The 115,343-nt window shown below is 39.0% G+C and carries 115 protein-coding genes (2 of these 115 cut by a window edge); 61 read left to right on the forward strand and 54 right to left on the reverse strand.

What is annotated here, in order from left to right:
* Positions 1-20 carry the beginning of a diphthine synthase gene (dph5, locus tag BK009_RS05375; RefSeq protein ID WP_100905950.1) on the reverse strand. 769 nt of this gene lie to the left of the window's left edge, so 20 of the gene's 789 nt are visible here — the first part of the coding sequence; it begins with the start codon at positions 18-20; the stop codon falls past the left edge of the window.
* A gap of 231 nt (positions 21-251) precedes the next feature.
* Here dph5 and BK009_RS05380 point away from each other — a divergent pair, with 231 nt between their 5' ends.
* Together BK009_RS05380 and BK009_RS05385 are read left to right on the forward strand one after the other, a co-directional pair.
* Complete coding sequence (locus BK009_RS05380; RefSeq protein WP_100909202.1) at positions 252-1,283, forward strand: class I SAM-dependent methyltransferase; 1,032 nt, start codon at positions 252-254, stop codon at positions 1,281-1,283.
* A 118-nt stretch (positions 1,284-1,401) separates the two neighbouring features.
* The gene (locus tag BK009_RS05385; protein WP_100909203.1) at positions 1,402-1,971 is read left to right on the forward strand and encodes a hypothetical protein; all 570 of its coding nucleotides are present in this window, start codon (positions 1,402-1,404) and stop codon (positions 1,969-1,971) included.
* 197 nt (positions 1,972-2,168) lie between these two features.
* On the opposite strand, the gene mtnA is transcribed toward BK009_RS05385, so the two are convergent.
* From mtnA to BK009_RS05440, 11 genes are all read right to left on the reverse strand, one after another.
* The gene (mtnA, locus tag BK009_RS05390; RefSeq protein WP_100909204.1) at positions 2,169-3,098 is read right to left on the reverse strand and encodes an S-methyl-5-thioribose-1-phosphate isomerase; all 930 of its coding nucleotides are present in this window, start codon (positions 3,096-3,098) and stop codon (positions 2,169-2,171) included.
* 167 nt (positions 3,099-3,265) lie between these two features.
* Positions 3,266-4,117 (reverse strand): radical SAM protein, encoded by an 852-nt coding sequence (locus BK009_RS05395; RefSeq protein ID WP_100905946.1) that lies wholly within the window; start codon positions 4,115-4,117, stop codon positions 3,266-3,268.
* Positions 4,118-4,244: 127 nt separating this feature from the next.
* The gene (locus BK009_RS05400) at positions 4,245-4,814 is read right to left on the reverse strand and encodes a methanogenesis marker 17 protein (RefSeq protein ID WP_100905945.1); all 570 of its coding nucleotides are present in this window, start codon (positions 4,812-4,814) and stop codon (positions 4,245-4,247) included.
* A gap of 15 nt (positions 4,815-4,829) precedes the next feature.
* The gene (locus tag BK009_RS05405) at positions 4,830-6,080 is read right to left on the reverse strand and encodes a methanogenesis marker 15 protein (protein WP_100905944.1); all 1,251 of its coding nucleotides are present in this window, start codon (positions 6,078-6,080) and stop codon (positions 4,830-4,832) included.
* A gap of 1 nt (position 6,081) precedes the next feature.
* A complete protein-coding gene (locus BK009_RS05410) occupies positions 6,082-6,591 on the reverse strand; it encodes a methanogenesis marker 5 protein (RefSeq protein ID WP_100905943.1) in 510 nt (169 codons plus the stop codon).
* Complete coding sequence (locus BK009_RS05415; protein ID WP_100905942.1) at positions 6,588-6,965, reverse strand: DUF2111 domain-containing protein; 378 nt, start codon at positions 6,963-6,965, stop codon at positions 6,588-6,590. Before BK009_RS05415 ends, BK009_RS05410 begins: the two co-directional genes overlap by 4 nt.
* Positions 6,962-7,384 carry a methanogenesis marker 6 protein gene (locus BK009_RS05420; protein WP_100905941.1) on the reverse strand — a complete coding sequence of 141 codons (423 nt, stop codon included), beginning with the start codon at positions 7,382-7,384 and terminating at the stop codon, positions 6,962-6,964. Before BK009_RS05420 ends, BK009_RS05415 begins: the two co-directional genes overlap by 4 nt.
* On the reverse strand, positions 7,368-8,900 hold the full coding sequence (gene mmp3, locus BK009_RS05425; protein ID WP_100909205.1) for a methyl-coenzyme M reductase-associated protein Mmp3: 1,533 nt from the start codon (positions 8,898-8,900) through the stop codon (positions 7,368-7,370). Before mmp3 ends, BK009_RS05420 begins: the two co-directional genes overlap by 17 nt.
* 11 nt (positions 8,901-8,911) lie before the next feature.
* Complete coding sequence (locus BK009_RS05430; protein ID WP_100909206.1) at positions 8,912-9,898, reverse strand: methanogenesis marker 2 protein; 987 nt, start codon at positions 9,896-9,898, stop codon at positions 8,912-8,914.
* A 194-nt stretch (positions 9,899-10,092) separates the two neighbouring features.
* Complete coding sequence (locus BK009_RS05435) at positions 10,093-11,205, reverse strand: DUF2117 domain-containing protein (RefSeq protein WP_100907920.1); 1,113 nt, start codon at positions 11,203-11,205, stop codon at positions 10,093-10,095.
* 184 nt (positions 11,206-11,389) lie between these two features.
* Entirely contained in the window at positions 11,390-11,890 is a 501-nt protein-coding gene (locus tag BK009_RS05440) for a PIN domain-containing protein (RefSeq protein ID WP_100906741.1), read from the reverse strand.
* Positions 11,891-12,193: 303 nt separating this feature from the next.
* Here BK009_RS05440 and BK009_RS05445 point away from each other — a divergent pair, with 303 nt between their 5' ends.
* Together BK009_RS05445 and BK009_RS05450 are read left to right on the forward strand one after the other, a co-directional pair.
* Entirely contained in the window at positions 12,194-13,396 is a 1,203-nt protein-coding gene (locus BK009_RS05445; protein ID WP_100909065.1) for a hypothetical protein, read from the forward strand.
* A gap of 516 nt (positions 13,397-13,912) precedes the next feature.
* Positions 13,913-14,452 (forward strand): MogA/MoaB family molybdenum cofactor biosynthesis protein, encoded by a 540-nt coding sequence (locus BK009_RS05450; protein WP_100909207.1) that lies wholly within the window; start codon positions 13,913-13,915, stop codon positions 14,450-14,452.
* Positions 14,453-14,596: 144 nt separating this feature from the next.
* Here BK009_RS05450 and pyrE read toward each other — a convergent pair whose 3' ends face one another.
* The 5 genes from pyrE to BK009_RS05475 all read right to left on the reverse strand — a co-directional run bounded on the left by pyrE (position 14,597) and on the right by BK009_RS05475 (position 18,142).
* Positions 14,597-15,130, reverse strand: a complete 534-nt coding sequence (pyrE, locus tag BK009_RS05455) for an orotate phosphoribosyltransferase (RefSeq protein WP_100905937.1) — start codon at positions 15,128-15,130, stop codon at positions 14,597-14,599.
* 160 nt (positions 15,131-15,290) lie between these two features.
* The gene (locus tag BK009_RS05460; RefSeq protein WP_100905936.1) at positions 15,291-15,464 is read right to left on the reverse strand and encodes an orotate phosphoribosyltransferase; all 174 of its coding nucleotides are present in this window, start codon (positions 15,462-15,464) and stop codon (positions 15,291-15,293) included.
* Between the two features lie 230 nt (positions 15,465-15,694).
* Complete coding sequence (locus BK009_RS05465; RefSeq protein ID WP_100905935.1) at positions 15,695-15,946, reverse strand: PRC-barrel domain-containing protein; 252 nt, start codon at positions 15,944-15,946, stop codon at positions 15,695-15,697.
* A 348-nt stretch (positions 15,947-16,294) separates the two neighbouring features.
* Positions 16,295-17,893 carry a sodium:solute symporter family protein gene (locus BK009_RS05470; protein ID WP_100909208.1) on the reverse strand — a complete coding sequence of 533 codons (1,599 nt, stop codon included), beginning with the start codon at positions 17,891-17,893 and terminating at the stop codon, positions 16,295-16,297.
* 39 nt (positions 17,894-17,932) lie between these two features.
* The gene (locus BK009_RS05475; RefSeq protein ID WP_100905933.1) at positions 17,933-18,142 is read right to left on the reverse strand and encodes a symporter small accessory protein; all 210 of its coding nucleotides are present in this window, start codon (positions 18,140-18,142) and stop codon (positions 17,933-17,935) included.
* Between the two features lie 228 nt (positions 18,143-18,370).
* Here BK009_RS05475 and BK009_RS05480 point away from each other — a divergent pair, with 228 nt between their 5' ends.
* A complete protein-coding gene (locus tag BK009_RS05480) occupies positions 18,371-18,730 on the forward strand; it encodes a hypothetical protein (RefSeq protein ID WP_100905932.1) in 360 nt (119 codons plus the stop codon).
* Between the two features lie 163 nt (positions 18,731-18,893).
* On the opposite strand, the gene BK009_RS12490 is transcribed toward BK009_RS05480, so the two are convergent.
* Together BK009_RS12490 and BK009_RS05490 are read right to left on the reverse strand one after the other, a co-directional pair.
* Positions 18,894-19,079 carry a hypothetical protein gene (locus tag BK009_RS12490; protein ID WP_169923156.1) on the reverse strand — a complete coding sequence of 62 codons (186 nt, stop codon included), beginning with the start codon at positions 19,077-19,079 and terminating at the stop codon, positions 18,894-18,896.
* Positions 19,080-19,457: 378 nt separating this feature from the next.
* On the reverse strand, positions 19,458-19,685 hold the full coding sequence (locus BK009_RS05490) for a hypothetical protein (RefSeq protein WP_157809709.1): 228 nt from the start codon (positions 19,683-19,685) through the stop codon (positions 19,458-19,460).
* A gap of 168 nt (positions 19,686-19,853) precedes the next feature.
* Between BK009_RS05490 and BK009_RS05495 the strand changes: the two genes are divergently transcribed.
* Positions 19,854-21,533, forward strand: coding sequence for a SulP family inorganic anion transporter (locus BK009_RS05495; protein WP_100909210.1), 1,680 nt, complete (start codon positions 19,854-19,856; stop codon positions 21,531-21,533).
* Positions 21,534-21,948: 415 nt separating this feature from the next.
* Entirely contained in the window at positions 21,949-23,298 is a 1,350-nt protein-coding gene (locus BK009_RS05500) for a sensor histidine kinase (protein ID WP_257790627.1), read from the forward strand.
* An 85-nt stretch (positions 23,299-23,383) separates the two neighbouring features.
* Here BK009_RS05500 and BK009_RS05505 read toward each other — a convergent pair whose 3' ends face one another.
* Positions 23,384-24,118, reverse strand: coding sequence for a winged helix-turn-helix domain-containing protein (locus BK009_RS05505; protein ID WP_100906880.1), 735 nt, complete (start codon positions 24,116-24,118; stop codon positions 23,384-23,386).
* 194 nt (positions 24,119-24,312) lie between these two features.
* Between BK009_RS05505 and BK009_RS05510 the strand changes: the two genes are divergently transcribed.
* Positions 24,313-24,552, forward strand: a complete 240-nt coding sequence (locus BK009_RS05510) for an MTH865 family protein (protein ID WP_100906881.1) — start codon at positions 24,313-24,315, stop codon at positions 24,550-24,552.
* A gap of 218 nt (positions 24,553-24,770) precedes the next feature.
* On the opposite strand, the gene BK009_RS05515 is transcribed toward BK009_RS05510, so the two are convergent.
* The gene (locus BK009_RS05515) at positions 24,771-26,126 is read right to left on the reverse strand and encodes an ABC transporter permease (protein WP_157809710.1); all 1,356 of its coding nucleotides are present in this window, start codon (positions 26,124-26,126) and stop codon (positions 24,771-24,773) included.
* On the opposite strand from BK009_RS05515, the gene BK009_RS12390 reads away from it, so the two are divergent.
* Positions 26,095-26,421: a hypothetical protein gene (locus BK009_RS12390; RefSeq protein ID WP_157809711.1), complete on the forward strand. Its 327-nt coding sequence runs from the start codon at positions 26,095-26,097 to the stop codon at positions 26,419-26,421. The genes BK009_RS05515 and BK009_RS12390 overlap by 32 nt on opposite strands.
* Here BK009_RS12390 and BK009_RS05520 read toward each other — a convergent pair.
* Positions 26,379-27,287 (reverse strand): ABC transporter ATP-binding protein, encoded by a 909-nt coding sequence (locus BK009_RS05520; protein ID WP_100906883.1) that lies wholly within the window; start codon positions 27,285-27,287, stop codon positions 26,379-26,381. The two genes, BK009_RS12390 and BK009_RS05520, sit on opposite strands and share 43 nt — an antisense overlap.
* Before the next feature lie 148 nt (positions 27,288-27,435).
* On the opposite strand from BK009_RS05520, the gene BK009_RS05525 reads away from it, so the two are divergent.
* Together BK009_RS05525 and BK009_RS05530 are read left to right on the forward strand one after the other, a co-directional pair.
* On the forward strand, positions 27,436-28,092 hold the full coding sequence (locus BK009_RS05525) for a helix-turn-helix domain-containing protein (protein WP_100906884.1): 657 nt from the start codon (positions 27,436-27,438) through the stop codon (positions 28,090-28,092).
* Positions 28,093-28,233: 141 nt separating this feature from the next.
* The gene (locus BK009_RS05530; RefSeq protein ID WP_100906885.1) at positions 28,234-28,542 is read left to right on the forward strand and encodes an alpha/beta fold hydrolase; all 309 of its coding nucleotides are present in this window, start codon (positions 28,234-28,236) and stop codon (positions 28,540-28,542) included.
* Between the two features lie 33 nt (positions 28,543-28,575).
* On the opposite strand, the gene BK009_RS05535 is transcribed toward BK009_RS05530, so the two are convergent.
* The 7 genes from BK009_RS05535 to BK009_RS05570 form a co-directional block, all read right to left on the reverse strand.
* Positions 28,576-28,974, reverse strand: a complete 399-nt coding sequence (locus BK009_RS05535; protein WP_100906886.1) for a hypothetical protein — start codon at positions 28,972-28,974, stop codon at positions 28,576-28,578.
* Positions 28,975-28,987: 13 nt separating this feature from the next.
* Positions 28,988-29,602, reverse strand: coding sequence for a hypothetical protein (locus BK009_RS05540; protein WP_232728042.1), 615 nt, complete (start codon positions 29,600-29,602; stop codon positions 28,988-28,990).
* Positions 29,603-29,743: 141 nt separating this feature from the next.
* Entirely contained in the window at positions 29,744-30,178 is a 435-nt protein-coding gene (locus BK009_RS05545; protein ID WP_100905926.1) for a hypothetical protein, read from the reverse strand.
* Between the two features lie 449 nt (positions 30,179-30,627).
* Entirely contained in the window at positions 30,628-31,908 is a 1,281-nt protein-coding gene (locus BK009_RS05555; protein WP_236951042.1) for a sensor histidine kinase, read from the reverse strand.
* A 260-nt stretch (positions 31,909-32,168) separates the two neighbouring features.
* The gene (locus tag BK009_RS05560; RefSeq protein WP_287681379.1) at positions 32,169-32,579 is read right to left on the reverse strand and encodes a DUF7000 family protein; all 411 of its coding nucleotides are present in this window, start codon (positions 32,577-32,579) and stop codon (positions 32,169-32,171) included.
* Between the two features lie 261 nt (positions 32,580-32,840).
* The gene (locus BK009_RS05565; protein ID WP_100905922.1) at positions 32,841-33,512 is read right to left on the reverse strand and encodes a nitrite/sulfite reductase domain-containing protein; all 672 of its coding nucleotides are present in this window, start codon (positions 33,510-33,512) and stop codon (positions 32,841-32,843) included.
* A gap of 136 nt (positions 33,513-33,648) precedes the next feature.
* Complete coding sequence (locus BK009_RS05570) at positions 33,649-35,442, reverse strand: histidine kinase dimerization/phosphoacceptor domain -containing protein (protein ID WP_157809712.1); 1,794 nt, start codon at positions 35,440-35,442, stop codon at positions 33,649-33,651.
* A 404-nt stretch (positions 35,443-35,846) separates the two neighbouring features.
* Here BK009_RS05570 and BK009_RS05575 point away from each other — a divergent pair, with 404 nt between their 5' ends.
* A complete protein-coding gene (locus BK009_RS05575) occupies positions 35,847-36,878 on the forward strand; it encodes a CPBP family intramembrane glutamic endopeptidase (RefSeq protein ID WP_100909215.1) in 1,032 nt (343 codons plus the stop codon).
* 125 nt (positions 36,879-37,003) lie between these two features.
* Here BK009_RS05575 and BK009_RS05580 read toward each other — a convergent pair whose 3' ends face one another.
* The 3 genes from BK009_RS05580 to BK009_RS05590 all read right to left on the reverse strand — a co-directional run bounded on the left by BK009_RS05580 (position 37,004) and on the right by BK009_RS05590 (position 41,425).
* Positions 37,004-38,680, reverse strand: coding sequence for a serine hydrolase (locus BK009_RS05580; RefSeq protein WP_100909216.1), 1,677 nt, complete (start codon positions 38,678-38,680; stop codon positions 37,004-37,006).
* A 149-nt stretch (positions 38,681-38,829) separates the two neighbouring features.
* Complete coding sequence (locus tag BK009_RS05585; protein WP_100909217.1) at positions 38,830-39,663, reverse strand: MBL fold metallo-hydrolase; 834 nt, start codon at positions 39,661-39,663, stop codon at positions 38,830-38,832.
* A 148-nt stretch (positions 39,664-39,811) separates the two neighbouring features.
* Entirely contained in the window at positions 39,812-41,425 is a 1,614-nt protein-coding gene (locus BK009_RS05590) for a sodium:solute symporter family protein (RefSeq protein ID WP_198517191.1), read from the reverse strand.
* 285 nt (positions 41,426-41,710) lie between these two features.
* Between BK009_RS05590 and BK009_RS05595 the strand changes: the two genes are divergently transcribed.
* The 3 genes from BK009_RS05595 (at position 41,711) to BK009_RS05605 (ending at position 44,553) form a co-directional block, all read left to right on the forward strand.
* The gene (locus BK009_RS05595; RefSeq protein WP_100909218.1) at positions 41,711-42,544 is read left to right on the forward strand and encodes a PsbP-related protein; all 834 of its coding nucleotides are present in this window, start codon (positions 41,711-41,713) and stop codon (positions 42,542-42,544) included.
* Between the two features lie 163 nt (positions 42,545-42,707).
* A complete protein-coding gene (locus tag BK009_RS05600; RefSeq protein ID WP_100905913.1) occupies positions 42,708-44,012 on the forward strand; it encodes a phenylacetate--CoA ligase family protein in 1,305 nt (434 codons plus the stop codon).
* A gap of 109 nt (positions 44,013-44,121) precedes the next feature.
* Positions 44,122-44,553, forward strand: coding sequence for an ACT domain-containing protein (locus BK009_RS05605; protein WP_100909219.1), 432 nt, complete (start codon positions 44,122-44,124; stop codon positions 44,551-44,553).
* 180 nt (positions 44,554-44,733) lie between these two features.
* Here BK009_RS05605 and BK009_RS05610 read toward each other — a convergent pair whose 3' ends face one another.
* The 3 genes from BK009_RS05610 to BK009_RS05620 all read right to left on the reverse strand — a co-directional run bounded on the left by BK009_RS05610 (position 44,734) and on the right by BK009_RS05620 (position 49,753).
* Positions 44,734-45,330: an indolepyruvate oxidoreductase subunit beta gene (locus tag BK009_RS05610; RefSeq protein ID WP_100906891.1), complete on the reverse strand. Its 597-nt coding sequence runs from the start codon at positions 45,328-45,330 to the stop codon at positions 44,734-44,736.
* Between the two features lie 2 nt (positions 45,331-45,332).
* Positions 45,333-47,213, reverse strand: a complete 1,881-nt coding sequence (gene iorA, locus BK009_RS05615; RefSeq protein WP_100909220.1) for an indolepyruvate ferredoxin oxidoreductase subunit alpha — start codon at positions 47,211-47,213, stop codon at positions 45,333-45,335.
* A 350-nt stretch (positions 47,214-47,563) separates the two neighbouring features.
* Complete coding sequence (locus BK009_RS05620; protein ID WP_100909221.1) at positions 47,564-49,753, reverse strand: CocE/NonD family hydrolase; 2,190 nt, start codon at positions 49,751-49,753, stop codon at positions 47,564-47,566.
* Between the two features lie 88 nt (positions 49,754-49,841).
* Between BK009_RS05620 and BK009_RS05625 the strand changes: the two genes are divergently transcribed.
* From BK009_RS05625 to glyS, 5 genes are all read left to right on the forward strand, one after another.
* Positions 49,842-50,396, forward strand: a complete 555-nt coding sequence (locus BK009_RS05625) for a M48 metallopeptidase family protein (protein ID WP_100909222.1) — start codon at positions 49,842-49,844, stop codon at positions 50,394-50,396.
* 329 nt (positions 50,397-50,725) lie between these two features.
* Entirely contained in the window at positions 50,726-52,255 is a 1,530-nt protein-coding gene (gene tfrB / locus BK009_RS05630; protein WP_100905907.1) for a fumarate reductase (CoM/CoB) subunit TfrB, read from the forward strand.
* 79 nt (positions 52,256-52,334) lie between these two features.
* Positions 52,335-53,030 carry an RNA methyltransferase gene (locus tag BK009_RS05635; RefSeq protein WP_100905906.1) on the forward strand — a complete coding sequence of 232 codons (696 nt, stop codon included), beginning with the start codon at positions 52,335-52,337 and terminating at the stop codon, positions 53,028-53,030.
* A 93-nt stretch (positions 53,031-53,123) separates the two neighbouring features.
* On the forward strand, positions 53,124-53,732 hold the full coding sequence (dcd, locus tag BK009_RS05640) for a dCTP deaminase (RefSeq protein ID WP_100905905.1): 609 nt from the start codon (positions 53,124-53,126) through the stop codon (positions 53,730-53,732).
* 67 nt (positions 53,733-53,799) lie between these two features.
* A complete protein-coding gene (gene glyS, locus BK009_RS05645; RefSeq protein ID WP_100909223.1) occupies positions 53,800-55,521 on the forward strand; it encodes a glycine--tRNA ligase in 1,722 nt (573 codons plus the stop codon).
* A 117-nt stretch (positions 55,522-55,638) separates the two neighbouring features.
* Here the strand turns inward: glyS and BK009_RS12395 are convergent, their stop codons facing one another.
* On the reverse strand, positions 55,639-55,794 hold the full coding sequence (locus tag BK009_RS12395; protein ID WP_157809430.1) for a hypothetical protein: 156 nt from the start codon (positions 55,792-55,794) through the stop codon (positions 55,639-55,641).
* Between the two features lie 168 nt (positions 55,795-55,962).
* Between BK009_RS12395 and BK009_RS05650 the strand changes: the two genes are divergently transcribed.
* Positions 55,963-56,730 (forward strand): TatD family hydrolase, encoded by a 768-nt coding sequence (locus BK009_RS05650; RefSeq protein ID WP_100909224.1) that lies wholly within the window; start codon positions 55,963-55,965, stop codon positions 56,728-56,730.
* Between the two features lie 110 nt (positions 56,731-56,840).
* On the opposite strand, the gene minD (BK009_RS05655) is transcribed toward BK009_RS05650, so the two are convergent.
* The 5 genes from minD (BK009_RS05655) to BK009_RS05675 all read right to left on the reverse strand — a co-directional run bounded on the left by minD (BK009_RS05655) (position 56,841) and on the right by BK009_RS05675 (position 61,359).
* A complete protein-coding gene (minD, locus tag BK009_RS05655; RefSeq protein ID WP_100905902.1) occupies positions 56,841-57,635 on the reverse strand; it encodes a cell division ATPase MinD in 795 nt (264 codons plus the stop codon).
* A 31-nt stretch (positions 57,636-57,666) separates the two neighbouring features.
* Positions 57,667-58,446, reverse strand: a complete 780-nt coding sequence (gene minD, locus BK009_RS05660) for a cell division ATPase MinD (protein WP_100905901.1) — start codon at positions 58,444-58,446, stop codon at positions 57,667-57,669.
* Positions 58,447-58,542: 96 nt separating this feature from the next.
* On the reverse strand, positions 58,543-59,814 hold the full coding sequence (locus tag BK009_RS05665; RefSeq protein WP_100909225.1) for a DUF2226 domain-containing protein: 1,272 nt from the start codon (positions 59,812-59,814) through the stop codon (positions 58,543-58,545).
* Between the two features lie 118 nt (positions 59,815-59,932).
* On the reverse strand, positions 59,933-60,286 hold the full coding sequence (sepF, locus tag BK009_RS05670) for a cell division protein SepF (RefSeq protein ID WP_100905899.1): 354 nt from the start codon (positions 60,284-60,286) through the stop codon (positions 59,933-59,935).
* Entirely contained in the window at positions 60,283-61,359 is a 1,077-nt protein-coding gene (locus BK009_RS05675; protein ID WP_100909226.1) for a DUF1611 domain-containing protein, read from the reverse strand. The genes sepF and BK009_RS05675 overlap by 4 nt, the downstream gene beginning before the upstream one ends.
* Positions 61,360-61,480: 121 nt before the next feature.
* On the opposite strand from BK009_RS05675, the gene BK009_RS05680 reads away from it, so the two are divergent.
* The 3 genes from BK009_RS05680 (at position 61,481) to BK009_RS05690 (ending at position 63,812) form a co-directional block, all read left to right on the forward strand.
* Positions 61,481-61,828 (forward strand): roadblock/LC7 domain-containing protein, encoded by a 348-nt coding sequence (locus BK009_RS05680; RefSeq protein WP_100905897.1) that lies wholly within the window; start codon positions 61,481-61,483, stop codon positions 61,826-61,828.
* A 148-nt stretch (positions 61,829-61,976) separates the two neighbouring features.
* Positions 61,977-62,939, forward strand: coding sequence for a 3H domain-containing protein (locus BK009_RS05685; protein WP_100905896.1), 963 nt, complete (start codon positions 61,977-61,979; stop codon positions 62,937-62,939).
* 282 nt (positions 62,940-63,221) lie between these two features.
* On the forward strand, positions 63,222-63,812 hold the full coding sequence (locus BK009_RS05690) for a ZPR1 zinc finger domain-containing protein (protein WP_100905895.1): 591 nt from the start codon (positions 63,222-63,224) through the stop codon (positions 63,810-63,812).
* A 136-nt stretch (positions 63,813-63,948) separates the two neighbouring features.
* On the opposite strand, the gene BK009_RS05695 is transcribed toward BK009_RS05690, so the two are convergent.
* Complete coding sequence (locus tag BK009_RS05695) at positions 63,949-64,443, reverse strand: hypothetical protein (RefSeq protein WP_236951044.1); 495 nt, start codon at positions 64,441-64,443, stop codon at positions 63,949-63,951.
* A 210-nt stretch (positions 64,444-64,653) separates the two neighbouring features.
* A complete protein-coding gene (gene nadC, locus BK009_RS05700) occupies positions 64,654-65,496 on the reverse strand; it encodes a carboxylating nicotinate-nucleotide diphosphorylase (protein WP_100909227.1) in 843 nt (280 codons plus the stop codon).
* A gap of 556 nt (positions 65,497-66,052) precedes the next feature.
* Between nadC and rnz the strand changes: the two genes are divergently transcribed.
* From rnz to BK009_RS05750, 10 genes are all read left to right on the forward strand, one after another.
* Positions 66,053-66,961, forward strand: coding sequence for a ribonuclease Z (rnz, locus tag BK009_RS05705; protein WP_100909730.1), 909 nt, complete (start codon positions 66,053-66,055; stop codon positions 66,959-66,961).
* Between the two features lie 52 nt (positions 66,962-67,013).
* Entirely contained in the window at positions 67,014-67,760 is a 747-nt protein-coding gene (locus BK009_RS05710) for a mechanosensitive ion channel family protein (protein WP_100905893.1), read from the forward strand.
* A gap of 2 nt (positions 67,761-67,762) precedes the next feature.
* Entirely contained in the window at positions 67,763-68,359 is a 597-nt protein-coding gene (locus BK009_RS05715) for a class E sortase (RefSeq protein ID WP_100905892.1), read from the forward strand.
* Positions 68,360-68,735: 376 nt separating this feature from the next.
* Entirely contained in the window at positions 68,736-68,987 is a 252-nt protein-coding gene (locus tag BK009_RS05720; protein ID WP_100905891.1) for a 4Fe-4S dicluster domain-containing protein, read from the forward strand.
* Positions 68,988-68,996: 9 nt separating this feature from the next.
* A complete protein-coding gene (locus BK009_RS05725; RefSeq protein ID WP_100905890.1) occupies positions 68,997-69,545 on the forward strand; it encodes a hydrocarbon binding protein (contains V4R domain) in 549 nt (182 codons plus the stop codon).
* On the forward strand, positions 69,545-70,456 hold the full coding sequence (locus tag BK009_RS05730) for an NADH-quinone oxidoreductase subunit B family protein (RefSeq protein ID WP_100909228.1): 912 nt from the start codon (positions 69,545-69,547) through the stop codon (positions 70,454-70,456). Before BK009_RS05725 ends, BK009_RS05730 begins: the two co-directional genes overlap by 1 nt.
* A gap of 23 nt (positions 70,457-70,479) precedes the next feature.
* Complete coding sequence (locus BK009_RS05735) at positions 70,480-71,928, forward strand: Ni/Fe hydrogenase subunit alpha (RefSeq protein WP_100905888.1); 1,449 nt, start codon at positions 70,480-70,482, stop codon at positions 71,926-71,928.
* 274 nt (positions 71,929-72,202) lie between these two features.
* The gene (locus tag BK009_RS05740) at positions 72,203-73,597 is read left to right on the forward strand and encodes a roadblock/LC7 domain-containing protein (RefSeq protein WP_100905887.1); all 1,395 of its coding nucleotides are present in this window, start codon (positions 72,203-72,205) and stop codon (positions 73,595-73,597) included.
* Positions 73,598-73,893: 296 nt separating this feature from the next.
* Positions 73,894-74,859, forward strand: coding sequence for a replication factor C small subunit (locus tag BK009_RS05745; RefSeq protein WP_100905886.1), 966 nt, complete (start codon positions 73,894-73,896; stop codon positions 74,857-74,859).
* Positions 74,860-76,422 (forward strand): replication factor C large subunit, encoded by a 1,563-nt coding sequence (locus BK009_RS05750; protein WP_100906895.1) that lies wholly within the window; start codon positions 74,860-74,862, stop codon positions 76,420-76,422.
* 49 nt (positions 76,423-76,471) lie between these two features.
* On the opposite strand, the gene BK009_RS05755 is transcribed toward BK009_RS05750, so the two are convergent.
* The 5 genes from BK009_RS05755 to BK009_RS05775 form a co-directional block, all read right to left on the reverse strand.
* On the reverse strand, positions 76,472-77,101 hold the full coding sequence (locus BK009_RS05755; protein ID WP_100905884.1) for a hypothetical protein: 630 nt from the start codon (positions 77,099-77,101) through the stop codon (positions 76,472-76,474).
* A gap of 91 nt (positions 77,102-77,192) precedes the next feature.
* The gene (locus BK009_RS05760) at positions 77,193-78,542 is read right to left on the reverse strand and encodes a magnesium transporter (RefSeq protein ID WP_100905883.1); all 1,350 of its coding nucleotides are present in this window, start codon (positions 78,540-78,542) and stop codon (positions 77,193-77,195) included.
* 121 nt (positions 78,543-78,663) lie between these two features.
* Complete coding sequence (locus BK009_RS05765; protein ID WP_100905882.1) at positions 78,664-79,101, reverse strand: Lrp/AsnC family transcriptional regulator; 438 nt, start codon at positions 79,099-79,101, stop codon at positions 78,664-78,666.
* A 219-nt stretch (positions 79,102-79,320) separates the two neighbouring features.
* Positions 79,321-79,893, reverse strand: a complete 573-nt coding sequence (locus BK009_RS05770) for a potassium channel family protein (protein WP_198517215.1) — start codon at positions 79,891-79,893, stop codon at positions 79,321-79,323.
* A 253-nt stretch (positions 79,894-80,146) separates the two neighbouring features.
* The gene (locus BK009_RS05775) at positions 80,147-80,851 is read right to left on the reverse strand and encodes an ATPase (RefSeq protein WP_100905880.1); all 705 of its coding nucleotides are present in this window, start codon (positions 80,849-80,851) and stop codon (positions 80,147-80,149) included.
* A gap of 527 nt (positions 80,852-81,378) precedes the next feature.
* Between BK009_RS05775 and BK009_RS05780 the strand changes: the two genes are divergently transcribed.
* Positions 81,379-82,311: a hypothetical protein gene (locus BK009_RS05780; RefSeq protein WP_100905879.1), complete on the forward strand. Its 933-nt coding sequence runs from the start codon at positions 81,379-81,381 to the stop codon at positions 82,309-82,311.
* A gap of 153 nt (positions 82,312-82,464) precedes the next feature.
* On the opposite strand, the gene BK009_RS05785 is transcribed toward BK009_RS05780, so the two are convergent.
* Positions 82,465-83,340 carry a DUF368 domain-containing protein gene (locus BK009_RS05785; RefSeq protein WP_100905878.1) on the reverse strand — a complete coding sequence of 292 codons (876 nt, stop codon included), beginning with the start codon at positions 83,338-83,340 and terminating at the stop codon, positions 82,465-82,467.
* 687 nt (positions 83,341-84,027) lie between these two features.
* Here BK009_RS05785 and BK009_RS05790 point away from each other — a divergent pair.
* Positions 84,028-84,999, forward strand: coding sequence for a zinc metalloprotease HtpX (locus tag BK009_RS05790; protein ID WP_394340073.1), 972 nt, complete (start codon positions 84,028-84,030; stop codon positions 84,997-84,999).
* Positions 85,000-85,193: 194 nt separating this feature from the next.
* Here the strand turns inward: BK009_RS05790 and BK009_RS05795 are convergent, their stop codons facing one another.
* Together BK009_RS05795 and aroD are read right to left on the reverse strand one after the other, a co-directional pair.
* On the reverse strand, positions 85,194-85,838 hold the full coding sequence (locus BK009_RS05795) for a S24/S26 family peptidase (protein ID WP_100906896.1): 645 nt from the start codon (positions 85,836-85,838) through the stop codon (positions 85,194-85,196).
* On the reverse strand, positions 85,838-86,512 hold the full coding sequence (aroD, locus tag BK009_RS05800) for a type I 3-dehydroquinate dehydratase (RefSeq protein ID WP_100905875.1): 675 nt from the start codon (positions 86,510-86,512) through the stop codon (positions 85,838-85,840). Before aroD ends, BK009_RS05795 begins: the two co-directional genes overlap by 1 nt.
* A gap of 403 nt (positions 86,513-86,915) precedes the next feature.
* Here aroD and BK009_RS05805 point away from each other — a divergent pair, with 403 nt between their 5' ends.
* The 6 genes from BK009_RS05805 (at position 86,916) to BK009_RS05830 (ending at position 94,597) form a co-directional block, all read left to right on the forward strand.
* A complete protein-coding gene (locus tag BK009_RS05805) occupies positions 86,916-87,644 on the forward strand; it encodes a hypothetical protein (RefSeq protein WP_100905874.1) in 729 nt (242 codons plus the stop codon).
* A gap of 76 nt (positions 87,645-87,720) precedes the next feature.
* The gene (gene sucD / locus BK009_RS05810) at positions 87,721-88,581 is read left to right on the forward strand and encodes a succinate--CoA ligase subunit alpha (protein WP_100906897.1); all 861 of its coding nucleotides are present in this window, start codon (positions 87,721-87,723) and stop codon (positions 88,579-88,581) included.
* A 63-nt stretch (positions 88,582-88,644) separates the two neighbouring features.
* Positions 88,645-89,853 carry a hydroxymethylglutaryl-CoA reductase (NADPH) gene (hmgA, locus tag BK009_RS05815; RefSeq protein ID WP_100906898.1) on the forward strand — a complete coding sequence of 403 codons (1,209 nt, stop codon included), beginning with the start codon at positions 88,645-88,647 and terminating at the stop codon, positions 89,851-89,853.
* Between the two features lie 93 nt (positions 89,854-89,946).
* Positions 89,947-90,528, forward strand: a complete 582-nt coding sequence (locus BK009_RS05820) for a TIGR00267 family protein (protein WP_100906899.1) — start codon at positions 89,947-89,949, stop codon at positions 90,526-90,528.
* A 265-nt stretch (positions 90,529-90,793) separates the two neighbouring features.
* Entirely contained in the window at positions 90,794-93,589 is a 2,796-nt protein-coding gene (locus BK009_RS05825; protein WP_232728046.1) for a PEP/pyruvate-binding domain-containing protein, read from the forward strand.
* Between the two features lie 123 nt (positions 93,590-93,712).
* Positions 93,713-94,597, forward strand: coding sequence for a DUF7065 domain-containing protein (locus tag BK009_RS05830; protein ID WP_100906901.1), 885 nt, complete (start codon positions 93,713-93,715; stop codon positions 94,595-94,597).
* A gap of 142 nt (positions 94,598-94,739) precedes the next feature.
* Here the strand turns inward: BK009_RS05830 and BK009_RS05835 are convergent, their stop codons facing one another.
* Both BK009_RS05835 and BK009_RS05840 read right to left on the reverse strand, forming a co-directional pair.
* On the reverse strand, positions 94,740-95,588 hold the full coding sequence (locus tag BK009_RS05835) for a TatD family hydrolase (RefSeq protein WP_100906902.1): 849 nt from the start codon (positions 95,586-95,588) through the stop codon (positions 94,740-94,742).
* A 125-nt stretch (positions 95,589-95,713) separates the two neighbouring features.
* Positions 95,714-96,565: a shikimate dehydrogenase gene (locus BK009_RS05840; RefSeq protein ID WP_100905868.1), complete on the reverse strand. Its 852-nt coding sequence runs from the start codon at positions 96,563-96,565 to the stop codon at positions 95,714-95,716.
* A 303-nt stretch (positions 96,566-96,868) separates the two neighbouring features.
* Here BK009_RS05840 and BK009_RS05845 point away from each other — a divergent pair, with 303 nt between their 5' ends.
* The 7 genes from BK009_RS05845 to BK009_RS05880 all read left to right on the forward strand — a co-directional run bounded on the left by BK009_RS05845 (position 96,869) and on the right by BK009_RS05880 (position 105,355).
* Positions 96,869-98,230: a response regulator gene (locus tag BK009_RS05845; protein ID WP_100906903.1), complete on the forward strand. Its 1,362-nt coding sequence runs from the start codon at positions 96,869-96,871 to the stop codon at positions 98,228-98,230.
* 125 nt (positions 98,231-98,355) lie between these two features.
* Positions 98,356-99,765: a sodium/glutamate symporter gene (locus BK009_RS05850; protein ID WP_100906904.1), complete on the forward strand. Its 1,410-nt coding sequence runs from the start codon at positions 98,356-98,358 to the stop codon at positions 99,763-99,765.
* A gap of 243 nt (positions 99,766-100,008) precedes the next feature.
* On the forward strand, positions 100,009-100,671 hold the full coding sequence (locus BK009_RS05855; RefSeq protein ID WP_100906905.1) for an RNA ligase partner protein: 663 nt from the start codon (positions 100,009-100,011) through the stop codon (positions 100,669-100,671).
* A gap of 271 nt (positions 100,672-100,942) precedes the next feature.
* Positions 100,943-102,241, forward strand: coding sequence for a histidine--tRNA ligase (gene hisS, locus BK009_RS05865; protein WP_100906907.1), 1,299 nt, complete (start codon positions 100,943-100,945; stop codon positions 102,239-102,241).
* A gap of 5 nt (positions 102,242-102,246) precedes the next feature.
* Positions 102,247-102,642 (forward strand): phosphoribosyl-AMP cyclohydrolase, encoded by a 396-nt coding sequence (hisI, locus tag BK009_RS05870; RefSeq protein WP_100907923.1) that lies wholly within the window; start codon positions 102,247-102,249, stop codon positions 102,640-102,642.
* A gap of 5 nt (positions 102,643-102,647) precedes the next feature.
* The gene (locus BK009_RS05875; RefSeq protein ID WP_100906908.1) at positions 102,648-104,516 is read left to right on the forward strand and encodes a PINc/VapC family ATPase; all 1,869 of its coding nucleotides are present in this window, start codon (positions 102,648-102,650) and stop codon (positions 104,514-104,516) included.
* 83 nt (positions 104,517-104,599) lie between these two features.
* Positions 104,600-105,355, forward strand: a complete 756-nt coding sequence (locus tag BK009_RS05880) for a sugar phosphate isomerase/epimerase family protein (protein WP_100906909.1) — start codon at positions 104,600-104,602, stop codon at positions 105,353-105,355.
* A gap of 129 nt (positions 105,356-105,484) precedes the next feature.
* Here BK009_RS05880 and BK009_RS05885 read toward each other — a convergent pair whose 3' ends face one another.
* Complete coding sequence (locus BK009_RS05885; protein WP_100906910.1) at positions 105,485-106,087, reverse strand: hypothetical protein; 603 nt, start codon at positions 106,085-106,087, stop codon at positions 105,485-105,487.
* 655 nt (positions 106,088-106,742) lie between these two features.
* On the opposite strand from BK009_RS05885, the gene npdG reads away from it, so the two are divergent.
* From npdG to infB, 12 genes are all read left to right on the forward strand, one after another.
* Positions 106,743-107,414: an NADPH-dependent F420 reductase gene (gene npdG / locus BK009_RS05890; protein WP_100905861.1), complete on the forward strand. Its 672-nt coding sequence runs from the start codon at positions 106,743-106,745 to the stop codon at positions 107,412-107,414.
* Between the two features lie 93 nt (positions 107,415-107,507).
* Positions 107,508-108,089 carry a 6-phospho-3-hexuloisomerase gene (gene hxlB, locus BK009_RS05895; protein ID WP_100905860.1) on the forward strand — a complete coding sequence of 194 codons (582 nt, stop codon included), beginning with the start codon at positions 107,508-107,510 and terminating at the stop codon, positions 108,087-108,089.
* Between the two features lie 120 nt (positions 108,090-108,209).
* Entirely contained in the window at positions 108,210-108,713 is a 504-nt protein-coding gene (gene endA, locus BK009_RS05900) for a tRNA-intron lyase (RefSeq protein WP_100905859.1), read from the forward strand.
* Between the two features lie 68 nt (positions 108,714-108,781).
* A complete protein-coding gene (locus BK009_RS05905) occupies positions 108,782-109,876 on the forward strand; it encodes a tryptophan--tRNA ligase (RefSeq protein WP_100905858.1) in 1,095 nt (364 codons plus the stop codon).
* A gap of 113 nt (positions 109,877-109,989) precedes the next feature.
* A complete protein-coding gene (locus BK009_RS05910) occupies positions 109,990-110,622 on the forward strand; it encodes a stage II sporulation protein M (protein ID WP_100905857.1) in 633 nt (210 codons plus the stop codon).
* Positions 110,623-110,857: 235 nt separating this feature from the next.
* Positions 110,858-112,054 (forward strand): threonine synthase, encoded by a 1,197-nt coding sequence (thrC, locus tag BK009_RS05915; protein ID WP_100905856.1) that lies wholly within the window; start codon positions 110,858-110,860, stop codon positions 112,052-112,054.
* Between the two features lie 236 nt (positions 112,055-112,290).
* The gene (gene hfoB / locus BK009_RS05920; RefSeq protein WP_004031090.1) at positions 112,291-112,494 is read left to right on the forward strand and encodes a histone HfoB; all 204 of its coding nucleotides are present in this window, start codon (positions 112,291-112,293) and stop codon (positions 112,492-112,494) included.
* Between the two features lie 467 nt (positions 112,495-112,961).
* Entirely contained in the window at positions 112,962-113,333 is a 372-nt protein-coding gene (rpl7ae, locus tag BK009_RS05925; RefSeq protein WP_100905855.1) for a 50S ribosomal protein L7Ae, read from the forward strand.
* Positions 113,334-113,383: 50 nt separating this feature from the next.
* Positions 113,384-113,590, forward strand: coding sequence for a 30S ribosomal protein S28e (locus BK009_RS05930; RefSeq protein WP_004031085.1), 207 nt, complete (start codon positions 113,384-113,386; stop codon positions 113,588-113,590).
* A gap of 17 nt (positions 113,591-113,607) precedes the next feature.
* Positions 113,608-113,769 (forward strand): 50S ribosomal protein L24e, encoded by a 162-nt coding sequence (locus tag BK009_RS05935; protein ID WP_048072216.1) that lies wholly within the window; start codon positions 113,608-113,610, stop codon positions 113,767-113,769.
* A complete protein-coding gene (gene ndk / locus BK009_RS05940; RefSeq protein WP_100905854.1) occupies positions 113,766-114,224 on the forward strand; it encodes a nucleoside-diphosphate kinase in 459 nt (152 codons plus the stop codon). The genes BK009_RS05935 and ndk overlap by 4 nt, the downstream gene beginning before the upstream one ends.
* A 76-nt stretch (positions 114,225-114,300) precedes the next feature.
* A protein-coding gene (gene infB, locus BK009_RS05945) for a translation initiation factor IF-2 (protein WP_100905853.1) crosses the window boundary here: on the forward strand, positions 114,301-115,343 show its 5' portion. It continues 736 nt past the right edge of the window; only the first 1,043 of its 1,779 coding nucleotides appear in the window; the start codon lies at positions 114,301-114,303; its stop codon lies beyond the right edge, outside the window.

The raw sequence follows: 115,343 nt of genomic DNA on the forward strand, positions 1-115,343 counted from the left end.
AGTCCAACCAGGTAGAGCATTTTTTTCACCTTCAACATCTAATTATGGGATGGGATGTTTATAAAATTTTATTTTAGGGTTAACATAAATTGTTAATCAGTAATTCTAAAAAGGGATATTCCTGGAAAAACTTAAAGAAACCTAGGATAATGTAAAGGAAATAAAGATAAATAGAGGGAACTAGGATAAATGAAATAAATTAAAAGAATACAAGAGATTAGAGAAATATAATAATAAATTCGAGGAATTCCATGATTGGATTAAAGGTCCCTAAAAATGAAGCTAACCGTATCCGCCTCCTTCTACAGGAGAAGGCAATTCTGGATCATGATTGGAAAATCAGACGCTGGGAGGACCACGTGTACCTCCCCCTAACTCAAGAACCTGATAATGATTTTTTGGAAGAAATTGGGCTTGATATGGGTAATATTGTGGATACTGAATTTGAAGAAGTTAAAAGGCGACCCCGGAATATGGAAAATTACCTCCAGGGAAAGATACCACAGAGAAAGATGGAGGAGTTCAAAAAATCCTTTGATATTATGGGGGATGTGGTGATCCTGGAGATTCCTGGAGACCTGGAGGAAGAGAAGTACCTCATTGGTGATGCTGCCCTTAGATTCACCAAAAGAAGGTCTGTTTATCGTAAAAAAAGTGCGATTAAGGGTGTTGTCCGCACTAGGGAATTGGAACATCTTGCTGGTGAGGATATCCCTGAAACCGTCCACCGGGAATATGATTCCCGGATAATGCTGGATGTGAAGAAGGTTTATTTCAGTCCCCGTCTGGCCACGGAAAGACGGATCATTGGGGATCAGGTCACAGATGGTGAGGTGATTATTGACATGTTCACTGGGGTGGGTCCCTTTGCAATTAACATTGCCCGTAGACCCCAACTCAAAAATGTGGAGATATACGCCATAGACATCAACCCATCAGCAATTCATTACCTCAAGGAAAATATTGAGTTAAACAAGGTGCAGGGAAAGATTAACCCACTCTTGGGTGATGTGGCTGAAGTTTTAAAGGATCTGGATGTGAAGGCAGACCGGATTATTATGAATTTGCCGGGAACCGCCTCCAAGTTCCTGCAAGTGGCAGTGGAGCATTTAAAACCCGGAGGGGTTCTTAATTATTATCAGTTCAGCCGTGACTATGAAGATCCTATCAAAAGGGTTGAAGAGGCAGCCTATCCCCGCCAGGTTGAGGTTCTGGGTAAACGGAAAGTCAAGTCCCGTAGTCCCGGAGTATGGCATGTGGCCATTGATGCCAGAATCACCTGAGAATAGATATATCAAAACTTATCAAAGATTGCATCCTTAATCCAATAAATTACCAGGAAAATGCACTCGTATACTTAAATACAATAACAAGAATTAATAAGAGGTTCAAGGAGTTTTTATGACTGAAGAAAAATTTCCCGAATTATTGGAAGTGGAATACTCATTTAGCCAGGGCGGGCATAATTCACTTAAATTAGTGGAGGGGAGGCTCTTCTTTTTTTCAGAAGCAGATTCTCATCTATCTGAAAAGAATGAATACTTGACCATGGTTTCCATTCCTGAAACAGGAAAATGGAAACACTTCTGGGATGATCTAGATCATTGCGGTATTTGGGAATGGGAAGATTGCCGGCTTCCACCGGATAATGGGGGAAAATCATCATCAGAAAATCATCAAACTGGTGAGGAGTCTTGTAATTGCCCTGATGACAATTGTGACTGTGACTTTCCCAATAATAATGTCTCCACTGAGGAGGAGATCTCCAATGGAGATGACATTTCTATTGAAGGAGATATTTGGCAGGTAAAGATCATTCATGGTTCTCAAAGCTTTTTCTGTAAAAACTGGCTCTTGGAAGAAATAGAAACAAAATCAACCCCTGAATTTTTCCAGGCCCTAAAGAAACTTTCCAACGTGGATGTTACTAAACCCTTTGCTGATTTGTCAAAAAGATTAGTTTCTGATTAGATTTAATGAATTTTAACTATTTTATGCTGGATTTAAGAAATAGATGGAATAATAAGAAATATTTGGGATAATTTGGGATAAATTAGTTATTTTTATTCTTAACTGGAAAAATAAGTCCTATTTAATCTTATTATTCTTACTAAGATATTTTATCACTAAGTCTTGAATATAAAAATTAAGCTCCCTTCCATATTTATTCAGAAAGGATCCACAATTCCATCTTCAGTTATAATACCGGTTATAAGGTCGCTGGGCACCACATCAAATGAGGGGTTACGAACCTGGGTACCTAATGGTGCTGCAATACATCCAGCAAAGGCTAAAACTTCCATAGGATCGCGTTCTTCTACCACAGTATCGTATATGCTGTTTTCACTGTCGAAGGTGCTTTTAGGTGCAGCCACATAGAATGGTACGTTGAATCGTTTGGCTGCCAGTGCCACCATGAGTGATCCTATTTTGTTGGCTATTCCACCTTTAGCCACCCGGTCTGCCCCTATGACCACCTTATTTATCTCTCCTTCCTGCATAAGACGGCCGGCAGCACCATCCACGATGAGTTTCACTGGTATGTTTTCCTGTTGCATTTCCCAGACACTCAGTCTGGCTCCCTGGAGTACTGGTCGGGTTTCATCACACACCACATTGATGTTTTTCCCTTCCTCATTGGCTGCGCGGATAACCCCTAATGCTGTGCCGTAATCCACACAGGCCAGTGCCCCGGCATTACAGTGGGTCAGTATGGTGTCACCATCATCGATCACTGCGGCTCCGTATCTGCCCATGCGTCGGTTGGTATCCATATCTTCTTCATATATTAGTAATGCTTCTTTAAGAGGATCATCTGATCCCATAACCCGGTCCACTGCCCAGAACAGGTTCACTGCTGTTGGTCTAGCGTCTTTCATTTTTTGGGCTGCTTCTTCCATATCTTCATCTGCCAAAAAGGCCAGAGCCATCCCAAAGGCAGCGGCCACACCAATAGCTGGGGCTCCCCGGACCACCATGGTTTTAATGGCAGTTATAACATCTTGATATGTTCCGCACACAAGGTATTCTGTTTCGTGGGGAAGTAAAGTCTGATCTAATAGGTAAAGAAGGTCATCCTTCCAGTACATGGTTTTCATGGTTAATTCACATCCGATTTTTTAATAAATTAGTGTTTGCTAGTATCCGATTAATATTTTGAAATATAATAAATGAGTACTAGATTCGTGATAATGATGAATATAATTGATTTAAAACAAATTTATCAGTTAAATTAAAAAAAATGGTTTAAAGTGATGAAGTATCCCTAGTAATGGCTGGCTGGGGTCATGTCCAGGTGTTTATCCTCTTTTCCAGGGACTCCGTAGGCATCGGCCCGGCACTGGGTGCAGGCACGGAAGACTGGTATGGTTTCTTCCACTTTATCCCTTACATTGGAGAGTTCATCACATCCCGGTTTGGGATAATCCTTCATTTTATATAAGGGTATGAGCGGTATGACGTTCATCAAACTGGCACCTCGTTTTTTCACTTCCCTGGCGATGTCTTCAATGTGTTCATCGTTAAGGCCGGGTATGAGGACGCTGTTAACCTTGACCACCACTCCCAGTTTGGATATCTTTTCGATTCCTTCTAATTGTTTTTCGGATATGATCTTGAATGCTTCCTCTCCCTGGTAGACCTTACCATCATAAACTGCTCTGGAATATATGTTTTTACCAATTTCAGGGTCCACTGCATTGACAGTTACGGTGATGGTGCTGACGTTTACTTCGGCCACTTCCTCAGCCATATCTGCAAGTAGGAGGCCATTGGTACTCATACACTTTATAAGGTCTGGGAATTTTTTATCGATTATTCGGAAGAATTCCAGTGTTTCGGGGTTGGCCAGGGCATCGCCGGGTCCGGCTACTCCCACCACGCTGATGGGCATTTCCTTGATAACCTTAGCTACATGGATTACTGCTTCTTCCACCGTCATTACCCTGGAGGATACTCCAGGGCGTTGTTCACATTTGTTAAGTTCACGGGTGCAGAAGTTGCACTGTATATTACAGCGAGGTGCGATGGGCAGATGAACTCTTCCCACCTTGTCATGCATTTTTTCATTAAAACATGGATGTACACGGGTTATATGTGCGAATTTAGATTCATTCATAGAATTTCCTCCCCATCTTTGGTGGATGTGACTTTAAAAAATTCCATTGTAGTTTTTAAAAATTTCCAGGAATATTCAGTTATTAATTTGATTTTTTAGTTTAAAATTTCTAGTGGATGTTATTTATTTAATATGATTTTTTATTCTCTTCCATTTTTTTAATGATCTGGCGAGTTTTTTCCAGGTATTCTTCCTTGATGTACTCATCGGAACAGGTAAGGGCAATGATGTTGCCCTGGGAGTAGTGATCCACCACCCGGAATCCTTCGGGAATAATCCTGAAAATGGCATCATAGACCTTCTTCTTAAGGTCTTCTTCAGGGTTGTGGACCACCAGTCCTTCCAGTTTAATCTGAGGGTCATCAACAATAACCTCGAAACGGCTGGGTTGATGTATTTTATTCCTTCCCTCAATTTCCCAGAGTTTTTTCAGAAGTTCGGGTAGATAGTTTTCATCTTTTATCTTTATGAAAGCTTCGTTGGCTTCAGCATCGTATTCGTATTCTGCAAAGTCCTCCATGACCACTGGAGGGGATGTTTTTTCATACTGGACCACGATGATAAACACTGGTTCACGGGGATCCACGTATATTTGAATATCTTTCACTGCGCGAACTACTTGTACTTCCTGGAGTATGTGTCTAGTGATCATATCGTAGACTTCACGCCCATTTTCATCGTAGCATTCTACCTGCATTTTATATCCCCTGGATTATTTTTTAGCCCCAAAATCTGTCTTATCTCCCAATCCAGAAACAAGTAGGGCTCCTCCAACAGCTCCAATGTACTGGGAGTATTCAGGTACAATAACATCCATTCCTCCCAGGACTGTACTAACTGCTTCCACCAGTCCCCCGATTAGGCTGGTTCCCCCTACCTGGATCAGGGGCTCTCGCACATCAATTTCCTGTAATTGCTGTTCGTAGACCTGTTCCGCTACAGAATGACAGGCAGCTGCAGCTACATCCTCTTTAGCACCACCTGCAGCCAGAGAAGTGACCAGGTCCTGAATACCGAATACTATGCAGTAACTGTTCAGGATTGCTTTTTTAAAGTCTCCCTTGAGAGCAAGAGGCCCAAGTTCACTTATATCCACCCCTAAACGTCGGGCGGTGATTTCCAGGAATCTTCCTGAGGCTCCAGCACATATTCCCCCCATGGTGAAGTTATCAGGGATTCCGTCATTGACTGTAATGACTTTGTTATCCATACCACCTATATCCAGTACAGTGGCTTCACCTTTCTGGTGTCCTGCCAGGTAAACTGCCCCTTTAGAGTTAACAGAGAGTTCTTCTTGTATAAGAGCAGCATTCAGGTGTTTACCAATGGTCAGCCGCCCGTAACCGGTGACTCCCACACCATCCACATCATCGAATTTATAACCAGTGTCCTTGAAAGCCTGATCCATTCCATCCTTGGAACAGCCTATAACATCGGTGGTTGGTAGCCATCCTGTTCCTATGATCTTGTTATTTTCCATTAACACCACTTTAGTGGTAGTTGAACCAGAATCTATCCCTAGGGTGAGTCCTTCCTGTTTTTCCCTGGCCAGTAGGCTTTTTCTGGCTACGATGGTGGAGAGGGCTTCCATCCTAATGAAGAGTTCATCGGCCTTGGTTCGTTCAGTGAATGAATATGTGACCACAGGTAAGTTAGTGTTCTCCTGTATGAATCGCCTTACTTCATTTCTGACCAGGGCTCCTTCAGCACATCTGAAACAGGTGGCTATGAAAACTGCATCTGCATCTGATTTTCCTTCAGCCAGAGACATGGCTCTGGCAATCATTAACCTTATGCTGCTACTGGCAGCATTGAATCCGAACTTATGGTATGCTTCGTCAATGTAGTCCAGGTCGGCTTCAGGGATAACAATCTCAGCTCCAAATGTGGCTGCTGCCTTTTCAATCTCTTTCTGAACCCCACTGTACTCGGTTCCGCATGAAATTTGAGCTATTTTTACCATCTTATTCCTCCACCTGCTCCTTGGTCTTTCCCTCTTGAGTTTCATTGGTTTTTCCAGGTTCTTCAGAATCATCTGATTTGTCTAACTCGTCCAGGAATGTGTTGATACGGTTAACCACTTCCATGGTTTCTTCCCTGGTTTTTGGGTAGTGGATTTCCAGAACTGGAATACCTCTTTTGCGCAGGAAGTACATTGAAAGTTCATTGGTACGGGCACATCCTATACATCCAAAACCATAAGGGGCGTCTTCCATAATTATAGCTGCTTCAGCTTCGTCAATAATCGGCCCGAATATGGCCATTCTTCCCCTCACCCCAGATGGAACTTCAATTGCTGCGTATTTCAGGCCTTTGATGGGTTCTTCCTCAGTGATGTTAAATGGAGGTGAGTCTATTTCCGGGTCAGTGACCTTCTTACGGATTTCTTTCTGGATTACCAGGGGCTCATGACCCCTTCGCTCCACCATATCTGCCAGTATCAATGAGTTAGGTGGGAAAACAGCTATTTTCACTGTAGACCACCCCTGGACTCGGTGAATCCTTCTGGTCTTCTTGTAATCTCCATTATATCACTGTAAATTCCCTTGGTAATGTCCACTACTCCCATTGCTGCGATGATATGGCCTTCTTCTATTATGGGAACCACTACCACGGGTGTGTCTTTATATTCCCCACTTTCTGGTATTTTTTGAACCATTTCACCGCTTTTTAGCACTTCTTCCAGGATTGGTCCGGTGTAGTTATAATCCAGAACCTTTCCACCTTCAATGCGTACACCGGGATTGTTAAGTGTGCGCATGGTCATGGGGAGTCCGTTTACCAGTTGGTGAATGGCCATTGCCATTGCTACCAGTTCTTCTCCAGTTGAGGATGGATTGATATTCATTTTTCACACTCCTGGGCAATTTTTTTAAATTCATCAGGGGTAATTTTCTCTGGTTCTTCCAGGTTCACTTTTTCCGGGTTTTCCAGGGCGTCACACACATATTCCAGTAGTTCATATTCCTTCTCTAGCTGGTGGAATCCTTCCCTGGCCGCACCTCGTTTTGCACGGCATCTTCTAGGGTCTCCTGGTGGGAATCCCCGGTCTTTGGTGAAAATGTTAGATGGGTCCAGTTTTCTTATTCGGTTTACTGCTTCTAACACATCCTTTTCTTCCCCATGTATCACTGCACCGTAACAAGTGGATTTAATGGTTAGGGGCAATTCTAGCATGTGCAGTTTTCCCACCAGTTCGCTCTGGCTTAGCTGGGCCTTTGGCCCTAATACAAACATCCTGGTGACTTTATCATTTTCTGGTGACATAAATGGTGTCCCCCTCTTTGTATTTCTCCAGATTTTCTATTCCTTCAGACATTCTTCCAATGATATTGGTTCCCTGGAATGGTTCTCCAGTAGGGCCAAATTCTTTGTTATCCTCAAATCGCACCCCCACCATACCTATATGGCGGCGTGACATGTTAGTAATCCCTATTTCTCCTGCTTTCACCACACTTTGAGGATTGTTTTCCGGTATTAATCCTTTAGATTCTTTGGGAACATCCTTGAACATTAACAGTTTCATGCCGGGGAAGGCGAAGTGAACCTTTAATGATCCTACAGGTGCATCCAGGAGTCCGGTGATTTTTTGGAAGTACCAGGTGGAGCGGGGCGCATCTTCATATAATTCCACGTGAAGGAGGTCTTCTTCAGGAATACCATAGGTTTTAACTTCTCCCTGGGCAATGATGTCCATGGTGTAATGTGGTTCCTGCCTCACCACCACTGCCTCATCATCCTGGAGACCTTCACGGATTTGTTTAACACCATTTTCCTGTAAGAATTCTTCAGCCTCTTTCTGAGTCATGGATAATGTCATTATCCGGGTGGGGGATGTTTGGATAGTTACTTCATCACCGAAACTTGCGATGTCCAGTAATTGCATCCCATTTATTACCTTTCCCAGTACGTTGTGGGATGGTGTGGAAACCCGGTCCTCCCGGTAAATGTAAACCCGACCCACTCCTTTTCCAGAATTACGGAAGGTTATGGTGCCCCTTTTACGCTGGTCGATCTGTTCAGCTTCCTTTTCCAATCCCTGTAATGCATAGAATCCAACGAATGTGTTAGAATCATAGTCCACACGAACTTTACCAGATTCCTGGAGGGCATAGAAGTGTTCCACTGATTGGGGAGATTTAGGGTTTGGTTCGACCTGTACGTAGGTGTATACCTGGTTGCCTTCTTCCAACTCGGTTTCCAGGTTGGTGATTGCCGCACTTTTAACTATGCTCTCCCTTTCCATGACTGGTTTAACCTCTGATACTTCATCATCGTCAGTGAGTTTCAGAATGGTTCTTTTCCCCCCAACAACCCGGGCAAAAACTCCTCGGTTTTCTTCAGGAGCACCATAAACTGCTTCATGTTCTCCTGTGGAAAGTATAAGATGTGTGGCATCGGCAGTGAATCCGGAGAGGCTGAAAAGAACATCCCAACGATGGTAATGGTAAGTTTCCCTGCTGGGAGTTAATTCCGTGACTATAGGCCCAATTGCCACTTCTTGAGAGGTGGTCCAGCGCACCCCCATTTTAGAAAATTCTTTGTAACGTTCTTTCCATGTTGAAACCAGAGTTTCGGGGGCCCCATCCAGTATTTCAATGATGATACTTCCCTTGTTGGTTTTCAAACTGTACTTGTTAACGTGTTTTTCTACTTCTTCAGTCCCCTTAACCAGCCCCAGGACACATCCCGGCAGATAGGGCGCTCCCACTGCATCAATGGCATCCTGTATTGTCGATCCTTCAGGGAGTTCTATTTTTTCTCCATTGACCTTCACCAGCATCAAATACCCTCCTAGGGATTTTCATCATGTATTCCAGTGATCTTATCAGTGCAAAAGTCAAATACAATCTCTTTATCATTTCCAGAAGTTAAGTATAGTTTCTGGTCAGATATTATACTACCCACCACCATGGTGGTGATGTTAACATTTTCCAGGATTTCTATGATCCTCTGAACATTTTCTTCCCTGGCAGTGAGGACAAATCCGGATCCAGGGTAAAGTTTCAACCAGTCCTCCCAGTTCACATCATTGCTGCGAGGTATGAGTTCCAATTCCACTATAGCTCCCATATTTGAGGTTTCCAGAAGCATTCCAAGGGTTCCCAGAGTTCCAGGGTTACTAATATCTTTTCCAGCAGTGAGGAGGTGTTTTTTTGCAATTTCATTCATGGCGGTGATCTGGGCCTGTACCAGGTCTGCACTTTTCATGGTAGTGGTGTCCCAGTTAAGGTGGAACTGGGGATGTATTGCACCATCCAGATCTATGGCTACCAGTACCTTATCACCCGGTCTAGCACCACAGCTGGTGATGATATCCTCACGATTCATTATACCAGTTATGGAAACATCCAGGGAATTGTAAGGAGCATCAGGGTGGACATGCCCCCCCACCATCGGTACACCGAATTTCTTAACCCCTTCGTTAATTCCATCCATAATCTGACGGCATATATCTTTATCCTGAGTGGAAAGGACGTTGGTCATTCCAATGGGCATCCCACCCATGGCAGCAATGTCGTTCACATTTACCAGTACTGAGCAGTACCCGGCCCACCAGGGATCAGCCTCCATTAATTTTCCCCACATTCCATCAGCAGCCAAGAGAACTACCTGGCCGTTCCCAATCTCCAGGGCTGATGCATCATCCCCGAAACCAAGAAGAGTTCTTCCCGAAATATTGTAAGTTTCTTCCAGGAGCCCAGTTACGTCTTTTATGAGATTTTTACGAGTAATTCCCTCAAAACTTCGTATAGAATCAACAAGTGAGCTTAAATCCACGAGTGCACCTCGATTTCATTTTATAATCCAATGATCTCTTATAATGCAATAATTATATGCAGAGATATAATTTTTTATTTATTTATGGTTGGTTTTTAAGGATTAGTCAATCACGGGTTAATTGTCAACAGAATCACAGCCAAGAATATTATAATTTAATTAATCCAAAGTTAGGATCTCCTTATTTGTAACCCTCAACTATACTTAACCTGATATTGACTAGTTATATTACTAATAATTTGTAGCAATTTACTTTTAAAATTTTCTATATTTTCTATTTCTATGGTCTCTTCACGGTTGAAAAGTTCTAAAAAGATTTTATCACCCACCTGATCATCCCAACCATTCTCAAGTTCCACAATCAAAGAACCTTCTGCTTTAAAACCTTCTTCAACAACTTTATCCAAATCTCCATCCGTTATGCCAATTATGGGTACGTTGAAACGGTAAAGTATATCTGCAGCAACCAGTGTAGTGTCATCCCCCACTGTAACCACCATATCTGCATTTTTCAACCGGTAAATGTCCTCTGCAGCATGGTTTAAGTAAGAAATAGTGAAATGATCATTGGATTTTTCTGATTTCAATATTCTAGGTTTAACTCTGGATTTGCGGAGTAAACCCGTTTTTACAACGGCTTTTCGAAGCGTTATCGGCCCCAGTTTCTCCACACCATGTTCTTTGATTTCCCCACCTATTAGCTGGGTTATAATACCATTTTCAGCAACTATGGCCACTTCTGATGATGTGGATTTCCCGATTACTATACCATTGACGAATATATTCTCCCCGGGAGATACACCAGCAATTTCCCGGCAGATGGTATTGGAGATTTCCTGACAGGGATCTTCTGAAAAAAGATTATTATGTATATCTTCCGGCAGAACCAGTTGTAGATCCATTTTATGGGCAATGTCTTCTGCCAGTTTCATCTTATCTTCCCTCCAAGCCACCACACTACCATCCGACTCCCCGGGTCTTTCCATTTGTATCAGGGGTGGTTGATCTTGGCAGTTATGGTAAACCTTGTATCCAAAGGCATGCCCAGTTACACTGGACTTACCATAGTTTATCAGGAAAATAACATCACAGTTTTCATCCTTGAATTTATCTACTGACTGGCTGGGGAAAAGCTTCTGACTGATATCAATTTTATCTTCCAGGTGAGCATCGATGACCGCAGTTCTTCCCATAGTTCCACCTAATCTTGCCCCGACTGTACCATAATCCTCCAGGAAATCCAGGAACTTCTGGGCGTAACCAGAATCAACTATTTCTGGTCCGTGCACCACTACACCAATCTTCATCATCATCATAGTTCACCCTTAGGACCAATATGTTTATTATAATTACCTCCTCAATGAGGGGGTAATAATATGATTTTAATTCTTTTGATTCAACCTTTTTTTTAAAAAAAAATCATTTAATGCCCAAAAACTTAAAGTATTTAATATTAAATCGTTAATAGGGATAAATCCCAATAATAAAAGATTATTTTTTGATTCGCTTACGGTAAACATTTGACCCGCAGATTTCACATTCATCCCATTTATAATCTGCAGGATATTTCTTACGACAGCCTCGGCAGATCTTGATCCATCCATAGACTTCCCGGATTCCCTCAGATAAAACACTCTGGTAGGGGATTTCCAGAATTTTCAGAATGTTCTGTATGGAATAATCATCAGTAACCACCAGAGGATGGTAATCCTTCTTGAGAGTTACTGCTAGGGCCACTAACGACATATCCACTTCAGATAACCTTAGAATATCACCTGAATTTTCAATTGCATTTTGCACCTGGTTTAATGAATCGGTGTCTGGTTCTTTGATAATGATTTTACCATCATCCATTGCTGATTGCACAGCTATTTGCGATTTTAAATCTTTAATTTCAGATAAAACACCACCAATTGTGATATTTTTATGTTTTGAAGATATAAATCCCCCAATAATTCCAGATGCATCTAGAACATAAATTTTCTCTTTCAAAATTCTCTCTTTCATATTACACCAAAATTCAAGTATTACTGAACATATTACATTAACCTCTACATATAACAAATTAAACAACGTTAATAAATTTTAAGTCAAATTAACATGATTTTTAAAGGTTTTTTAAATATTAATCTCGTTAAAAACTTTTTTATAACTTGAATATCAGACACTGTCAAAAACTTGGGGGTTTTTGAAATTTGTGTTTTGATAAACAATTTGGTTATCCTTGTTTAAACTCATTATTTCCTGAAATAAAAAACTAAAAACTTTTATAATAAGGGGAGCATAGTATTTTCTATGCTAAACAGAAAAATACTTGCTCCAATTGATAGTTTGTTTGATCAGAGTTATAAACTTTCCTATTTTTGTGAAGATTTATCGAAATATGAGGAAAATCATTTAAAATCGATTGAAAGAGATGATAATGTATTTAATTCGTTGAATACTTGGTATAAAAAGGATATTTTTCATATTGAGGTGCTGGTTTCTTTTTGTCCGGAGTGTTTCAGTAAATCTGTGATTAAAAATGGAGTTAAAGAAAGAAAACTTTATTTTTATGATGAAGGAGTTGTTAACGCTGAAATTCAAATGTACAAGTGTAAAAAATGTGGTAAAAAGTTTAAAACAGATATATCAGACATTGTAGATGATAATAGTAACTTTTCAAATGAATTCAAAGAAAAATGCGTTGAATTAGCTGGTTTATTCTTGGGATCAATCCGTAAAATTGCTTATAAAATTAAAAAAGACACGGGGATCAGTGTTTCAAGGCAAACAATTGAAAACTGGATACTTGGATATGAAATCCCTAAAAAAGAAGTAAAAAATCTTTATAGTGGTTATTACATTTTTGACGTGGAGTGGATTAAGCTTAACGGCTTTTGGAATTACCGTTTCGCTTTATTCGACAGTAAACAGAATATTATCGTTGCTGATGAAATATACTCCAAAGAGAATTCCACGAACATACAAAAGTTTTTAGAGGAATCCACCAGAAATCAAAAGAAAATAGCAATAACAAGCGATTTAGATGAAAAATATAAACCCATAATTGAAGGATTAGAGTTTACGCATCAGTGGTGTTTATTTCATGTGTTTAAAAACATAAATAAGAAAATAAAAGAATACATAAGAGATAATGAATTGTCTGATGATGAATTAGAGAATATAAGGCAAGAAAAACTAGAAATATTCAGTTTATTTAACAGTAAATCATTTAAAGAAGCTAGAACTCGAATGGATGAAATATTAAATCAAATAAAAGATTATTCAAAGGTTATTCAATCAATTATCATGGATTCGTTAATGCCTTACTTCAAAACATACTTTTCGTACCTTTTAGATGAAAATATTGAACGAACTTCAAATAAATTGGAAAACCAATTCCAAAAAACCTTTCCTAAAAGTATTAAAAGAATAATGAAGATTAAAAAAGGTGCAATGTCGCGAATAAATATCAGAATAGAAATCCTAAACCAGATAAAGGTTTTTGACTCTTAACCCCCAAGTTTTTGACAGAGCCGAATATCATTTATGAGAAATGTTTTTATGTGCGTAAAACAATAATTTATTTGTTGAGGGAGGGTGTCATTAGACTCCTTTCACAATTTTTCGCCTGCGAAAAACCGCCTCCGATTTGGACCTAATGCCCTCCCTTGCACTAAAAAGTAAAAATACTTTATTAATACTATTTTATATCAAATACAGAGAGATTAAGTCCTCAAATATTTTTAGTTAAATTTTAACTGAAATGATTACTTATTACCATATTAATACTGGAATTAATGAGTTACAAATCTCCACATAGATATTGGTTACTAAAGTTTATGACCTCGTTGTTATATGAATTGAATTGTAACCATTCTTAAATACCATCTACAATTATTTATCTTATTTTTACCATCTACAATTAATTAATATTCTAATAATAGATTACTAATTAATCAGTAAATTTGCCAGTCTAAAAAAAAAGTTACATCTCAATAGTTACATCTCAATAAATATAGAGGGCAAAAAATGAAAAGTAAAACCATGGAAGAACATAAAAAACACAGCCCATTAAGGGTTAAAGTTGGAATAATTACTTTAAGCGACTCTAAATCAAATTTATCCCAAAAAAAAAATCCTAATTTTGTTTCAAACCCTGAAGATCTCTCCGGCAAAATGATAATTGAATCACTGGAAGAGCTGCATGAAATTGTGTCTTACCAAGTTATACCTGATGATACCCACCTGCTTTTGGAAACATTAAGGAAAATGAAAAATCTGGGTGCTGAAATCATTATCAGCACGGGTGGTACTGGAATTGGGAAAAGGGATATCACAATTGAAACCATTAAACCCTTATTTGAAAAAGAATTAAATGGCTTCGGTGAAGTTTTCCGTTATGAGACTTATAAAGAACTGGGAACTGGTGCCATAATGACCCGGGCAACTGCAGGTGTCTGGAAGGAAACCTTGCTGGTGGCCTTACCAGGTTCACCCAATGCAGTTCAGTTGGGTGTGAAACTAATAAAGCCTGAAATGGGACATATAGTGAAACATATGAAGCAATGAACTTGAATATAACTTTAACAATATCAACCGGGAAAGTGAACTATTAAATCTAAAATAAAAAAGAGTTTTGAAAAAATGGGGCCTAAATTCTTTAGTTTTAAAATTTGTTCAAAAAGATAGAAGATTAATTCATAAGCTTTAGAACTATTTAACATCACTAATGGACACTAGAGGCTCTAAGATCACACCTTCCTTTTTCAGGTGTTCCACTGCACCCTCTTCCCGATCCACAATTACAAAGGTTCTTTCCACTACCCCCCCATTATCCTGAACAGCTCGAACAGCTTTTAAGAGGGAATTACCAGTGGTGGTAACATCTTCAACAACTATGACCCTGTTTCCTTCTTTCAATTCGCCCTCGATAAGTTTTGATGTTCCGTAACCCTTCTGTGCCTTACGGATCATGAGCATGGGTATGCCTGACTGCAGGGCCACGGCAGTGGCTATGGGCACCGCTCCCAGGGCAGGTCCAGCCACCAGATCTATTTCATCATCCAGGATAATGTGGGAAATGATTTTAGCCACTTGGGAAAGTATCTCAGGGTCAGTGATGGCCTTTTTCATATCCACATAGAAGTCACTCTCCCTTCCAGAAGAAAGAGTGAATTTGCCGAATTGAATAACCTGATTATCCTTTAATAAACTTATTAAAAGGTTTTTTTCCTGTTCAATCACCATGTTATCATTCCATTATTTAAACGTTTATTCCCCCAATTATTTGGAGTAAAATATTATTTAAGGAGTAAAATACTTTTTTAGTAAATTAAAATATTTCATATGGTGAATATCTCTGATTTTATGGATATATTCTTTTATTAGCAGAATAAGAGAATATATTCTATTGAAAAGTACTCCTTTTGTCTGTATTAGTGGATTTCAATCCTCTTTGACAGCGCTGACATACTCCCAGTTTCCATTGAAAACAGTTCCCACAAACCAGATTACCGCATAAGGAACAGGTGTACATTTTACCAGGCTGCCCACAGATACTACATATGCCTCGAACTTCCAAAAATGTCACCTACCCTGATTTTTTGAGTGAATTTGTATTTGGCGTGCATTATTAGCTATGTTAACTTAGAATTCGCCCCTAATAACCTAGAATTTACTCCTAATAACTTAGAATTGACTGTTACAATTCAGGATCCCCTGAAAATCTTTTTTAGGAAATATGAGAATTCATTAGATGTAAAAAATATAATAATAGTTTAAAAAAATGGGTTAGAATAATTTTGAAATTAATCAAAATTCATAGCTGGTTCCTTCCTCCCTGCTTTTAAGGAGTATTTTATCCCCAATCTTACTCACCATATCATAAGGAACTATTGTTTCGCCTTTAGACAATCCTAAACCTTCAGATATGCCTCCTTTCCCCACTATGAAGGCTTCGATTTCATTGGTCATGAAATTTACTTCCACATCCCTAACTTTTCCAATAACCACTGCTGAACTGTCTAAAACTTCTTTTCCAACAATCTCTTGCACGATCCTCATGGTCTCACCTCAGATACATATAAAAAGGTAGTTCATAATTTATCTACCAAATTAAAGCAGATCATAATTTTAATCATATAAGTTAAGTTTCAAGATGTACTTATAGTTTCAGGGCTGAAAAAATAATAATTAATAATTTAAAGAATTTTTAATCTAAAATCTTCCCTTAGACTAAATCTCCCCATTAGTGGATTTAATGATTTTTAGATGTAATAATGTGAAAATAATCAATTGAACTGTTAAAATTATTTAAGTTTATCCAAGATTTCTAATTATGAAAATGAATTTTTACTTAATAAAATAGTTCTATAAAAAAAGGTATGGAGTTTTTTCAAACTCCCTAAGTATTTATACACCTTCGAAACATTTTTCCATGTGTTCTTCGCTGGGTTTTTTAGTTAAAAGACTTACCACTATGGTAACCACTAACGCAACTGGTAAGGCAACAACTATGGGGTCAACTGTTGGCCATGGTAGAGAAGTCGTTAGGACAGCCTGACCAGTTAGTGCTTTTGCAATTCCCAGGGCCTCTGCTGATTTTTTGTACTCGAATACCAGCCAGAATAGGCTAAGGAATGTACCAACCAACAGTCCAGAAATGGCCCCGGTTTTGGTACAACCTTTCCAGAAAAGGGCAAATACATACATGGAAAGGAAGGCTGCTGCGGTTATGGAGAACCACATGGAGGTTCCCACTGCTATAATGTTAGCCGGTAGGATGAATCCCATTATAACTGCAATGATCATGGCTATGGCAATTCCTAGCCTGGCGATCATTACCGATGCTCCTCCCTTTTTGTTAAACACGGTTTCGTAAATATCCCGACCCAGTGCTGTTCCCTGGGTGTGTACCTGGGCACTGAGGGTGGACATGGCTGCTGATAAAAGGGCAATCATGAATATATAGGCAAACCATAAGGGCATAGCTGCAGTGATGAATGCGGGGATAATTGAGTCGGCATTACCATTTACAACTTGTACAGCTAACTTTCCAACTGTTTCATAGAAATAAACATTGGATAAGGCCCCTACTATGAAAGCAGTTCCAGTCATTAGAAGAATAAAAATTCCACCCACCAGTACAGCCCGGTTTAGTTCACGGTTGGATTTAACCGTCATGAATCGGACCACAAGCTGTGGTTGGGACAGAACTCCTATTCCTACTCCCAGTATCAGTGTACTCACCAGAGTCCACCAGAAGGGACTTCCCAATGCGGGCATGGATGTCCACCCCGTGAAACCTGTGGCTGTCGCCGTGGCTGTCGCTTTAGCTGGCACTACGTTAACTAGATTGGTAAGAGCTTGGTTAGCATCAGTTACTCCTCCAAGCATCCAATAGGTGGCCACCAGAAGGATGAACATTCCCACAAACATTATGGTACCTTGGACAGCATCGGTGTACATTACACCCCTTATTCCGCCAAAAATAACGTATAATGCTACGATAACTGCCAGTACAACTAGAGCTATATTATAATCTATTTTGAGGGTTGTTTCTGCGAATCGAGCCATACCAATGAGAACCACTGATGCGTATAGTGTCATTCCAAAGAATATGACCAGTCCACTGAAATACTGTATAAATTTACTATCATAACGTCTGGATAAAAATTCCGGGAAAGTAAGGGCGCGTAAATTGTGTCCCATTTTCCGGGTGCGTTTTCCAAAGAATACAAAGGCTATGAAAATACCCACCAGTATGTTCAGGAATGTGAGCCATAAAAGTCCCATTCCATATACTCCAGCAGTACCACCAAAACCAACTATGGCTGCCGTACTTATGAACGTTGCACCGTAACTTAAAGCCATGATGAATGGATGGGTTTCCCTTCCTGCCACCAAGTAATCATCGGCAGTTTTGGTTCGCCTCCAAGCCACATAACCCACGTAGCCTGTTATAACTAAGTATATTAAAACTACAATACTTAATATCAATAGATCATTCATTTAATCCACAACCTATATTTTTATTAGGTCTAAACAATTTTATTCATCGTATTCATCCCAAAGACCCAATTCTTTTTCTTCCATTTCTTTTTCTTTTTCATGCCATTCCACTTCTTCTTTTATCTGCTCTACTTCATCTTCGCCGCCTTTATTCCAGTTGAGGATACCGTAAACAACACATAAAAGAGTTACCAGAATGCACCCAATGTATGCACCCCATATCCAGGGGTCATTTATTCCCAGGACCAATTTCTCACCTCCTAAAAGCCGCTAATTCTATTATTATTTATCATTATAAATTAAATGAACGATACTTTAAATATTTTTAGGGGATTAATCCCGCCATCAGGAACTCCTAGTCGCTAGCAAATTATTAAATTAAATATTCCGGGAAAAACAATAATAAATAATAACCTTAAACTGAGGAGGTATTTACTCAACTATTCAATATTAAAGAGGGGCATGAAGGTGGGATGAATGATGTTAGAAACGGCTTCAATAACATTCAAAAAAGAAAAAGGATTATTAGAAGATTTGATAGTGCCAGAAGAGTTTGTTAAAGATCTTCATTTTTCCAGTGAGGACCACTTGATGATAATGTTACGGGTGATTGGAAAAGACTCCAAAAAGGTAAAACAATTCTTTGAAAAAAGTGAAAAAGAGATATTTATCCTGGAAACAAAGCAGATGGCTCCAGATAATGCCCATGGAAACCTAGTATCTGGAAAATTCGAGTTAAACTCCCTGTACCTAGATGAAGGTCCTCCTCTATCCGTGGATATCAATCAGGAAATAAGTATGGTCCGGACCATTCTGGACTTTAAGAAGATGGGTTAGTGGGAATAACTTGATATGTCTATCCGGATTATTTTGAAATAGTTTCCACTGAACACTGTAGTTCCAGAACTGGTTAATGAATCGACTATTTGTCGTGTTTGGCAGTTTGATCCATCATTCTGACTATTCCCACCGGCCCCTGGAGGCGTATTTGTCTGGTTAGTCATATTTCCAGGGGGTTGCATATTTTTGGTGAGGTTAGAAGGCAAGTTGTTGGTGAGGTTAGAAGGCAAGTTGTTGGTGAGGTTAGAAGGCATATTCCCCGTAGGTCTACCGAACTAGAATTCATATTTTCAGGACCGTTAGTGCTGTTGGCCATAACTCCAGAGGGCTGTTGATCTTTCTGCATTGAATTCCAACTCGTCTGTGATCCGCTGTTAACGGAGGGTAGCATATCCAGTGAATTGGGAAGAATTGATGGACCATAGGGTAAAAGGAAACTTAAAGAATAATTGTTATCCGCACCGGATCCTGGAGTTTTTGAAGGATTTGATGAAATCTTATCAAAACCATCTGAAGAAGATGTTTGATTACTCTGAGCACTAACTGAATAAATGGTGCTGTTTTGATAGTTTTCCTGAACTCCTTGAATATTTTCAACAACAGTGTAAAATAAAAATACATGATTATAGTAGTTAGATTTTAGAATTAAAGGATTTATACTTAATTATTTTTTTAAGAAAAATGGGTGGAATTATGGATTTTGTGTTATGAACATAAATATGAGTTAATCACTGTGAGTGATTGGATGTTGAAAAACTTGAAAATCCCATAGCACCACCAGATAAAGATGGAACTGTTTGAGCTGAACCTCCTGCCAGGAACTGATAAATGTAAAAATAGCCATTAGAATTCTAAATAATGATCTGTCAGGGGCTAATTTTTTCCCCATTTTGGTTGATAATTTAACTTCTTCTGATTCATTAACCAATTTGGTGTTATCCTTTTCAACCATAGAATCCACCCAAATTCTAATTTAGCTAAATCATAGTAAAGCAATAATTTTATGTCCTGTTACCTACTTAAATGTTAATAATAACTTGAAACATAGACGGTGCAGGAAAATCCTTGAAATTAGTATTGGAAAATAGATGTTTTTTGAAATTCATGTGGATTGAGTTTTATGAGGATTTCAACAATACTACCCATAACCAAATGGGCCAAAAACTATGATAAAACATGGTTGAGGTCGGATATTATTGCAGGAATTACGGTTGGGGCTTTTATAATTCCAGAATCCATTGCATATGTATATTTAGCTAATTTACCACCTGAAGTTGGCTTATATTCTGCGATGGTTGCGGTTCTGGTCTATGTAATCTTTGGTACATCCCGTCAGTTATCCATTGGCCCCCTATCTACACTTTCAATATTAGTTGGTTCTACACTGGGTTCTTTAATGATCCCCGGTACTGCCCAGTATGCCATGATTGCATCCCTGGTAGCAGTTATAGCTGGTCTTCTGGCAATACTGTCCTGGGTTTTAAGATTAGGATTCATGGTCAAATTCATATCCAAACCAGTATTAACTGGTTTTTTAACAGGTATAGCATTATTCATTACATCAGGTCAGATTTCAAAGTTATTCGGAATATCTGGAGGTTCTGGAACTTTTTTTCAACGGATATATTACTTTTTAACCCATATAGATCAGACTAACTTACCATCCCTTGCCATTGGAGTGGGAGGAATCATTTTCCTATATTTAGCCACCAAAAAATTTCCAAAACTTCCCAATACCCTTTTTCTGGTCTTAGGATCAATTGTACTCATCACTGTCACCAATATTACCTCCCTTGGGGTGAAAGTAGTGGGGCACATCCCCCAGGGATTACCCTCTCTTATAATTCCGGATCCTGCACTAATTGATGTTAACGTGCTTATTACCCTGGCAGCCACTGTCTTTCTCATAAGTTATATGGAAGGATATTTATTCGCTGCTGAATTTGCAACAAAAAACAGGTATAAAATTGATAAAAACCAGGAATTATTAGCTTTAGGATTGTCAAATATTGCAGTTGGATTGTTCCAGGGATTGCCCGTGGGTGGGGCACTATCTAGGACTGCAATAAACAATGACAGTGGGGCTAAAACCCAGCTCGCAGGAGGTGTATCTGGATTAGTTATTCTCCTGGTCCTTCTATTCTTGACCGGGATTTTTACCAACTTACCGGAGACTATACTGGCCGCAATTGTACTATTTATTATTAAAGGCCTGGTGGACATACCCCATTTGCGTAACATCTATAATTTTAATAAGATAGAGTTCATTATTGCCATCATAACCTTACTATCTGTACTATTCTTTGGTGCACTGGAAGGTATCGTGATTGGAGTGATATTATCCGTGGTGGGGTTGATTAAGAAAATGTACAACCCCCACATTGCGATTCTTGGAAAAATGCCTGGTAAAGACCAATTTTTAGACATTAAACGACGCCCAGAGGCTGAAATAATTCCCGGGATACTTATTGTGCGGGTTGATGGGTCCCAAATATTCCTAAACACAGAAGACATACAAAATAAGATTCTCAACCTGATAGATCATGAATATAAGGATATTAAACTATTTGTTCTAGATTTTGAGGCCACATCATTCATTGACCACTCAGGAACTCAAATGTTAGAGGAACTCTATGATGAACTTAAACTGAGGAGTATTAAATTCAAAGCAGCCAATATGTATGGTCCTCTGCGTGATTCTCTCCAAAAAACGAAACTGGAAAAAGAAATTGTGGATAGCAATGTTTCTTTAACCATAGAAGATTGTATTGAGCTTTGGGAAGCAGAATATCTAGATTAATATTTCTTGAAGTGGATCTAATCCATTTACATCAATTAATTATCCATTTACTGGGGAATTAATCTACTTATAGACTAATAAGAATGCCCTATATTGTTTGAAATATCATATTAACAACCCCTATATTAACAACCCCTATTTTTTTAGTAATAATGCAAATTGTTTTATTCTTGAAAATTAATAAAATAACATGAATATTTTCTATTTAGACCAAGGAAATTAAATTGAGATGATTTGCAATAACTTGAGATGATAGGAAAATCTTCTCAAATCATTTATCCATCAACATTTATCAAAGGAGCGTATTGAAATTAAAGAGATTAATACGGTTGAAAAAGCGGAAATTGACATTAAACATTCCAGTGCTATTCTTAATTCTATTTTTGAAGGTCCTGAGAATATAATCGCCTTTTCACTGGACCAAAATTATCAATACATCTTCTTTAACCAGGTTCACAGCCAAACCATGAAAAATATTTGGGGTGTTGATATTGAGATTGGTAAAAGCATGCTGGACTACATCTCCTATCCTGAAGACCGTGAAAAAGCGAAAATGAACTTTGATCGGGTTCTTTCTGGTGAAAATTTCATTGTCATTGAAGAGTATGGGGAAGAGAGTCTCAGCCGTAATTACTGGGAAAACATTTACAACCCTATCCAGTCAGATACTGGAATAATAGGCATTAATGTATTTTGTATTGACATAACTGAAAGGCAAAAAGCTGAAGACGCCCTTAAATTAAGTCAGATTCGTTTGGAAAATGCCATGGATCTGGCAAAGTTAGCTAACTGGGAATTCGATCCCTCCAATAAAATTCTTACCTTCAATGATCGGTTCTATTCCATGATTGGTACCACCGCTGAAAAGGAAGGTGGTTACCAGATATCATCGGATACCTATATTCAGAGATATGTGCATCCCGACGATGTTCAACCAATGTCAGAAATAATAGAATCATCCTTAACAGAGAATAGATTGATCTTTAGCCAGGAGATCCATCACCGGGTGGTCCTCAATAATGGTGAAATTAGGCACATGGCATTCCACATAAGAGTAATTCCTGCAACTGAAGAAGAGAGTATTCATGTTCACGGAACAGTTCAAGATATCACAGAACGTAAAAAGGTTGAAGAAAAACTCAAAAAATCTTTAAAGGAAAAAGAAGTTCTTATAAAAGAGATACACCACCGGGTTAAGAATAATCTTATGATTATATCCAGTCTCCTGAACCTTCAATCCCAATACATAAAGGATGAAGAAGCCCTGGATATTTTCAGGGAAAGTCAAAACAGGGCCCGTTCAATGGCTCTCATCCACGAACGTTTGTACCAATCCAAGGATCTTAAGCGGATAGACTTTGGAGATTATATTCAGACCCTATCTAAGGATCTGTACCACAGCTGCGTCACTGACCCCCAACGGGTTGAACTGAAGATGCACGTGGAAAATTTAATGGTGGATATTAACACCACCGTACCCCTGGGACTTATTGTAAATGAACTGGTAACTAATTCCATGAAACACGGATTTATTAAAGATGCAGAGGGTGAAATCAATATAGACTTCCATAAAGATGGGGATGAATTCGTACTGGTAGTTGAGGATACTGGAGTTGGATTTCCAGATGATATTGACTTTAGAAACACGCCAACACTGGGTTTGCAGTTAGTGAATAATTTAACCACCCAAATAGACGGGAAAATTGAATTAAATAGAGATAAGGGAACTAAATTTATAATAACCTTTGAGGAGCAATACAGATAATCTTTTTTTAATTACTAATGAAATTAAGATATTAAAATGATTATTAGAGGCAAATAACTGGGAGATATTTAATGATAGTCCCTTATCAATCTTCCAAGCATTTTTGAAAATTAACCAGTAACAACATTAAATTGAATCCTTTCTTGGTGATCATGTAGTCCCCTCGCTCATGTCTCTGTAGGATAAGTTCACTTTTCAAGAGTTTCTGGATGTGGAATAATAAGTTACCACCGCGGAGTCCCGTGAGTTCAGAAAGTGAAGAGAAAGTGCGGGTTTCTGATACCATTGATTTTAGTATTTGCAGCCTTTGTTTATTGGACAACGGTTCTAATGCATTTTTAACAATGTTTTCCTCATTAATGGCAGATATTTTAGTCTTTTTTTCATCATTGGAATTGTATATCTGTAAGGAGTCTATAAGGTTTAGTTGTTTTTCAAAAAGAGAGTTAACTTCACTGAAACAAATATCACAATTATCAAAGGATACTTGTTTCCTTATTTGACCTAATTCCCCTTTTTTCTCCGCAATTTCCTCTTCTGAAACCTTCCCTTCCCTGATATTTTTTGAATTATCCTCCAAAAAATCTGTGAATATTGATTTACAGGTGTCTCTCATGGGGCATGGGTCAACCATTCCCTTTTCCAAACCCATTCCAATATCATCTGACATGTAAACAGTTAGAGAATCTATAAAATCCTTCCTTAAATTAGCCATCATCAGATCTAAATATTCCTGATTGGACCTTTCCATTAATCGTTTAATATCCCGGTGTATTGCTTCTAATTTAGCCGGTGTGTCGTAGATTTTAGAATTTTTCATTTGATCACATTCATGTGTTCCCATAATTTCAATGTGTTCATATATCCATTATTGAAAATAAAGTTTCTCATTTAACCTTCAGAGTCACATTTGTGTATATAAATATACTTAGTATAATTTAATGACGGTTTAGTATATATTTCTATTAAACAATAGTTAAGACTGGATTTAATTACCCACTGGAGATGATATAAATGGGAGTTAAAGAAGAAATACACACACAGATTGTTGGAGCACTAGCAGGGGCTAAATTCCCCCTGGAAACACCTGAAGCACTCTTAAGTGCATTCCCTGACGGGGCAGAAACAACCTGCAAATCAGGAGATTTTGAACTGAAAGCAGGAGATGCAGGTAAAGTGCTTACTGCTAGTGATTTTCCATTCAAATCAGCGCAAAATGTTGCAGATGTGATAGTGGAAAGAGCAGGGTTATGAATAACCCTACCTTTCCCTATTTTTCTTTTTTAAAAAATCAATGCTAAGTGGTTTAACAAAAAGAAGTGGTTTAACAAATAGATGGAGCAACTGAATATAACTCAGGAAACTGAATTCGAAATTAAATTTAGAGAGTTAGAGTATATGAAAGATTTCATAAACTGTTTTTAATTCCCCAATATTATCCCCCCATACTATCCTTTATCATACTAGAATTTTTAAGTTATATCACGACGTTTAAATCCAATTAAACCCATTGAAATTAATACCGATGCCAACACCATCATTAAAACTGAATCCCACCCTACACTGTCCCCTAAAAGTAGATTCGGGACGTGAGTGAATGGAGATATATTAATTATCCATTGACTGATATCCAGAAAATCCGGCAGAAAGTTAATTATTGAGAAGAATCCCAGTACCACCCAAGTTAAAGAGGTTAAACGTGGTACAAAACCAAATAAAGCCACTGCTACCCCCACCATCACCCAGATTGCAGGCAAATAAATTAGAACTGCACTTAAAAGCCGGGACAAATCCTGATCCATTCCAGAATAAATACCATAAATAGAACTGTAACTTAAAATAAAGATCACCAGCAACATTGCAGGGCCGATTAAAGCAAAAAAAATGTTACTAAAAGCCCAACGGGTTCGGTTAACTGCATTGGTTATCAAGAATTCTGAATGTTTTTTGACTTCCTCTGATCGCAGCTTTAATGCTGCTAAAATACCATAAATAGCGAATACTTGGCCAAATAATAGGAGCATTAAAGTCATATAGCTATCCAGAGGCTCGGCCCCATTGCCCATATGGGAAAGAATGGACATGAAAAGGGGATTGTTGTTAAATATATTGGTCATAGTCTGAGCATTGTAACCTAAAATTACTCCCATCACTATAAAGGCTATTATCCAAAAGAAAAGCATTTTCCGGTGTATTCTCCAGGCCAGGCCAATAACACTACTTAGAGTTGAAGAAGCCCTGGCAGGACCAGTTCTCTGGGGTAAAAATCCGTTTCCCACATCCCGGATGGAAGAGAGTTTGTAGGTCCAAAATAGCATGAAAACAATGAAAACAATGAACAATCCCAAAACCCACCATTCTTCACCGGCAAAGGCCCGTAGATAATGAACCCATCCTAGGGGAGAAAGCCAGGATAGCCAAGCCACTTCTCCATTATCCCATCCAACAATACGTAACAAGAAAAATGCTATTAAAACCGCAACAGTGATGTAACGGACATCACTGGAATTTTCAGTTAACTGTGCAGCTAAACTGGCAATGGCTGCAAAAAGACATCCAAAAAGTGTCATGGAAAAGCCCATTGCCAGGGATCCCTCCCAGGGAAGCCCCAACCCAATTAAAGAAAGGGTAATGATGAGTCCCATGAGGATGTTGGCACCAAAGGTAGTTAGTAAAGCCGAAGTCAATGCAGACTGCCTACCAACTGTACTTGAGTTTAGAAGTTCAAGACGGCCTTTTCTTTCTTCACTGCGGGTGTGACGTATTATAAGGAAAATATTCACCAGAGCCACCAGAATGGGGCCAATTACTGCACTACGCCATGCCACCAAACCCCCCACAGAAGAATTCAGAATAGACCCTAAAAATGCAACAGCACCCGGATTATTGCTAATTTCTAGAACCATAACCGTCCTTGAAGCAGGATCAGAATACATATTTACAAAGGTAGTAGCAATGCTGAAAAACATAAACACCGGGAATAAAAAAAGACCCGGTAAAATTAAACGATCCCTACGAAGAATTAAACGCACCAGTGTCCAGGTCCCTGAAAAATTCCCCATATTAACTTTCATTCTTCATCACTCCCTGACTATTTTTTTCCCAGTATATTCTTCACTGTAGTAACGTATGAAAAGTTCTTCCAACGTAGGTGGGGTGCTTAGAAGAGATTTAACACCGAATTGTGTGAGATATTTTAAAACAGAATCAATTTTTTCCCCATCAACACTGAAGCGGGCATGTTTATCATTCACAGTAAGATTATGAATTCCTTCCAGATTTTCAAGTCCGGTGATAGATTTATAGGCATCCACGGTGATGGATGTCCTGGTGATATATCTTAAATCTTCAAAGGTTCCGGTTTCAATGATCTGACCATCCCTGATGATGCTGAGGCGATCACAAAGGGCCTCCACTTCAGAGAGAATATGGCTAGATAGTAAAACTGTTTTACCAGCTTTTTTAAGTTCATTAACATTTTCTCGAAAGACCACTTCCATTAGGGGGTCCAGACCAATGGTTGGCTCATCCAAGATATACAATTCTACATCAGAAACTAAAGCAGATATAAGAGCTACTTTTTGACGGTTACCCGTGGAATATGCACCACATTTCTTCTTAGGATCTAACCTAAAATGTTCCAATAGTTCATCCCGACGTTCGGGGTCAAAATCACCCCTTAACTTACCTAACATATCAATAACTTCACCACCAGTTAGACTTGGCCATAAATTCACATCCCCCGGTACATAGGCCATCCTGCGGTGAAGTCTAACTGCATCGTGCCAAGGGTCCCCGTCAAAAAGGCGAATTTCCCCGGAATCCTTACGTATCAATCCCAGCAATATACGGAGTGTGGTTGTCTTTCCAGCGCCGTTGGGACCAATGAACCCATAAACTTCTCCGGGTTTAACTTCTAGATCCACTTCATTCAGGGCTAAAAACTTACCATAGTATTTGGTTAACTTTTCTATTTCAATTACCGTCATCTAATTGAACCTCCCCACTAAATCCGCATTGCAAACTAGTATACTCTTATTTCTTCTAATCTGTATCCATTTCCATTAACCATTTTCTCCATACATGTACGGGAATACCCAGAAATTATAATAACTGGGTCCTGGTATTTTATTAAATATGCAAAAATTAACCTGCAAAGTGCGGTGGAACACCATCTTCTCCAAATTAGCCCAGGTGAATTTCAAGAATATAAATCAGATTGAGATATTAGAAGTCCTTAAGGAAGACTTGAACAAGAAGGAGAATCTGGGAATCTGCAAAATAGTCCTGGAAGAAGGTCGGCCACTTAACCAGCTTAAGTTCTCTAAATATTATGAAATACTGGAAGTAATTGAGAAAAACAATAGTGAATACACATGCATGGTGAAGGTATCCACACCGCCCTACTTTTCAAGGTTTTTAGAACTGATGGAACTTGAAATTATCTGGCAAAGCCCCATAATCATGAACAGAGAGAGTATGACCTTTAATTGTCTGGGTTCTCCTTCAAGCCTGGAGAAAGTTCTTAACTTGGTTAAATTAATGGGAACTATCACCCAAATTTCCTACAGTGATACTGGATATATCAACCCTAATAACAAAATGTTATCTGATCTAACTTTGAAAGAACACGAAGTGTTAATGATGGCCATTGAAAGCGGGTACTATGAATATCCACGTAGGATAAATGGAACAGAACTGGCCCGTAAGTTTAAAGTGAGTAAATCCACAGTCATTGAGCAATTGAGAAGAGCTGAAAATAAAGTTATGATATCCGCATTTAAACCCGTATAGTACTTTATAATAAATTAAACATTAATTATTCACCTGAAAATTCATTGGGAAATTTTTAAAATACTATTTTACTAATGATTAGCCAGAGATAAAAATAAATAATGCACAAAAGTTCATTAACTTCAAAAGACGGCACTATTATTGGTTATCGGAAGATGGGCCATGGCCCCCGGCGTGTTCTTTCATGGTGTGAATGCTTCTCAAAACTTTATGAAACTAGGTACCCTCCTGCTGGATGAATTTACAGTATACATTGTGGATCGCCGTGGCCATGGTATGAGCGGACCCTGCGGTAGTAAAACACCTCAATTCTTGAAAGATAGCCTCACTGCCTTAAACGAAACAATACCTTATTCTAATCTGGTTGAACTTAAGGGCCTTAACCATGACTCTGCACAAGACTATGGCAAACCAAAACCCATAGCGCAGGAATTAAGGCGTTTCTTCTGAAATTCTGTGATTAGAAAATCTAAGAATATCTGTTTAAAATTGTTTTTCAGATTCAAATAAGCTTATTGAACTATCTAAATCATCCTTGCTTGATTCAATAATGACTATAGCTGACTTTAACTCATCATCTTTATATTGCTGATCAACCATTAAACGATGGATAACAAATCCTATGATAGATAATATGGCCATAATAATCAAAACAAAGAAAATTAACGATAATAAATATTGATTGAATGTAAGATTTTCAAGGGTAGTGAAAGATAAAATGAAAGCAGCTAAAAATGCAAAAATAAAGCAGATTGCAATGATTAATAATAATTTTTGGTCATCACTCGCCCTATCCTTAAATGAAGAATAAGCGGCTATAGACAGGGAAGATCCTGCTACACTTAAAACCAAAAATCCCGATATTATCGTGTTGATATCCATTTTTCAGCACCTATTAATGACTCTCTTGCCGGAATACTTCTTCTTTAGTTAAGGGACGAGCATAGCCCATCATTTTACTAAAAGCTTCATCGTATTTTTTTATTAGTTCAGGTTGTGCATTCTTTATCCCTACCGATCCCCGGCTATTGTTGTGTCGATGGGGCTTTTCAATGTATAAATGATCCTTATTAAAAACCATGAAATGATTGGTGGGTCTTCTGGGCAAGATTAAATATTCCACATTCTTATACTGATCAAGAAGGGTGTAAATTTCCATTTTATCCTCAGAAAATACCTTAGGACCACTAATAATATTTATCGATCCAAATCCATGATACGCTGCGTGTTTAATTATCTCTCGTTTACCATCGCTGAATTCTCCACAGATCACATTGAGTTCCAATTCATCACCGATTTTTCCCTTAGTTTTTAGATTATTCAGATCTTCAATCAGATTAAATCTCCATAATCTTCTTTTATATCTTTCTGCGCGGTGAAAAAGAACAATTTCTCCCCCATAATGCCCACTATAATGAGGATTATGCCTATAAATTAATTTAATTAATATAATAACCACTACTAAGGCTAAAATCATTACCATCCCAAGTACTGCATAATCAAACTGCATTTTAGGCCCCTTTATCTAGAAAAAATGTAATAGAAATTCATCCAAAAATTTATAATATGTAATAAAAGAATTAATCAAGAATTGCTAGTCTCATCAGTCACGTTAAATGTAGCAAATGGTAAGGTAAGTAATATTATCTGATTATTTTTCTCCTCTTTGGATCATTGATAACCATTCAAGTACTTTATCGGCAATATCTTCAGAAATATCTTTAATCAAGTCTTTTTCACTCCAAGTGCATATTTCTGCCTCATCTATATCGCCAACTATATCTTCCATGCGATCTTGATCACTGTAGGTTCCCATCTCAGATTCACAGAAACTAAAGATTTTATCATGATTTTCAAATATAACATTCCATTCTTGTGAATCTCTAAGTTCCCAATACCAATAATAGGTTTTAATGGTTTCTTCTTCAGGATCTTGCTTATCAGTTTCCTCTTCTTCCTCATAACCAACAATTAAAACTTTATTATTATCCAAATAGATGTGTTTCTCCCAGATATCCTTATCTCCCTGCATTTTCTCTGATTCTGAGTTTTCTATCAGATCTACAAGTTCTTTTTTGCCAATCATCTTAACACCCCTCTCAACTGATAAAAAAAATTGTGATTGTTCCGTATATGATTTAATTTAGATTTCCAAATTAAAAATATGAATTTGAAGAGTTTAGAGTTTTATGATATCATTGTGTGATTATTTCCTATTTGGACCGTAATCGACTCAAAAAGTTTCTTTTTCCCCACAATCCCGACATTTCCAATGACTAAACCCACCTCGAGCCTCATAATAATCCCAAATCGTTTCTTTTTTACATCCTGGGCAATAGTTCCGTTTTGTTTTCTGAGACATTTCCACACTTCCCTTATTATATTATAAATTTTATCACTAATTAAGATTATTAACTGCCAATCCAATTTTAATGCAACCCCTATCCATAATAACATCAGGGATAAAAGAAATTAAGATTATGAAGAGATTGAGCTCACAATGCCTCATATGTGAATATAAAGATAAAATTAGGTTCATTCTTTTTCTTCAAAAATAAGGGCAAAAGATGTTCCTTGGTTTCTATCCAGTTCAAATTCACCATCAATCTGTTTAGTCAAGTTATTTACTAGCTGTAATCCTAATGAACTAGTCTTTTTATAATCTAGATCTTCTGGGAAGCCAATTCCATTGTCAATAACTTTTAAAACGATTTTTTGACTTTTTTGGTAGAGTTCTAACTTAATATATCCAGTTTCACCATCAGGGAATGCGTGTTTCATGCAGTTGGTAACCAGTTCATTCACTATAAGCCCTAACGGAACAACAGTGTTAATATCAATCTTCACATCCTCTACATCAATATCAAGTCTAATACGATCCGGATCAGCAACTAGAGTACGGTACAGATCAGTGGTAAGGCTTCTTATGTACTCACCGAAATCTATGTTTTTAAGATCTGTAGACCGGTACAATCTTTCATGGATCATGGCCATTGACTTGGCCCGGTTTTGACTTTCTCTGAAAACATTACGGGCCCCTTCATCCTTGATATGGGCTGATTGGAGATTCAATAAACTGGAAATGATCATTAAATTATTTTTAACCCGGTGATGGATCTCCTTAAGAAGAAGTTCCTTCTCTTTTAAAGCCTTTTTTATCTCATTTTCGGCCTGTTTTCGCTGGATTGCCACTGCAAAAAGACTGATTAAAGATTGGACTAGTTCGTTATTATTTAATTTGTTCCCCTTTTTAAGAAAGATATAAACAGTACCATAAAGTTTACCCTTTGATTCAAAACCAGTGCCATACATATCACCCATATTCATAGTTAATTCCACCATTCTGGTAATCTTTTGGGGTAATCGTCCGGCAAACACCTGATACAATCCATCTTCCATTTTAAGAAGTTTACCGCTGAGTATTGTATTTTTCTGGTGTTCTTTATCATCATAAAATTCATAAAAAGACCTGAGTGGTAGCTTTATATCCGTTAGCCCCCCACCCATAATTTTTTGGGACAGCTCGATTAATCTTTGATTTTCCCCAATCACAGAACGCACCAGAATACTGTCTGATGGTTCATCATACATACTAACGGCAATAAGAGAGTTTTCAATTAGATCACCCAATTTCTTTGCAATAAAATCATAGATATCTACATGAGGAGGCAAATCAACCAATTCTAAAGCAGTTTTAGATAAAATTCGCTCATTTTCTATGATTTTTTTTGTAGATTCCTGGTTGGATTTTAAAATAGCCTTTAATTCCTTTAATTCATCCACGAGTTCTTCCCTGGATTTTCCTTCATCTAACATTTTTAAAACCTTCAATGAGTATAAAACTAATTTAAATATATAGTCTAACTCAATACTAAATATTTCGGAATATAATCTGAACATATATGAAATTAAACTTATTATAAATTTAATGACCCAAATTTAGTGGATTATTGTAAAAAATCTTATTTTTATCTTAAACGACTATTTAGACATCTTGGTCCGGCCCACAATAAACAACGAGAATGATAAACTTATCCAAGGCACTAATATCCAATAGGTACTCCAGTAAATATAAGTCATGTTTTAGATAGGAAGTCCTCAACATCATCAATGAATTTCAATGTACCCGCCTCTATCTGCTGGGTTAAACTATCCAAATCTGCAAAATTAGGATTATCAACTAGAACGTGCTCCAGAATAGAATCTACACCCTGGGTAGTTGATGGAATGTGGTATTCATCCCAGGTACCTTCTTTTATAAGTTCCCAATACTTGCTTTGAACCTTCTTATTAGATCCAGCTAGCCAAACTTCAAATCTAAAGGTTTCATGGACAAAAACAATTGCAATTTTAAGTTTCATATTCTTTAATGACTTGGGGGTGAAAGAAAAATAAGTCATGTCAAGGTACCCGTAATAAATGCCAGATACGAAATATTCAGGGTATTTATTTTTAAAATACACTCTCAGATCCATAATATATTTCATCAATCCCCTTTAGGCATCCTGAATGTGACCTCTATCCAACTGTTTCTTGTATTCCTGCATATGTTCCTGGAATGATTCCATATTATTTCTCCCATCTTATGAATTTCCGAAAATTAAGATTATATCAAAATCAATGTAAATGTTTCCCCTTAAACATCAACAAACATTGAAAAAGGTCTAAGGTAGAACCGGAAGCAGTGTGTTTAAATAATAAAAGTTCATGTTTACACCTCTCAATATATTTCATTAACATGATTTAAGTTATTCGCCCAGAATAGCTTTAGAAAACTTATCAAATCCAATTATGTCGATAAATATCCCCATTCGTTTTTGAATACCCTTTTCTTTATAATAATCTAATATTTTACCAATGTAATCAATAACCTGGCCGTCAGAAAGGTTTTCGGCTAGTAGTTTTCCTTTCCGGACCTGTAGTCCACATGTCCCTCCAACCATCAGTTTCCAACCCATTGGAGTCCCAATAAGGCCTATATCCCTGACTGCAGATTCTGCACATGAACTGGTACAACCGGAAAGAGAGATTTTTACTTTTTGAGGTGTTTCCATCCTGTGGAAAGCCTCATCAATACGTAACCCGAGGTCCATGGTGTTTTGATGCCCTTTCTTGCAAACTGTGTTTCCAGTGCAAAACTTGACTGCCCTCACACATTTACCAATATGACCTCCTGGCCCCATACCCAGATCATTCCAGATATTATCAATATTTGCCTCTTTAACCCCATATAATCCGATTCTATGTTCTGAGGTCATTTTAATAAATTTAACTTGGTATTTCTCAGCAGCATCGGCAATCTTACGTAAAATGGCAGGATCTACCAGACCTCCAGGGATGTATGGAACAATAGTGTAAGTTTCCATATCCTTTTCTACTGCAGCCCCCTTATCTGGAATGTTTTGTTTCTTTACACCCATATAATCACCCAGTAATGTTAGAAAATGTCAATTTAATAGTTATTATTAAATAAAAAACTTGAAGCAATGAAATAATTTATAGATTAACTTAAATGAAGTAAAATTCTAAGGTTATAGACGTTTAAGAGACCTAAAATTAACCATTAGCTATTTGTTCCTTAAAAATAATGGTAAAAACTGTTCCCGGACCCTCACCAAGTTCGACTTCACCACCAATTTGCTTTGTTAAACTGTTTACTAGTTGTAAGCCTAAGGAGCTGGTTTTTTTATAATCAATATCTTCCGGGAATCCAACCCCGTTGTCACGAACTCTTAAAATAATTTTATGGTTTTCCCCCTTGTAGAGTTCCACTTTAATAAATCCACTTTCATTTCTGGGGAATGCGTGTTTCATGCTGTTGGTAACCAGTTCATTCACAATAAGTCCTAAAGGAACAACAGTGTTGATGTCTATCTTCACATCTTCCACATCAATGTCCAGTTTAATCCGTCCTGGATCAGATACCATGGATCGGTAGAGATCAGTGGTGAGTTTTTGTATGTAGTCACCAAAATCAATGTTTTTAAGATCTGTGGACTGGTACAGTCTTTCATGGATCATGGCCATTGATTTAGCCCTATTTTGACTTTCTCTGAAAACATCACGTGCATCTTTATCTTCAATATATCTTGATTGTAGATTCAATAAACTGGATATAATCATCAAGTTATTTTTAACCCGATGGTGAATTTCCTTTATGAGCATCTCTTTTTCATCCAGGGCCTGTTGTAATTCAATTTGAGCTTCTTTAATGTCAGTTATATTCCTGGAAATTACTTGGACTGTGCGAACTTTATTGTCATGCCCATAGACTGGCTGTAAGCTGGTGCTGAACCATAGATTTTGCTTGCCCTGGGGGACAGGCATTTCCATTTCCAAACCATCCTCGGTGCTAAATACCTTCCTGATTAATTCAATCTGTTTTTCAGCAATTTCAGGTGGGAAGAACTCTCTTAGTGAATGACCCACTAGTTCAGCCGGCCTCTTACCCATACTCAATGCCCCTGCCTCATTGGCCATTAAAAAAATACCGTTCTCATCATAAAGAGAGATTGGATCCTTTGCAGACTCAATCAGGGTTCTATATTTCTCTTCACTTTCCCTAAGAGCATCCTTTGCCATTTTTTCTTCGGTTATGTCCTGATTAACACCCATAGTTCCAATCTTTCTACCATTTTTATCGTACAAGATTTTGAAACGCACCACAATGTATCTTTTTTCTCCATCGGCACGCTTCATCCAGTGATGACCGGTACTGGAAAAATTAGGATCATCTGCTTCAAAGGTTTTTTTAAGCTCATTTTCCATAAATTCATAGGCACTGGGATCAACAAAACGTTCCACATATTCCTGGGCAGACATTGTGTTTCCACCCATTTCATCAGCACTAGTACCGTAAAGGGCGAAAAACTGATCATCAAAGGTGAAGAGATCTTTTTCAGTGTTGTACTCCCAATAAACCATGTCAGCCATGTCCATACCCGTTTTCAGACGATTCTCATTCCATCTAAGCTCATTTTCAGCCTTTATTTTGTAAAAAGCCATTTCCAGTATTGATTGGAGCTCAATTTCCTCATATGGTTTAATTAAAACCCCATATGGCCGAATTCCCATTACTTTTTTAGCTTTTGAATCATCTAATTCTTTGGTTTGAAAAATAAGAGGTACATTGATCTCTTTAATCTTTGAAGCTACTTCAATACAATCCATATCCCCGTTGAGATCAATATCCATTAAAACAAGATCCGGTTTGATGTCCAAAACCTTTTTAATTGCTTCTTCACCAGTGGAAACAACACAAGGAACCTCATAACCAAGAGATTCCAATTTACCCTTAATATCCATCGCTTCTACGTTTCCATCTACCAGAACAATTTTAATATCAGACACATGAACCAACTACACTAATATATGTTAGGACTATTATTTAGTTTTAATCAAAAAATTGGGAATAGACACAGGACCTAATTTTAAACCTTTAAACTATTTTAAGAGCTCTTGACCATACCCCATACAGAACAAGATGTCCAGATTAAACTAAATAACCTTAAAACTAAAATTAATCAATAATATCCTCTTAAAACCTTAACCAGCATCCATCCTACGTCCATATTATTTTGTCCGCGAATGGTATTCAATAACTAAATTTAATCCTATAATTGTTTTAAAAAAAAGATACACTTTGCCCCTCAAACCTGACAACATATTATTATCCATTTATTCGTTAAATTAATATTAAATTAAAAATAAAATACCAGATAACTTTTGGATATTGATGTAGGGGGCATGTTTTTTTGACTGAGGCAGTTTTAGAAAGGGGACAACTTAAAAAAGAATTATATACATTTTTGATTATCACTTTTGCAGCCACTTATATTCTCCAATTAGGTATTTATACCATTGCAGGTCCTTTATCTTATACATCCCCATTGTGGGGTGTGGCACTTTCAGCTTCCATGTTCCTGCCAGCTATAGTTGCCATATTCTGTATGGCTTACTTCAAATCCCATGCCCTGACTACAGAAACAAAAATTATATTCACATTTTTCCTGGTATATGTAGTTCTATTCCTTTTTGAAAGCTTTTTCCCTCCAATTATAGGGAGCATAATGGATAAACCTCTCCTTTCGGGTATTGTTGGTGTTTTAGGAATTTTAACTCTAATCGTGCTGAATTTGAAAAAGAAATGGAGAAATGGCTTAAAACTCTCAAAATTATACTTTGGAAAAAATATTAAATATTACATTTTTTTACCACTCATTTTTTCTGCAATACTCATTTTAACCCCTATTCTTTATTATATTTCCGGATTAGGCTCTCCAGCCACAGAATTTAACCTTTACATGTTCTTTAACACATGGATACCCAGTTTAATTTTGTTTTTCTTCATATTATGGCCCTCCTATTTTGGAGAAGAATACGGGTGGAGATTTTACCTTCAAGACAGGCTATTTCCACTTTTAGGTGGTTATAAGGGTGTTTTAATGCTTGGTATCATATGGGGATTATGGCACAGTGTGCTCATAGTGTTGGGACATAATTATCCGGGATACCCTATCCTTGGAAATGTATTAATGATTCTTTATTGCATTGTACTGGGCACTATTTTTAGTTACGCTGTTTTAAAGACTGGAAGCATCTGGATTGCAGTAATACTACATTTAATTAACAATAAAACTGCTCCCGTAGCAACATCATTCATTGCAAATTCTGATAATCTTATACTGGGCTCTGTGATTGGAATTGCGATTTTAGCAGTATTTGTACTGGTACTTTTAAAGTCTAAAGTTTGGAAAATGATAAACTTGGCGGTTAATGAAAAGTAAATATAATTAATATCTTGTTGAATTGAATAAATGGTTTATAACCATTATAACAATAAAAAAAAAAGACCATACCCGATACAACCCTTAATGATAAATGGTGACCTCATAACTAAATAATTAGAGGTTTAAGGACTTGTGCGGTTAAATGTCACGTTTTCTGGTGTATTAGTTAATTTTACGTCTACCTGGTGAGATGTTCCACTATGGATATCTGTAAAGTTGAAAAAGTGATTATTGTTTTCTTCTTCGAAAACATCATAATTCCAATGTTTCAACGTATAAGTCCTACTATCAGTACCGTACTGACAAATTAAAGTGTTATCAGATGTTGTTATGTTTATATTACCAAATAAATCATTGAAATAAACACCAGTATAACCGCTTAAAGGTAGTGTTTGATCTACTATAGGTGGTGTTGGAGGTTTAGGTTTTAGTTCATTAGTGGCCCAGTCGTAATAGGGAGTCCATGTATCCGTGTTAAAATCACCATTTATTAAATTCTTGAATTTATCATTGCAGCTTTTCTTGAGGGTGACGCCGTAATATCCTCCATTGGTAAATATTGCTATAGCTAAACCTTTAGAAGGATAAAGTGTAAGGTGAGTATATTGAGCAATACTAGCCCCTTCATGATATAAAGTGCCATCTGCTTTTAGGTGCCATCCCATACAGTACCATGAAGGAGTGTTAGTATTTTTAGGAGTCTGTCCCGTTCGTGTTTCATCTAATTCCGTTCTATTTAATATTTTTTGACCATTGTAATATCCAGTATCAGCGATCTGGAATTTAAGCCAATTTGCCATCTCACTTATTGACATATATATACCACCTGCTGGTCCAACACCATCAGGAATAATATCATAGGGCACCAATGTGCCATTTTTAAGAAGTGTATATGGAGTCACGTGATTTGATGAACTTATGAAATCCCAGTAGCTTGTTTTGGTATTGGTCATTCCCAATGGATCAAGTAGGTCTTTCTTAATTAGCTCATTCCAAGGCATATTATTCACCTTTGCAGCACAAAAACCAGGTACAGAATAAAGTAAATTTTGATAAGCATATGTAGAACGGAAAGGAGTAACGTTTTCAAGATATCGGAGATTATAAAGAGAAGTGGCAAAACTATTGTTGAAGTAGGTATAATAATCATCTCCACTATTTTCCTCCAGTCCACTCCGCATAGTAAGACTATCTCTAATTGTGAAATCATCAGTAACTTCGTTGCTGTATAACTGGAATTCAGTTGGAGATAAAAAATACTTAGTTATAGGATCATCCCAGCTCATTAAACCTTGACTTACATATTGGGCAATATTAGTAGCACTAAATTGTTTAGTGAGTGAACATATTCCAAATAATGTATTTTCATCAACTGGTTCTCCGGATGCTAAATCTTTGATTCCGAGTGTTTTCATGTAGATTATCTTATCATTTTGAACAATAACTGCTGCTGCGGCCGGTATATTCGCATCTTTAAATCTGGTTTGGAAATATGCATCAAATAAATTGATTACATTAATCATAGGATCTGGAGTAGGTTCAGGGCCGGGTGAAGGACTAACTGGAGAAGAAGATTGACCATCTAATCCAGATGATGGAATAAAATTAAGTAGAGGAGTAGTTAAAGGAAGAACATCAGTATTGTTAGTAATGGTAGTATTGTTACCTGTTTGGTTATCTGATCCAATACCATTAATAGAAGGTATATTGGAATTAAAAGGATTAAAAACTAAAAGGCCAACGAAAACTAACAACAGAACAAAACCCATCACTAATCCTACTAGAACCTTATCATCCACTCTTTTAACCCCCCCCCAAAGGAAGAACTAATTAAATCTGATATTAATTATTTGATATTTAGTTAATATATATACATATCTTTTTTAAAAAAATAATGATACATTTACAAAGAAAATTTAATTAAATCAAAAAAATATTCTCTTTAAAACTATTTTAAGAATTCATGCCCAGAACCCACCCTAACCTGCGGATACGCTTTTAAAAATGTTAAAATCTTCTCCAATATCTCCTGAGCCATTGCCACATCCCAGGTGTAATCACTGGGAGCCACACCTAGTTCTAGGTTTTCCTGAATGAAAGCAGCATCCATGGCCAGTAAAACAGGACCCTCCAATCCATTCACCAGAAAAGAACTATGTCCCGGAGTGTGTCCCGGTGTATGGAACGCCCACAATGACCCATCACCCAGCAAATCTACACCGGAACCTAAATATGGCATTTGCTGCGCATGGGTGTAATCAATTTCATATAGTTCATTTAAACCTCCTAAAAAATCACCATGGACTTCTAAATGGTATTGGCTGTATTCTCCTTTCCCCGTTACATAGGGAATATCCTTGGGAAGTTCCCTGAGCCCTGCGGCATGGTCAGAGTGTAAGTGGCTTAAAAAAACCATCTTGGGGTTAATATTATGCTTTGCCAGATGATAAGCTATATTTTCATCCCTATCCTGATGATATTCATCAACTGCACTTCCATTTAACCCCCCACGCGGGTCGTTGCAGTAGGATGAGTCCAGTCCGGCATCAAGTAGAAAATCGCCCTTTTCTTCATGATGAACCCAGTGGGCCAGGATAGGGACCTCCAGTTCTTCATCAACCATAACCGGGGCACGGGGGTGATTCGGGTTTATGGTGCCTTTACGGTTAATCACCACTAAACCGGTTTTAAAGCTCTCCACAGTTATTGGTCTTGGATTCTGGAAAACTTCATCCCAACTTTCATGATCTGATTTTTCAACGAAATAAGGTCGGATTTTCATTTTAGCCACCTTCTCAGTTATTTGGAAGAATTAGATTTCATTGGAATTGTGGGGAACATGAATTGCGGAGGGAATTTAGGCTAAATTGGGATTACAGGAATTTCTAGAAATTTGTTCTTGTTTCCCACTTATTCATCCCAATTCCAGGTTATTTTCCTTTAAACCGGTCCACGCCCTGGAAACATTTATCAATGAATTCCTTTTCAGGGGGTTTAGTGAGCAGACTGACCACAATTGTAGCCACAACCGCCACTGGCAAGGCCACGATCATTGGATCCACTGTTGGCCAGGGCACAGATGTAATAATAGTAGACTGTCCCATTAAAGCTTTGGAAACTCCCAATGGTTCGGCTGTTTTTTTAAAGCCGAACAACAACCAGAATAGACTTACCGCTGCACCAGAAACCAACCCTGCGATTGCACCTTCCTTTGTAGCCCTTTTCCAGTAAATTGCTGCCACATATATAGCCAGGAATGCTGCGGCAGTGATACCGAACCATAAAGAAGTTCCCAGGGCCACTATACTGGAGGGTAATATGAATCCCATAATCACTGCAATTAACACTGCTATTACTATTCCAATCCGGGCCATCCTTACTGATGATCCGCCAGTTTTACGGACTAATGTCTCGTATATATCACGGCCAAAGGCGGTTCCCTGCACATGGAACTGTGCAGATAGGGTGGACATGGCCGCAGATAAAAGAGCAACCATAAAGAGGTAAGTGAACCATAATGGCATTGCCGCGGCGATAAATGCTGGTATAACCTTGTCCAAATTACCTCCGGCTGCTTGAACCGCAGTTTGTCCCGTTGTTTGGAAAAAATAGACGTTGGAGAGGGAACCCACCACATAGGCACCGAAGGTTATGGCGAATATGAACACCCCACCAATTAATACTGCCCGGTTCAATTCACGATGGGATTTAACAGTCATGAAACGGACCACCAGTTGGGGCTGTGATAACACCCCAATACCCACACCCAGGATTAGGCTGGAAACCAGTGTCCACCAGAAGGGACTGCCCAGGGAGGGCATGGTTGTCCATCCCGTGAATCCAGTGGCAGTGGCGGCGGCAGTTGAATTAGCCGGCACCACGTTCACCAGATTGGTGAGGGCTTGGTTTGCATCAACTACACCACCCAGCATCCAGTAAATTGCAATCAGGAGGAATATTGTTCCAAAAAACATTATACTACCCTGCAATGCATCGGTATACATTACACCCCTGATCCCTCCAAATATAACATAAGCGGCAACTATCACTGCCATTACCACCAGGGCTATGTTGTAATCTATTTGGAGGGTTGTTTCCACAAACCGGGCCATACCTACCAGAACTACTGCTGCATATAAGGGCATCCCAATAAAGATAACTGCACCGGAGAAGTATTGTATGAATCTACTGTCAAAACGTCGGGATAAAAACTCTGGGAAGGTCAGGGCGCCCAAGTTATGACCCATTTTCCGGGTGCGTTTCCCAAAGAATACGAAGGCAATGAATATTCCAATGAGGATGTTTAAAAAGACTAGCCATAGGATTCCCATACCATAATTGGCAGCAACACCCCCAAATCCTACAATGGCTGCCGTGCTGATGAATGTGGCCCCATAACTCAGAGCCATGATAAAGGGGTGTGTTTCCCTCCCTGCCACCAGGTAATCATCTGCACTCTTAGTCCTACGCCAGGCCACATATCCCACATAACCGTTTATCACGAGAAATATTAAACAAATAATACTCAAAATCATTAAGTCCACTTAATCACGACCTGTGCCTAACTGGCACTTTTATCATTATTATTAATGATTAATGAATTTCTGATGGCTCTATATAAACTTTGACTTATAGGGAGGATATTATCAGCCCATTTATTGTATCATTAATATAGCTTAAAAGCATGGGATTTACACCTATCTATCAAATTTAAATAAGGTTAACAATAAAAACCCTTTATTGTCCTAAATTAATAGGTTAAAATAGATAGGGTTAAATTATCTTTAGATTAATGAATGAATAGAATAGGAAAAGGGGTAGTGAAATAATTGAGTGAAGATGGTCCTCCTCGTTTAAGAAAACCAGAAAAGGGCACTAGGAAAAAAGATGCATCATCCAAATTAGGTAAAGCCAGTGCTGATATTAAGGAAAAAGTCGGTTCTTTTAATCTGAAAAAGGGAGAATCTTCAATTACCAATAAGGTTAATTCCTTTAAGTCTAAAAAAAGCTTTAGGAGTGAAGATAGGGATGGAAGTCCCACCAAACTACGAGTACCCCAATCTGAACCTAAGCAAAAGTTCAATTTTGGTTTCGAGGAAAAAATTCCAAAGGTATTAAGGGAAAAATCCTTCCTAAGCATTATTGGTGTTATTATTTTAATTATTCTGGTGGTTAGCACTGCAATTTTGTTTATTGGTGATAAACAAATAAGCACCAGCCCTAACAACACCACCCAACAAGTAGAGCCTCTTAAAAACCATTATAATGATGGTAACATCTCTTTTGACTATCCTGAAGGCTGGAATGTTTCCAATAACCAACAAGCCCCCCTGATTGTCACAGTAGCTCATGATGAAAATAACAGTTTTTCAGTCTTTAAGGAGGATCTGGGAACCCAGAACTTCACATATCGAGTGGCAGCCTGGCGTTCAAACATTTTAGCAAAGGGTATGATCTACTACGAAGGTGACCTTACCATTGACAACACCACTGCCTATGAACTGGAAGCAAATTACAAACCCGGAGATAAAGTCTTCGCCACTAGAGGGATAGCTTTCCAGAAAAATAACTCATTATACTTCTTAATCTTTGTGTTTGACAAAGCCCTTATTGATTATAAATACGAGATGGATAAAGTGATAAACAGTTTCCATGTGAATTAAAAGATCATTCAATAAGAAAACTGAACTGGAATAAAGATTTTACTTGTGAAATAGGAGATTTAATATCCTTTGGGATTAAATTTCCTCCTAAAAATATTATAATTATAAAATAAATGGATTTGGATTAATTTAATAAAAAAATAGGATTGGCCGGTAGATGGAAATGATCTGGAATGAAGAAATTGAATGCATATCTGAAGATGAATTGGAGAAATTGCAACTTAAGAGACTGCAGGAAGTGGTAAAACGGGCCTACGAAAATGTTCCATATTATAAAAAACGTTTTGATGACGAGGGTATAAAACCAGAGGACATTAAAACCCTGGATGATATCCAGAAATTACCTTTAACCACCAAAGATGACCTTCGTGCTGCTTATCCATTTGGAATGTTTGCAGTTCCCCGTCAGGAAATTGTAGAAGTTCACACTTCATCAGGTACAACTGGAAAACCAACCGTGTCCGGATACACTCGTCAGGATCTGGAAATCTGGAGTGAAGTCATGGCCCGGGGTTTAACCATGTTTGGACTCAACGAAGATGATCTCATACAGAATACCCATGGCTACGGTCTCTTTACCGGAGGTTTTGGGGTGCATTATGGTGCCCAAAAAATAGGGGCCACTGTTATACCCATTTCAACTGGACAGACCCGTAGACAGATCGAAATAATGAAGGATTTTGGAACAACTGTGTTAATAGTCACACCTTCATATGGACTTTACCTGGCAGAAGTGGCTGAAGAAGAAGGCTTGAAACAAGAAGACCTTAACCTAAAATCCATTGGTTTTGGTGCTGAAATGTGGACTGAAGAAATGCGCCAAGAACTCCAAAAACGCTTCAATGCCCCTGCTTACAATATCTACGGACTCACCGAGATTATGGGCCCTGGAGTGGCCCTGGAATGCCCTGAGCAGGATGGTCTCCATGTAATGGAGGATCATTTCTATCCCGAGATCATTGACTCGGAAACCATGGACGTGCTGGAAGATGGAGAAAAAGGTGAACTGGTGATAACCACTCTCAGCAGACATGGGATGCCCATTATTCGTTTTAGAACCAAGGACGTTACCAGTCTCAGAAGAGGAAAATGTGCCTGTGGCCGCACCCATGTCAAAATGGAACGGATTACCGGTAGGACCGATGATATGCTCAAGATCCGAGGAGTGGCAGTATTCCCATCCCAGATTGAGAAGGCTCTCCTGAAAATGGATGGTATTGAACCCCACTACCAGATCATTGTCACCAGACCACAGCATCTTGATGAAATGGAAGTTCAGGTAGAAACATCCCCTAAACTCTTTTCCGATGAAGTGAAAGAGTTAGTGGGGATTAAAAAGAAAATCGAAAACTACATACACAACGAGATTGGTTTAAGAGTTACTGTAACCCTGGTGGAACCTAAAACACTGCCCCGAAGTGAGGGTAAAGCAGTCAGGGTAATTGATAAACGAGACATGAATAATTGAATCTAATCTGAAATTTACATCATGAAATTTACTGGTATTATGAGAAATAATTCTTGAAATTTATATTAAAAAAAATATAATTGGAATTCCATAAAATGGGGGAATCTGAGTGAAAATAGAACAGTTATCAATATTCTTGGAAAATAAGAAGGGTAGAATGAGGAATGCTTTGGATGTTCTCTCTGATGGTGGGTTCAACATCCGGGCCCTTTCCATTGCGGATACTTCTGACTTCGGTATTTTAAGGTTAATTGTACCGGAACCTGGTAAAGCCAAGGAGATCCTGGAGGAGAACAATTTCGTGGTGAAGATGGGCTACGTTATTGCCGTAGAGATGTCTGACCAGCCCGGTGGACTTGGCACCATCCTGGGAATACTGGATGACTCAGACATTAACCTGGATTATCTTTACGCCTTTGTGGATGAAAAGGAAGAAAGAGCCATTGTCCTACTCCATCCTGAGAATATTGATGCCGGGATCGAAGTCCTTCAAAAGGGAGGGGCCACTATAATCCCACCAGAGGATGTTTACGAGTGGTAAACAACAACAAAGTAATATTTTTTTTTATTCCAATTTTAATTGATTTATTTTATTTTTAAGAGATATTAGATTATGATATGTAGGATTTATGATATGTAGGATATGAAATTTTTATAAAAAAATTAAAAAAAATTGTTTTCTTTAGTTTTAGTAAATCTCCAAAATGGATTAATATCAAAATCAGAGACCGGAAGAACAAAAACTGAATCCTTCCTCAAAGGCCTCGAGATTTATAGGAATACTCTTTTCTGGAAGGTTATCCTTCATTGATGCCAGTATAATCTCCTTTTCCAGTGGGAAGTCCGGGACCGCTGCTACCGCGCCCAGCATGACCATATTAGTTGCCAGTATATGACCAGCTTTCTTAGCAATCCCATCGGCATCCATGGCAATGACCTTCTGGGCCTGGGACTGCAGTTGATCCAGGATGGTGGATAGTTCAGGGTAAGGATGTTCACTTTGCCGGAGGTTAAAGGGGTAAATGGGTGCAGTGTTCATTACAACATAACTATCCTTATTGATCATTTTTATAGCTCTTAATGCTTCCAGGGGTTCAAATGCCAGTAAAAGGTTTGCTTTTCCTTCCTCAATCAGGGGACTGTAAGAGTCCCCTATCTTCATCTGGGTGGATACCACACCGCCCCGCTGGGACATTCCGTGTATTTCACCCACCACCACAGAGAGGTTGCTTTTCATGGCGGCTTCACCCATTATAATTGAGGTTTTGATGATTCCCTGCCCACCTACTCCAGAAATATAAATATTGTAAGGGTTCATGGTTATTCCTCCTCTCCCCTTTTATTATCTATTTTTTTAGCCCTGATTGCCTTTTCAGGACATGTCTGGACACACACACTGCATCTCCTACACATTAAAGGATCAATTCTGATTTTACCATCTTCATTGGTGTAAATAGCCGGGCAGGTGAGTTCCATGACACATGTATCACAACCCGTGCATTTATCATCCTCAACATGGATGATTATGTTTTTACCCTTCTCTGGCCTACCCTTAATTAGCATACAGGGGTACTGGGAGATAACCACCGCCACTTTATCGTGCTGGAGGGCTTTTTTGAATATCTCCTTTGAATTACGTACACTGAGGGGATTGATAATTTCCACCATGTCCACTCCACAGGCTTTCACAATCTCCGGTATGGACATCTCCGGTGCTTCCAGTCCCATACCATCCACTGGTAAGCCAGGATGTGGTTGTCCCCCGGTCATGGCAGTGGTGCGGTTGTCCAGGATCACCAGGACAAAATTGTTCTTGTTGTGCACTGCATTGATGAGTGGAGGAATCCCTGCATGGAAGAAGGTCGAATCCCCTATAAAACTCACCACAGTTTGATCCGTAGCTTTAGAGAACCCGCAACTGGTACCAATGGATGAACCCATGGATAACAGGTAATCTGCAATTTCATATGGAGCTTCAATGCCCAGTGTGTAGCATCCAATATCCGTGGGGAAAATGAGATCATCCAGGCCCAGGTCTTCAGCTGCTTTTTTAACTTCGAAATAGGCGGCCCGGTGTGGGCAGCCTGGGCAGAGTGTGGGTGGTCTTTTGGGAAGTTCAACCGAACTGGAATCAGTTCCAACTGGCATTTGCAATCCCATCATCCTGCCCACTCCCTCAAGTACAATATCCGGACTGTACTCATATATCATGGGCAGTGTTCCGTCTATTTTACCGTGAACCACTTTGTTGATCTGGTGTTTGCCAATTATTGCCATAATCTCTTTTTCCATGATGGGGTCAACTTCTTCCACCACCAGAACCCTCTCTATGTTTTCCAAAAATTCCAGCACCTTTTTTTCAGGTAAAGGGTATGAAAAGGTTATTTTAAGAACATTCACCGGTAGTTCATACTCTTCCACCACATCCATAACGTAGTTGTAGGCACTGCCACTGGTGATGATCCCCACCTGGCTTCCATTATCAAAGGACTCATTTAAGGAGGAATTATTGGATAGTACTCCTATTTCGCCCATTTTTTCAACCAGGTTCCGGTGCATGACCCTGGCAGACTCTGGTACCGGTACGAATCGCTGCGGATCTTTTTCAAAGTGTCCGTTTGTTTTAGGTTTTTCCAAAGCACCCAGTTCCACTACTCCCCTCATATGGGAAACCCGGGTGGTGGTGCGTAGAATAACCGGTACTTCAAATTCTTCCGATAACTGGTAGGCGTATTTCATTAAATCCTTAACTTCCTGGGGGCTGGATGCTTCTAGGAGGGGTATGTTGGCCAGTCGGGCATAGTGACGGTTGTCCTGTTCATTTTGGGATGAAAACATGGAAGGATCATCGGCGGTGAGGATCACCATCCCTCCCCGGACACCGGTGTAGGCCACACTCATCAGGGAGTCCGAGGCCACATTAACCCCTACATGTTTCATGAAGGTGAATGATCGGAGTCCAGAGGCAGCTGCAGCTGCAGCAACTTCCAGGGCTACTTTTTCATTGACTGAAAACTCAAAGTACATCCCTGCATCCTCGGCAAGAACTGATAAAACGTTTCCAATCTCTGAAGAAGGTGTTCCGGGGTAGGTGCTGGCCACAGCAACTCCTGCTTCCAGGGCACCCCGGACTGCTGCTTCATTACCCATTAAGAATAGTTTATCCTTCTCTTTTCCGGTGAGAATTTCTTTAATGTTCATGGTATCTTCCTGAAGATAAAATAATAGTCAAACTATGGTTTAATCCATTACAGCATATTTTAATGATTATTTTAGTAATTTAAGAACAGTATTTAAAGACCATACTCGAGGTCCAGTAAATGTTTTTGAATATTGGACTATATTTAGATTTAGGTTTCAGTGGTTTAATAATTTGTTGAAAAATAATTAAACTATTTATAAGATTCATTCTCCCCCATAACTGGAGATTCTTTTCAGAGATCATAAAGATCATTCTACATATATAAGAACTGATTAGACTAAACTGTACGCTATTAAGACTGGAATTAGTATCCACTTAACTCATTACTGTTTTAATCATCATATAAAATCTAATTGTCCAGTAATCCCCTATAAATTGAGCTATTTATTGGTATAACTGGCAGTAGAACTGATGATGGGTGTTCCAAGTCATGATAGATGGTTTGGTGGGCTACCTGCTGTTGGGTGTCGGTGGCAATGGGGTTTCCGGTGTTGGGGTTGGGGTGGAGGATGGGATAGGCACTGGAAGAGATCTCCAGGCGGATCCGGTGGCCTGGTAAGAACACGTGGCCCATGTCAAATAGTTCTATCCGGTATTTTTCAATTTTACCCGGCTCGAGAAGGATTTCTTGATCAAATCCCTGCCTATATCTGGCTCGTATAGAACCTCCAGATTCATAGGTGCCTAGGTTGATAGCGGTTCCATTGGGGTAAACATCCACCAATCGGGCCATGAAATCCGTGTCTTTAGCATCACTGGCAGCATACAACTCCACCGCCACCGGTCCTAATATCATGACTGGTTCTTCCAGGGATGAAGTGGTGTAAATTAGAACATCAGAACGGTTTTCAGTTCTAATGGAGTTAACAGCAAAGCCTCCTAAAGTAAGGGGTCTGGGATTGGCAGGATCATGGGTATAACTATCAGAAGGCGTAGTTGAATTCACATTCACCGTCGAATTGGAGGTGCTGGAATTGTGGTTTGCGGTGCCCGATGTTAAGTTCCATTCCAGAAACCCGTTTCCATTTAATGTATTGGCTTGCCCTCGGCTGTTGAGGTACAGGGGAGTGATCTTCATGTCCTCTGGAGGATAGTTGGTGAGGTTTATCCATTTACTAAGACCAGTGATGTAAACTGTTGCCCTGGGGAAGTTTAACAGACCATTAGAGTTAGTAAAGTTGGAATTGTTAGTGTTGGAATTATTAACTGAGGTATTTGAATTGTTATTGATGTTAGAGTTATTAGTAGATGAGTTAACAGTTGAAGAGGAATTAACAGTAGAACTGGTTGAATTTTTAAGATAATAATCGAAGAATGCCAGATGGGTGGCTAAAACATCACGCTGAGCCCCCGGTACGGGTAGATCCCCGATTTGTGAAAGTTGTGCTGCTGGTTCGAAGGTACCAGAGTGGATCCAGGGTCCTATAATCAGGTACTGATCACTATGAGTGGAGTTCTTTTTAAGGCCATTCCAGTAGAACAGTGCTCCTGGTTGGTCTGCATCGAACCACCCACAGGTAGTCATGGTGGGCAAGTTGATATTGGCAAAATCCTGGTCTGTGAACTGGATCCGTTTCCAGTAATCGTCCAGGGTGGGGTGTTCCAGGAACTGGCGGTAAAGGGGAACCGGTGTCCCAGTAGTTTCATCTGCAGTTAATAGTGGGCGGTGGTTGAATATGGGGGTCCAGTTAAGGTTTTGTGTGTTTAGATCAGTGGTGCGGCCGTTGTTGGCCAGGGTCCATGGTAGGGCCCATCCCATATAGAAAACCCCCCCAATGGATGGTATTTCTTCCATGTAACGTCCGGTTGCTGCGGTGGGTGATATGCACACCAGGTGTGGGGGTTTTTCCCGTGCAGCCAGCCACTGGTTAGCTCCCATGTAGGAGAATCCCATCATACCCACCTTTCCATTGGACCAGGACTGATTGGCTGCCCATTCAATAGTATCATAACCATCAGGGCCTTCCTGGAAGAGGAAGTTAAAGCTCCCCTGTGAGTCTCCCTTCCCCCGCACATCCTGCACCATGAACACGTAGCCCTGTCTGGCGAAATACTCACCCATACCAGCGTAATTCATGTAAGCAGCACTCCGACCATAGGGAGTGCGTATTATAATAACTGGATACTTCCCATCATCTTTAGGGAGCCAGATATCAGAGATCAGTTTAACACCATCCCGTAGGGGTGTTTCCTGGCCAAAAATAGTTTTAACTGTGTAATTCACTGGTTTATTACTGTTATTCTGTAAAATGGTTGAATTATTGGCATTCCATGTGTTCTGGGAACGACTTGAATTTGTGGCATTCTGGGTGGTGCTGGCCTGGTCCTGACTGTTAGTGGTATTGTTCTTTAACTCGGGATTGTTATCAACGCTGTTTTGAGTTTCATCTTGAGTTTCAGTACCCTGAAATTGATTTAAAATAGATTCTGTGCCCTGGGTGATCGAAGTTTCATTACCCTCCAAGAGGACCACCCCAAATAAAACGCCTAGAAAAGCAATGAATGATATTAATACTATTGCAAATGAAGTTTCTTTCATTGTTCCCCCACTAAATAGTTAGTGAAAAGTTTAGTGATGAACTTATCTAATAAAAGATTATTTGAAGGATGTATTATAATTAACTCTGATGAAGATTAAAATCCAGGATATTGAGGTAGAATATCATATTTTCCACCGGGAAGTTAAATATGCCCGTCTGGAGATTAAAAACGAAGAAATTAATCTTATACTGCCCCTTGGATTTAATGATCATCCGAAATTAATTAAAAAACATAAAAAATGGATTTATCAGAAAATATCAAGAATTAATAGGCTTAAAAAAGAGTCTGATAACCGTGAACTCAATTTAACTCGCAGTATACCTGAATTTCGCCAACTGGTTAAAACAATGGTGGATGAGATATCAGGAGAAATGGGTCTTTCTGTTAATGGAATAACATTTAGGAAAATGAAGACCCGTTGGGGAAGTTGTAGTTCAAGGGGAAATGTTAACATTAACACTCGCCTTAAATATTTACCTGAATGCCTCGTTAAATATGTGGTGCACCATGAAGTGTGCCATTTGGAGGTAAGAAAACACAACAGGAAGTACTGGGATCTGGTTTCTTTAACCTACCCCGATTACAAGACCTATGAAGATGAGCTGGCTATTTACTGGTTTTTGGTGAAGGATCTGGATTAAATCATGGAATTATATGTTGTTCACATTGGATTGTGAGTAACAATTAATTATTCATTCACAAATATTGATTACCTAGAACTGATTTCTTAAACTTGGACTTATCTAAAAAACACATTTTTATTATAATAATTTTTTATAGGAATAGGACCTAATATCTATTGATTCTATTTTACCCGTTTTATATAGAATGGAATAATGATAATTACCCACTGAACGGGACTGATAAATAGACTAAAAAACCAGTTCAAATCATTGTATTATCCTAATTAATCTTTAAGAATTGAATAATTTAAAAAAAATCAAAATAAATTAATTAAGCTGGAGATCGAATGATAAATATAAGTGTTATGCGTTATCAGCCTTCAGAAGATGAAGAACCCTACCTTGAATCATATTCTGTTGAAAATAAGGATAAAATGAAGGTTCTGGATGCCTTAAACTACATTAATAACCATCACCAGGCAAATATTGCCTACCGTTCCTCCTGTCGGGCGGGGCAGTGCGGCTCCTGTGCAGTTAAAGTTAACGGAGAAATGGCACTGGCCTGTAAAAGAGAGATAAAAGATGGGGATATAATAGAACCCATAAACCTACCAGTTATTAAGGACCTGGTTGTTGATCGAAGTGAAATAGAAGGCAAAGTTAAAGATATGGGCCTCTATCTTGAGGATGAATGTGAAATCAGTGAGTGCCCGGCCATTTTAAACCCGGAAGAACTGGCCAACACCAAGAAGTTAAGGAGTTGTATTGACTGCTATTCCTGCCTATCAGCCTGCCCTGTTCTGAAAGTTAATGATGAATTCGCAGGCCCCTACTTCATGCGTTACCTGTCCAAATTTGCAATGGACCCCCGGGACTGTTCTGACCGGGCAGAAGAAGGACTTGAAGAAGGACTTTACTGCTGCACCTCTTGTTCCAAATGTGTGGAGGTCTGTCCCAAGGAAATAAACACCTTTGGAGGGGCAATTGAAAAATTAAGGGAAATAGCCTTTCAGGAAGGTATTGGGCCACTGCCAGCCCACCGTTCAGTTAAGGAACTCATTGAAAAGACCGGTAGATCAGTTGAACCCATGAAAGAAGGCCCTATGAGGGCAGGTTTCATGGAAACAGCCATTCAAAAACAAAAAGCTGGGAAATTAGATAATAATCGGAAAAATGGGGATAAAAAAGAGAAAATAGCATTCTTTACAGGATGTCTAGTTGATTACCGGCTGCCAGAGATAGGAATGTCCCTTTTGAGTGTTTTAAATAATCACAACGTGGAAGTGGAAGTGCCTGCAGGGCAGGTTTGCTGTGGTTCCCCCATGATTCGTACCGGGCAGACTGATGTGGTGAAGGAACTGACTGAGAAGAATGCGAAAGCATTGGAAGGTTATGATACCATTATCACAGTCTGCGCAGGTTGTGGAGCCACCCTGAAAAAGGATTATCCAGAATATGGGGTTAATCTGAATGTCATGGATATCAGTGAATATTTGCAGGATAAACTTAATACCGAAGATATGAAACCAGTGAACATGAAAGTAACCTATCACGACCCCTGTCATCTCATTCGAGGTCAGGGAATCCGTGATGAGCCCCGTGAAATTCTCAAAAAAATCAAGGGACTCGAATTTGTGGAGATGGAAATCCCTGATCAGTGTTGTGGTGCTGGTGGTGGTGTTAGGTCCGGTAAACCAGAAATTGCAGCAGCATTAGGCAGTGAAAAGGCAAAAATGATTGAAAAACTAGATGTGGATGCCGTAATCACCATCTGTCCCTTCTGTGAAAATAATATCCGGGCATCTCTGGAAAAGGAAGGACTAAAACTGGAAGTAATGAACCTGCTCACCCTATTGGAAAAGGCCTATAAGTCGTGAAAAGCATTTCAGGCGAAATCAGCAGACAGCAATATAACTAATATGGCATTAACTATGAGGAAAAATAAGAGATTATAACATGATTTACGTGGTTTTTGTGGAGCCAGAAACTCCAGGCAACATAGGATTTTTGGCGCGCACTATGAAAAATTTCGGCCTAAATAAGATGGTATTAATAAATCCATGTCAGCTGGAACATGACTCTTATTACAAGGCCATGCATGCCCGTGAAATCGTCCACAATCGCCAGGAATATCCTTCTCTGACTGAATTCCTTAAAGAAAAGGAAATAGATTTTGCAGTGGGAACTACTGGAACTGCTGGGGGCAGTTATAACCTCCCCCGTATTGCAGTAACCCCTGATAACCTCGCCCAATCAATAAAGGTGGATGGAGATATTGCACTTATACTGGGAAGAGAGGGTGATGGCCTAACTAATGATGAATTAGAGCTTTGTGATGTGATAGTTTCAATCCCTACCCATGGATCATATCCCATCCTGAACATTACCCATGCTGCCGCCATTATTTTCTACGAATTATTTAAGAATGAAAAATCTTATCCTGTGGAAGATTTAGAAGAAGCATCACTGGAGGAAAAACAGGGCTTAATGGAATACATGGATGATGTGCTGGATAATCTGGATTATCCCCCTCATAAAAAGAAAAATGCTTCCACAGTTTTCAGGAGAGTAATGGGGAGGGCATTTATATCTGGTAGGGAAGCCCATACCCTCAAAGGAATGTTCAGAAGGATAAAGGATCGGGTAAACTGACATGGTATACTTTCAGGAGATAATGCATACTACCCCTTAGGGAAATTAATGAAAAATGATCAATATTAACTAAAAAGGGAGAATGTGGATAAAATGGCTATTTTAAGTGACCAGGATATTATAAAATATTTAGATGAAGGCAAAATCACCATAGACCCCCTGGAGGATCCGGCCAGGCAAATTCAACCATCTTCAGTAGACCTGCGGATTGGGAACGAGTTTAAAGGTTTCCGTATTATTCGGAAACCCTGCATCGACCCCCTGGACAAATCTGACCTGGAGTCCTACATGGAATCATTCCATCTGGAACAGAGAGAGGCATTCATCATACACCCGGGGGAATTTGCACTGGCCACCACCTACGAAGCTGTTAAACTCCCTGATGATCTGGTGGCTCGTGTTGAGGGGCGTTCATCCATGGGACGCCTGGGAATAACCATGCACGTCACCGCAGGATACATTGACCCCGGATTTCAAGGAAAGATCACCCTGGAAATATCCAACATAGGTAAAATGCCAGTGGCCCTATACACTGGCCAGAGGGTTTGTCAGATAGTTTTTGAAACCATGACCAGTCCATCATTACGACCCTATGGCCATCCAGAACGGGACAGTAAGTACATGGGTCAGGATCGTCCGGTTACCAGTAAAATTAAACAGGATTACGAGATCAGGGATCGCAAACAGACCAAATTGCTTTAATATCAAAGATATTTTTTTTAATCTAATATATTATCCAAAAAAGAGAGGAAATAGAGAGGATAACAAAATGAAGAATGAAGATGTTATGAATATTGCCAAAAAACGAGGATTCTTATGGTCATCATTTGAAATTTATTCTGGAGTGGCTGGGTTCTTTGATTACGGCCCTTTAGGTGCGATTTTAAAAAATAAAATAATGAACAAGTGGAGAGAATATTACCTGGTAGGTGAAGGATTCTATGAAATCGAATCACCAACCATCATGCCTGAAGAGGCGCTTAAAGCATCAGGCCACGTAGATCATTTTAACGACCCCATGACTGAGTGTAAGGATTGTTTAGAAGTTTTCAGGGCTGATCATATTATCAAAGAGACCATTGGTCAGGAAGTGGAAGGTCTTGAAAATCAGGAACTCACTGAAATATTATCCAACCAGCAGATTCTTTGTCCCCGATGTGAAGGTCACTTAACCCATGTCTGGAGTTACAACCTAATGTTCCAAACTCTTATCGGAGCCAAGGGTAAAAAAACTGGTTACATGAGGCCAGAAACTGCCCAGGGCATATTCATACCATTTAAAAGATTGCTAAGGTTTTACCGGGGAAAACTTCCCTTCGGTGTGGTTCAGCTGGGTAAAGCTTACCGGAACGAAATCTCACCCCGTCAGGGTGTTATCCGACTCAGGGAATTCACCCAGGCTGAAGCAGAGATATTTGTAGATCCTAGGGATAAAAAACATCCCCGTTTCCATGACGTGGCTAAGCAGATGCTTACCCTTTACCCTGCAGATGCTCAGGAGGAAGATGGTGAACCAATCCAGGTCACCGCCCAGGAAGCAGTTGATAAAGGTGTGGTGTCCAGCCAGATGTTAACTTATCAGTTGTGTCTGGCGGACAGGTTTATGGAGGACTTGGGAATACCTGAAAATGTGATTAGATTCCGTCAACACATGAAAACTGAGATGGCCCACTACGCCATTGACTGCTGGGATGTGGAGATACACACCGACCGTTATGGTTGGGTTGAGGTTATTGGAATTGCGGATCGGAGTGATTTCGATCTTAAATCCCACAGCCAGCACAGTAGGGAAGATCTGTCTGTTTTCATGGAATATGATGAACCGCAGACCATTACTAAACTGACTGTCAAACCCAATATGAAAAAATTCGGACCCCTCTTTAAGGGTAATGCCCCTAACATAATGGAATTCCTTAAAAATACTAATGTTTATCCCATTAAACAAGCCTTTGAGGAGGATGGGACTTACCAGTTGAAACTGGAAGGAGAAACTTACCAGTTAACGCCGGATATTTTATCATTTGAAGAAGTTGAAGAAACTGTGAGGGGTGAAAAGGTATATCCTCATGTTATTGAACCTTCTTATGGTATTGACCGTATAACCTATTCTGTACTCCTACATACCTTCACACAGGAGGATGACCGCAACATTTTCCATTTCCCTGCGGATCTAGCACCAGTAGGAGTGAATGTCTTCCCACTGGTAAACAAGGACGAACTGGTGGAAATAGCAAATAAGATAATGGCCCATCTTCGTGTTGAAGGTATAATAGCTGAAGTGGACACTTCTGGAACCATTGGCCGCAGGTATGCTCGTTCTGATGAGATAGGAACACCATTTGCTGTTACAGCTGATCACCAGAGTTTAGAAGATAATACAGTAACCATCAGAGAAAGGGATAGCCAAAAACAGGTTCGAGTATTGATATCTGAAGTTCCAAGTAAAATTAATGACTTGATGGTTAAAAAAATAAGTTTTAGTGATCTTTAAGATGGACTATTGTCTTTAAATCACATTTTTTTTATTTTTATTCTTTTTTAGAGTATTATTGGTCTAAAATATTGCCAGGATATAAAAAAAAGAAATAAAGTGCCCTTTTATAAAGGATTAATCCTTAGTTACCAGGGCTTCCAGTTCATCTTTAGGAATCAACTGGGCTATTTTAAGTTTAGTTGGGCAGCGACCCAGTTTTATGTCATGTTTTTTTGCTATGGCTTTAAGATCTTTCATGGTGGCCTTCTTGGCCATTTCTTCCACATCCATAGTTCACATCTCCAGAGATTTTCATAGTGTGGGAATTATGAAATTCCATTAATACTTAAGGTTAAACTTCTTAATTAATTTTAGAGGACACACAGAATGGATTTTATTAACGGATTTGAGAAAAAAATCGTTGGTATCACGGTTAATTAATTATTGGAGTTGAATGGTATGATAGACGCACATATACATGCTGACTGTAGAACTTACGAAGATTTTGAAACTATGGCTATTGCAGGGATAGAATCTGCCATTACATTGGCCCATGATCCCATGAGGATGACCACTTCGGCAGTGGTTCTGGACCACTTCCACCGCATACTGGAAAATGATTTTAAACGGGCCGGGAATAATGGAATAACCCTTAAAGCAGCCCTGGGACTTCACCCTCGGAGCATATGTCCAGATTATCGGATAGTGCTTCGTAAGCTTCCCTGGTTTCTGGACCAGGAGGAAGTGATTGCCATTGGAGAGATAGGCCTTGAAACCGCTTCTGACCTTGAGAGGGAAGTTTTCCGAACTCAACTTCAAATGGCAGATGAACTGGATATGAAAGTGGCAGTGCACACTCCACGACAAAATAAAAGGGAGATCACCATTAAAACCCTCTCAATCATTGATGGTAACATTGACCCTGCCCGGGTGGTGGTGGATCATGTGGATTCATCTATCATTGATTTGATGGCTGATTTTGAGGGAATGCTGGGAATTACTGTGCAACCACAAAAAATGACTCCCAACGAAGCTGTTGAACTTCTAGAAATGACATTCCAGGATTATGGTCCTGAGAGGTTTATGTTGGATAGTGATATGAGTTCTTCACCTTCCGATCCATTATCTGTTCCGAAAACTGTTCATAGGCTTAAATTGGCTGGTTGGGATGATAAAAAGATAGAAATGTTATCCAAAGATAATGCAGCCAATTTTTATGGTTTCTAAAGAAAATAATATGTTCTATTTTGAATTATTTCTTCTATTTTTAATTATTTCCATTTTTTAGAATGAATTCCCATCAGAATAAGAGATAAAAAAGAGTTTAAGAAGTTTGGTTATTTGTTTTCAGGTAATATACCCACAAACTTCTTGATCCGTTCCATGATTCCCTCATTATCTGGCTGGACTGGTTTGTATTCTTTTCCAACCAAGTCCGCTGCCAGTTGCATTATTTCATTGCTTATGGGAGAAGCCGGGTTTAACTCCATCACTGAACTTCCCAGGGCTATGGAACGATCCATTTCCCGGTCATAGGAGATCACCGAAATCATGGGAACTTCCAGTATGGATTCAATTTCATTAACTGAAAGCAGGAAATTATCATCGTACCACATGTTTAAAACAAAACCAAGTATTTCAATGTTAAGTTCATTCAAGAGTATTCTGATCTTCAAAGCATCGGCCACTGCAGGCATGGTGGAATTAGTAACTAGTATGGCCTCAGTGTCCTCGGGTAATGCTTCGAATATGTTGGAATTAATCCCCGAGGGTAGGTCCATGAGGAAGATATTTCCATAGGAAGATATTTCTTCCATTATCCTTTTCCAGGATACATAGTTAGGATTGATAGTTTTTAAGGTTTCAAAGTGCATACCTGTGGGTATTACCAGCGCTCCCTGATTAACCTGGTAGACACAATCTTGAACCGCTTTGTCACGCATCAGGACATCGTGTAGTGTCACTTCTGGATTTAGAAGTCCGGTGATAACATCCATATTGGACATCATCAAGTCCAAGTCCAACATGACCACTTCTTCCCCGAAAAGACTTAGAGCTACGCCTAAGTTAAAGGTGAGGGAGGTTCTTCCCACTCCTCCTTTTCCAGATGCAAGAGCAATAAATCTCGACATAGTTATTCCCTAAAATTTAAAATTAAAATTTTTATCTCCTGCCGAGTAGTCCTTCCACTAGTTTGGATATGACACCTTTTTTGTCTGGTTCAATTGGCTGGTACTCTTCACCGATTAGATCCGCTCCCAGTTGCATTATTGCATTGCTGGTTGGGGATTTAGGATTTTTAACTACTAAAGGTTCTCCGAAGGCTGCTGCCCGGCTGACTTCGTTGTCTTCGGGGATTACAGCTATGACTGGTACTTCCAGTATAGTTTCAATTTCACTGATGGTGAGGAATGTTTTATCGTGTTGTTCTCGGTTAATAACCACACCCAATATGTCCACACCTAATCGGTTGGCTACGATTTTGGTCTTGAGAGCGTCACTGATGGATGGTACTTCTGGAGTGGTGACCAGTATCATTTCCTGAGCTGCGGCTATGGCGGCTAGGGCATCTTTTTCCAATCCCGCTGGGGCGTCAATTAATAATATATCAGCACTTTCAATGAGTATCTCTAGTGCACTTTCCAGACGGTCCATTTTTATCTTACGAAGACCTTCCAGTGATATTCCAGCAGGGACTACTTTAACCCCTCCCGGCCCTTCATAAATTGCATCTTCAATATCTGCATCTCCAGAAAGTACATCATGTAGAGTCACTGATTTTCCTTCCATACCCAGGATCAGTTCCAGGTTAGCCATGGCCACATCGGCATCGAGAACTATGACCTCTTCCCCATAAGTAGCCAGGGAAACTCCTAAATTTGCAGTGATAGTTGTTTTTCCAACTCCACCTTTCCCTGATGCAACTGTTATCACTCTTGTCATCCAATTCCTCCTAAAATTATTTCCACCTAACTTTTTTCATCTTAAAACTTTTTTATAAATCAATAATCTTCAATTAAATCCTCATTCAGTTAAATCTTAACTGAATTCTACGTTAATCTCGAATCTCTCCACCACTTCTGGGTATTGTCGGAAACTCTTTTTAATGGCAATTTCTGCTATGTTAATGATCTGTCTTCTAAGGTTAACTGCAGTTCGGTTCTGTCCCATTATTCGGTTTAAGAATCCTTGGCTTTCATATTCAGTGATGATATTGATTGTCCCACTTAGATCTTTGTAATTGTCAAGGAAGACCATGACTTCTGTTCCCTTTATTTTAGGAATACCCAGTACAGATTTTTTGATGAGGTTCATCAGGACTAATTCAACCCGTTCCACATCATCATCATCAATGATACCACCGCTATATGATTGTAATAAGTTTTCCACATCATCATCTTGAACATCTTTAATACCATACTTTTTAAGAAGTTCTGACCGGTCTACTGGTATTTCATCATCTATATCAGAAGATTCAGATTCTATTTCTGTTTTAGCTAATGGTGTTTCTGATTTAGTGCCAACCACTGATTCTTCTGGCGTATTACTGACTGATGAATAATCAACATACTCATCCAAACCTCCAGAAGAGGGAGGCTCATCACTCATTTCCTCTCCTTTAGGAGGCTCATTTAAAGATGTTTCAAGTTCATTAGCCAACGTTGATTTTTCAACATTTTGAGCTGATTTATCAACAGACTCATCCAACCCAACTGAGGGAGATGATTCAACCTCTTCATCCATTTCCAGTTCTTTAATGGGTTCTTCTGATGGTTGTTCCTTTAACGATGAATCAGTTTTTTCAGTAATAGATGATTCAACAACCTTTTCAACCGATTCCACATCCTCAGATAGATTTTTAGCACTAGCTTCGATTTTATCTGAATCTTGAACTTCCGGTTCTATGATAGTGGAGTTTACAGTTTCTACAGATTCTTCAGAAGTTTCGGATGACTTTTTTTTCAGTTCACCAATAACATCGTAAACAACGGAATCTGTTTCTATGGTGTATGGTTTGTTGAGATCAAGTAAATAGTCCACTTGGGATGGACCTACATCAAAGACCTCAATTAATGTGTTTTTATTATCCAAAGCAGAATTTATTTTTTCCAGTGCTTCCCTCTTAGAATATCGTTCATAAGAAGCAGCAACCTGTTTTCCATCTTTATAAAGAATATAACCTTCTTCTGAACTTGAAGTTACTCTAATAAACCCGTTTTTATGATCTTTAGCTAGATCTTCCATTAATTTCGAGAAATCCAACTCGTCAGCATATGAAACCATTGATGGTTTGGTTATGGGCATTTCCATTTATACATCTCCCCATATCCTTACTAAATCCCCTAATTCCTTAACAAATTATCCATATAATAAATTATCCTCATCCCAAATAAATATAATCCCTATTGCAATTTGCATGTTTTATATTTTACTTGCGGATCAGTTTTATTTCTGCCGGAGTAACTATTATAATATTCCTACCATTCTTGCATAATAAGATAGCTTCTCCCCCATCATTATCTCTGAATGCCTTTAATTTTTCCCCAGCTAGTTTGAAATCGTCAGGTGAATCCTTTTCCAGGATACTGATATCCATGATGATTGGATTTTTTTCTTCCAAAACCTGGGCCAGAGCATAATCAAATTCATCAAGATTGTGGATTTTCATTAAAATTATCTCATAGAATGAGTGTTCAGGGACAATGATAGTTTCCTGATCCTCTTTCCCTTCCTCTTCTTCCAAGCCGAGATTTTTCTTTAAATAATCCATGATGTCCTTCATTTTTTAACGTCCCCTATACCTGTATATTCTATTATCGCATCTAATAATATTGACGCCCCACCATGATAAATATCAGCCGCAGGAAGGCCATATTTTTCCTGACACTCACTAAAAAGAATGGCCTGGGACTTATCTTCAGTGAAATTTCTTAAATTAAGGGAAATTCCCACAACTTTGGTGGGTTCCATAGCCTCGATAGCCCGGATCTCTTCTGTGATTCCCACAGGGTGACGGTAGGGATGGTTGAATCGATGACAGACAATGGTGGCTGTGGGTTGTGCTCCCACCAGTATTGCTGCTGATAAACCACGGGGATGAGGATTTCCCCTCTCAGTTAGGCTGGATTGTCCTTCCACAAATATTATATTTGGATCCTTCTCTTCCTCCAGATATTTTATTCCACCCATTACTGCAGAAGCAACATCCATTACTGAAAGGCTACCTGCACGGAAATTCATGTCAACAGGTTGTTCCAAGCCCATTTCATCCGTGGATATAATGCCGGGATTCAATCCAATCTCTTGTGCTGTTTTACCCAGAATACGTGTGGTGGTTCGTTTCCCACATTCTTGAGAGGTTCCTCCCACAAAAACCACCGGTGTTTCCGGTTTATAATCAAGTTTAGGAAGAACTTCGGTACAGGTTTCTGGCGCAGTACCGAATAAATATCTTATGACATCAAGGCGGGGGCTTATCTCTTTTAACTGAACACCTTTGGACTGGGCAAAGGCCAGTAAAGATTGATTGTTATATAATGATAGGGATCTGAAAGAACAGACCACATTCAGACCTAGATCTATGGCCTTAACCGCGTACTTCAGGGCAGGTCCTTCTGCACCAATTGGCAACATTATTGCCACACTACGGGCATCGGTGTTACTTGCTAATTCATCTAAACTGGATGAGATTATATGATTACAAAATTCTTGACCTTGTTTTTTCTTACTATCATCAATAAAGCCAACAGATTCAATGCCTGTAAAATTTGAGAATTTTTCCCCGCCACCACCGCATCCGATGATTATAAAGGGATTTAGTTCTTGCAAATCCTCAACAGAAGTTACAGAATACAAAAGATCACTCCTCTTAAATTTGGTGAAATAGGTGAAATATTACATTACTTATTTATTTAATAAATGTCAAACCAAGATATATACTTTAGGTAGCATGTAAATTCTATTGTGGAGGCAGATTATGATAGAAAGAATACTTAAAGATTTAGGACGAATAAATGGGGTAAGCGGATCTTTAGTGGTTGGAAAAGACGGTTTGATAATAGAAAGCGAAGTTCCAACAGATATTGATTCTGAATTGGTTGCTGCAATGGCTTCGGCTGTTTTTGGTACTGCAGAACGTTCTGCAGAGGAAATGAAACACGAACCACTTCAGCAAGTGATGATTGAGGGTAGTAGAGGTAAAACCCTGATGATCGATGCTGGTGAAGGTATCCTGGTTGTGATTGCAGATATAGATATTAACCTTGGCCTCATCAGGATCGAAATGCGCCGTAGTGCTGAACGAGTGGTTGAATTCCTAACATAAATGGAATTAGGAATTTAAACCCGAACTAACGGTTCATCACTTTAAGTCATCATTTGTTGTTTAATCCAAAAAACCAATATATGAATGATTTTTAGTAAAGGGCAACCAACTTAAAAAACATTAATCAACTTATATGGGGGTAGCACTCTTGAGAAAACCTTACGTTATACTCATTGGAAGTGCTTCAGGGATTGGAAAATCTACCATTGCTTCTGAGTTAGCTAAAGAGCTGGGAATTAAGCATTTAATTGAAACGGACTTCATAAGGGAGATAGTGAGGGGCATAATTGGCCCAGACTATGCACCCGCCCTTCATAGGTCATCATATGATGCTTATGTAACCCTAAAGGATAAACAACGATATGATGGCAACACTGCCAGTTTGATTAGTGCTGGTTTTGAAGAACATGCTTCTTTTGTCATACCTGCCATTGAAAAGGTCATAAAAAGGGCAGTTGATGACTTTGATGATCTAGTAATTGAAGGGGTGCATATGGTTCCCGGATTTCTGGACATAGATAAGTTTAAAGAAGATGCATCCATCCATTTTTTTGTGCTCACTGCCGATGAAGAAGTGCATAAAGAGCGATTCGTCAAGAGAGCCATGAAAATAAAACGTGGCGGTAAACATTTAGAGTATTTTAAAGAAAACCGAATAATTAACAATTATTTAGTTAAACAAGCCCTTGAACATCGTATTCCAGTTATCAACAACTTGGGAATTAATGAAACTAAAAAAAGGATGCTCACCCTGATTAAAGAGATTTGTAAAGAAATGATATTCCGTCATTCAGTAGATCAGTTGGAGTTAGAGACTGATATCATCCTTAACAAATATGGGGGGCGTATAATGGATGTTTCCTATTTTCTCCCTGGTTTTGGTGAACCACTGAAAAGGAAAGTTAATGTGTATGACCCGTCAGAGGCAAAGAGATTCATTAAACTACTCCAGGAAAATCCGAAACGTAAAAAAGATTTGGAAGGACTCTATGAACTTTCTGGAAACGTGCACCGGCATAAAATCTGCGCACCTGACGAAGAAAGTCTCCAATCAATGATCAAGGAACTGGATGATAAGGGACTACTCTACCAGCTTGAAACAAAGGAATAAATCACCGATAAAAAGATATATACATATCAATAATCCAAAATACATAATACCAAAATGTCAACATCATAAACCATAACAATCAATCCTTCAACTTAACATAAGTACCCAACAACAATATTTTGATCATCACACCTTAATTTAATGAATAAATTCTTTGACTTAATGTTTTTTTATTTTAAAATAGTTGTTAGAAATACATTTTAATAGAAATTCATGAAATTAAAAAAATATTATGCTTAAAAATAAATTATAATCAAAAATAATATATTAGGAGTCGTAAATTTGAGTAAAATGTTTGCCGACTGTCCCCTATGCAATGCACGTCAGAGTGTGGAAGTCACCACCAAAACAGAGAAAATCCCCTACTTTGGAGAAATCATGGAATCAACCATGCTATGCCGTGAATGCGGGTACAAACATGCCGATACTATCTGTATTGACCAAAAAGAACCAGTTAAGTACACTTTAATTGTTAGTAAGGATAACTTAAACGCCAGGGTTGTTAAATCACAGTCAACCACCATCACCATACCCGAGATAGGGCTTAAAGTAGAACCAGGACCCCAATCCCAGGGATATGTTTCCAATGTTGAAGGAGTTTTAAACCGTTTTGAAAAAGCAGTCAAAACTGCCTTATCATGGAGTGAAGAAGACCATGTTAAACAGAACGCTGTCAGAATACTGGAAGATATTGAAAAAGTTAAAAATGGTCAAAAAGAAGTCACTCTGGTAATGGAAGATCCATTTGGCCACAGCATAGTCATGGATGACACTGCAGTTAGGAGTGAATTAACTGTGGAGGAAATCAAAAATCTGAAAACAGGATTTGCTACCTTTGAAAATGAAGAATTGGAAATTAATGATGATGACTGATCAATTGTATTAGAAATTTTCAAAAGAAACAAAAAACTGGTTATTTAGTAATGGATTTATTAATTAACTTCAGGTAGGAGGGTAAATTGCACAAAAAAAGATAAATGTAGTTTATTATTTTAAAAAAATTTAAGAGTTAGTAATCCATGAAAGCCGGATCTTCATCTTCTTCATGGACATCTTTAAGTTTGAGTGTCTTTTTAACATCCATTGAAAGAGCATCACAGTCAGCTTTGATGGCATGTAAATGCATTAAAATCCTCTTTTTCTCCTCATTGATCCTTTCAATGTTTTGGTAAGGATAGATGGATTCCTTGAGCATTTCATATTCAATGGTAGTGTATGGATATTCATTGAGCTGTTCACAGACCTTTACCAGCACTTCACCCAGGAACTTGTTCATTTCCACCTTAACCCTTTCCCTGATCATCTTATCCCGATCAAGGTTCTGCTTCATCAGACGTACGACTTCTGCTTTGGCAAAAGGCAGGCTTTCTCCTTCTTCATCGATTTCAGAATCTTCTTCTTCAGTAGTTTCATCTGACTCAACTGCTTCTTCTGAGTCAATGTTTTCCTCGGTTTCTTCCTGATTAATTTCCTCGTTAAATTCGTCTTCTCTTTCGTCGTACATGAAAAATCTCCCTATTTTTTAGATTTAAATTCTTTTAAACTCAGTAAATGCTATGTGAATGGTCTTATATAAAACTATTGTTTAAATGACAGGTTACGTGTAAAATTTAAGGTGATTTTCTATTACACTCTAACAATAATGGAAGGCAAAATAAAGATTTCAAATAATCCTATATAATTCCCAGTACTCAGAGTACTTGTGGATATATAACTATTGATGCATTTTCTCCAAGTCCAGGCTTAAGTCCAATGATCTTGCAGAGTGGGTGATGTATCCTGTGGAGATCACATCCACACCCGTATTTGCATATTGGATTATGTTATCAGAGTTAATACCACCGGAAACTTCGATTAGTGCGTTATCACGGAGATTCTCTTTTTTAAGGGCCACTATAACATCTTTCACTTTATCAGGATCCATGTTATCAAGCATTACAATATCCGCACCAACACGAACCGCGTGCAGAGCTTCTTCCAGACTTTCTACCTCAATTTCAATTTTTTTAGTGAAACTAACATATTTCCTAGCCCGGGATATTGCCTCATCAACCCCACCCACCAAAGCCAGATGATTATCCTTTATGAGCACACTATCATCCAAGCGGTAGCGGTGAGTATCCCCTCCACCAGCCCTTATAGCACTTTTCTCAAAAAATTGGAGCCCAGGAGTTGTCTTACGGGTTCCAGCTACTAAAACATTGGGATTTACACTGCGAACCATTTCAATGATGTTTCTGGTCAGCGTGGCAATACCACTCATACGCATAAGGAGATTGAGTACCGTTCTTTCCACACTGAGTATACTACGGGGATCACCTGATATCTCCATGATGATCTGGCCATTTTTAATCTTTTCACCATCCACCACCATTACATCCGTTTCCACACCAAATTCCTTGAATATAACCACAGCCAGTTCAACTCCCGCAATTACTCCACCTTCTTTGGCCATGATCTGACCATTAACCATTAATCCTGGTGGAATTAATGCACAGGTAGTTATATCCTCAAAGCCAATATCATCGTAAACCATCTTAGCTAGGTCTTGCCTCATAAATGACACCCATAACTTGATATCCATAACTTGATATCCATAACTTGATATCCATAACTTGATATCCATAACTATTCATTGGGAATATATATACTTCTAAATTTAATGAAATTAACTAAAATTATTTTAAATACTAAAATTATCTCTTCTACAATAAATTTTACAATGAAATAATAAAAAATCTTTGTTCTGCTTTATATTGAATAAAGAATATAAATTTTCACAGATCCTCATGGCTAGTTTCATACTAAAAACTAGGGGAATGTCAATTTTTAATGTTCATCAATAATTTTTTCGAATGGTTAGAACAAATAAAAACAAGACATATTTTGTAAAAAAACTCTTGATTCATAAATGAATCATATATAAACAGAAACACTTTATATTGTAAAATATTAATGTTGAAATCTGAGATTTGAATACAATCTTCCTTAGGAAATGTATAGAAATTTAGAATAAATGAATTCAAGTAGAATAAATGAATTGACATATTTTACTCTTACTAGAATTGGATTGAATATAATAATGGAGTTTAAAAAAAATGGGTGAATCAATTATGGAGTTAATATTTTTAGGAACCTCATCTGCACTCCCAACCACTAAGAGAAACCACTCCGCCATTGCCCTGAAGGCATTTGGAGAAGTGATGCTTTTTGACTGTGGAGAAGGAACCCAGCGTCAGATGGCTCGAATAAAGCTGAGTCCCATGAAAGTGGATCACATCTTCATCACCCATCTCCATGGTGACCACTTCCTGGGACTGCCCGGTATGATCCAATCCATGGCCTTCAGAGGCCGGAAGAATCCATTATATATTTACGGACCAGAGGGAATGATAAAAACAGTTGAACATATTAAAAATTTGGGTTACTATGCCCTATCATTCCCCATACATGTGCACGAGATAAAGAAGGGCACTATTCTGCAGACAGAGGAATACTTGATTGAATGCTGCCCCACCCATCATTCAGTTCTTAACCTGGCTTACTCTGTAGAAGAAAAAAGATCTCCCAAGTTCCTTCGGGAAAAAGCCATTGAACTGGGCTTGAAACCTGGCCCAGATTTTGGCAAACTTCAAAAAGGCATCCCAGTAGAGGTGAATGGAGTTCTTATAACACCAGACCAGGTTCTGGGGAAGGAAAGGAAGGGTAGGAGGATAGTTTATTCTGGAGATACCAAGCCATGTTCCGAGATGGTTGAATTCGCAACAAATGCCGATGTACTGATCCATGAATCAACCTATGAATCATCCCAAGAAACAAAAGCCCTAGAAAATGGCCATTCCACCACCACCCATGCAGCAAGGATTGCCAAAGAAGCAGATGTATCTGAATTAATTCTCACCCATATAAGCACCCGTTACCGGGATATTGATAGTTTAAGTAGGGAAGCAAGGCATATCTTTAATAAAGTTATAATGGCCGAGGATTTCATGACCATAGATGTGAAACACCATGAAAATTAATGAAAAGGTAAATGTAAAGGCTATCAACCTAACTTAGAGGTGAAATAACTAAATGCTCAACACTGACCCCCTGTACCTTGATCTGATAAAAATTGCTGTAATTCTCCTATCTTCTTTCATCATTATAAAGTGGGCTATTTACATTATTAAGAAAACTGGAAACCGTTTTAATTTTGAGCCCACTCTGATTCAAGTCTTAATTGAAATCATCAAATACTCCATAATCGCTGTAGCCATAACCGTTGTTTTGAAGGAAGTTGGATGGGATATAAGTGCAATAGTCCTCAGCCTGGGTATTGTGGGTATAGCTGTTGGTTTTGCTGCTCGGGACACCCTTTCCAATTTCATCGCCGGCCTCTTTATACTGGCAGATAAAAGTTTTAGAGTGGGAGACATCATTGAATTGTCTGGCCAGAGCGGTAAAGTGATTAAATTGGGTTTAAGAGTTACCACCATCAAAACGGAGGATAATAAAATCATAACCATTCCCAACTCCACTTTTTCCAAAAATATATACATCAACTCCACTGCTCAGGAAACCCGTAGAGTGGGATTGGATATTAACATCCCCTATGAGATGGAACTGGAAGTAGTTGTTAACTCTCTGGTGGAAACTGCATCCAACTGTAAATGGACGCTTCATGAGCCAAAACCAAATGTGCTTATAAAAGAAATGACAGATACTGGTATTAAAGCAACTCTAAATGTCTGGGTCTGTGACCCCTGGAAGGTAGCCACCTTCCGCAGCCAGTTAGCATTGAAAGTTAAAGGGCTTTTGGTAATTGAAGATGTCTCGTGAAAATGTCACCCTATAAGATTTTCTCCATTCTAATAATAGTTGCGTGTTTCACGCTGGCAGCAAGCATAGCCATGGCTGGTTTTGAGCAGATGGAAAACGTTACCCAAGCTCAGAAAAGTGTTAAAGATTACCAGGAGAAGATGAGTAATCCGGTGAATGCACTGGACCCCACTGATCTCACCAGTTCTTATATCAATGCACGGTTAATAATCCCAAAACTCAATGTAAATGCAACCATCCGATCCGATACTGTAAACGCATATAACGCTGTTTATCATTATCCTGAGAGCGTTATGCCAGGTAAACCCGGTGAATGTGGAATTTTAGGCCATAGAACAACATATTCCGGATTATTCACCAACATTGCTTCCCTGAAACCTGGAGACCAGGCTATTATCAAAGATTTTACCCAGAAGAAGAAATTTGTCTACGAGGTCACCTCCAATGGAAATGATATTCGTTGGGATTATAAAACCAAACCTATTAGATTTTCACAAGAAGGACAGGCACGTTTACTAATTGTCACATGTTATCCTCCCGGTAAGAAACAAGCTGCCTGGATCACCCATTTTAAGATGGTATCAAGTAGTGACTTATGATTTAAATACTCTTTTTAATTTTTAAAGATTTTATAGAATTTTATTAACTGTATTCCCCATCAATACAACATTTTAAGTGAATATAGCTCCAACGATACTTCATATTATGATTAAAGCCCATAAAAATAAAATAAATCCAAATAATCATTTGGATTTCTATCTTTAATAGAATTAACCCCGAACTGTTCGATTACACAATACTTATTAGTTACAAATATTCATATTATTAACAAATATTTACTGGTCCATTAACGTGTAGTTATAACACTTAATAATGAGAATTGCCCATCATTATACAATTAACAATTATCCAAAAAAATAAAACATTGATATAAAGGAGACATAATGGTTTAAAAAAGGAAAAAGAGGAGTTAAAATGGTTGAAATCATAATAGATGAAGATGCATGCGTGGGATGCGGATCCTGTGTGGATGACTGTCCCAACGACGTGTATAAAATGAATGAGGAAAGATGGAAAACAGAAGTAGTTAATGTCAATGACTGTATGGCATGCCTCTCCTGTCACGAAATCTGCCCTGCACAGGCCATGACTCACAAAGACATCCACGTGGCTAAAAGACTATACATTGACCGTAGAGTTAACCACATACTGGAAAGAATTATCTGAGGCATTATTATGGCAATACAAGAAGTTAGAGGAACATTTAAACCTGAATTAATTCCTAAGGAAACTGGTGGAGACATAGATGACTATGAAGATGCACTGCACGTGCTAATGAAATTCATGGGATCCATGTCCAGTGCCCTGGAACAGGTTTCAGGAAGAGGTGCCAACGCCATTGTTTATCAGGCAGGTAAAAGAATGGGCCACGATGCCGCGAAAATGATGGAAAAAACCGACAACTTGGAACAGGCCATGGATGAGATGGGTGAAGTTCTGGGACATGAATTTTACTATAGGATGTGGAAACCAGCCGGACAGGAAAATTACACCATCGAAAAAGGAGATGAAACTATTGTAAAACTTCTCTTCAGGGACTGCGTTGTCAGGCAAACCCTCCGAAGAACAGGTTTACCACAAAAAGGACCACTATGTTACCTATTATACGGTTACATGGTTGGAGCAGTGGAAGAAGTGATGGATATCAAAGGAAAAGTGGACATAGACCACGTAGGCCCCAACGCATGCCTTAAAACCCTCACCATTAAATGGGGTGGTAAATAATGGTTAAAATAGCCTTAGAAGCCCTGGCCAGCTGTTCAGGATGTGAAATTTCAATACTGGACCTTCACGAAGACTTGGTGAAATTACTGGATCAGGCCGAAATAGTATATGCTCCAATAATAATGGATGTCAAAGAAGTGCCAGATGATATTGACATTGCCATTGTCTCTGGTTCTGTCCGTAACGCTGAAAACAAGGAAAGACTGGAAGAACTCCGGGAAAAATCCAAATACCTCATTGCCTATGGAACCTGTGCCTGCTACGGTGGTATAACCGGTATGGCTGATCTTTACACCTCAGAAGAAGTCACATCACGTACATACTCTGACAACCCCAGTACAGTGTCCGCACCCCTCCCCAATGAAGTGGTTCCAGAACTCTTGAGCATTGTCCACCCGGCAGCCGACTTCACCATAATTGATGGATTCATACCAGGATGCCCACCCAAAGAACAACTCACCCACGACATTCTCATACCACTTGTAAATAATGAAGCACCGGATGTTCCCAAAAAAAGTGTATGTGCGGATTGCCAACGTGAAATGGAACACGTGGAATTTGATACAATACACCGCAGAATTGAAGGTAACCCCGAACCAGGGAAATGTTTCCTGAGTCAGGGATATATATGCCTTGGTTCAGTCACTTTAGGCCGCTGTGGTGGTCTCTGCACCGAAGCAGGAGTCCCCTGTCACGGATGTGGAGGGCCATCCCTGGATGTTTTAAGAGAACCAAGCCACGATATCTACAATGGAGTAATCAAAAGAATCTCCCACGTATCTAATATGCCCGAAAAAGACGTTGAAAAACAGCTTTATGATATAGGACATATCATTTACGGATTCGTGATTGGAAGCAAAACCATGGAGGACAAACAGGTTTCACTCATCCCTCAACTGGTTAAAAAGTGAAGTCAAAATTAAATGGTGATATTATGAAAAATATCGAAATTAGCCCAGTAAGTCGGATTGAAGGTCACGCCAAGATCACTGTGCAGGTTGACGATGCCGGCAACGTGGCAGATGCCCATTTCCATGTTATGGAAATCAGAGGATTTGAAAAATTCCTGGAAGGTGCAGCCGTAGAAGAAGCACCACGGATAACACCACGAATATGTGGTATATGTCAGACTGCACACCACTTGGCAGCAGCCAAAGCCACTGACATGGTATTTGGATTGGAACCGCCAGAAACTGCCAAGAAACTAAGGGAACTTATGCTCCTGGGACAATACATTCACTCCCATTCACTCCACTTCTACTTCTTAGGCGCCCCAGACCTTGTTATGGGTCCTGAATCAGACCCCGCAATGAGAAACGTTATAGGGATCCTGAAAAGTAATCCGGAACTGGCTATGATGGCCATAAAAACCCGTAAAATTGGACAATCCATAACCGGAGTTGTGGGGGGTAAGCCCATAAGTCCAGTAACTGCCATACCTGGCGGACAATCCAGAGGCATAACATCCGAACAACAGGCCCAGTTATTGGCAGAAGCAAAAGACGCGGTAAACCTAATAGAACAGGGTGTTGAAGTAGCTAAACCATTATTTGTTCAGTACAGTGAAGCAATTGAAGCATTAGGACCTGTAGAAAGTCATTTTGGAGCGCTGTCCAATGGTGGTTCCATTGAGTTCTACGATGGGCCGGCCAAAATCATTGATAAATCCGGTAACCAGGTTTACGAATTTGCAGCCGCTGATTACCTGGACTACATTGAGGAAAAAGTTCAACCATGGTCCTACCTGAAATTCCCATATCTGAAACAGATTGGATTCCCTGAAGGTAATTACCGTGTGGGTCCACTGGCACGATTAAACGTAGCTGACAACATACCTACTGAAAAGGCATCCGCCCTTTACGGTGAATACAAAGATCAGTATGGAATTGCACAAAATGCTCTACTGTACCATTACGCTCGATTAATCGAGTTGATGTATGCTGCTGAAAGAGCAGTACAGCTCCTGGAAGATGACAGCATAACCGGTACTGACCTGCGCCAGCAACTTTCCGAACCATTAATCACCAAGGAAGAAGCCAAAGAATCCAGTGAAACCAAAAGGGGTGTGGGAATGATTGAAGCCACCAGAGGGATCCTAATCCACGATTATGAAACCGATGCAGGAGGATTCATTAACCGAGCCAACTTGATCGTTTCCACTGGCCAGAACAACTTATCCATGGATATTGGAGTTAGGGAAACTGCTAAACAGATGATCCACGGCGAAGATGTTTCAGAGGGGCTTAAGAACAAGTTGGAAATGATTGTACGGGCTTATGACCCATGTCTTTCCTGTGCAACCCACGCCATTGATGGAAGTTCACCACTAGCAGTGGATATCTACGACAGTGAAGGTCAACTACTGAAAAAACATTTACTCTGAGGTCTTTCTTAAACCTCAAAATTCTTTATTTTTTTATCCGTAATATTTATTTACCTAAAAATTACCATTTATTTTAAAAATAAAAAACAAACTAAGTAATAAGCATAAAACTTCCATAATTAGATTCGTATTATCAAGATATGGGATCATACCCCTGGATCCTTTCATAGAAGTTTATTTTTTAAAGTCCAATGGAAAAAACGATAAGCATATAAAAAGTTACAGTAAGAATATTTGATAGAATTATGTTTTCTTTACTAAATTTTGTGATCCAATGACTGACACCCGTTTGAAGATGCAACTGGAAAAGGCCACTGAAGACTTGGATAAAACCACTGCTGTGGAGGGTATCCTTATTGTGGCCAGTGATGGGCGGATATTACACCACAAATTACGGGTTGATGTGGATATAAATCTTTTCGGCCCCATGTCCCAAGTTATTTCCAGCTCATCCCTTAGACTTTTAAACTCATCTGGCCAGGGTAAAATGGAAAGAGTGTTAGTGGAGTCATCTGGAGGGAAAGCACTCTTTTTAGGCCTGGGAAATGTTCATTTAATCATTTTAATGCATGACTCAGCTAACGTGGGTATGGTTCTGGTGAATGCCAAAAGAGCATCCCCAAAAATACATGAATTAACCCAGGACATTGCATTAAAAACTCCAGAAGAAATTCCAATTCCTGAAAAAGTGCAATTTGAAGAGGCAGTACCCTCATTGGCAACAGATGAACCCGTGGCTGAAAAAGTTGCCACCAAAGAATCCTCAATCGAAACTATTGTTGCAGATGTAAAACCAGTGAAGATAACAACTAAAGAAGCTCACGACATAAAAACGAAAGAACCAATTACTGGAAAAATTCATGATCAGGCCCTCGAAACCTCTGAAATACCAGAAACCCCTGTTGGAGAAGTTGAAGTTCCAGATAAGGTGGTTGCCGAATCAAGTGTGTTAACTGAGAAACATGTGAAAGAAGGCAACCCAAAATCAGTTGGCGAATCAATATTCGAAAGAACTGAAAAAATAACTGCAGAACCCATAACAGATATGACTGAATCCATTACCGGACCTTCTGCTGAGGAACCTCTACCCCAGGATACGAAGACAAAAGTTGAAAGTGAAATGGAAACTTCTGAAACTGAAGTTAAAGAAGTAATTGAAGAAATTAAACCAGGTATACCCACAGTCAAACCACCTATCTCATTTCCCTCATTACCGGAACATGTTGAAGTACCTGATGACCTTGAAAAACGTTCCCAACTCCTGTTAGACATTTATGAATCAATATTCCTGGCCATGGCCATGGGTGCAGCCAAGATCATGGGAGTTGCTCCTGCCAGAGGACTTACCAAACAATTCTTGCCCTTCGAAAAGTGTAAAAGACTCCTGGGGAATGTGGATTTAAAGAGTAATGCCACCATTGACTTTGCCCAGATCAAGAAAAATGCAGAAAAAATCCCACTCCCTGAAAGGGAAGAAATATTCATCCAGGATTTCAACCGTATCATCGAAGTCATAACTGAAAATTATGGTAGAGTAATGGGTTACGAGGCGTTTAGAGGCATGGTAAGGCCAGAATTCCATGAAATTAAAAAATCGTATGGCAAAGCAATGGATGAATTAAACATAAAACAAAGTATGCATCCTGAAATAGCCCATCTATTCGCTTAATAAATGGAATCCCTTTGTAAGTTGGAAATCTTTATCATTATAAGACCAATATGATGTAAACCAATATTTTAAAATCCAAATAATCTCTTTTAAACACAACAACCTATCAAAACTAAATATAGCAGTTTATAAAGATTTTTATAAACTCTTTTTATAAATCAAATAAATTTACACATCAAAGGGGTTAATAAACCTATAATGTTAAAATTTCAAAACTTTTTAAAATACCAATTACATACCAATAGTCATATTACATTCACAAAAATTTCTGTAGTAAAACAAAAACGGTGATAATCATGAACGGACCATGGGTGGAAAAATACCGACCACAAGACTTGGATGATGTTGTGGGTCAAGATCACATTATACAAAGACTTAAACAGTACATAAACGAGGAGAGCATGCCTAACCTAATGTTCACTGGCCCGGCAGGGGTGGGAAAAACCACCACCGCCATTGCACTGGCCAAAGCCATGCTGGGTGAATACTGGAAACAGAACTTTCTGGAGTTGAATGCCTCTGATGCCAGGGGTATTGAAACTGTGCGTAAAGACATTAAAAGTTTCTGCCGACTAAAAGCAGTTGGAGCTCCATTCAGGATTATATTCCTGGATGAAGTGGATAACATGACCAAAGATGCTCAGCATGCCCTCCGTCGTGAGATGGAGATGTACACCAAAACGTCCTCATTCGTCCTTTCCTGTAACTATTCTTCCAAGATCATCGATCCCATACAGTCCAGGTGTGCCATATTCAGGTTCGCACCCATCAAGGGTCACCAAGTCATAAAGAGACTGGAAATAATCGCCAAAGCCGAAAAAGTTAATTATGCCCCTGGAACACTGGAAAGCATTGTTTATTTCGCTGAGGGAGATATGCGTCGGGCAGTTAATATCCTGCAGTCTACTTCATCTATGGGTGAGGAGGTGACTGAAGAAACTGTTCACGATGTAGTTTCTAAAGCCAAACCCAAAGATGTTCGCCGGATCGTGAACATGGCACTGGATGGAGATTTCATGGACGCTCGTGACCTTTTAAGGGAGGTCATGGTGGTTCAGGGAACCAGTGGAGAAGACATGGTAACCCAGGTTTATCAGGAAGTCTCCAGAATGGCCATGGATGATCTTATCGCAAGTGAAAATTACATAAATCTGGTGGAACACATTGGAGAATATGATTTCCGGATAAGGGAAGGTGCCAATCCTAGAATACAATTAGAAGCTCTTTTGACCAAATTTTTACCAAAGGAAAAGGCAGATTAGATGTTGTGGACTGAGAAGTACAGTCCCCAGACTATGAAAGATGTTCTGGGGAATAAAAAGGCCATTGAAGAGATTGAAAACTGGTTGGAAAACTGGGATCATGGCGAGCCCCAGAAATGCCTGCTACTAGTAGGGCCACCTGGCACCGGGAAAACCACCCTGGCCCATCTGGTTGCACAGCAGTTCTCAGACCACATAGAACTCAATGCCAGTGATAAGAGATCATATGATATAATCATGAACACCATTGGGGAAGCATCCGCTTCTGTTTCTCTCTTTGGCCAGGGCGGCCTTAAACTTATAATCCTGGATGAAGTGGACGGACTCCATGGTAATGAGGATCGTGGTGGTATACGGGCCATAAATAAGATCATCAAAGAGGGTCATCATCCCATGATCATGATGGCCAACGACCTTTACAGTAAACGTATACAGGGCCTTAAATCCAAATGCCAACTTATAAAAATCCGTAAAGTGCACACTAACTCCATTGTAGCACTTTTAAAAAAGATATGTGTCAAGGAAGGAGTCGATTTTGAAGAACACGTTCTTCGTACACTGGCCAAAAGATCACGTGGAGATCTCAGGTCTGCAATTAACGATCTGCAAGTCATTGCCCAGGGAAAAGATTCCATCACCTCTGATGATCTGAAAGCCATAGCCGAAAAAGATGATATTAACAACATCTTTGACTCGGTGCGCACTGTACTTAAGAGCAAAAACCCCAGACGGATCAAGGATTCCCTGCGCCTGGAGGCGGATCCAGGTTTCATCCTGGAACAGATAACCGAGAACATCCCCCGGGAGTATGAAAAGGCAGAAGAGATTGAAAAAGCTTATAATGCAGTGGCCGAAGCCGACGTATACCTGGGTAGGGCTTTCCACACCCGACATTATGGTTACTGGAAGTATACCTACGATCTTATGGGGGTGGGGGTGGCCCTGGCCAAGGATGAGACCTATAAAAAATTTAGCAGATACGCCAGCTCCACATTTTACAGTAAACTGTCTAAAAACCGGGCGAAAAGGGATCTCAGAGACAGAGTAGCAACCAAAATGGGAGCTAAAATGCACACATCCCGGAAGGTGGCCATTGAATATTTCCCTTACTTTGAGATAATGTTCCAGGGTGATGAACTGGCCCAGGATCTGGCAGACTATTTTGACCTGGAAGATGCCGAGGTAAAACAGTTCCGAAGCAGGAAAATTAAAAAGCAGAAACCTAAAAAGGCAACTAAGGCTAAAACAACAAGTAAAACCAAAACAACTAACCCAAAAACAACAAAATCCACTAAAAACCCCTCCTCAAAGAGACCCTCAGAGACTGCAGTGACAGAAAATGACCCTGTAGTGAACACAGATTCGTCTTTTAAGAAAGCTTCAAAAACAAATGACTCTGAAACCCCAATCACTCCCAAAGATCCAAAGACCAGTACTAAAACCAAGAAGGGTAAAATAAGTAAAAGTGCGGAATCTAAGGATAAAAGTGATTCTAAAAGTGATTCTGAAAAGTCTGAATCCAAAGAAAAGGGAAAACAAACATCTTTGTTTAGTTTTCAATAAATTTTTCCCTATTTTTTCTTATTTCATTATTAATTATAATCTGGGATTCTCAATAGACTGTAAAACTGTTTACAATCTTATCCATATTTGCCTGGTTCTGATTTAGATGATCTTTCTCAGATGAAAAGAAACTTATTTGATATAATTTTCCATTTTTAACAAATACTATGTCAATTGACTCAGATACGAACTCTCCTTCATTAAATCCGCTGTAATAATTCAAAGAATCGATTTTATAACCAGTGTTATTTGCTATTTGAATGGTATCAACAGTGTAATCTGCACTATGATTTCCAATATTTTTAGGTTCCAGTTTAAGAGCCTCTTCATAGGCAGATAAATTGGTATCAATGGGCCTATAAACTACAATCTGGTCACCATTGATAAATCTAGCGGATACTATGTAAGAATAATTATAAGAACTGTTATAAGAAGGATCAAGCTTGTTGATATGTACAAAATCATGGAGAAAATTATGGGAAAAGGATAAATAATCACTGTTGTAAGAAAAACCATTATCAGTACCGTAAGCTTCAAAGGGATGCAAATAACCAGAAATAAAACCATATACAGCTATAAAAAGACAAATACTAACCCACAACATCCTAAACTTTTCCATATGCCCCATTCCTATTAGTTTTTTTGTATTCGAAGTCCCAAAAAAACCACTTGTAGACATTATAAAACTCTTGTTTTAATCTAAAATTTGAGTTTATGTTATTTATGTTCAGCGTTCTAATCTAATTTCCCACTTTTGATAAATTACCCGCTTAAAATGAAAGACCTAATGTAAACATCACCATCATCACCAGGAAGGTGTTGGCAACAGGGTCAGTTATGCTGGTGGATAATGGTATGACTATGTTGTCGGGATCAAGACCTTTTCTGTAGGAAATAGTGTTCAGGTAGAAAGCAATTAAAAGCATGATTGGTGTGAGCATCAATCCTGCTGATGTGCTGATAAAGACCATCTTAGCAAGTCCAACTGATTCTACACCAATAGCCAGGGATCCAAAGTAAGCTAAAACTCCTATTAAGGGGTAAATAATTATTGCCAGGATTATGATTATAGCAAAGTTCCTTAATGCACCTTCTGTAGGTTTTAATGAAGATTCTATGGATCCAATGTGTAATCCAGAGGATAATCTTGCCCCTAAAATACTTACCAGGTCTCCGCTTTCGCCTGAAAATAAGGGTACCAAAGCCAGAATGCTGGGATTACTTAAAATAGTTGAAAAACTGCCGTTTAAAATTGTACCGGCAGTTGTTCCAAACAAGGAGGATAAAAACAGTGTGGGAGTACTGTGCACAATAATCTTTTTAAGATGGTTTCCGCTTTTAATCCCATAGATAAAGCCCACAATTCCAATTATAATAAATATTGCAAATAAAACTGTATCCACATATCCATTCCGTATCCATAATAATATCTGTACCGCTAAAAGGATTGATGGAATAGTAAAAAGGTCTCCTGAAGCTGCAATTAACGGTGTGGTTACATTATCAGGATCCCATCCATTTTCATAACTTTTTATAGAAATTAAAATTGTTGCCGGTAACAGCAGTGCACCTGAAAAAATTCCTCCAAGTACGGAAATAAGTGTGAAATCCACGATGCTGATACTTTCAAATCCTAGGAGAATACAAAAACCCTTAGCTGCAAATGCAAGGAAAATTGACATTATAATGGTTAAAATCATTGCAGAAATGATATTCTGATTTAATACTGGTGATTTCTTTAATTCTGGAGTTAAAGTACCAATATGGAGGTTTGAACCTAATCTTGACCCTAATGCACCAAATATGTTACCCCTCATCCCAATTGCACCAGGAATAAGAACAAGAAGCCCAGGAAGCATTTCCAGTGTGTTTGTCATTCCACTTAGAAGTATGCCTGCTATTAAATCCCCAATAGCACATATGAAAAGAGCGGTGAATGTTTCACCTAAAACCCTTGAAAAATCTCTGAAAAAGTTAGTAATCTTACCGCTTATGATGAAAGGGATCTGGAGAGTATTCAAAGACCTTTTTGAAACTAGGACTGATAATCTTGCCATCCAGTTTAGAACGATATGGATTATATCGCCAATCTTCTTCACTAGTTTCTCCGTCCATTTCACCTAACCACCCTAAAATTACAGAATGGGCTAATTTAACTAAATAAAATTCAAATAAACATCTTAAATCATTGTACTTGTTAAGTGTAATCTGATTTTCCGACATTTCTACCTTATTTTTCCATTAAAGTGATGGAATGTCCTCTTTTACTCGTTCCATTACTATCATCTCAGTCAAATCTTCAACACCATCAATTGAACGGATTTTTGAATTAATTAATTGATTTAAATCCTCAATGCTCTTTACCCAGACTTTAATTAGAATATCATATTCTCCGGAAACACTGTAAACTTCTGAAACTTCCTTAAGCCTTGAAAGTTCCTCTTTTACAAACTCGTGCTTTTCAGACTCAGTCTGAATAATGATTATGGAAGTTATTTCCAGACCAATTTTCTGCCAATCAGGTATCAAAGTATAACGTTTTATTACGTTATTTTCCAACTTTTTAAGCCGGTTCGATATGGTTGCATCGGGAATATCAATTTCTTTTGACATTTGAGATATTGTAATCCTCGAATTTTCAATTAAGGAACGGAGTATAGCTAAATCTACATCATCCATTTTTTCCAACACCTTATCATAATACAAAATAAAATATATCCACAGTACTTATAAAGATTTGGGAATATTACCAAAAATTCTAGTAAAAATGAGTATTTTTCTAAATTAACACACACGATTTAGAAAATTCTAATAAATTATCCGCAAGTATTGTGAAAAAATATGCTCCCATACTTCCAAAAAAATGGATTAATAATTACTTAAATAAAAATAATGTATCTAATCTTCAGTTAATTCTTCATATTCAAGATCTTCTATCTTAGTTTCCCCATTTGCAAGTTTTATGAGTAGAGCACGGCCTGTTTCGTTTCCTTTAGCTATAAGTGTATCACCGGCAGAAAGCATGGTATTTCTATCGGGCCCATAAATCCAGGACTCATTTCTTCTAATTGCAATAACAGTCATTCCAGTCCTAGTTGCAAGTAAAAGCTCCCCCAACGTTTTATCGATTAGTTCTGAACCTTCAGATATTTTTATCCTCATTATAACTTCATCTGACTCTTCCATAACCATTTTAAATACAGGATGAGGTCTCATGTCCTTTAAAACCAGGTCTGCAATATCTTTTGCTGAATCTGCTATGGTTTCTGCAGCTTCCCCTACTTCGAGAAGAGCTGTTAATTTTTCAGCATCCTCCACTGTCCTTGCAGCGAGGAGGGATTCTTTCTTAATTTGGTAGTTAAGCCTATTCACTTTGTTTTCAAGTTTTATAACTTCTTCTGCAGCATCTTTGCTATTAAAAAGTAGTGCAGAATATGCTAAATCCACCATTAATTCGGACATATTCTTCATTTCAATTAAAATGTCCTTAATACTTTTAGGCACCGTTCATCCTCCAGAATATTCTAGGTTTAATAAACTATAATATGAATACTTTAAAAACCTTTTCATAATTTCTCCAATGGAGATACTTAAACACTGATCTAAGATCTGAATGAATAACGTAATATTGGGATTTCAATTGGGATAATATCCCTGAGCTTTCTAATAAAGGCCGATAAACACTTATAGGTTTTTAAAGCAGGGATGTAATAAGTCCACACTCCTAATCATCTTCCCCCAAAAGATAACCAGCAGAACTCATCATTTTCTCCCGTACATCCGGAATAAAACCCTCCAAAAATTCCAGCATGTCCCTGGGGAGCCCAGGTTTATCATCAAAATCACAATTAAAACCTTCAATATCTATCCAAGACTCTATCCAAGACAATGGAATATTACTGAGAGGATAGATTATTTTTACTCCATTTTTCTCAGATTGGGAGCTTAAAAGGTTTAATTTTTTTCCATTGAGCATGGCTGCCAATATATTCTCCACTTCTTCGTCAAGGGTAAGTGGAAGTGCCACTGCATCAATATCACCATTTTCCCCCTCAAGATCCGGTTCTTTAAATTCATCCACCCCATTATCCGGAATAATTAACTCCACCCCATACTTCCGCGTGTAGGGTTCCAGAACAGCATACAATGTTAAATCTACACAATTTTCCGGACTAATGAGGAGTATTCTATCATGGGGAGTCAGTGCATTTTTAAGCACACGGGAAGCACGGGTACAGATCCTCTGGAAGACCTTGGACCTTCTAACCTCGAAATTCGGGAAGTTATCCCGGAACAATTCCTCCTTTTTACGTGAAAACCTGGATAATTTCAGATTATTAATATACACCTTATCATCAACTATGCTGACAAATCGAGTTTCCACACCGTTTTTCTGGAGGAATTTAATCACATTCTGCTTCATTATCATATTTTGTATCCTGCCAATCCGACTAGTTTTAGTAAATTGACTTGAAATTCAAATTAAAATGTTATCCATCATTAAATCCTTCACTTTAATGATTTAATCTCTTTAAAATAATTGTATGTTCATAGTAAATATGATCTTCTAAGAGGAATTTTTAAAGGAATGATATCATGAATGGGTGAAAGATTTGAGTAAATTGACAATTATCGAGAGATTAAATTGGACAGATGATAATTCCCGTGATGATCTTCTTGAACTGGATTTATAGGATTTTTCAGAGGAACAGAGATTAAATGTCCGGGAAATATTTGGGAAAATTAATTATATCAGTAGTTGTTCCCTTTTTCCCAAGTAATGGATACCCAGCGTAGAAATGAGTTGAGATTTTAAATTTAGAGGAAAGAAATTAAATGATAATATGAGTATTTTAGTGAAAATATGATTATTTTGGAGAAAATATGGTTTTTTTATTAAGGAATATCCAGATAATATAAGCAAGATGAGTATGCAAACAGGATGAGGGGCTTGTTATGTTTAAAATCTTCGGCCGGAAAACAGATACAGTAAGGGAAAGGGAACTTCTGGAAATAGAAGTAACTGAAGGGATAGATTGTCTGGGTGACTTCACATTCAACTTCCACTGGCAGCACAAAGGGGAGAAACTGGATCCCAGCTGGAAAATCCCTGGAAATGATTTAACCTTTGGTGAGGTAGTGGAACACCTGAAAAATAAGGGTGATGTGCGAATTAATGGTGATGCCGGGCACCGACTGGCATCCAGCATGGGTGTGGATCTACAGTACTTTGGTGGAACCGGTAGTGACATTCCAGTGGGGGACATCTATGTGGAAGGAGATGCTGACACCCGAATGGGGATCAGCATGACCAGGGGAAACATCTACGTTAAGGGAAAGGTAAAGGAACCTATGGGAAACCTGGTTGAGGTAAAATCCCAAAAGAATGGTTATAGGCAGTTCAGGAGCATAACCGATATTGTCACCAATGGATTGGGTGGTGACAAACTGGTGGGTTGTCAGTTTGCCGGTAAAAAGTTCATAATAAATGACGGTACAGTTAAGGACACCATAGGTGCCCGTTTAGATGTTCCAGCGGAGATCGTGAAAAGGGGAGATGTAGATCTCTCCACCGGGATACTAATGCGCAATGGCACCACCAGAATAAATGGAAACGCCGGTAAAAACACCGGCGCCCTCTTAAACGGAGGAACAATTATTATTGATGGTAACACCGATGATTTTACAGCCATTGACATGATCAAAGGCATTATTATCATTAATGGAAATGCAGGGAAGTTTTTAGCGGCCAACAAAAAAAATGGCATTATTCTAGCTAAAAATGGAAATCCAATACCGCCTGCCAGTGAAAAACCTCTTCAGAGTGTGGATCAGCAGCTACTCATTTCCCAGGGTTTTAATCCCAGTGGTTTTAAGAAGTTTGAGTAGATGAGTAAGAAGTTCGCGGAAGGATAATGGAGAATTTTCAGGGACCTAGTTGTAAAAATAAAACTTGATTAATTTTTCCTAAAAATATATTAACTAATATTTAAATTAATTCTAATAAGGCTTTATTTAAATAAAAAATGTTTAATGAGGTTTTTAAGCCTCCCAGTGAAGATTATGCTTTTCGAACTGTTTTTCCAGAACAATCACCAGGACAAAGCCAAATAACCCGGCCAAAATCACCGGTATCATTGAGTCCATGGAGGTTGTAATCTTTTCATAGGGTAATCTTAAGGTTCCTATCATCAGCCCCACCAGGAAAGCCATGGTCACTGATTTGTGATTTTTCAGAAGGTAATCCAGGAGGCGTGAGAATGATAAGATACCTATCACTGCCCCTAAACAAAATGTTAGAATATCAACAAATTTAAGCTGATTCAGGGCTGCCAGCATGTACTCATACTGGTTTAGAAGGAGCAATAGAAATGCTCCAGAAATACCTGGAAGAATCATTGCACATACCGCCACCATTCCCGACAGGAAAATGATGGGCAGAGTATGATTGGCTTGTATTGGGTTTAATCCCACGAATATTATGGCAAAAACAAAGCCAAATACCGCGAAGGCAATGTTCTTAAAGTTGAGTTCATCCACATGTTTGTAAACGAAACCAGCCGATGCTAAGATGAGACCAAAGAAGAATGCAAAGGTGGGGGCGGTGTAAACGGACAACATAACCGTCATGATCTTGGACATGGTTAAAACCGCAACCCCGATTCCAGCAAGTAGAGGTATGAACAGGTTGAAATCCCATTTCAGAATTTCTTCTTTTGATTTTGCAAAATCACCCTTTAAGGCTGCTAAAACGAAGTTGGCATTTATCTGACTGATGGCATGAACCAGCCTCTGGTAAATACCTGTGATCAGTGCCATGGTGCCCCCAGAAACTCCAGGAATCACATCGGCAGTGCCCATTAACAACCCACGAAGAAATATTAAAATAGTATCACGGTAAATCTCAATTTTTCGCATGAATAAAATCTCCTAAAAACACTCTTAAGTAATAAAAGATTAATAGAATGATCGACTTTTTATCAATTAGATTCAGTTTTTTATCTCTCATTAGATTAATGTCTTTTTCTGTTTCAATTAAATATTTATTTAATGTATATCTTTCAGTAGATTGAAATTTGATAATGTATGTATATTTAGGTTTTTTGATTTTTTGGGGGCTAAAGGAGTACGCTCAAATATTAAAACCAAAGATAAATGAGTACAGCCTCGAAAGGGGTTAAAACAACAAGACACTTCAGAACTCCTAAGGTAACAGGGCTACCGCTTCGGAGCATATGGTTATAATGCGGAGGGTAGTAACAATAGGGAACACGGCATTGAAGGCCAATAAAATACTTTTATATTTACTACCAAAAAAAGGTGACAGTTACCAGCACTGAACCACCAATTAAAAATAAAACAAGTATTTAAACCATTCCAACATGCCAAAACCCACTGCACCCCCGTTATTGTATTTTAAATACCACTCACTCCCCATGAAGACATTTTTTTTAAGTTCAATCAATTTTCCTGAAATTTAACTTCAATTTATTTGATTCCCAGGGGGATACATTTTTAGATGAAATTGATTATATTTATATACTTAGTTCATTACTATTAATCGCGGAATAATAGAAAATAAAAAAATAAGTAAAAATAAGATGGATAAGGCAGGTGTATAAATTGAAAAGATTTTTGCTAACACTACGAATATGGTTAGCTACTGCACTATTATTTGGTATACTTTATGCCATAATAACGGTCATTTGCACATATCTGGGCTTTGGAACACCCTTAATATTTGCCGTAATGGCAATAGTGGTTGTTTTTGCCCAGTACATGCTGGGCCCGGTCATGGTGGAGAAGGTCATGGGTGTGCATTACGTGTCACATCACGAAGCACCCAACCTGCATGCCATGGTGGATGAACTGGCCATGAATGCCGGGATCCCCAAACCTAAAGTTGGAATTGCTGAAACCAGCATCCCTAACGCCTTTGCCTTTGGACGTACCAAGGGTGATGGTCGGGTCTGTGTCACCAGGGGTATTTTGAACCTCCTGGATGAGGAGGAGTTAAAAGCAGTTCTGGGACATGAAATCAGCCATATCCGCCATAATGACATGGCAGTGATGACCCTCATCAGTGTGGTTCCCCTAATATGTTACTGGATATTCATCAGCACTCTCTTTGGAGATAGGGATAGTGATGCGGGAATAATTGGAATTGCAGCCCTGGTAGGATACTTACTGGGACAGTTACTGGTCTTGTTCGTGAGCAGAGTCAGGGAATACTATGCTGACGAGGGAAGTGTGGAGATAGGTGGCAAACCCCACAAACTGGCCAGTGCACTTTACAAACTGGTTTATGGATCTGCTAATCTGGATAAAAGACAGGTTAAAGAAGTGGAAGGAGTTAAGGCATTCTTTGTCAATGATATCTCCGATGCTGGGAACGAAATAAACGACCTCCGACAGCTGGATTCTAATATGGACGGAGTGATTAGTGAATCAGAACTGGCAGAACTCCGTAATATGAAAACCAGTATAGGAACCGGCAGTAAGATCATGGAATTACTTTCCACCCATCCCAACATGGTGAAAAGGATTAAACGGTTAGCTGAGCTAAGCGATACCTGATCATCCTCTATTTTTTTATTTTAAACAATCATAAATCTTATTTAAATTTAATTTGCTAAAAGCTTTATAATACTAGAAAGCCTTTTAAAAAGCTAATTTTAGATAAAATCAGTGCTTTTGATCAAATTATTTAGTTTTTTTCCTAAAAATATATAAAGAAATGGATTAAAAATCCTAAGAATTAAGAATCCACCCTAATAAACCTTTACCACGCCCACCACATTAGTTTTAGGAAGCCAAGTATCTAAAGGTGTTTTTTGAATGGTTACTATTTGTTGAACCCCGTTTACATTGCGTATCTGGTTGCTAACAGTTTCCACTTGTCGGTTGTCACTTTTAAGGTAAACCTGAGTTCCATTTATCTCTGCAACTCTTTTAACAATGAGGTGGTAGTCAGGATGACGGGCCACCACCAGATCCCCCGCCTGGAAGTTGCTGGTTTTAAGCACGATAATTCGTTGGCCATCCTGCAGGGTAGGTATCATGGAGGTTCCCTTAACTGTGGCAAGCAGAGGTAGTTGATTTTCCCCGAACTGGGATTTGATCTTCACCTGTACGGTATAATTATATTTACTGGCAATGTTCTGCATATCTGTCTGGATAGAGCCAAGACTACTATCTACATCCTCAACATCTGCCAGGGCTTTTGTCTTCATCTCTTCCAGCATTGCATCTGGAACTGGAAACAGCCAGGATGATGCTGATTGGACTGATACCGCGGTACCGTTGGTTTCAATTGTAATCTCCGTGGTATTGTGATTGGTTGATAAGAAAATTGCAGATCCTGCTGCAACTACCAGTACCAATAATCCAATGATAATTCCAGTTCTGAGTTTCACTAATCGTCATCCCCTATTAATTTATAAATAATCTCTTGGGTATGTTTTACATCCAGTTGTCCTGGTGCAGAACCACCCCCTAAAGAGGCATAAGTAATTGGAGACCCTAAAAGTGGAGCTACCACCCTGGTGTATCGTCCCATTTTTCCCATAGCTATACCAATGGTGTTGTCGTGCTGGTTGACTACTTCCAGCACATTAAGAGTGTCCTGCATATTCTGGGGCATGACTGCAAACTTGGCTATGGATCCAAGTTCCTTCTCTCTTTTAACAACCTCCAAGAGTTCATTTAGATATGGAGTTTTCTGGAAGTCATGGTAAGATATTATTGTTGATTTAGCTGCCCGAATAACTTGAGAACGGCATTTTTCATCAGTTTGAAGTTCTATATCAATATAATCCGCGTGATCTGCAACTTCCACTAATATTTCTGTTCTTTCAGCTTCAGACCCCATGAAGTGCCCTCCTTCCTCCCTCATCCGGTTGGTGGCAATGAGGGGATAATTTATTTCCTCCATTAAATGGATGATACTTTGAGGATCGCTGTCCAGAAGGGCATCAATGCGAAGCTCCACCAAGTCTGCCCCTGCATTTACAGCTTCACTGGCAACTTTTAAAACACTTTTCCTATCTTTTTCGAGTATTGGAACACAAATTAAGGGTTTCAAAATCATGGGCATCCACATCCTAATGATAAAATCCATGGTAATTATTTATTATGCAGTATTAATCCATGTATACTGGAATAGGATTTTAATATTCATGAACATGTTATTTATTTATTTCTCCACCTTACTAAATCTTTTTTATCAAGGGATTTAGTGAATCATTTCATCTCATACTAACTTAGATGAATCCTATTTAATCCTGATTTCCTAAAACTGGGCTCATTGAATTAATTAAAGATATGATCAGTTTAATAGAGTAGCACTACCCTGAACACCGGGCCCCCAAAAAAAATCTAGAAGAAAATGTATAAGAACAAGTTTCCACCATATTGATTCTCACTAAAATTTAATCCATGGATTTAAACCATAAATAATCAATAATTAACCTTTTAAAAATTTAGGTGATGATTTGAAGATTACCACTATCGGTGCAGATATTTCTGGAAACGATGTTTCCTGCAGTAAAAACCTCATAAAAAACATAGAAAACAATATTCCCCTCTTGCTGAATAAGGGAGCCTTTAAAGCTGCTCTTACCAATATAACCGGCGATGATGTGGTCATCAGTGCTTTTGTGGAAGATGATCGGTTGGAAGAGGTCAATCAAGGTATTGTGGAGATTCTCCGCAACAATGCCGAAGATTTAGGAGACATCAATGGTATATCAGACACCATTGAAAACGCTGGTGAAGGAATATCCTATGCCGAAGCAAAAATAAGGCAAGACCGCTATCCTGATGCCATTATAATGGCCTTCGACACCTACGGCGGTGAAGGGTTCGTCCATAACGTTGCTGATTCTGTGATAAAAGCCGCCAGAGGTATGGATCAGGTTACTGATATTGGTGGAAGTAGTTTGAACCATAACCAGGAAATACCAGGCGTGGGATACGTTTCTGATGAGACAGATGACCCGGTGGTAGTGGTGACCGTGGAAGATATTGAAAGCATCGGAGTAGTGGCTGGGGCCATGATGGGGGCTGCGCTAGGCAACAAAAACGTGTATCTGGTTCGTAGAGGTTCTCCATCCTATGTTATCCCGGGAAGCGTGATCATGTCCATCACCGCCTATATGAACGGGAATGTAATGGACCTGGCAGTGCCACTTTCCAGCAAAATGAAGATATTAAAGGTTTAAAAAATTTCAACAATCAAAAGATTTGAAGATATTAAAATAATAGCTATTGTTTTTTATAATCAAAGGAAGTGATACAGTGATATTTCTTGACGAAGACACCCGATGTGTGGTGCAGGGCATTACCGGTAAACAGGGCTCTTTCCACACCAAAAGCATGCTGGAGTATGATACCAATATTGTGGCCGGCACATCACCGGGTAAAGGGGGACAGGAATTTAAGGGAATTCCGGTTTACAATTCCATTGCAGAAGTTAAAGAAGAAATGGATGTTAACGCATCTATAATTTTCATACCAGCACCATTCGCCAAGGATGCTGCCTTCGAAGCCATATCCCAACTGGAACTAGCAGTGATTATCACTGAACACATCCCAGTCCACGATTCTATGGAAATAGCCCAATACGCACGTAAAAATAATTGTAAGCTAATTGGCCCCAATACTCCTGGAATCATAACTCCTGGAGTTGGTAAATTAGGAATAATGCCCACCCATATCTTCAATCCAGGGAATATTGGAATTGTTTCCCGTAGCGGAACTTTGACCTATGAAGTGGCCAGCCAGATCACCAATGCCGGGCTTGGTCAGAGCACCTGTCTGGGTATTGGTGGTGACCCGGTGGTGGGTATGGATTTTGCCGATGTGCTCCAGAAATTTGAAGAAGACCCTGGAACCCAGGCTATAGTCATGATCGGAGAGATCGGAGGTAATGCTGAGGAAAAAGCAGCAGAATTCATTGCTGATAACATTACCAAACCTGTGGTGGCCTACATTGCCGGCAGAACTGCACCTACCGGGAAAAGAATGGGACACGCAGGCGCCATAATCGAGGGGAACAGTGGAACTGCTGAAAGCAAGATGAAAGCCCTTAAATCAGCAGGGGTGAAAGTGGCAGAGCAGCCCTCCCAGATTGCAGATATAATGAATGAAATAATTTAATTCATCCATACTAAAATTATTAAATCTTACTTCATAGCTTAAAAATATTTTAAGATGGTTTCTATGGCAAACAAAGAAGAAATACTGGAAAAACTTGTTAACGGAGAGTTGAAACTCCATCAAATTGAAGGTAACACTGATAGTGTCCAGGAGGCAATTGAAGTAAGAAGGGAGTTTGCTGAACATATAGCTGGTTCCAGTCTTCTCCATCTTTCCCAGTACTCCCTGGATTTGACTGAGGCTATGAAAAGGAATATTGAAAATCCCCTGGGAACTGTGCAGATCCCGGTGGGACTGGCCGGGCCACTGCATTTGAATGGACAACATGCCCATGGAGTTTATTACGTTCCCCTGGCTACTTCTGAAGGTGCCCTGGTTGCATCCATCAACAGAGGCTGTTCTGTCACCCGGGAAGCCGGTGGTGCTAACGTACGCATAATCGATGATAAAATGACCAGAGCCCCTGTTATACAGACAGACTCTGTTACTGAAGCCATTAAAATAAAAGAATGGATTGAAAGACATTTTATAGAGCTTAAAGAAGCCGCTGAAAGTACAACGCGCCACGGACGTCTGGTAAAAATCGACCCCATAATAGTGGTGGGGCGTTACGTTTACCCCCGTTTTACTTTCACCACCGGTGACAGTATGGGTATGAACATGGTTACCATTGCCACAGATAAGGCCATGGATATTTTAACCAGAGAAACTGGAGCCCATGTACTGGCTCTAAGCGGTAATCTCTGTGTGGATAAGAAACCATCAGCAATGAACCTCATAGAAGGACGGGGCAAAACCGTGACCGCAGATATCCTCATCCCTCGTGAAATTGTGGAAAAGAAACTTAAAACCACACCAGAATCTATTATGGAAGTAAATCTAGCTAAAAACCTCATTGGCTCCGCCATGGCAGGGAGTATGGGTTTCAATGCCCAGTACGCTAATATGATTGCTGCCCTATTCCTGGCCACTGGACAGGATGCAGCCCACGTGGTGGAGGGAAGCCTGGGAATAACCACTGCTGAGGTTAAAGATGGTGATCTGTACTTTTCAGTGACCCTACCCGACCTTCCTCTGGCCACTATAGGTGGTGGAACCCGTCTGGAGACTGCTCAGGATTGTTTGAACATTTTAGGTGTGGCTGGATCCGGTAAAGTTAATAAATTTGCAGAAATCGTAGTTGGAACTGTCCTGGCAGGGGAACTGTCACTGATGGGTGCCCTGGCTGCAGGACACCTGGCAAGGGCCCATAAGGATTTGGGAAGGGGCTAATATTATCACTTCAGCCCCCATGACCGACATTTGATTGAGATGAAGTTTTAAGTAATTTATATTAAAAATCTTATATAATTGGAGTAAATTTGAATGAACATCCGCGAATTCATAAGTGAATACTTTAAAATGAGCCGTTACGTGGCTCTGGGAACCATGGACGGAATCCTGGCAGTTATGGGCGTTACCCTCACTGCCAGTGGTGTGGCTGGTGTGAGTGGACTGGAAATTTCCAACTTCGCTGTGGGATTAACCGGTCTCAGCGGTGGTATTGCCCTGGCACTGTCCAATGCTTTCGGATCTTTCATTGGTGAACGTGCCGAGGAGGTTCGCAGCATACGGGAACTGGAACAGAAGATGATGCTGGAGGAGGGTAAGCTGGATGACACCCACATACACCAGCAAGCCAAAAAGCGCATATACATGAGCATGTTCACCCATGGATTCAGCAGTTTCATCGGCTCATTCGTACCAGTGGTACCATTCATTCTCATTTCCGACAGGATAAATGCCACCATATGCACAGTGATACTCTGCTTTGTGGCATTGGTCATACTGGGTGTGTATCTAGGTAAGGTATCCCGTGAAAGTTTACTTAAAACCAGTGTGGAAATCATGCTCATCGGAGTATTGATCAGCGTGGTGAGTTACCTAATTGGAGGAGGACATGGTTAAACCCATAAACCCTCCCAAAAACCAATTCTACAATATAAGTCTGATATTTAAGGATTCTGATTAATCAACGGTAAAAAGACCAGTATTTAACTATAAAACCGTATCTAACTATTTTTTAAACTCGTTTTTATTACTAAAAAACATACTGTTAAACTAAAGATCATACGGTTTTATATTCTACTTATTTAAAAACAAATACAGTATTCCACTTAATTTTAGAAATAAATAGGGAAAATATAGTATTATATTATGGGCAATGATAATTATGGCGGATAAAGGTAGTTATGTGATAGATCTTAAAGAAAAAGATTTATCCATAGAAAAAATTGGGGGTAAAGCTCGTAATTTGAGTAAGATGTCATTTGCAGGTTTTAACATTCCCCCTGCGTTTATCGTCTCTGTAGATGCCTATGATTCTTTTATTAAAAAAGAATTAGAAGGCGAGATATCCGAAATTCTTGATTCAATTGATTTCGAGATGGAAGATTCCATCTCCCATGGATGTTTATCAATTCGGAACATAATCAAAAGTGAAGAATTACCCTCAGATCTGTTTTTAGAGATTAATAATAATATAATGAATCTCCCTGATGGATACTATGCAGTAAGATCATCGGCAGTAGCTGAAGATCTTGAAGATGCCAGTTTCGCAGGTCAACTGGATAGTTTTTTGAATATAAAAAAGGAGAACATTCTGGAAAAAATCATTGACTGCTGGGCATCCTACTGGAATGATCGTGCCGTTAAATATAGGCATGATTCTTCAATTGGACATCTAGACACCGAACTGACCTCTGCAGGAATAGCAGTACTGGTACAGAAAATGGTGAATGCCGATATTAGCGGCGTGACCTTCACTGCCAATCCGGTAAATGGACGTAATGAAGTGGTTATTGAATCTACATGGGGTCTAGGTGAAGCCATTGCCTCAGGGATAGTTACCCCTGATATTTTTGTTTTAAACCGGGAAGGAAAGTTAATTGAGAAAAATATTAAAACAAAAAAGAAAGGATATTTCCTGATTAACGGTGAAAACACTTTAACCACCATAGATAAAGCAGATAGAGACGAATCAAGTCTTAATAATATAATCCTAAAAGAGTTACTTGAGACTGGAATTGAACTTGAGGAATTTTTTGGTGTTCCCCAGGACATTGAATGGGCCATTGAATGTGAAGATAGGGAGTTAAATAATGATAGGGAGTTAAAGAATGATGAAAAATCTGACAATGATAAAACAAAAAAACCCACTATCTATATTCTTCAATCACGACCAGTAACCACCCTCACCGATGACGCGGAGAATGATGATATATTATGGACCCGGGCCTATGGTGATGAGTACTGGGCAGATGCCACCACCCCCCTTTTTTACGATGTTATGGGTAAAATGCTCACTGATTACGTGAATCATGAAGGTGCTCGGATAATGGGTTATAAGGAAATAACAGACTCTAAACTTCTAAAACTCCATAAATCTAGGGTTTATTTTAATAGTTGGGTTTTGGAAAAAGCTTTTTCATATTATCCTAAGTTTGCCCGGTCCAAAGAGTTATTGAACTATTTTCCTCTGAAAGACCAGGAGAGGATATCAGAGTATCCCTCCATATTGCATAAAACTTTACTTTCACAGATTTTAGTAGCTATCCGTGACCCTGATGGAATGATGCACCGAACTGACAAAGCATACCGAGAATGGGCCCATGGTTTTATGAAGAAATGCAGATCATTCGATGAAACTGATCTGGAAGCACTGGATGATGTGGAACTATTATCGCTGTATAATGATATTGAAACAGCCGGTATTAAGCACTACCAGCTAATAAGGTACGGTATGGTTTCCCATTCCATAGCCACCAATTTGATGATCAAAAACTGGTTGGTGGAATGGTTGGAAGATAATGATGGCACCCTCTATGCTGGTTTGATCTCAGGATTAGATGATAATAAAACCGTGGAAATGAATATCCATTTCTCTGATCTGGCTAAAACTTTGAGAGAAACCCCTAATTTATCACTGAAAATAGGTTCCATTGATGGTATAAGTTCTTTAGACGAATCTGAGATTAATGAGATTATTTCTTCCGATTCCAGTTTTGAAAAAGAGTTTGATCAGTTTATTAATGATTACGGGCACCGATCCAATACTCGTGAAATAATGTATCCTCGATGGGGAGAGGATAAGGCCTACGTTTTAGAAGTTATTAAATTACTATCTTCTTCAGACTTAGATTTAAGAAAAAAAGAATTAGAAAGTCGTGATAATAGATCTAAAACAGGAAAAGAAGTTTTATCTCGAATAAAAAAACAGCGATGGGGAATTTTCAAGGCAAAACTATTTGGAATGGTGCTTAATTTAGCCCAGACCTATTTAACTTTCCGAGAAAATCAGAGATTCTATTTAGATCACCTACTCTTCCGCCAGAGATTGATGTTACTTGAGATGGGAAGGAGATTATCATTGCGGGAAATTATTGATGATAGGGATGATGTTTTCTTCCTTTATGAAAGCGAATTATTTGCTTTTTTTGATATTAACCCTTCATCATTAGAAAAATCATTAAAGGCTGAATTAAATGAAATAGAATTAAATGAAAATACTGTTTCAGGAATGAAGGGCAAAAAACTAAAGGATAAAATTCTGAAAAGGAAAAAAGAGTTTTATAGATATAAATCATCACTCCCCCCGAAATTCATAAAAAACGGGATAGAATTTGATGATACAGTCACTGAATACAACCAAAATGCAGTTTATGGTGCTGCAGCAAGCCCGGGAACATTTGTTGGTGTGGCCAGAGTGGTTGAATCCATTGAAGAATTATCACAACTGGAAGATAATGAGATCCTGATAACCAGTAACACTGACCCTGCCTGGACTGCTGTGTTTTCCAAAGTGGGAGGTCTTATCACAGAAACAGGAGGAATATTATCCCATGGTGCTGTTATTTCCCGTGAATATAGAATACCCGCAGTTACTGCAGTGAAAGGAGCCACTAAAATTTTTAAAACTGGTGAAATGTTAATTGTAAATGGTAATGACGGAGTTGTATACAAGAAATAATGATTACCGGTTAAAGATATTACCATGGAAGTAAGATGGTTTTTATCCGTTTGAACTTCTAAAATATTTTAATTAACAATTAAACCATTAACTACAAAGATTTAATTGTAGTGAGGGATTTGTATGGATCTTGATTTAGAAATTCTAAAAAAACATGAAGAATGGAATGAGAGCTATTATTTTAATTTTCATGATAAGAATAATGATTTAACCGCCTTCATGCGAATAGGGAACAAGGTCAATAAGAATGAAAAGTCAATGTTCTTCTTTTTAATGACACCTCATGTGGTGGCCGGGATTAAAATGGAAACTCCCTGTAATGATAAACCATTAAATATTGCTGGTTTGGATTATGAGGAAATTGGATCCGGGAAATGGAGGCTTAGATATGATGGTTCAATTTTTGATCCGCGGGCTGCAGTTCCTACCGAGTTTAAAGTAAAAATGGATATTGCCTGGGAAGCTTTAAACCCAGTTATGGATTACGTTGATTGTGTTGATGAAAAACAGACTGAAATGTCATCAAATGTGGCATCAGAACATTATGAACAATTTGGGAAAGCCCTTGGGAAAATTGAAATAGATGGTGAGGTATTTGAAATTGCAGCCATGGGTGAAAGGGATTTGAGCCGTGGTGTGAGGGATTGGGGATCTCCCAAGATGTGGATGTGGATTAACTCCGAGTTTTCCCATGAAGAGGCTTTTAATATAACCAAACTTTCCGTTGAGGGGGGAGATATTGATGCAGGATATTTCTTTAAAGATTCCGTGAATGAGCCCCTGGTAAAATCAGATATAGATCTGGAATTTAATAACGGAATTCCTTCCACGTTTAAAATGATCTTATTTGATAAAAAAAGTTCAAAATATTCAGTTAGAGGAGAAGTAATTAGATTTGGGATGATCCCAGTTGATGAAAAGATGATTCTCATTGAAACTCTTTCCAAATACATGTGGGAAGGTAAGGAAGGTTATGGTATAGCTGAATTTTTAGTTCCTAAACCATAAATTGAATAATTCTTTCTCTTTCAATACTATACACTTTTACAATGAATATAAGTTAAAATAAATTATGTAAATTATTTATTTTGACAAAAAAATCGTTCCCCATATTGTTAATATTATAAATTCATTTATCCCTTGGTAAATATTATAAATCCAAATCCACACTGTAAAGTTTCTCCACCCGTTCCACATGTATCTGGTAGGCGTCTTCTTCAGTGAGTAGACCAGAATTTATTAGCTTCCGAGTACGTCGGGGAACTGTTCGGGGCCCCATAACCGCCCCTGGCCTTGTGCGGTCGTCAAGATAATCAGTTTCCATGAGGAAATTTTTACCCTTCCTTAGAGCTTCCCTCATAACCTCTCCGCTAGCAATGAGGGAAGGAGTGATCCCGTGGTTTTCATCTGGAAGAACCAGTGGTCCTGAGAAATGTTTAATAACTTTTTTTTTCTTTAAACCTGCTTTACTGGCCATTTTTGCAAATTCCCGGAACTGTTCTTCGGTTGAACTTTCAGTGTGCAGTTGCACCGGGCAGTCTGCCTCCCGGGCCAGTTCCATGGCATAGATCATAAGTCGGTTATGTGCTTCCATCTCCTCAGGGGAGACTGGATAGTGTGGTCGGCCTATTTCACCAATTCCCACTGCTTTTTGTTCCATCACCATGTTCTGTGCTGTTTCCAGAGCCCCTCTCATGAGCTCTTCAGCCATGGTTAATTCCATTCCCGCTTTTACACGTCGGCTGAGTTCGGCAGGATGCGCTCCCACCACTGCAAATGCCTTAACCCCAGTTTCACGATTTATTTCATCCACGTATTCCATAACCAGTTCCATTACCTCATCAAAACTACACTGAGGACTCACTGTCCAGGTAGGCTTGTTGGGGATGATCATGGCAGTTCCACCTGACCTGTGGAACTTCAAAGCCACTTCCAATGGCCCTTCACCATTAATAGGGTCTACGTGTATATGGTTATCGGTGGATGGTATGTTGTCCATGTATTAATATCTCCTATATAATTAATTTTGAATGAAATATATGATTCATGATTAAATTCAGATCTATGAATCAGTTAAAATATTTAGATCTATGTCTTTTTATAAGATTCAATGGTTAAGATACTTTAGTAACCAAGTTCCCGCATCAATACTGTTTCAAATACTTCAACTGGTGGTGTTACCCCCGTCCAGATGCGGAATGCCTCCACTCCCTGGTAGATCAGCATTTTGGTACCATGAACTACCTGAGCACCCGCCTTACTTGCTTCTCGGAGGAGACCGGTTTCAAGGGGATTGTAGACAATATCATTAACCAGCAGATCAGCATGCATTCTATCCGCTTTTACCACCGGCTCATCATTATGGTGAGGATACATCCCCACAGGTGTGGTGTTAATAAGCACATCTGCATCTTCAAGTTCAAGAGAGAGTTCATCACCCAATTCCAGACAATCCACAGAAGTATTGGATGTTTCAGTCAATTCATCTTTTAAGTTACAGGCTTTTTCTTGAGTTCGGTTGGCTATTAAAACTTCACCCACCCCATTTAGGATTAATTGGAATGATATTGCTCTGGCTGCGCCACCTGCTCCCAATATAATTATTTTTTTACCTTTGATTGGTTTTTTTTCTTCAATGGCCTTGACCGCACCAAATCCATCAGTATTATAACCAACAACATGGTTTTCAGTGAATTTAACTGTGTTAACAGCACCTATAAGCTCTGCCACACCCTCCAGTTCGTCAAGGTATTTAATAACTTCAATTTTATGAGGTATGGTCAAGTTAAGACCCTTAATCCCCATGTTCCTAGCACCCTCCATTGCTGGTGAAAGGTTTCCTCGTTTAACATGGAAAGGAACATAAACATAGTCCAGTTTAAGAAGCTCAAATGCGGCGTTGTGCATGGTGGGAGATAAGCTGTGTTCTACAGGATCCCCCATTATTCCTACCAGGCCAGTTTTTCCAGTTATCAATTCATATCACCACCATCAATACTAACTATCAGATAAATCCCGGAATTTAGATCAATCCGAAATGACTTGTTTATCATGGTTACCCTCTCTTCATAATATGGTTTGTAAACTATAAAACTATTACAAAAATTGCTGTAGTCTAATTTATGATCGGCTGGTATTGAAAAGAACCTACAGGAATTATCAAATTATATTTCCAAAAAAACAAATATAATTCAGAACATAACAGATTAATAATTCAAATTGTAGCAATATCCACCTAAACTTATTATATCCTGGAAAAATGAAAGGAGTTTGTATATTATGGTAGAACATGGTGTGAAAGCCAAATTACTGGTGGTTGATAATGAACAGGACCAGTTAGTTGCTATGGTACATGTACTAAGATCTGCAGGTTATGAAGTTTTAGAAGCTTCCAGCGGAACTGAAGCACTTGATCATGTAAGGGAAAACCACCCTGATCTGATTATCCTAGACAAGTTACTTCCGGATAAAGACGGGTTAGAATTAGGTAAGGAAATAAAATCTGAGGAAAAACTACAGGATACTCTGGTGATTTTATTATCCCATTTGAAAATCTCTCCTGAAAACAGATCCAAATGGCTTGAAGAAGGATTAGATGGATGTTTAACCAAACCCATCTCGAAAGGAGAGCTTTTAGCAATTGTTGAATCAATGCTTCGGCTTAAAGAATCAGAATCAAAGTATAAGTCCATATTTGAAAACACCGGCACTGCAACCATAATTGTAGGGGAGGATAAAACAATATCCCTAGCCAACAGTGAATTTGAACAACTTTCTGGCTACACGAAAAGGGAGATAGAGGGAAGGAGAAAGTGGACAGAATTTGTTCCTGAAAAGTACTTGAATAAATTAACGCAATATCATGATCTGAGAAGGAATAATCCATATTTAGCTCCAAGAAATTATGAAATTAAATTTAAAGACAAAAACAATAATCTGAAGGATATCTTCATCACTGTGGGTATGATTTCTTTTTCTGATAAAAGCGTTGTGTCACTACTGGATATATCTGAACGTAAAAAGATGGAAAAAGCATTATCCCGGGAGTTAAAAATTAATTCAGATTTGGCAATACTATCCAGTAAACTTCTGGAATCAGCTCCTATTGAAGATATCTCAGATCTGGTCTTAAAATATGCTCAGATTTTCACCAGGAGTGAATTTGGCTTTGTAGGTTACATTGACCCTGAAAACGGTTTTCTCATTTCTCCAACCATGACTCGCAATATCTGGACTGAATGCCATGTTAAGGATAAGAGTGTGATTTTTGAGAAATTTGGTGGATTGTGGGGTTGGGTGTTAAATAACAAGCAACCTATTCTCACCAATCAGCCCAATGATGATCCCCGATCCACAGGAACTCCAACTGGACATATTGCCATTGAAACATTTTTAGCAGTTCCGGCAATTGTTAACGAGGATTTAGTGGGTTTAATTTCACTAGCAAATTCAGATGAATATGATGAAAATGATCTGGAAATTGTAAAACGTTTATCAGATCTATACGCCATAGCAATCACCAGGAAACATTCCGACGATGCATTGAGAAAAAATGAGGAAAAATATCGCAACATAGTTGAAAAATTCCTTAAGTTGCACAATGAAATACTAATTGAAATCATCCGAAAAGATGAATTGTAGTTTTAGGAGTTATTTGTGATTTTTATCAACAAACATCCCTTAAATCCTAAATTTTTTAATACACCTCCTTGGGAATAAAAATTCCATTAATACTTTTTTATAGTATTGATGATATAAATTTCCCCATGTCACCAGAACTAATAGCTGTTAGTTTTTTAATTCTGGGGTTAGTTTTACTTTCTGGCAAATGGATCCGGGTAATATCCACCCCACTTCAAAAACTGTTTCTTCCCAGCTCTATTATTGGGGGATTTGTAGCCCTTTTTTTAGGCCCGGAAGTTCTGGGAAACATAGTTACTTGGTTGGGCTTTGGAAATTCTTTTCTTTCCAAAGGAATTTTTCCACTGGAAGTTCTAGAGGTGTGGAGTGTTCTTCCCGGTCTTTTCATTAACATTATTTTCGCTTCTTTATTCTTGGGGAAGAAACTGCCAAGTATTCAGAAGATCTGGCGTATAGCCGGCCCCCAAATTGCCCATGGGCAGACCATTGCTTGGGGACAGTATGTTTTTGGGATATTAGTTACCATGCTCATTTTAACTCCTTTTTTTGCGTTAGATCCCATGACAGGGGCATTAATAGAAATAGGATTCGAAGGAGGTCATGGGACTGCTGCAGGTATGGCTGGAACTTTTGAAGAACTAGGATTTTATGGAGGGTCTGATTTAGCACTGGGCTTGGCAACCATTGGATTAATATTTGGAGTAATATTAGGAATTATTTTAATGAACTATGCTGTAAAAAGAGGTAAAACAGAAATAATTACTAATGAGAGAGAAATATCACTTAAAGAACAGGCAGGAATTGTTGAATTTGATAATCGAGTTTCTGCCGGTAAATTAACCACACGAACTGAGTCAATTGAACCATTATCCCTGCATTTTGCCTATGTGGGAGTGGCCATAGGGATAGGGTATGTTATACAGCAAGCCCTGATTTTCCTAGAAACTACAACTTGGGGACCTTTAACTGGAACTTACCTCCTAGAGTTCATTCCCCTCTTCCCTTTTGCCATGATTGGAGGCATTTTTCTGCAGATATTTCTGGATAAATTTGATATTTACCGGACTTTGGATCGGGATTTAATTGTAAGAATCCAGGGATTTTCACTGGATGTGTTGATCGTAAGCGCCATAGCCACCCTTTCACTAACTATTATTGGAGAAAACCTAATACCATTCTTAATTCTGGCAGTGGTAGGTATAATCTGGAATTTGGTGGCATTCATTTATTTAGCACCCATCATGTTCCCCAGCTACTGGTTTGAAAGAGGTTCAGGGAACTTTGGGCAATCCATGGGCATGACTGCCACTGGAATCCTTCTAATGAAACTATCAGATCCAGATAACAAGTCACCTGCCCTGGAAGGTTTTGGTTATAAACAATTGCTGTTTGAACCCATTGTAGGGGGAGGAATTTTCACTGCAGCCTCTGTTACCTTAATATTTCAATTTGGACCTGAAGTTGTACTGGTGTTTTCCTTGGTAATGCTTTTATTATGGTTGGGGATTGGGTTATTTTATTTTAGGAAAAAATAAGAAACAACAAACAAAATCTAAAAAAATCGAATGTTGAGTCTGGGCATAACCTATGATTGGCCTAGTAAAAATTGCTCTGTTAAATAGATTTATTGAATGCAACAGTTTATATTAATCCCATTAGAAATTAGATGATAGTTGAAAAGTTATGATTGGATAGTTTCAGGATAGGAGATGAAAATTCATCTATCCAAAAAAATACCCAAGATTATAAGAATAATGGTTATATGGGGGTTTAAATAAATGATCGCCAAACAGAGGTTTGTTTTAGATACAACTGCCTTTACTGATAACCAGTTAAGGGATGATTATGGAGATGGGGAACTAGATAAGACTGTGGAGGTCCTCTTGGATCTCATAGCCCGATCAAGGATAAAGCTCAATATGAGCTGCCACATGCCACCGATTACCTACAAAGAATTCATTGATTACATAACCCGTTATGACTGTCCCCAGAGCGTCATGATCAAAGCTGAGACTTGGATTGTGAAAAAAACCCCAAACCGTTATGACACCAAGATACCCTCGGAGATATTCTATGAATACGTTCAGGACATGAGGGAAAGGATGAATAAGGGTATGCGCATATCGGAAAGTGCTGTCTGGGAAGCGGCAGTGGAATCCATGGTCATGATGTCCAGGGGTGAGAAAAAAACCCAGATCGAGATGGAAGTAATTGGTAAGGCCATTAAAGATTTCAGGAAACGTTACCGGGCTGCACTTCGCAAGGGAACTTTGGACAGTGCTCCTGATCTGGATGTGCTCCTTCTGGCCAAGGAATTAGGAGCAGGGGTAGTGGCTGCTGATGAGGGGATCAAAGTCTGGGCCGAAAGACTGGGACTTCGCTTTTTAAGTGCCAAATCATTTCCTAAAATGCTCCGAGAGTACTTGAAATACTATGAGTAAGTGAATAAATGAAAGTTCAGCAACCCAAAAATATCTATTTGATAAAGAGGCCGTATTTCATGAAAAAAGGTCTTTTAAAACCTCTAATTGAATCATCTATACTTCCCCTAATCAAAGGAACTTCAATAAGAAAATTCATTTATTTTGATATTATTCTTCATTGCGCAATGCCCATAATACTATCTACCATGAAAATTCAATGTTTAACTTTAGAATAAAAAAAATTTTTTATTTACACCAGTTAATGCACATTAAATAGGAGACTTAATTAATGGAACTACAAAAACCTAGGGGAACCCGTGATTTTCTCTTTAAGGAGATGAAAGAAAGAAAGCTCGTGGAAAACACCATGAGAGAGGTCTTTGAAACCTATGGTTATCAGGAGATTAAAACCCCTATATTTGAGGATCTATCCCTTTTCACTCTGAAATCAGGTGAAGGAATAATAGAAGAAATATACCACTTCCAGGATAAGGGAGGGCGAGACCTAGCACTTAGGCCGGAGTTAACAGCACCTGTAGCCAGAATATACTTAAATCAACTGCAAAAAGCACCAAAACCCATCAAAATGTACTATTTTGGTAGTTGCTTCCGCTACGAAAGACCACAAGCCGGGCGCTTCCGGCAGTTCTGGCAGCTGGGGTGTGAACTCATCGGTGGAAAATCACCAGATTCTGAGGCAGAAATCATTGCCATGGCCGCCCATTGTTTGGAAGAACTGAAACTGAAAGACTATCAAATACACCTAGGAAATCTGGGAATTTTAAGGGGAATCTTGAGCCAGGATAGTATTTCAGCCGAACATCAGGATCAAATCATGGCCATGATAGACAAGGGAGATGCAGAGGAACTGGAAAAGCTATTAAATGGGATTGAAATTCCTGAAACTTCAAAAAACATTCTGCTAGAACTAATTGGTATGCGAGGACATCAGGAAATTATTAATAATGTGAAAAATATCCTTAATGATTATCCTGATGCATTAAAATCCCTTGAAGAACTTGAATCACTTTTAATAATGCTGAAAGCCTTTGGTTTTACAGATTACATTGTGAATCTAGGTATTGCCCGTGGATTAGATTATTACACTGGAACGGTATTTGAGATCTATGTGGAAGGCCTAGGAGCCCAGAAACAAATAAGTGGTGGGGGAACTTATAATTTAATAGAGGTTTTTGGTGGTGAAAAGGTGGAATCCACTGGATTTGCCTTTGGCTTCGATCGGGTTATGGAAGCCCTTAAAATACAGAACCCCCGTATCCCTGGAGAAGAAAGAGTTGATGTTTTTGTAGCTCCCATATCTGCTGAAATGAAACTTAATGCCTTCGAAATAGCTCAAAATTTAAGAAAGTGTGGTATTTCAACTGATGTGGAACTGGTGGGGCGAAAACTAAAGAAAATCCTTTCCTTCGCTGCTAACTCAGGAGCAAAGTTCGTAGTTCTCATTGGGGCCCGTGAATTGGAAGAAGGCAAAGTCACCATTAAAGACATGACCTCTGGAGAACAGGAACAAGTATCCATTGAAATGGTCAGTGATGTTCTATTAAACCAGATTAATAATGAGGAATGATGAAAATGGATTTACCCGAGCTCAACTACCGACATGTGGTTAACGGAGAAAAACTGGTTATAGCCATAGCCCAAGATTATAAAACAGAAGAAGTGCTTATGGTGGCCTATATGAACCGTGATGCCTTTGAAAAGACTATTGAAACCGGTAAAGCCCATTACTGGAGCACCAGCCGTAACCAGTTATGGTTCAAGGGTGAAAGCTCAGGCCATGTGCAGGAAGTCAAGGAGATATTCACTGATTGTGACCAGGATGCATTGCTCCTTAAAGTAAAACAAGTGGGTGCTGCCTGTCACCAGGGCTATTATTCCTGTTTCTACAGAGAAATACAAAATAATGGGCAAAAACTTGAAATAGTTAAGGAAAAGGTTTTTGCACCTGAAAAAGTTTATGGAGAATGAGTAGGATGAGAATTGTTCCAGATACAAGTGTTATAGTTGATGGTAGGATCACCCGCATAGTCCAGGAAGAAGATTACCAGGGCTGTGAAGTGATCGTACCCGAAGCAGTTGTATCTGAATTGGAAAATCAGGCTAATAAAGGAAGAGATAGTGGTTATAACGGCCTGGAAGAGCTTAAGAATTTGCAAAAACTGCATGGTCAAGGTAAAATACACGTGACTTATGTGGGGCGTCGACCCACTTTGGAAGAGATATCACTAGCCAGAGGTGGGGAAATAGATGCAATGATCCGTGGAGTAGCAGGGGAAAACAAAGCAACCCTCATAACCAGTGACAAAGTTCAAAAAGAAGTGGCAGAAGCCCAGGGCCTCAATGCCATTTACCTTAAACCAGAGATGTTGGAATACGGGGACATTGAAGTAACCAAGTACTTCGACAAAAACACCATGTCCGTACATTTAAAAGAAAATGTAGTGCCTATGGCCAAGAAAGGGACCCCTGGCAATACTCGACTTGTTCGTATAAGATCTAAACCTCTTACCCGGGGACAAATTGATTACATGGCCCGTGAAATTGTGGAAAGGGCTAAAAGTGATTTTAAAAGTTTTATTGAAATAGAACGTGAGGGAGCTACAGTTGTGCAATTCCGGGAGTACCGGATTTCCATAGCCAGACCACCTTTCTCTGATGGCGTGGAAATTACCATTGTGCGACCGGTAGCCAAAGTGTCTATAGACAGTTACAAGTTACCAGAACAATTGATTGACCGGTTGACCAATAGTGCTAAGGGAATACTCATTGCAGGACCCCCAGGAGCTGGTAAAACTACATTTGCCCAGGCAATTGCCGAATTCTATGGAAATCTAGGCACTATTGTCAAAACCATGGAATCACCCCGTGACCTGCAAGTTGGGGATGAAATTACTCAGTACGCACCCCTGGAAAAGGACATGGGCAAAACTGCTGACATATTACTCCTTGTAAGGCCTGATTACACCATATACGATGAGCTGCGCAAAACCAAGGATTTCAAAATCTTTGCCGATATGAGACTGGCTGGTGTGGGTATGATTGGAGTGGTACACGCCACCAGACCCATTGATGCCATCCAAAGGATAATTGGAAGGGTGGAACTAGGTATGATCCCCTCAATTGTGGACACCACAATCTACATTGATGAGGGAAGAGTGGCTGCTATCTACGATATCAAACTCACGGTTAAGGTTCCCAGTGGAATGTTAGAGGCTGATCTTTCCCGACCAGTTATCGAGATAAGGGATTTTGAAACTGGTGATCTGGTCCATGAGATTTACACCTACGGTGAACAGACCATTGTTATGGATGTGGGCCAGACCAGGATGAAAAAGACTCCTATCCAGAAGATGGCTGAAAGGGAGATCATCAAAGAAGTCAAGAAAAGGGTACCCGGACAGGTGGAAGTGGAAATGAAATCCGACCGCAGAGCTTCAGTTTGGGTGACTGAAGATTCCATTCCCAAACTCATCGGCAAAAGAGGTAAAAACATCGACGAGCTAGAAGGTAAAGTTGGCATCAGTATCGGTGTAGAGTCCCTGGAATCCAAAAAAGGCAACTCCAAAAAATCCCACAAGAAAAACGAGCACATTCCTGAATTATTATCCTCAGAATACGTTCCAGTTGACGTGGAGATGTCTGGTAACTATGTGGTCTTGAATTTCGGTAAAGATGTGGTGGGCACTCCCTTCGACATTCTGGTAGATAATGATTATCTTTTCACCGCTACTGTGGGTAAGAAAGGTACTATCAAAATAAAAAAGGATATTGAACTGGCAGAGATAATTTTCAACGCCCAAAGGAGTGATCTACCTATCCAGGCCCGTATAAGAAGGGATTAGTTTATTACTAACTTATTTTTTCTTTTTGCCATAAGTAATGTTTTCCGAGATTAAGTTAGAAATCTTCATAAAGGAGTATGACTATGAAAATTGGTGTTTCAACCCTGGCCTTGTATCCACAGCCCCTGGACAGAGTTCTGGAGTTTCTGGAAGAAAGGAATGTTCATTACTGTGAAATAATCAATGAATATCCCTACCATGAAATTGATGATGATTTGCTGGATTCTCATAAGGTTAAACTAACTGTCCATTCACCATTATCTGACATCAACCTGGCATCCCATAACCAGGCCATTCGTAATTCCTCAATTGAAGAAGTGAAAAAATCCATGGACAGGGCTGTTGCCTGGAATTCAGATTTGGTGGTGGTGCATCCCGGTTGTATGCCGATTATGGGGAAGAAAATAGAAGAGAAAATACTCCAGTACAATTTAGAGTCTCTGTTAGAATGTGCCACCTATGCTTATGATATTGGGGTTTACATGTGTGTGGAGAACATGCCAGAGATAGAAGGTCTACTCTACCAGGATCTAAATGAATTAAATTGTCTTTTAGAAGAAATCAACGTGTTTATGACCCTTGATGTAGGACATGCCCATAATTCCGGTTTTTCGTCAGAGGAAATGTTCGATTATCCTCTCATAAAACACGTCCACCTCAGTGACAATGACGGAACATTTGATCAGCACAATGCACTGGGTACTGGGAGTATAGATTTTGATTCACTCTTTAAAAACATTGAAGAAGCCAGTTATGATGGGATTTTGATGGTGGAAGTAAAAAATCCCCAGGATATTCTTCAGAGTCTGGATTATATTGAAAAAATGATTAAGTTATAAATCTCTTAGAATGTGCCCATTAAGATTGTAATTTTTTAAACTAATTGTTTAAGGGGTTCAATCTTCTTAAACAAGTTTAAAAATAATAAAAAAATAATTCAAAAAAATATTTAAAATGGGGGCTGGTTTTTATACCAGCCAGTGTTCATTCATTTTCTTTAGGTGGACCTGGAGTACCGTATTGTTAACCAGTACATCATCAATACCTAAACTCACGGTTATGGTAGTTTCAGGATGATCTGAGACTGGAACTAAAGATTTTGAAGTTAGTTCCGCTGATTCAACTGTTACATTAGAGTTTGATGTTGAGTTATTGGTTTCTGTTGCTGTAGGTTGTTCTGTTGATTGAGCAGTAACGTTTACTGGTTCGGGTGTTTCTCTGGTAGCAGGTATCAACTGCGCCCTAGCACCATAAGCAGATTTATCATAGCCAGTACATCCATCATAATCCGCGTCACATCTGGAACAGGTTAGTTCACCCTCGTAAGTTCCCTTGGGATTTACTTCCATGCAACCATAATGGTCACATAAAGGACAGTAATCTTCCCAGTAGTAGTATCCAGATTCTCCTCCGTACATTCCTCCAGGTATGAAATACCCACCAATTGATGAAGCACTACTTATGGGTAGTGCTCCCAATAATAAAACGACAATCGCCGCTTTGTATAAATTTCGCTTAATATAATTCCTCCGTTGGTTCATTCCAGCAAAATCATGCCAATATCCGGACATGCCACCGTAGTGGTACCATTAGGTTTGCTAGTTTGCCACAATCGCCACTAAAGACTATCGGGTTCTTTGAACCGCATGTAATACATTTAAACACCTCAATTATTTTTTTTGATTATTATCCATTAGACTAATCTGAATGACATATGAACAATTCTTCAAGTTTTAAAATCAGTACCACCCTAAATATTTCAGTTAAGATATACTCATCTAAACAGCTTAATTATTATCATTTAGAGACACTGCTAACTAACATTAAATTACAAAGAATAGAATTGGATATGTGAAAATATTGCAGAATGATAAATACAATTCAAAAATTACATTAACATAAAACTTAGGTAATTGCTTCCATAATTTTGTAAAACAGATTTATTTTTCTCCTACTGCAAAATTTTGATAATCAGATTTGATAATTATCTAAGTGTTCTTTCTACACATTTAGGAAAAACTGGTATATATAGTTTTGGTCATGAATTTTGTTTGCCAGTACTGATTCTGCTATTAATTCATACCAACAATTAAGGGAATACTTTCATCAGTGGATCACACAATACTTAATTAGATCATTAAATCTAATTTTTGATAAGAATATATTATTATATAAAATAAAGGAAGAAGAAAAAAGATATAAAAAATTTTAAGGGGATGTTTTTCTTTGAAAATCGGAATAATAGGTGGAACTGGAGATCAAGGACTTGGACTAGCATTAAGATTTGCAAAAGGAGGAGAACAAGTAATTATCGGCTCTAGAGATGTTAAAAAGGCCGAAAATGCAGTTAACCTCATTGAAAATATGTTAAAATCTGATGAATGCCCCAATGTAAGGGGAATGACCAATGAAGAGGTGTGTAGTGAAGCAGATCTCTTGATTTTAACCGTGCCCCTTCAAGCCCAGATGATTACCCTCAAAAGTATCAAAGATCATGTGGAAAATAAAATATTAATTGATGCCACTGTTCCCATGGAAAGCTGCCTGGGTGGAAGCCCAGTAAAATATGTGAACGTGTGGGATGGTTCCGCTGCAGAAAGAACCGCCAACTTCCTTAAGGATAAAAATGTGAGAGTGGTATCCGCCTTCAATAACATCAGTGCCGCCAGCTTAACCAACATTGAAAATAATGTGGATTGCGACTGTCTCATCTCTGGGAATGATGATGAAGCCAAAAAAGAAGCAATGCAACTGGCCGAAAAAATACCCGGAGTAAGGGCTATTGATTGCGGCCTCCTGGAAAACGCCAGGATTGTGGAGAAAATAACCCCACTACTCATCAATTTAAACATACGAAACAAAATAAAATTGGCCGGTATCAGAATAACCGGACTTTAATCAAGGATTTTACAAATATTTAGAAAGAATTGACTCTAGAAAATAATACTGGAAACAAATGATTTCCAAAAAAAAGTAAAAGGTTCATTGAATATGGAGTATATAAAAAAAACTGCCGAAGGAATAGCCAAGCATGCCCTGGAGGTTATCAACCAGATCGATGCTGAACAGGTGGAACTAATGATCCAGAGTATAAATGACTCTGATTCCACATTCATTGTGGGAAGTGGAAGATCTGAGCTGGTGGGTAAGGCATTTGCCATGCGCCTAATGCACCTGGGATTTAGAGTTCATGTAGTTGGCGATGTAACCACCCCTGCCCTCACTGATAAAGATTGCCTCATAGCAATTTCAGGATCAGGGGAAACCAGGACTGTGACCCTTGCCGCGGCAACTGCTAAAGAAGTGGGAACTAAGGTGGTGGGAGTAACCACCAACCCCCAATCCAGCCTGGGGAAGAACTCTGATGTTGTAGTTAACATTGAAAGTAAAAGTAAGGTTCCCTGGAAAAATTACACATCCCATGTCCTTAAAGGAAATTATGATGATTTAACTCCCATGGGAACTCTTTTCGAAGATAGCACTCATCTATTCCTGGATGGACTTATAGCAGCGTATATGGTCCGCCTGGGTAAAAAAGAAAATGATTTGAAAAAGTTACACGCCAGAGATTGAGTTAATATGTTGAATTAAAATTGAATTAAATATTTAATCTCCCTGGTTTAATGAAAAACCTGATTGGTTTACCCTGGGTTTTTTTAAGCCACAACAGTTATACTTTCAAGGTGAAATAACATGGATGCAGAGTTAATAGGAGAACTAGTAATTATCAAGGATAAAAAAGCTGTTGCCCTTAATGAAAAAAGTCATTATGGGAAGTTTAACCAGGATGAACTGCAAATTTCATTAATGGAGGCTCATTATCTCCAGGAAAAGGGAAAAATAACCATTTTTGATCATGGAAAAATTTTTTCCCTGGATGAAATGAGGGAACTTATCCAGAATAAAGACCTGTTATACCGGTATATTGTTTTCAGAGACCTCAGAAACAGAGGATACATTGTTAAAACCGGTTTCAAATACGGATCAGAATTCAGATTATACGAAAGGGGTAAATCTCCAGGTGATGGTCATTCTGATTTTGTGGTGAAAGTGGTAACTGAAAATCAAAACATATCTGTACTTAACTTTTCCAGTTACGTTCGTGTGGCCCACGGAGTTAACAAGAAACTCTTACTGGCAGTGGTGGATGATGAACAGGACATCACCTACTACAATGTTGAGTGGACCCGGCCATAATGCTTAAGAATCTAAACAAAACTTTATAAACTAAATAAACAACGATTATTATCATTAAAGGTGATTTATTGATAGATCCATGGAGCTCAGCCATAGTAAACTATGAAAAACTCATAGAAGAATTTGGAATAAAACCCTTCCACGACCTTTTAGGAGACATTGAAAACCCTCACATTCTCATGCGCAGGGGAATTGTATTTGGACATCGAGATTTTGGTAGAATTATTAAAGCTATCCGTGAAAAAAGCGAATTTGCAGTGGTCACCGGGATGATGCCCAGTGGTAAAATGCACATCGGTCATAAAATGATTGTGGACCAGTTAACATGGTACCAGGAAAAGGGTGCTGAGATCCATATCCCCATTGCTGATATGGAATCCTACTCCGCCAGGGGAATAGACTTTAATGAGGCCAAGAGGATTGCAATTGAGGAATACATCACCAACTACATTGCCCTGGGACTGGATCCGGATAATGAAAAACTGCACATCTACTTACAATCCGAGAACAAGATAGTGGGAGATCTAGCTTATAAACTGGCAAAAAGAGTTAATATGAATGAGATGAAGGCCATTTATGGTTTTTCAGGATCAACCAACATAGCCCACATCTACGCACCACTTATACAGGTAGCTGACATATTACACCCTCAGATAAAGGAGTGTGGGGGACCTAAACCCACGGTGGTTCCAGTAGGTCCTGATCAGGACCCCCACATACGTCTCACCAGGGATATTGCCGAACGCTTCCAATCACAGTTTGAGTTCATAACCCCCTCTTCAACTTACCACCGTTTCATCACCGGGTTAACTGGCGGTAAAATGTCCAGCAGCAAACCAAAAACTGCTATATTCCTTAGTGACACTCCAGAGGTTGCAGAAAAGAAATTAAAATCTGCTAAAACCGGGGGGAGGGAAAGTCTAGAGGAGCAGAAGAAAATGGGTGGTGTTCCCGAGGACTGTGTGGTCTACGAGATGCTGCTTTACCATCTCATCCAGTCCGATGATGAATTAAAGGAGATCTACCATCAATGCCAGGAAGGTAGTATAATGTGTGGAGAGTGCAAGGCCCGTTCCGCAGAGATGATGAAAAACTTCTTCAAAAATTTCCATAAGAAAAGGGAAAAAGCTAAAGATAAAGCTGAAAGTATATTAGACTTATAATCATATTATATTAAAATCATATTATATTAAAATCATATTATATTAAAATCATATTATATTAAAACACCAACTGATTACATAAACGATTAGTAATGAAGATAAGGAGTTTAACCATGGCCCGGGAAAAATATGAAGGTTTGATAAGTGGATTATACAATCGAAACGAAACTTTTTTCATGCTATCTGCCATGATGTTAATAGCTTCTTTTTTAATAGGATACGCCTTTGCAGGGATGCTGGAACCTATACTGGGAAAAATGTTAGGTGACTTTAAAAGAAGTATAGTTCAGGGGGAGTTACAGCTAACCACATTCTCCCTCTTCTTCAATAACGTTAAGATTGCATTACTGATCTATGTTGGAGGCTTAATTTTTGGAGTGATAACTGCTTATTTTTTGATCTCCAACGGAATATTCATTGGTTACACCGCAGCCCAGTTTCAACTGGGGGACTTCATAATTTACACCCTACCCCATGGAGTGTTTGAGCTTGTGGGGATCATCCTGGCTGGTGCCGCAGGATTCAAACTGGCCAGCATTGAAATAAACATTTTAAAGGGTGTGTTGAAGTTACAGTCAGATTTTTCCATATCCAATCAGTTAAAATATTTACTGGAAGCAAACTGGGAAGATCTCAAGGACACCCTGGTTATGCTGGGCATAGCCATAGTCTTGATCCTGATTGCCGCCATTATCGAGGCGAACTTCACCCTTAGCTGGGCAAGCTACATGAAAGGAGTTACCTGATTAACTATATAGAAGCTAAATTTCCTCCCTGAGACTTAAAATAAAATTTTGTTCCACTACAATGATTTCAAAACAAGGGAATAGTTTTTATACTGTTCCCAATGATATTTTATTTTGAAGTATTTCCAATGAGAAATATATTTCAATAGAGAATTCCATTGGTTTTAATAATATTATTTAATTAATAAGAATTCCATTGAATAATAAAAGTTTATTCAAAGTTAAAGGTGATTTTATGATGAGATGCATATCCTGTGGTGCAGAGTACTCTGACCAGGAAATAATATACACGTGCAAGAAATGTGGTTCAATACTGGAAGTTATCTGCCAACCAGACGTGTCAAAGGACGTTTTCCAGTGCCGTAAATCCACCATGTGGAAGTATAAAGAGTTCATGCCAGTCGATCCATCAGGCATAGTTAGCCTGGATGAGGGTGGAACTCCCTTCTGCAAGTGTGATAAGTTGGGCAAAGAATTGGGTGTGGAACTCTATGTAAAAGTAGAAGGCTCTAACCCCACTGGAAGTTTCAAAGACCGGGGAATGAGTGTGGGAATTACCAAAGCCATGGAATTAGGTGTTGATACTGTGGGTTGTGCTTCCACAGGTAACACTTCCGCTTCCCTGGCTGCTTACGCTGCCCGGGCCGGTTTGAAATGTGTAGTACTGCTCCCGGCGGGTAAGGTTGCTCTAGGAAAACTGGCCCAGGCCATGTTCCACGGAGCCCAGGTCTTATCTGTGCGGGGAAATTTTGACCAGGCACTAGAAGCCATCACCAGCCTGGCACTGGAAGGTCAGCTTTACCTTTTAAACTCCATCAACCCCTACCGGTTGGAAGGCCAGAAATCCATTGGATTTGAAATTGTCGATGAACTGGGATGGAAATCACCAGACCGGATTATATTACCCGTGGGGAATGCTGGAAACATCTCCGCTATTTGGAAAGGAATAACTGAATTCCACCAGGCAGGTTTCATTGATGATCTACCCCGAATGACCGGTATCCAGGCAGAAGGAGCAGCACCCATAGCTCAAGCCGTCTGGGAAGGGAACGATGATATTGTACCGGTGGAGAATCCAGAAACCGTGGCCACCGCCATAAGGATAGGAGCACCAGTAAGTTCTAAAAAAGCCATCAGAGCCATTTATGAATCGGATGGATTGGCAGAAACCGTTAGTGACGAAGAGATCCTAGATGCTCAGAAACTCCTGGCCCGAACCGAGGGTATTGGAGTTGAACCAGCCTCCGCAGCATCAATTGCAGGACTTATAAAGCTAGTTAACACTGGGAAAATAGATAAAAGCGAACAAATAGTGTGTGTTGTTACAGGGCATGTTTTAAAAGATCCTAATGTGGCAATAAACGCTTGTGAAGAGCCTATTGAAATAGACCCCGATATTGACTCCCTTTTAAAGGTTATAAAAGGGAACTAGTGGATTTTGATCCACCTTTTTTTTCTGGATAATCTGGACTATTTCTATATCCTAATTTTTTTTCCAGTAGCCAAGATCATATAATTTGTCATGTGGTGTCCCAAGATCATAGGGATTATCATGACATGACCCAATACCATATAGATCACCAAATAATGAGTGCTTTTAACGATACATATATATAGGAGTACGGCAACAGTGTATATTAACAAATATACAAAAATGAGGTGATTAATATGGAATTACCAATAGCTCCAATTGGAAGAATAATAAAAAACGCCGGTGCAGAAAGAGTAAGTGATGACGCTAGAGAAGCTCTAGCCAAAGCCTTAGAAGAAAAAGGTGAAACTATCGCTACTGAAGCTGTTAAACTGGCAAAACACGCAGGAAGGAAAACTGTTAAAGCTTCTGACGTCGAACTCGCCGTCAAAAGACTATAAGTTAACCTTTCTTTTTTCTTTTATTTTTTTAAAGACTTTTAAAGGCTATTTTTACTTTAGTTTTACTTTAATTATCTTGAAAATTTTACGGGTATTTCACAGACATAACCCTGGATTTTAGCATACAAAAATATAGATTTTAACTAGATAATATAATCCATTAAATAAAGTGTATTTCCCCCATAATAATCGCATTAATCAGCATCAAGTAATCCATCAAAGATTTCTACTTTAAGTAGCTGAGAATTTATAAATAAATCTCCAAGTAAAGTATATATACTGTGATTGACCAACTTTGTTACATCTAATTTTAGAATTCTAAAATATCTTTTTAAGATTAAAATTAGAATTTTTTTGGTCTTTAATCATCGGGACCAAGAACTTCATGTAGAATTAGTTACATATGAAGTCTAAAATTAGTGTTTGCCGATGGATGGTTAAAACCAGATGAAAAAGGAGGTAAATAAATGGCAAAAGCAATGTATGTTAAATTTGATGTACCTAAAGAGTTAGCGGACAAAGCTTACGAAGCTTTAGAAATAGCAAGAGACACTGGTAAAGTAGGTAAAGGTAGTAATGAGGTTACCAAGGCCGTTGAAAGAGGCGATGCTTTACTTGTATTATTAGCAGAAGATGTCGATCCTGCAGAAATTATCGCTCATATGCCTGTTCTCGCTGAAGAAAAGGAAATACCTTACGTCTACATACCTACCAAAGATGAGCTGGGAGAAGCAGCTGGTCTAAACGTTGGAACCGCATCCGCATGTATCGTTGATGCTGGTGAAGCTGAAGAGCTCATCAAAGATGTTGTAGAAAAGGTAGAAGAACTCAAAAAATAATAACACTAACTGGAGAGTCTCCGGACTCTTCTAATTTTTAAGGTGATTATATGGCAGAAGCAACTCCTGCAGAAGTTATTGAGGTTCTAAAAAGAACCGGTATGACCGGAGAGGTCATGCAAGTAAAATGCAGGATATTAGAAGGAAGAGATAAGGGTAGAATTTTAACCCGAAACGTTATGGGAGCCATAAGGGAAGGCGACATTCTGATGCTCTTGGACACCATCAGGGAAGCCAAGGAAATCCGTACTCCCTAGAATTAAAGGTGTTAACCATGAGAACATGTTCATTCTGCGGAGAAGAAATAGAGGAGGGCACCGGCAAAATGTACGTCAAAAAAGACGGTACGGTGTATCTTTTCTGCAGCAGCAAATGTGAAAAAAATCGTATAAAGCTCGGTAGAGTTCCCAGGAAGGTTAAGTGGGTTAAACAATGAAACAAAAAAGTTTTGTTATGTTAAAACCCGATGCAGTTCTGAGGAGATTAACCGGAAAGATCTTAACCCGCTTCGAGGAGCGGGGATTACAGATCCTGGCCGCAAAATTGATGATCATCCCCCGTAATCAGGCTGAGGAACACTACGTCGAACACCAGGAAAAACCTTTCTTCGGCGATCTGGTAGATTACATTACCTCCGGACCTGTTCTGGCCATGGTAATTGAAGGAGATGAATGCATCAGCCTAATCCGGAAAATGGTAGGGGCAACAAACCCTAAAGAAGCAGACTTAGGCACTATTCGTGGCGATTTCGCCATTGAAACTGGTAGAAACATAGTTCATGCTTCTGATTCACCGGCTTCGGCAGAAAGGGAAATTGCACTATTTTTCCAGGATGATGATATCTCCGAATATCAGCTTCCAGACCGGGAACTGATATACGAAGAACCATAAATTGGGAACCTACTCAAATACACACAGGGACTTTCTTTTTAGTTCCCTACATTTTTTTCAGAATCGGAGGATAACCTTGAAGATTAGATCACCCATTGTATCTGTTCTAGGTCATGTGGACCACGGGAAAACCACACTACTGGACTTTATCCGGGGTAGTGCTATTGCTCAGAAGGAAGCAGGCGGAATAACCCAACACATAGGGGCCACCGAAATCCCTATGGAAGTCATTGAAAACATCTGCGGTGCTTTCCTGGATAAACTGGAAATAAAGGAAACACTTCCAGGACTGTTCTTCATAGACACTCCTGGCCATGAAGCCTTCACCACCCTCCGTAAACGAGGAGGTGCCCTGGCTGACCTGGCAATTCTGATGGTGGACCTCAACGAAGGATTTAAACCACAAACCTATGAAGCCCTGAACATCCTTAAAATGTGCAAAACACCATTTGTGGTGGCAGCCAACAAGATGGATAGGATATATGGTTGGCAAACACATGAAGGAGAACCTTTCTCCAAAACCTACGCCAAACAACCCGCAAATGTTCAAAGTGCTCTGGATAACCAGATCTATGAACTGGTGGGAATACTGCACAGGGAAGGATTTGAATCAGAACGCTTCGATAGGGTGGAGAACTTCGCTAGACAGGTAAGTATTATTCCCATAAGTGCCAAAAGCGGAGAGGGAATAGCAGAACTCTTGACTATGCTTTTGGGGCTGGCTCAACAGTACCTTAAGGAACAGTTACAGATAGAAACTGATGCCCCTGCTAAAGGTACCATTCTGGAAGTTAAAGAAGAAACCGGGCTGGGAACCACAATTGATGCCGTCATATATGATGGTATCATCCGGCATAAAGACACCATAGTCCTTACAACCCCTGATGATGTTATCACCACCAAAATAAGATCACTCCTAAAGCCAAAAGCCCTGGAAGAGATCAGAGAAGCAAAAAAACGCTTCCAGAAAGTGGATGAAGTGGTTGCAGCAGCAGGTATCAAGATCGTAGCCCCTAACATTGACAAAGTCATGTCTGGCTCTCCTTTAAGAGTAGTTCGGGACGACTTGGACCAAGTTAAGGAAGAAATACTCCACGAAATTGAGGATATTAAAGTTGA

It is taken from the genome of Methanobacterium subterraneum (assembly GCF_002813695.1).
Lineage (GTDB): Archaea > Methanobacteriota > Methanobacteria > Methanobacteriales > Methanobacteriaceae > Methanobacterium > Methanobacterium subterraneum.

Excerpts from the sequence above, each read along its gene's own strand:
- minD (WP_100905902.1), bottom strand. The coding sequence starts at position 57,635 with ATGTCGAGATTTATTGCTCTTGCATCTGGAAAAGGAGGAGTGGGAAGA.
- sepF (WP_100905899.1), bottom strand. The coding sequence starts at position 60,286 with ATGAAGGACATCATGGATTATTTAAAGAAAAATCTCGGCTTGGAAGAA.
- BK009_RS05610 (WP_100906891.1), bottom strand. The coding sequence starts at position 45,330 with ATGAACCCTTACAATATTTATATTTCTGGAGTAGGTGGGCAGGGAATC.
- iorA (WP_100909220.1), bottom strand. The coding sequence starts at position 47,213 with ATGAACATTAAAGAAATTCTCACCGGAAAAGAGAAGGATAAACTATTC.
- BK009_RS05755 (WP_100905884.1), bottom strand. The coding sequence starts at position 77,101 with ATGTCTACAAGTGGTTTTTTTGGGACTTCGAATACAAAAAAACTAATA.
- mtnA (WP_100909204.1), bottom strand. The coding sequence starts at position 3,098 with ATGAAAACCATGTACTGGAAGGATGACCTTCTTTACCTATTAGATCAG.
- BK009_RS05750 (WP_100906895.1), top strand. The coding sequence starts at position 74,860 with ATGTTGTGGACTGAGAAGTACAGTCCCCAGACTATGAAAGATGTTCTG.
- BK009_RS05385 (WP_100909203.1), top strand. The coding sequence starts at position 1,402 with ATGACTGAAGAAAAATTTCCCGAATTATTGGAAGTGGAATACTCATTT.
- BK009_RS05545 (WP_100905926.1), bottom strand. The coding sequence starts at position 30,178 with ATGATTGGCAAAAAAGAACTTGTAGATCTGATAGAAAACTCAGAATCA.
- BK009_RS05480 (WP_100905932.1), top strand. The coding sequence starts at position 18,371 with ATGATGTTAGAAACGGCTTCAATAACATTCAAAAAAGAAAAAGGATTA.
- BK009_RS05935 (WP_048072216.1), top strand. The coding sequence starts at position 113,608 with ATGAGAACATGTTCATTCTGCGGAGAAGAAATAGAGGAGGGCACCGGC.
- BK009_RS05715 (WP_100905892.1), top strand. The coding sequence starts at position 67,763 with ATGTCACCCTATAAGATTTTCTCCATTCTAATAATAGTTGCGTGTTTC.
- BK009_RS05510 (WP_100906881.1), top strand. The coding sequence starts at position 24,313 with ATGGGAGTTAAAGAAGAAATACACACACAGATTGTTGGAGCACTAGCA.
- nadC (WP_100909227.1), bottom strand. The coding sequence starts at position 65,496 with ATGAGGCAAGACCTAGCTAAGATGGTTTACGATGATATTGGCTTTGAG.
- BK009_RS12390 (WP_157809711.1), top strand. The coding sequence starts at position 26,095 with ATGGGGCCAATTACTGCACTACGCCATGCCACCAAACCCCCCACAGAA.
- BK009_RS05395 (WP_100905946.1), bottom strand. The coding sequence starts at position 4,117 with ATGAATGAATCTAAATTCGCACATATAACCCGTGTACATCCATGTTTT.
- rnz (WP_100909730.1), top strand. The coding sequence starts at position 66,053 with ATGGAGTTAATATTTTTAGGAACCTCATCTGCACTCCCAACCACTAAG.
- BK009_RS05565 (WP_100905922.1), bottom strand. The coding sequence starts at position 33,512 with ATGGGTGTAAAGAAACAAAACATTCCAGATAAGGGGGCTGCAGTAGAA.
- BK009_RS05785 (WP_100905878.1), bottom strand. The coding sequence starts at position 83,340 with ATGCGAAAAATTGAGATTTACCGTGATACTATTTTAATATTTCTTCGT.
- BK009_RS05445 (WP_100909065.1), top strand. The coding sequence starts at position 12,194 with ATGCTAAACAGAAAAATACTTGCTCCAATTGATAGTTTGTTTGATCAG.
- BK009_RS05400 (WP_100905945.1), bottom strand. The coding sequence starts at position 4,814 with ATGCAGGTAGAATGCTACGATGAAAATGGGCGTGAAGTCTACGATATG.
- BK009_RS05880 (WP_100906909.1), top strand. The coding sequence starts at position 104,600 with ATGAAAATTGGTGTTTCAACCCTGGCCTTGTATCCACAGCCCCTGGAC.
- BK009_RS05885 (WP_100906910.1), bottom strand. The coding sequence starts at position 106,087 with ATGTCCGGATATTGGCATGATTTTGCTGGAATGAACCAACGGAGGAAT.
- BK009_RS05910 (WP_100905857.1), top strand. The coding sequence starts at position 109,990 with ATGGCCCGGGAAAAATATGAAGGTTTGATAAGTGGATTATACAATCGA.
- BK009_RS05525 (WP_100906884.1), top strand. The coding sequence starts at position 27,436 with ATGCAAAAATTAACCTGCAAAGTGCGGTGGAACACCATCTTCTCCAAA.
- BK009_RS05420 (WP_100905941.1), bottom strand. The coding sequence starts at position 7,384 with ATGTCACCAGAAAATGATAAAGTCACCAGGATGTTTGTATTAGGGCCA.
- BK009_RS05625 (WP_100909222.1), top strand. The coding sequence starts at position 49,842 with ATGAAGATTAAAATCCAGGATATTGAGGTAGAATATCATATTTTCCAC.
- BK009_RS05585 (WP_100909217.1), bottom strand. The coding sequence starts at position 39,663 with ATGAAAATCCGACCTTATTTCGTTGAAAAATCAGATCATGAAAGTTGG.
- hmgA (WP_100906898.1), top strand. The coding sequence starts at position 88,645 with ATGGCAAACAAAGAAGAAATACTGGAAAAACTTGTTAACGGAGAGTTG.
- BK009_RS05555 (WP_236951042.1), bottom strand. The coding sequence starts at position 31,908 with ATGTTAGATGAAGGAAAATCCAGGGAAGAACTCGTGGATGAATTAAAG.
- aroD (WP_100905875.1), bottom strand. The coding sequence starts at position 86,512 with ATGATTTTGAAACCCTTAATTTGTGTTCCAATACTCGAAAAAGATAGG.
- BK009_RS05875 (WP_100906908.1), top strand. The coding sequence starts at position 102,648 with ATGAGAATTGTTCCAGATACAAGTGTTATAGTTGATGGTAGGATCACC.
- BK009_RS05725 (WP_100905890.1), top strand. The coding sequence starts at position 68,997 with ATGGCAATACAAGAAGTTAGAGGAACATTTAAACCTGAATTAATTCCT.
- BK009_RS05740 (WP_100905887.1), top strand. The coding sequence starts at position 72,203 with ATGACTGACACCCGTTTGAAGATGCAACTGGAAAAGGCCACTGAAGAC.
- thrC (WP_100905856.1), top strand. The coding sequence starts at position 110,858 with ATGATGAGATGCATATCCTGTGGTGCAGAGTACTCTGACCAGGAAATA.
- hisS (WP_100906907.1), top strand. The coding sequence starts at position 100,943 with ATGGAACTACAAAAACCTAGGGGAACCCGTGATTTTCTCTTTAAGGAG.
- BK009_RS05735 (WP_100905888.1), top strand. The coding sequence starts at position 70,480 with ATGAAAAATATCGAAATTAGCCCAGTAAGTCGGATTGAAGGTCACGCC.
- BK009_RS05535 (WP_100906886.1), bottom strand. The coding sequence starts at position 28,974 with ATGGATATCAACACGATAATATCGGGATTTTTGGTTTTAAGTGTAGCA.
- tfrB (WP_100905907.1), top strand. The coding sequence starts at position 50,726 with ATGATAAATATAAGTGTTATGCGTTATCAGCCTTCAGAAGATGAAGAA.
- BK009_RS05820 (WP_100906899.1), top strand. The coding sequence starts at position 89,947 with ATGAACATCCGCGAATTCATAAGTGAATACTTTAAAATGAGCCGTTAC.
- BK009_RS05745 (WP_100905886.1), top strand. The coding sequence starts at position 73,894 with ATGAACGGACCATGGGTGGAAAAATACCGACCACAAGACTTGGATGAT.
- rpl7ae (WP_100905855.1), top strand. The coding sequence starts at position 112,962 with ATGGCAAAAGCAATGTATGTTAAATTTGATGTACCTAAAGAGTTAGCG.
- pyrE (WP_100905937.1), bottom strand. The coding sequence starts at position 15,130 with ATGGTGATTGAACAGGAAAAAAACCTTTTAATAAGTTTATTAAAGGAT.
- BK009_RS05465 (WP_100905935.1), bottom strand. The coding sequence starts at position 15,946 with ATGAGGATCGTGCAAGAGATTGTTGGAAAAGAAGTTTTAGACAGTTCA.
- minD (WP_100905901.1), bottom strand. The coding sequence starts at position 58,446 with ATGACAAGAGTGATAACAGTTGCATCAGGGAAAGGTGGAGTTGGAAAA.
- BK009_RS05560 (WP_287681379.1), bottom strand. The coding sequence starts at position 32,579 with ATGAAATATATTATGGATCTGAGAGTGTATTTTAAAAATAAATACCCT.
- BK009_RS05680 (WP_100905897.1), top strand. The coding sequence starts at position 61,481 with ATGATAGAAAGAATACTTAAAGATTTAGGACGAATAAATGGGGTAAGC.
- endA (WP_100905859.1), top strand. The coding sequence starts at position 108,210 with ATGGATGCAGAGTTAATAGGAGAACTAGTAATTATCAAGGATAAAAAA.
- BK009_RS05450 (WP_100909207.1), top strand. The coding sequence starts at position 13,913 with ATGAAAAGTAAAACCATGGAAGAACATAAAAAACACAGCCCATTAAGG.
- BK009_RS05730 (WP_100909228.1), top strand. The coding sequence starts at position 69,545 with ATGGTTAAAATAGCCTTAGAAGCCCTGGCCAGCTGTTCAGGATGTGAA.
- BK009_RS05710 (WP_100905893.1), top strand. The coding sequence starts at position 67,014 with ATGCTCAACACTGACCCCCTGTACCTTGATCTGATAAAAATTGCTGTA.
- glyS (WP_100909223.1), top strand. The coding sequence starts at position 53,800 with ATGAAGAATGAAGATGTTATGAATATTGCCAAAAAACGAGGATTCTTA.
- BK009_RS05850 (WP_100906904.1), top strand. The coding sequence starts at position 98,356 with ATGTCACCAGAACTAATAGCTGTTAGTTTTTTAATTCTGGGGTTAGTT.
- BK009_RS05540 (WP_232728042.1), bottom strand. The coding sequence starts at position 29,602 with ATGCAGTTTGATTATGCAGTACTTGGGATGGTAATGATTTTAGCCTTA.
- hxlB (WP_100905860.1), top strand. The coding sequence starts at position 107,508 with ATGGAGTATATAAAAAAAACTGCCGAAGGAATAGCCAAGCATGCCCTG.
- BK009_RS05775 (WP_100905880.1), bottom strand. The coding sequence starts at position 80,851 with ATGATAATGAAGCAGAATGTGATTAAATTCCTCCAGAAAAACGGTGTG.
- mmp3 (WP_100909205.1), bottom strand. The coding sequence starts at position 8,900 with ATGCTGGTGAAGGTCAATGGAGAAAAAATAGAACTCCCTGAAGGATCG.
- BK009_RS05770 (WP_198517215.1), bottom strand. The coding sequence starts at position 79,893 with ATGAAGAATATGTCCGAATTAATGGTGGATTTAGCATATTCTGCACTA.
- BK009_RS05380 (WP_100909202.1), top strand. The coding sequence starts at position 252 with ATGATTGGATTAAAGGTCCCTAAAAATGAAGCTAACCGTATCCGCCTC.
- BK009_RS05780 (WP_100905879.1), top strand. The coding sequence starts at position 81,379 with ATGTTTAAAATCTTCGGCCGGAAAACAGATACAGTAAGGGAAAGGGAA.
- BK009_RS05470 (WP_100909208.1), bottom strand. The coding sequence starts at position 17,893 with ATGAATGATCTATTGATATTAAGTATTGTAGTTTTAATATACTTAGTT.
- hisI (WP_100907923.1), top strand. The coding sequence starts at position 102,247 with ATGGATTTACCCGAGCTCAACTACCGACATGTGGTTAACGGAGAAAAA.
- BK009_RS05405 (WP_100905944.1), bottom strand. The coding sequence starts at position 6,080 with ATGGTAAAAATAGCTCAAATTTCATGCGGAACCGAGTACAGTGGGGTT.
- BK009_RS05635 (WP_100905906.1), top strand. The coding sequence starts at position 52,335 with ATGATTTACGTGGTTTTTGTGGAGCCAGAAACTCCAGGCAACATAGGA.
- BK009_RS05695 (WP_236951044.1), bottom strand. The coding sequence starts at position 64,443 with ATGTACGACGAAAGAGAAGACGAATTTAACGAGGAAATTAATCAGGAA.
- BK009_RS05415 (WP_100905942.1), bottom strand. The coding sequence starts at position 6,965 with ATGAATATCAATCCATCCTCAACTGGAGAAGAACTGGTAGCAATGGCA.
- BK009_RS05855 (WP_100906905.1), top strand. The coding sequence starts at position 100,009 with ATGATCGCCAAACAGAGGTTTGTTTTAGATACAACTGCCTTTACTGAT.
- BK009_RS05930 (WP_004031085.1), top strand. The coding sequence starts at position 113,384 with ATGGCAGAAGCAACTCCTGCAGAAGTTATTGAGGTTCTAAAAAGAACC.
- dcd (WP_100905905.1), top strand. The coding sequence starts at position 53,124 with ATGGCTATTTTAAGTGACCAGGATATTATAAAATATTTAGATGAAGGC.
- BK009_RS05835 (WP_100906902.1), bottom strand. The coding sequence starts at position 95,588 with ATGGACAACATACCATCCACCGATAACCATATACACGTAGACCCTATT.
- BK009_RS05720 (WP_100905891.1), top strand. The coding sequence starts at position 68,736 with ATGGTTGAAATCATAATAGATGAAGATGCATGCGTGGGATGCGGATCC.
- BK009_RS05495 (WP_100909210.1), top strand. The coding sequence starts at position 19,854 with ATGAGGATTTCAACAATACTACCCATAACCAAATGGGCCAAAAACTAT.
- BK009_RS05845 (WP_100906903.1), top strand. The coding sequence starts at position 96,869 with ATGGTAGAACATGGTGTGAAAGCCAAATTACTGGTGGTTGATAATGAA.
- hfoB (WP_004031090.1), top strand. The coding sequence starts at position 112,291 with ATGGAATTACCAATAGCTCCAATTGGAAGAATAATAAAAAACGCCGGT.
- BK009_RS05505 (WP_100906880.1), bottom strand. The coding sequence starts at position 24,118 with ATGAAAAATTCTAAAATCTACGACACACCGGCTAAATTAGAAGCAATA.
- BK009_RS05830 (WP_100906901.1), top strand. The coding sequence starts at position 93,713 with ATGGATCTTGATTTAGAAATTCTAAAAAAACATGAAGAATGGAATGAG.
- BK009_RS05620 (WP_100909221.1), bottom strand. The coding sequence starts at position 49,753 with ATGAAAGAAACTTCATTTGCAATAGTATTAATATCATTCATTGCTTTT.
- BK009_RS05520 (WP_100906883.1), bottom strand. The coding sequence starts at position 27,287 with ATGACGGTAATTGAAATAGAAAAGTTAACCAAATACTATGGTAAGTTT.
- BK009_RS05600 (WP_100905913.1), top strand. The coding sequence starts at position 42,708 with ATGATCTGGAATGAAGAAATTGAATGCATATCTGAAGATGAATTGGAG.
- BK009_RS12490 (WP_169923156.1), bottom strand. The coding sequence starts at position 19,079 with ATGCAGAAAGATCAACAGCCCTCTGGAGTTATGGCCAACAGCACTAAC.
- BK009_RS05435 (WP_100907920.1), bottom strand. The coding sequence starts at position 11,205 with ATGAAGATTGGTGTAGTGGTGCACGGACCAGAAATAGTTGATTCTGGT.
- BK009_RS05665 (WP_100909225.1), bottom strand. The coding sequence starts at position 59,814 with ATGGAAATGCCCATAACCAAACCATCAATGGTTTCATATGCTGACGAG.
- BK009_RS05825 (WP_232728046.1), top strand. The coding sequence starts at position 90,794 with ATGGCGGATAAAGGTAGTTATGTGATAGATCTTAAAGAAAAAGATTTA.
- ndk (WP_100905854.1), top strand. The coding sequence starts at position 113,766 with ATGAAACAAAAAAGTTTTGTTATGTTAAAACCCGATGCAGTTCTGAGG.
- BK009_RS05650 (WP_100909224.1), top strand. The coding sequence starts at position 55,963 with ATGATAGACGCACATATACATGCTGACTGTAGAACTTACGAAGATTTT.
- BK009_RS12395 (WP_157809430.1), bottom strand. The coding sequence starts at position 55,794 with ATGGATGTGGAAGAAATGGCCAAGAAGGCCACCATGAAAGATCTTAAA.
- BK009_RS05765 (WP_100905882.1), bottom strand. The coding sequence starts at position 79,101 with ATGGATGATGTAGATTTAGCTATACTCCGTTCCTTAATTGAAAATTCG.
- BK009_RS05490 (WP_157809709.1), bottom strand. The coding sequence starts at position 19,685 with ATGGTTGAAAAGGATAACACCAAATTGGTTAATGAATCAGAAGAAGTT.